We start from the raw sequence: 100,109 nt of genomic DNA on the forward strand, positions 1-100,109 counted from the left end.
CCGAGACCGAGACCGAGACCGGGATTTCGTCTTTCGGCCAGGATACAGCTGCGGAGCGGGAAGAAGCTTCGGTTGAGCCGCTTGCCGCGGCTGAGGCGCCCCGCGAAATCGAACGGGTGGTGGAAAAACGCGGCGGCTTCGGCTCTGCGGTTCTGGGCGGCGCCGTGGCCGCGGTAATCGGCTTTGTGGCCGGCCAGGGCGGCTGGCTCGACAGCGTGCTGCCTGCCTCTATGCGCGGCGGTGTTGATCTGACCGCGCTTGAGACCGGCCAGGCAGAGCTGGAAACAGCCCTTGCCGCTTTGAAACAGCAGGTGGAAGCCAATCAGGCGCCCGACCTTGCGCCGCTTGCGTCCCGCATTGATGCCCTGACCGCTGAAATTGAGCCGCTGAAGAGCGCGCCGGCACCGGATGCGGCTTTGCGGGCGGATCTGGACGCACTGGCCGCCCGCGTGTCCGCATTGGAAACCCGGCCGCCGGAGGGCGCCTCGCCCGAGGCTGTGGCCGCATTTGAAACCGAGCTGGGCAAGCTGCAGGATAGCCTTGCCGCGCAGCGCGCTGAAGTCGAACAGATGCTGGCCGAAGCCCAGGCAATGGATGCCGCCAGTGCCGAGGCCGCACGGATTGCCAGCGCCCAGACCCAGCTTGCACAACTGCGCTCAGCCTTGGACAGCGGCAACAGCTATGCCGCTAACGTGCAGGAGCTTTCGAACCTTGGCGTGGACGTGCCCGCGGCACTGTCCGGCCCGGCTGACAGCGGTGTTGCCACCTTTTCCGCCCTGCGCGACAGCTTTGCCCCGGCGGCGCGCGACGCGCTGGCCGCAGCCCGCGAAGAAACCAAGGGCAGCGGCGGCCTGCTGGACTATGTGAACCGGCATCTTGGCGCGCGCTCGGTCACCCCGCAGGAGGGCGATGGCCCGGACGCGGTGCTGTCCCGTGCCGAGGCCGCGGTGGCAGCCGGCAAGCTGCCGGACGCGTTGAATGAATTGTCCGTATTGCCCGAAACGGCCCGTGCCGCCCTGTCCAGCTGGGAAGCCGCGGCAAATGCGCGGGTGGCTGCTGTGACGGCAGCTGCTGAACTGGCCCAAAGCCTGCAAGCCAAATAAGGAAGCCGCCATGCTCTGGTCGTTGTTGAAGATCCTCGTATTTGTCGCAATTGTCGCGCTTCTGGCCTTTGGGGGCCGCCTGCTGATGGAAACTGCCGGCGGAATGCAAATCACCGTCGCCGGCACCGAATACACGCTGAGCGCACTGCAATCGGTCATCGCGCTGGGCGTGCTGGTTGTGGGTGTCTGGCTGTTCCTCAAGCTGCTGTCGCTGCTGGTCGCCACCCTGCATTTCCTGAATGGCGATGAAACTGCCCTGTCGCGCTATTGGGACAAGGGCCGCGAGCGTAAGGGCTATCAGGCGCTGTCCGACGGGCTGATGGCTCTGGCTTCTGGCGAAGGGCGGCTGGCGCTGGCCAAGGCGGCGCGGGCCGAGAAATACCTGCAAAAGCCGGAACTGACCGATCTGCTGGTGGCGCAGGCGGCAGAGATGAGCGGCGACACCCACAAGGCCGCCGAGGCCTACAAGCGCCTGCTGTCCAACCAGCCGACCCGGTTTGTCGGGGTGCGCGGCATCATGAAACAGAAGCTCTCGGAAGGCGACACCGACACTGCCCGCCAGCTGGCCGAAAAGGCGCTGGCGCTGCGGCCCAAGCATGAGGAGGTGCAGGACACGCTGCTGCGCCTGCAGGCGCAAGCCGAGGATTGGGCGGGTGCGCGCAAGACTCTGTCAACCAAGCTCAAGACCGGCACCCTGCCGCGCGATGTGTACAAACGCCGCGATGCCGTGCTGGCGCTGTCGGCCTCCAAGGGGGTTCTGGACGAAGGCGCAACGGTCGAGCAGCAGGAGCAGGCGATCGAAGCAAACCGCCTGTCGCCGGATCTGGTCCCGGCTGCCGCCATGGCCGCCCGCGCCTATATCGCCAAGGGCAAGAAACGCCCGGCTGTGCGGCTCTTGAAGAAAGCCTGGGAAAACCAGCCGCATCCGGATCTGGCTCATGCCTTTGCCGAAATCGAGCCGGAGGAAACCCCTGCTGAGCGCGTCAAACGGTTTGACCAGCTGGCGCGTATCAAGCCGCTGAATGATGAGGCCCGGCTGGTGATGGCGGAGCTGAACATCGTGGCAGAGGATTTCCCCGAAGCCCGCCGCTGGCTGAATGACCTGGCCAAACGGGCGCCGGATGCCCGCGCGCTGACGCTGATGGCTGCGATTGAGCGCGGCGAAGGCGCCAGCGACAAGGTGGTGCAGGGATGGCTGGCCAAGGCGCTGACCGCACCGCGCGGGCCGCAATGGGTCTGCGACAGCTGCAACCACATCCACGCGGAATGGGCACCGGTCTGCGAGCATTGCTCCAGCTTTGACACCTTGTCCTGGAAGCGCCCGGAGACGCCGGAGGTTGCCAGCGTTGCGGCCGCCCACATGCTGCCGCTGATCACCGGCGCGCTGGAGGACAAGAGCGCGGAACCGGTGGAGGATGCTGAGATCGTGGATGCCGCGGAAGAATCCGGCGGCGATGTGCAGGACACGGTCAAAGAAGTGAACTGAGACCGGCTGCAGATCAGCAGAAGGCTGTTTGAGAACGGCAGGCGAGCCCTGCCGTTTTTCTTTTCGGGTAGCTGAACCGGCACGCTGCCCGCAGGCACAACTGTCCTGCGCTGGCAGTGTTCAATTGTATTTCGGGGAATGGTGCCCAGGAGAGGACTCGAACCTCCACGTCCATACGGACACTAGCACCTGAAGCTAGCGCGTCTACCAATTCCGCCACCTGGGCAGGTGTCGTGGAACCGGCGTATAAGCGGAGTCGCAGGCAGCGTCAAACGGAAAACAAGCCGAACAGCAAGGCGGGAAAAAAATTCAGCCGGCCGGTTCTTAGACCCGCGTCATAAAGTTCATTTTTACGGCCACATCGGTCAGGAAACCGGTCCATGCCTGCTGCGTTTCGCGGTTCCAGTCCGGGCCAAGCGTGTCCGACAGGGCGCCGGTGAAACTGTTGATGAAGCCATCGAAATGGTCATCCGACACCTCCAGCTTGCGATGCTTTTCGCCCTGCAGCTTCAGGATCGCATCCAGCCGTTCGGAATCGTCCAATGCTTCTGCAATATGGGTCAGTGATGCCAGCAGCTTTTCCTCCTGCTGGGCCAGATCCTCTGGAAACAGACCGCGTATGTCCGGGCAGGCGGAAAAGAATTTGGCATAGAAAGCCGGAACAAATGCGTCGAGATCCATCTTCTCGTTTTCGATGCTTTTGCGGATCAGGTCCTTGTTGTCTTCGTCCGTCATTCTGATTGGCCTCCTGAACAACTGCCTGCACCAGTAACAACCGCAGAAACATGTGATTTTGCTGCAGCATTTTCCTTCTAGCTGGCAGGACTGAAGGCCGGGTTAACCAATTCGCTGCAATTGCAGCGAAGGACCGGTGTTTCCCGCGTTTTCAGCCGTCACAGTGACCGTATTCCCACGTTTTGCGCCTTGTTCGGCGTCTCTTGCGGCGCTACAGCATAGGGGCAGCTAAGTTCAGGAGCCAAATGATGTCCAAACTGGTCACGATCTATGGCGGATCCGGTTTCGTGGGCCGCTACATCGCACGGCGCATGGCCAAGGAAGGCTGGCGCGTGCGGGTCGCCGTGCGCCGTCCCAATGAAGCCATGCATGTGAAGCCCTACGGTGTTCCGGGCCAGGTGGAGCCGGTGTTCTGCAACGTCCGCGACGATATGTCGGTCGCGTCGGTGATGCAGGGGGCGGATGCAGTTGTGAACTGTGTCGGCGTGCTGAACGAGCTGGGCAAGAACACCTTTGGCGCCATCCACGCAGAGGGCGCGGGCCGCATCGCCCGCATCGCGTCTGAGCAGGGCGTTGCCAATCTGGTGCATATCTCGGCGATTGGTGCCGATGCGGATGCCGCCAGCGAATATTCCCGCACCAAGGCCGCTGGTGAAGCTGCGGTGCAGCAGCATTTCCCGGGTGCCGTGATCCTGCGCCCCTCGGTGATCTTCGGGGCCGAGGACGGCTTCTTCAACCGCTTTGCCGGCATGACCCGCCTGTCGCCCTTTCTTCCGATTGCGGCTGGCGGCACCAAATTCCAGCCGGTGTTTGCAGATGACGTGGCCAAAGCTGCAGTCAAGGGCGCGCTGGGCGAAGCAGAAGGCGGCGTCTATGAGCTGGGCGGGCCGGAAGTGAAAACCTTCCGTGCGCTGATGGAGCAGATGCTGGAGGTGATCCACCGCCGCCGTGTCATCATCTCGCTGCCGGGCTTTGCTGCCAAGCTGGTGGCTTTTGGCTTTGACGTGCTGCAGTTCGTCAGCTTCCAGCTGATCGAGAACAAAATGCTGACCCGCGACCAGCTGAAAAGCCTGAAGTCGGACAATGTGGTGTCTGACGGCGCCAAGGGTTTTGCGGATCTGGGCATTGACCCGGTGACGGTTGGCTCCGTGCTGCCAGACTACCTGTGGAAGTTCCGCCCCTCCGGCCAGTATGACGAGATGACAGGCTCTGCCCGCAACCTGCGCAACGGCGCCTGATCTGCAAGGTATTTCAAGGTCTGAGAGCGCGGGGATTTCCCCCGCGCTTTTTCTTTGCGCCTCAGCTGGTGTAGGCGACGGTCAGCAGCACAACACCCAGGATCACCCGGTAGATCACATAAGGTGTGAAGCTGACGGAGCGCAGCAGCCGCATCATCAGGCTGAGCGCGGCCAGCGCCGATAGCATTGCCAAGAGGGCGGCGATCCCGGCATCGCGCAGCAGCGCGGTGTTGGCCTCCAGCGCCACCTCGGTTCCCAGCAGAACGCCGGAGGCGATAATGGTCGGAATCGACATCAGCATGGCAATGCGGGCGCCGTCCTCGCGGGTATATCCCAGCTGCCGCGCACCGGTGATGGTGATGCCGGAGCGCGAGGTGCCGGGGATCAGCGCCAGCATTTGCCACAGCCCCATGATTAGCGCGTCGCGCAGGCCCCAATCACCTGCCTGTTTCACCTCGGCGCCCTTCTGGTCGGCCCAGTAGAGTACCAATCCAAAACCAAGCATGGTCCAGCCGATCACGGTAATGGACCGCAGCGCATCGCTGAGGCCGGTGAAATGCAGCAGGGCGCCGAACAGGACGGTGGGAATGGTGGCCACGATCAGCCCCATGGCCAGCCGCGCGCCGGGTGTGTCCATTCGGCCGGTCAGGGCGCGGGGCAGGCCGATCAGCCCCTCGCGCACATCACCCCAGAAATAGATCATCACAGCCGCCAGTGTGCCGACATGCACGGCGACGTCGATCACTTGGCCCTGGTCCTCCAGCCCGGTGAGGCCGGGCAGCAGAATCAGGTGGCCGGAGGAGGAAACAGGCAGGAATTCGGTGATGCCTTGGATCAATGCAACAAGGATCAGCTGGAAAAGCGGCATGCTGAAATCATTCCTTTAGGGCCGCGGACGGGCCGTAAACTGTCGCGACTCTGTATAAATCCCGGCTCTGGATTGGAAAGTCATTATTAAGGTCCGATGTGGACCTAAAAATTCTGTACATTTCCACGAAACACGATATCAGGAGTAAAGTGCTGACAAAATAGGTCAGTAAAGTTGACATAAAAGCGTATCCGTACCTGCAAGGGTGCCAGCGCAGCCAGACAAACGATGGAGTCCAGCCCGTGGCCAAGCAACCGATGCTGAAATTTGTGCAGATCGAACGCGACATGCCTCAAAAGCGTGACGCGAGTGTACGCAAGGAAGACTTCAATGAGATTTACGCGGAGTACGCTGCTGCCAAGGCTGAGGAGCAGGCCAGCCGCTGCAGCCAGTGCGGTGTGCCCTATTGCCAGAGCCACTGCCCGCTGCACAACAACATCCCCGACTGGCTGCGCCTGACCGCGACCGGCCGCCTGGAAGAGGCTTATGCCACCAGCCAGGCCACCAATACCTTCCCGGAGATCTGCGGCCGCATCTGCCCGCAGGACCGCCTGTGCGAAGGCAACTGCGTGATCGAACAGTCGGGCCACGGCACCGTGACCATCGGCTCGGTTGAGAAATACATCACCGACACCGCCTGGGAAAACGGCTGGGTGAAGCCCGCCGCACCGCTGGCCGAGCGCAGCGAAAGCGTTGGCATCATCGGCGCCGGCCCCGGCGGCCTGGCGGCAGCGGATATGCTGCGCAAGGCCGGTGTGCAGGTCACTGTCTATGACCGCTATGACCGCGCTGGCGGGCTGCTGATGTACGGCATCCCCAGCTTCAAGCTGGAAAAGGATGTGGTCGAGCGCCGCAACAAGCTGCTGGCTGACGGTGGCGTGACCTTTGTGCTGAATTGCAACGTGGGCGAGGACATCTCGTTTGAGGAAATCCGTGGCAAGCATGACGCGGTGATCATCGCCACCGGCGTTTATAAGTCGCGCGATCTGGCAATGCCGGGCAGCGGTTCCGAAGGCATCGTCAAGGCGATCGACTTCCTGTGTGCCTCCAACAAGAAGAGCTTTGGCGATGAAGTTGCTGAGTTCGACAACGGCAGCCTGAATGCCGAAGGCAAGAAGGTTGTGGTGATCGGCGGCGGCGATACCGCGATGGACTGCGTGCGCACCTCGATCCGTCAGGGCGCAACCTCGGTCAAATGCCTCTACCGCCGCGACCGCGCCAACATGCCGGGCTCCCAGCGGGAGACCCAGAACGCCGAGGAAGAAGGCGTGATCTTTGAATGGCTTTCGGCGCCCAAGGGTTTCACCGACGAGGGCGGCAAGGTGTCTGGCGTGATGGTGCAAAAGATGCGCCTGGGCCAGCCGGATGCTTCGGGCCGTCAGGCGCCAGAAGTGATCGAAGGCGCGGACTACGTCGAGGAGGCCGATCTGGTGATCAAAGCCCTGGGCTTTGAGCCGGAAGAGCTGCCCACCCTGTGGAACCAGCCGGAACTGCCGGTGACCCGCTGGGGCACCGTCAAGGCGGCGTTCAAGACCGGCGCCACCGAACTGGACGGCGTCTATGCGGTGGGCGACATCGTGCGTGGTGCCTCGCTGGTGGTCTGGGCGATCAAGGACGGCCGCGACTGCGCCGAAGCGATCCTCGAGAACTTCAACAGCAAGGCCGTGGTGGCGGCGGAATAAGCCGGCACCCCCCCGTACACCGTCTGTGCACCCCCTGTGCACCGGCGGAGCAGCGAGCGAACCGCAGCAAGGTCAGTAATGCTGACCCAGCCAGCAGAAGGAACATGGAAATGAGCGAGTTGAAGGGACAATGCATGTGCGGCGCGGTGACCGTCACCGCCACCCCGGCGCGCGCGTCCGTTTCCGCCTGCCACTGCGAAATGTGCCAGCGCTGGGCCAGCGGCCCGTTCCTGAGCTTTCAGGCGGCCAGCGGCTATGCGGCGCTGGGGCCGGTGCAAACCTATGAGTCCTCCGGCTGGGCCGAGCGGGCGTTCTGCGGCAAATGCGGATCGGCGCTGTGGTACCGGATGACCGCGGGAGAACATAAGGGCCAGACGCAAATGTCGGCTGGCCTGTTTGAAAACGCAGGCGGCAACGAGTTGCGCCTGGAACTTTACATCGACAAGAAGCCAGCGGGCTACGCCTTCGACAGCAGCAGCCGGAAACTGACCGGCGCCGACGTGATCGAGATGTTTGCCCCCTCCGTAGAAGGAACCAGCCAATGACCAAATATGATGCCGATTGGGTGCGCGCCGAGGAAGCCAAGCGCAAGTGGATGGCTGAAAACGGCCTGTATTCCGAGGAAGAAGAGCATTCCTCCTGCGGCGTGGGCCTGGTGGTCTCGGTCGACGGCAAGAAAAGCCGCAAGGTGGTTGAGGCCGGCATCGACGCGCTGAAGGCGATCTGGCACCGCGGCGCGGTGGATGCCGACGGCAAGACCGGCGACGGCGCGGGCATCCATGTGCAGATCCCGGTTCCGTTCTTCTATGACCAGATCCGCCGCACCGGCCACGAGCCGCGTCAGGATGAGCTGATGGCGGTGGGCCAGGTGTTCCTGCCGCGCACCGATTTCGGCGCCCAGGAGCGCTGCCGGACCATCGTCGAGACCGAAGTTCTGCGCATGGGCTATTCCATCTACGGCTGGCGCCATGTGCCGGTCGATGTGACCTGTCTGGGTGAAAAGGCCAATGCGACCCGTCCCGAAATCGAGCAAATCCTGATCTCCAACGCCAAGGGTGTGGATGAGGAAACGTTTGAGCGCGAGCTGTATGTGATCCGCCGCCGGATCGAGAAGGCGGCCAATGCGGCTGCGATCTCGGGCCTCTATATCGCGTCGCTGTCCTGCCGCTCGATCATCTACAAGGGGATGATGCTGGCGGAGCAGGTGGCCGTGTTCTACCCGGACCTGATGGATGAGCGGTTTGAGAGCGCCTTTGCGATCTATCACCAGCGCTATTCCACCAACACCTTCCCGCAGTGGTGGCTGGCGCAGCCGTTCCGGATGCTGGCGCACAACGGCGAGATCAACACGCTGAAGGGCAACCTGAACTGGATGAAGAGCCATGAGATCCGCATGGCGTCGGCGACCTTTGGTGACTATGCCGAGGACATCAAGCCGATCGTGCCGGGTGGTGCGTCTGACTCCGCCGCGCTGGACGGGGTGTTCGAGGTTCTGGTGCGCGCGGGCCGCTCGGCGCCGATGGCAAAGACCATGCTGGTGCCGGAAAGCTGGTCCAAGCAGGCGGTGGAACTGCCGCAGGCCTGGCGCGACATGTATTCCTACTGCAACTCCGTGATGGAGCCCTGGGACGGCCCGGCGGCGCTGGCGATGACCGACGGCCGCTGGGTCTGCGCGGGTCTGGACCGCAACGGCCTGCGCCCGATGCGCTATGTGGTGACCGGTGACGGGCTGGTGATTGCGGGTTCCGAGGCGGGCATGGTGCCGGTTGACGAGGCATCGGTGGTCGAGAAGGGCGCCCTGGGCCCGGGCCAGATGCTGGCCGTGGATATGGACAAGGGCAAACTGTTCCGCGACACCGAGATCAAGGACAAGCTGGCGCGCGCGCTGCCGTTCGGCGATTGGGTCAAGCGGATCAACGATCTGGACGCAACCCTGGCCCAAGTGAGTGAGCAGCCGCTGTTCAGCGGCGAGGAGCTGCGCCGCCGCCAGGTGGCCGCGGGCTACACGATCGAGGAGCTGGAGCAGATCCTGGCGCCGATGGCCGAGGACGGCAAGGAATCGCTGGCTTCGATGGGCGATGACACCCCGTCTGCGGTTCTGTCCAAGATGTACCGGCCGCTGAGCCACTTCTTCCGCCAGAACTTCTCCCAGGTGACCAACCCGCCGATCGACAGCTTGCGGGAATTCCGGGTGATGAGCCTCAAGACGCGCTTCGGCAACCTGAAGAACGTGCTGGACGAGGACAGCTCCCAGACTGAGATCATCGTGCTGGAGAGCCCGTTTGTCGGCAATGCCCAGTGGGACAAGCTGGTGGAGCAGTTCAACGCGCCGCTGGCAGAGATCGACTGTTCCTTTGCGCCGGGCCGCGGCTCGCTGAACGCCGCACTGGCGCGGATCCGGGCCGAGGCCGAGGAAGCCGTGCGTTCCGGCGCCGGCCACATTGTGCTGACCGACCAGCATTCCGGCGCGGACAAGTTGGCGATGCCGATGATCCTGGCGACCTCTGCCGTGCATTCGCATCTGACCCGCAAGGGGCTGCGCACTTTCTGCTCGCTGAATGTGCGGTCCGCGGAATGCATCGACCCGCATTACTTTGCGGTGCTGATCGGCTGCGGCGCCACCGTGGTGAATGCCTATCTGGCTGAGGATTCGCTGGCGGACCGCATTGAGCGCGGGCTGCTGGACGGGTCGCTGACCGACAATGTTGCCCGCTACCGCGAAGCCATCGACCAGGGCCTCTTGAAGATCATGGCCAAGATGGGGATCTCGGTCGTGTCGTCCTACCGCGGCGGTCTGAACTTTGAGGCAGTGGGTCTGTCCCGCGCCATGTGTGCGGAATATTTCCCGGGCATGACCTCGCGCATTTCCGGCATCGGTGTCACTGGCATCCAGACCAAGGCGGAGGAAATCCACGCAAAGGCCTGGAAGGCGCCGGAAGGCATTCTGCCCATCGGCGGTTTCTACAAGGCGCGCAAGTCGGGTGAGACACATGCGTGGGAAGCGACCTCCATGCATATGATGCAGATGGCTTGCAACCGCGCGTCTTATGAGCTGTGGAAGCAGTATTCGGCGAAGATGCAGAGCAATCCGCCGATCCACCTGCGCGACCTCTTGCAGATCAAGCCGCTGGGCAAGGCGGTGCCGATTGAGGAAGTGGAATCGATCACCTCGATCCGCAAACGCTTCGTGACCCCGGGCATGTCCCTGGGTGCGCTGAGCCCGGAGGCGCATAAGACGCTGAACGTGGCGATGAACCGGATCGGCGCCAAATCCGACTCCGGCGAGGGCGGTGAAGATCCGGCACATTTCGTGCCGGAGCCGAACGGCGACAACCCCTCTGCCAAGATCAAGCAGGTGGCGTCGGGCCGCTTTGGCGTGACCGCCGAATACCTCAACCAGTGCGAAGAACTGGAAATTAAGGTGGCCCAGGGCGCCAAGCCCGGTGAGGGCGGCCAGCTGCCGGGGATGAAGGTTACCGACCTGATTGCCCGCCTGCGCCACTCCACCAAGGGCGTAACCCTGATCTCGCCGCCGCCGCACCACGATATCTACTCGATCGAGGATCTGGCGCAGCTGATCTATGACCTGAAGCAGATCAACCCGCGCTGCAAGGTGACGGTCAAGCTGGTGGCATCTTCGGGCGTTGGCACCATCGCGGCCGGCGTGGCCAAGGCGAAGGCCGATATCATCCTGATCTCGGGCCACAACGGCGGCACCGGGGCGTCGCCTGCGACCTCGATCAAATACGCGGGCCTGCCGTGGGAGATGGGCCTGACCGAGGCGCATCAGGTGCTGGCGATGAACAACCTGCGCGACCGGGTTACGCTGCGCACCGACGGCGGCCTGCGCACCGGGCGTGATATCGTAATGGCGGCAATGCTGGGCGCCGAGGAATACGGCATCGGCACCGCGGCGCTGATCGCCATGGGCTGCATCATGGTGCGCCAGTGCCAGTCCAACACCTGCCCGGTGGGGGTCTGCACCCAGGACGAGAGCCTGCGGGCCAAATTTACCGGCAGTGCGGACAAGGTGGTGAACCTGATCACCTTCTACGCCCAGGAAGTGCGCGAAATCCTCGCCTCCATCGGCGCCCGTTCGCTGGACGAGGTGATTGGACGCGCCGACCTGCTGGCGCAGGTGTCGCGCGGTTCTGCGCATCTGGACGACCTGGACCTGAACCCGCTGCTGATCACCGTCGATGGCTCCGCGAATATCGTCTACAACCGCGACAAGGACCGCAACGCAGTGCCGGACACGCTGGATGCGGAGATCGTGCGCGACGCGGCCCGCTTCCTGCAGGACGGCGAGAAGATGCAGCTGTCTTATGCGGTGCAGAACACCCACCGCACCGTGGGCACCCGCACCTCCAGCCACATCGTGCGCAACTTCGGCATGCGGAATTCGTTCCAGCCGGATCACCTGACAGTGAAGCTGCAGGGCTCTGCCGGCCAGGCGCTGGGCGCCTTTGCGGCGCCGGGGCTGAAGCTGGAAGTGTCGGGCGATGCCAACGACTATGTCGGCAAGGGCCTGTCGGGCGGCATCATCGTGGTGCGCCCGCCGCAGGTGAGCCCGCTGGTGGCGAGCGAAAACACCATCATCGGCAACACCGTGCTGTACGGTGCCACCGATGGCTACCTGTTTGCGGCGGGCCGCGCGGGCGAGCGTTTCGCTGTCCGCAACTCCGGCGCCAAGGTGGTGATCGAGGGCTGCGGCTCCAATGGCTGCGAATACATGACCGGCGGCGTTGCGGTGATCCTCGGCTCGATCGGTGCCAACTTCGGCGCGGGCATGACCGGCGGCATGGCCTATCTCTATGATCCGGAAGGCAAGGCTGCGAGCCTGATGAACATGGAATCACTGGTCACCTGCCCGGTCACCGTGGCGCATTGGGAGGCGGAGCTGAAAGGTCTGATTGCCCGTCACCTGGACGAAACAGGAAGCCGCAAGGCTGCAGAAATCCTGCAGCATTGGGAGAGCGAGAAGGCAAACTTCCTGCAGGTCTGCCCGAAGGAGATGCTCGACAAGCTGCCGCATCCTGTGATGCAGGAGCAGGCCGCGGTTCCGGCGGAATAAGCCAAGTTAGAGACGAAAATCAGAACCCCGCAGGCAAATGCTTGCGGGGTTTTCTTTTTGGCGGTTGGTTCCCGGGGGCATGCTGGCCTATAGAGAGTCATGGCGAAGGCAGTGGCAAAGAAAAAGAAATCCAAGAGCAGCAAGAAGGCGGCAAGGCTGAAGGTCCAGCCGCTGCGCTGGCTGCGGCGCTGGGTTTTGCGCGCGGTGCTGGCGGTTTCAGCAGTGTTCCTGCTGCTGATCCTGCTTTATTCCGTGGTGAACCCGCCAATCACCCACACCATCTGGGCTGAACAGCGCCGACTGGGCGAGGTTGACCGTATGTGGGTGCCGCTGGAGGAAATTTCGCCGGTGCTGGCGCGTTCTGTCGTGGCGGCGGAGGATGCGCAGTTCTGCCGCCATTGGGGCTTTGATGCCCGTGCCATTCAGGCCGCGATCGAGGCCGGCGGCAGCCGCGGTGGCTCGACCATCTCGCAGCAGGTTGTGAAGAACGTGTTCCTGTGGCAAGGTCGCAGCTGGCCGCGCAAGGTGCTGGAGACGCTGCTGACGCCGGTGGTTGAGATCTTCTGGAGCAAGCGGCGCATTCTTGAGGTTTACCTGAACGTGGCCGAAATGGATGAGGGCGTGTTCGGCGCCGAAGCGGCAGCGCGCAAGTATTTCGGGGTTGGCCCGGATCAGCTGAGCGCGCGGCAGGCGGCGCTGATTGCCGCGGTGCTGCCCAATCCCAAAGAGCGGTCGGCCCGCAAGCCCTCAAACTTTGTGCAGCGCCGGGCGCGGCAGATCCAGGACGGGGCGGCTACCATTCGCGCAGACGGGCGCGCGGATTGTTTCGAGGATTGAATCTTTCTGCTGCCCAAGGCATTGCTGAAACAACCGTTGTAAGTTTTCTGGAGACCCCCTGTAGCCATGGCGCGCCTGTACCACGTTCCCCTGTCCCCCTATTGCCGCAAGGTGCGGCTGTCGCTGGCAGAGAAGAAGATCGAGGTTGAGCTGGTCGAGGAGCGCTACTGGGAGCAGGATCCGGACTTTCTGCGCCGCAACCCGGCCGCCAAGGTGCCGGTGATCCGGCTGGACGGCCAGATGATGGCCGAAAGCGCGGCGATCTGCGAATACCTGGAGGAAACCCGGCCCGAGCCGCCGCTGATGCCCAAAGATGCCGAGGGCCGCTATGAGGTGCGCCGCCTGGTGAGCTGGTTTGACGACAAGTTCCACCATGAGGTCACGTCAAAGCTGCTGTATGAGCGGGTGAACAAGAAGATCACCGGCGAGGGTTATCCCGACAGCCGCAACGTCAAGGCCGGCGCCAAGGCGATCAAGTACCACCTGGATTACATGGCCTGGCTGCTGGACCACCGGCGCTGGCTGGCCGGGGATATGATGACGCTGGCGGATTTCGCCGCGGCGGCACATTTGTCGTCGCTGGACTACATCTCGGATGTGGACTGGAACCGCTCGGCGGTGGTCAAGGACTGGTACGCCAAGATCAAGTCGCGGCCTGCGTTCCGGTCGATCCTGGCGGATCAGGTGCCGGGGTTCCGGCCGCCGCCGCATTACACCGATCTGGATTTCTGATATCAACCGGTTGAGGGGCGCTGCCCCCGCGGCCCTGATGGGCCGCTCCCCCGGAGTATTTGGGCAAAGATGAAAGACGGAGCCGGCATCAAGGAAAAACTGGTCGCTCAGGCGCTGGCCGAGGGGTTTGTGTCCTGCCGCATCTGCCGGCCCTGGGACGTGCCGCAGGTGCCGGGGCGGCTGCAGGCGTTTCTGGACGCGGGCTATCACGGGCAGATGGGGTGGATGGCGGAGCGCAGCCATTGGCGCGGCGACCCGGCGCAGCTGTGGCCGGAGGCGCGCTCGGTGATCATGCTGGCCGAAAGCTACACGCCTGAGGAGGACCCGATGGCGGTGGTGGGGCAGGCGGACCGCGGCGCGGTCTCGGTTTATGCCCGGGGCAAAGACTATCACGATCTGGTCAAGAAACGGCTGAAGCGGCTGGCGCGCTGGCTGATTGCCGAGGCCGGGGCGGATTGCGAGGTGAAGGTTTTTGTCGATACCGCGCCGGTGCCGGAAAAGGCGCTGGGCATGGCGGCAGGGCTGGGCTGGCAGGGCAAGCACAGCAACCTGGTGAGCCGCGATTGGGGGAATTGGGCCTTTTTAGGGTCTGTTTTCACCACACTGGAGCTGCCGGCGGATGTGGCGGAGCCGGACCGCTGCGGGTCCTGCCGGGCCTGTCTGGACAGCTGCCCGACCGATGCTTTTCCGGCGCCCTATCAAGTCGATGCGCGGCGCTGCATTTCCTACCTGACTATTGAGCACAAAGGGCCGGTGGCGGAGGAGCTGCGCGGCAAGATGGGCAACCGGATCTATGGCTGCGATGACTGCCTGGCGGCTTGCCCCTGGAACAAATTTGCGGTGGCGGCCAGCGACATGCGCTATGCCGCGCGCGACGAGCTGAAGGCGCCGCGGCTGGCAGAGCTTGCGGTGCTGGATGACGCTGCGTTCCGGGAGAAGTTCTCCGGCTCGCCGATCAAGCGTATCGGGCGCGACCGCTTTGTACGCAATGTGCTCTATGCCATTGGCAATTCCGGCCTGGCGGAGCTGCGCGAAGTGGCGCAGCGGCTGGCGGAGGATCCGGACCCGGCGGTGGCGGATGCGGCGCGATGGGCGGTTCAACGGCTTTCGTGACGCAAACAGGATGGACGGGCCGCAAATAGGCGTTACACCCGGTCCGGCGAACAGAGTTTGAGAGGGCTGGGCATGGCGTTGCTGCTGGGAGTGGACACGGGCGGAACCTATACCGATGCGGTGCTGATCCGCGACGAGAAGGAGGTGATCGCCTCTGCCAAGTCGCTGACGACGCGCCAGGATTTGGCAATTGGTGTCGGCGGCGCGATCCGGGCGGTGCTGGAGCAATCCGGAGTACAGCCGCAGGAGGTCTCGCTGGCGGCGCTGTCCACCACCCTGGCCACCAATGCGCTGGTCGAGGGCCAGGGCGGCCGGGTGGCGCTGATCTATATCGGCTTTAAGGAGGATGATCTGGACCGGCACGGGCTGCGGGACGCGCTGAAGGGCGATCCGGCCTTGGTGATCGGCGGCGGTCATACCCATGCCGGCAGCGAGGCTGCGCCCCTGGACACAGAGGCGCTGGAGCTGTTCCTGCGCACCGAGGGCCAGGGGGTGACGGGTTTTGCCGTGGCCAGTGTCTTTGCCACCCGCAATCCGGCGCATGAGGTGGAAGCAGCGCGGATCATTCATGAGATGACCGGCGCGCCGGCCACCTGCTCGCACCAGCTGTCGGCCAAGCTGAACGGGCCCAAGCGGGCGGTGACGGCAGTGCTGAATGCGCGCCTCATCGGCATGATTGACCGGCTGATCGGGCGGGCGCAGGACACGCTGCGCGATCTGGGGATCGAGGCGCCGATGATGGTGGTGCGCGGCGACGGCGCGCTGATGAGCGGCGAGCAGGCGCGGGAGCGGCCGATTGAGACCATCCTGTCCGGCCCGGCGGCGTCGATTGTCGGTGCGCGCTGGATGACCGGGGCGGATCATGCGCTGGTGAGCGACATCGGCGGCACCACCACGGATGTGGCGCTGATCAAGGACGGCAAGCCCGCGATTGACCCCGCAGGCGCGCGGGTCGGGGCGTTCCGCACCATGGTGGAGGCGGTGGCGATGCGCACCACGGGCCTGGGCGGTGACAGCCAGGTGCATCTGAACACCAGCGGGCTGTCCGGCGGGCTGACCCTGGGGCCGCGGCGGGTGGTGCCGGTTTCGCTGATTGCCACCGACGCGCCGGAGGTGGTGCATGCGGCGCTGGACGAGCAGCTGCGCAATTCCACCGTGGGCGAATTTGACGGGCGCTTTGTGCGGGCGGTGCCGGGGGTGCCGGTGGCGGGCCTGAGCGAGCGGGAGGCCGGGCTGCTGGCGCGGATCGGGATGCAGGTGCATCCCTTGGGGCAGATCCTGCGCACCCGGATGGAGCATGGCTCCTTGGGCCGGCTGGTGGACCGCGGGCTGGTGCAGGTTTCCGGCGTGACGCCCTCGGATGCCAGCCATGTGCTGGGCCGGGTGGAGGCCTGGGACCGCGAGGCGGCAGAGAAGGCGCTGACACTGTTTGCCCGCCGCCGGGTGGGCAGCGGCGACATGGTCGCGAAAGACGCGGAGGCACTGGCGCAGATGATCATTGATCAGCTGACCGAACAGACCGCTTTGACCTTGCTGGAGTCTGCTTTTGCGGAAGAAGCCGAGGATTTTGGCCTGCCAGAGGATCAATTGGCGCGGCATGTGCTGATGCAACGCGGGCTGGCAAAGCACCGCGGGCTGCTGGCGCTGGATGCGTCGCTGAATGTCGATGTGGTGGGGCTGGGGGCCTCTGCCCCCAGCTATTACCCGGCGGTGGGGGAGCGGCTGCATTGCAACATGATCCTGCCGGAACATGCGGGCGTGGCCAACGCCATCGGTGCTGTGGTGGGGCGGGTGACCATGCGGCGCAGCGGCACCGTGACCTCGCCCTCCGAGGGCAAATACCGGGTGCATCTGGAGAGTGGGCCGGTGGACTACCAGGCCTCAGACGAGGCGCTGGCTGCGCTGGAGGCAGCGCTGGCGGGTGAGGCTCGCGGTGCAGCAGAGGAAGCGGGCGCCGAGGACATTCATATGCATGTGGAGCGGGATATCCGCACCGCGCAGGTGGAGTCGCGGGAAGTGTTTGTTGAAGGCACGCTGACGGTGGAAGCCAGCGGGCGGCCGCGGGTGGCGCACGATTGAACCTGTTTCCAGGTAGCGGGTTTTCGTGGAAAACCCGCGGCCTCCGGTGGGGGTATTTCTGACCAGAAAGAAGCGCGGGGATTGGATTGCTCTGGAAGCGTAAAGCCCCGCCGGAGGGCGGGGCTGAAGGAAGGGCCTTGTTAGAGCCTATTCTGCGGCGGCGTTCCGTTTCGGCAGCACCCAATCGGGGCGGGCGAAATGGCAGGTGTAGCCATTGGGCAGGCGCTGCAGATAGTCCTGATGCTCAGGCTCAGCCTCCCAGAAGTCGCCAACCGGCGCCAGTTCGGTGACCACTTTGCCGGGCCAGAGGCCGGAGGCGTTCACATCTGCGATGGTGTCTTCGGCCACGGCCTTTTGCGTCTCGTCCGTGTAGTAGATCGCGGAACGGTAGCTCATCCCCAGGTCATTGCCCTGGCGGTTGACCGTGGTCGGGTCGTGGATCTGGAAGAAGAACTCCAGCTGTTCCCGGAAGGAGGTGACGGTGGGATCAAAGATGATCTCGATTCCCTCGGCATGGGTGCCGTGGTTCTTGTAGGTGGCATTGGGCACGTCGCCGCCGGTATAGCCGACACGGGTGCTGATGACGCCGGGGCGTTTGCGGATCAGTTCCTGCATGCCCCAGAAACAGCCGCCTGCCAGGACGGCGCGTTCGGTGGTGCTCATTTCACGACCTCCACTTGGTTGATATAGGCGCCATAGCCCTCGGCCTCCATGTCGTCCAGATGGACAAACCGCAGGGAGGCGGAGTTGATGCAGTAGCGCAGGCCGCCGCGGTCCATCGGCCCGTCCGGGAACACATGGCCCAGGTGGCTGTCGCCATGGGTGGAGCGGACCTCGGTTCGGATCATGCCGAGGGTCCGGTCTTCCAGTTCCTGGATATGCGCGGATTCGATCGGCTTGGTGAAACTGGGCCAGCCGCAGCCGGATTCGTATTTGTCGGAGGAGGCAAACAGCGGTTCGCCCGACACGATGTCGACATAGATGCCCGGCTCCTTGTTATAGAGCAGCTTGCCGGTGCCGGGGCGTTCGGTGCCTGCGTTCTGGGTCACATAGAACTCTTCCTCCGACAGTGCTGCAACGGCGTCCGGGTTTTTGAAGTATTTGGTCATGGTGTCCTCCCGCCTGTTCGCGTTGCAGCAGAACATGGGGTCTGTAGCCGCAAATGCAAAGCCCTGTTACAGGCGGCTCGCAAAGCCGTGTGCGGGGCGGCTCAGGCGGCGAAGGCGCCGGCCAGCTCTGCGGGCAGGGTGAACTCACCCAGCACACGGGCGCGGGCTTCTGCCGACATCTTGCGGGCGGTCTTTTCGACGATGCGCTGCACCTTGTCTGCCGGGTGTTTGGCGGCGAAGGGTTCAAAGTACCATTTCAGGAAGACAAAGCAGATGATGTCCTCCAGCGCCTGCACCTGATCATCGCGCTTGATGCCCTCCTTGCGCAGCATCTTTGCGGCGGCGTCCACGTCTTCTGCGCCGTAGCCTGCGTCCTGCATCAGCGCGGTGACCACTTCGGCGTGGTGCTCTGCCTCGGCCTTGCGCCAGGCGAGGTAGCCGGCGCGGCCTTCGGGGAAGGCGCTGCGCTCCAGCTTCCAGCGCTCCACATGCTGGCCGCGGGCGGCAATTTGCAGCGGCTCGGCTGCGTCCGGGAACAGGCGTTGCTGCTCCGCGCTCATCCGCTGTCCATAGAGCAGCGCGGCGGGCTGGCCGTCTTCCAGGGTCGGATCCTTGGCATTGGCGGCGTCGATTGCGTCCAGCACCTGGGATAGTTGCGTGCTCATGCCGCGTCCTCCTGCTTATGTCTTTGGGGATCAGGTTACGGCGGAAACGCAAGGACTTGCAACGGGGCCGCGCCGCGGCAGCGGCGCCGGGCCCAAGGGGCAGGGGCGGGTGTCAGCCCGGCTTTGCCGCGCGGGAGGGCCCTGTTTGCGGCTGTGCAGGCTGGCGGGAGAGCTGGACCGCCAGGATGCCGCCGGTGACGATGGCAACGCCCAGCACGTCGAGCGGCCCCAGTTTCTCGCCCAGCAGCACGCTGGCGACGGCGACGCCGAATACCGGGTTCAGGAAGTGGAAGGTGGCGGCGCGCACCGCGCCGATGCGGTTCAGCAGCAGCACCCAGATGAAGGTCGCCATCAGTCCCGGCACGATGGTGGTGTAGGTAAAGGCCGCCGCCAGCCGCCAGGTGGGGTTGACGAATATTTCCTCGCTCAGCGGTGCGGCGACAAACAGGATGGCAGAGCCGATCAGCATCTGCAGCCCCACCACCATCATGAAGTTGCCGCCGGAGGTGGCGCCGCGCAGGGCGAGGGTTGCGGTGGTGAGGGCCAGCACGCCAATCACGCAGAGGAAGACGCCCGTCAGGTCCACGCCGGCGCTGAGGCGGGTGCCCATGATCAGGGCAACGCCCAAGATGCCCGCGAGCAATCCGGCGTAGCCGAGGGGCCGCAGCCGCTCTCCGAACAGCATCCAGCCGGCCAGTGCCACCAGCAGCGGCATGGTGGAGGCGATGATGGCGGCCAGGGAGGCCTCGATCCATTGCATGGCGACAAAGTTGAGGCCGAGGTAGAGCGCGTTCTGGCAGACACCGAAGATCACCGTCGCGCGCCACTGGCCCGGAGTCAGCCGCCAGGTCTGGCCCATGGCGCGGGCAATGGCGACGCCGATCAGGCCGGAGATCAGGAACCGCACAGCGAGGGAAAACAGCGGCGAGGCATCCTGCACGATGATCCGCGCCGAGGTGAAGGCCGAGGACCACATCAGGGCAAAGGCAAGCCCCATGGCTATTGCGCGTGCGTCCATTGTCCCAACCCTTTCTGCTGCGGCGGACTGTCGGGGAAGCGGGCGGCGGGATCAAGCCCCGTTATTCAAGCCCTGTCAGCTGAGCCGGGCTGCGAAGATCTGCCAGCTGGCGGCACCAAAGGCGGCGGCGAACAGGGCCTCGAACACGCGACGCAGGCGGATGTAGATGCGGCTGGCGGCGGCGCTGGAAAACAGGATCGCGTAGCCGTGGAAGATCAGCGTGCTTTGCACTGCGATGGCGGCAATTACCACCAGCAGCGCCGAGGGCTCGGTGCCGGGCGGAATGCCAATGGCGTAGAGCGAGCCGAAGAACAGGATCGCCTTCGGATTAGTCAGATGCAGCGCCAGCCCCTTGGCGTAAGCTGCGCGCAGCGAGGGCGCTGCCGAGGGGCGCAGTTCCGGGGCGCCGGAACGCAGGGCAGAACGCGCCGAGCGGATCGCCAGATACATCAGGTAGGCGGCGCCGAAGTAGCGGACCACTTCGAACATCCAGGCATTGGCCAGCATCACCGCACCCAGGCCAAATGCGGCAGAGACCGACCAGATCAGTGAGCCGCTGCTGACGCCGGCCGCCAGTGCCAGCCCGGCGGCGCGGCCGCGCTGCATGGCAGTGCCGGCGATGGTCAGGGTGGCCGGGCCGGGGCTGACGCCGGCCAGCAAAGCGGCACCCAGGATCAGCAGCAGATTGACGTTCTCCATGGTGCGGCCCCCTCTTGTGCGTTGATCTCAGCCTGCGCCTCTGGACCCGGCATTGCAATCAGCAACGCTGCGGCGGCGGGCGAACTGTTGGCCGTATGTGCGGGGGCAAAAGAAAAGGGCCGCCCGCAGCGGGCAGCCCTCAAACCGTCCGGATCAGGTCCGGTATCAGCCGTTCACGCTGTCTTTCAGCGCTTTGGCGATGGTCATTTTCACCACCTTGTCGGCTTCCTTGGTGAACTTCTCACCGGTGGCCGGGTTGCGCACTTCGCGCTCGGGACGCTCGCGGCAGTAGATCTTGCCGACGCCCGGCAGGGTCACGGCACCGCCGCCCGACACTTCGCGGGTGATCAGCGAGCAGACCGCTTCCAGTGCGGAACCTGCGACTTTCTTGTCGCTGCCCATTTCCTCTGCCAGAGCGGCAACAAGCTGGGTTTTGGTCATCGGTTTGGACATTCTTCGTCTCCTTAAACTGCCCGAACTGTGGGGCCTCATCGCGTGACATTATCGTTATGTTGTATGATAACACAACTTCTTGTGTGCTCCGCACAGTCCAAAATGGGCATTTTTTCTAGGAAAACTGCAAAAAACCGCCTTAGAGGAAGGCTGTTTCGTCGAACGAGCGCAATTTCCGGCTGTGCAGGCGCTCCAGAGGCATGCCGCGCAGGCGTTCCATAGCTCTTATGCCGATTTGCAGATGGCGCGCAACCTGGGTCCGGTAAAAGTCCGACGCCATGCCCGGGAGCTTCAGCTCACCGTGCAGCGGCTTGTCCGAAACACAGAGCAGCGTGCCGTAGGGCACCCGGAAGCGGTAGCCGTTGGCGGCGATGGTGGCGCTTTCCATGTCCAGCGCCACCGCGCGGGACTGGCTGAGGCGCTGCACCGGGCCGGACTGGTCGCGCAGCTCCCAGTTGCGGTTGTCGATGGTGGCGACGGTGCCGGTGCGCATGATCCGCTTGAGGTCGAAGCCTTCGTATTCGGTGATCTCGGCCACCGCCTCCTCCAGCGCGACTTGGATTTCCGCAAGCGCCGGGATCGGGGTCCAGATTGGCAGGTCGTCGTCCAGCACGTGATCTTCGCGCAGGTAGCCATGCGCCAGCACGAAGTCCCCCAGCGCCTGTGTGTTCCTGAGGCCGGCGCAATGGCCGACCATCAGCCAGGCATGCGGGCGCAGCACCGCGATGTGGTCGGTTGCGGTCTTGGCATTGGAGGGGCCGACGCCGATGTTGACCAGGGTGACGCCGTTCCCGTCCTCGCGCTTCAGATGGTAGGTGGGCATTTGCGGCAGCTTGCCGGCCTCGGGGATCACCGCGTCAGGACCGGTTATCTCGTGATCGCCGGTGCTGACAAAACTGGTATAGCCGCTGTCCGGATCCGCCAGCTGGGCGCGGGCATAGGCTTCGAACTCTGCCACGTAGAACTGGTAGTTGGTGAACAGGACGTGGTTCTGGAAATGCTCCGGGCTGGTGGCTGTGTAATGGCTGAGCCGCGCCAGCGAGTAGTCGATGCGCTGGGCAGTAAATAGCGCCAGCGGGCCGGTGCCGTTGGGCGGCTGGTAGGTGCCGTTGACGATGTCGTCATTTGTGGTCGACAGATCCGGCACGTCAAACACATCGCGCAGGGTGAAGCCCGCCGCACCCTCTTGCGGCACCGTCAGGTCCGGGCGCGAGGCCACTGCGAAATGCACCGGGATCGGGGTGTCCGAGACGCTGATGGTGACCGGCTGGCCGTGGTTGCGGATCAGCAGGGTGATTTGCTGGATCAGGTAATTGCGGAACAGGTCCGGCCGGGTCACCGTGGTGGCATAGGTGCCGGGTGCGGAGACGTGGCCAAAGCTGAGGCGGCTGTCCACCTGTGCGAAGGTCAGGGTGGAGAACCGGATCTCCGGGTAGTAGGCGCGGATGCGCTGGTTGTCCGGCGCGCCGTCCGCCATTGCGCGGATGAACTCATCGCAGAGGAACCCGGTGGCCTGATTATAAAGCAGCTCCAGCCGGTCCACGGCCTCGGTTGCGTCGTTGAAGCTTTCGTCCGGCGGATGGCCGGGGTGTTTTGTTGTTATCATTGGGCAGGCTCGATTACCGGGATTTTCTGGAATGTGCGCACGTCGACCAGGCCCAGGTCGGAGATCCTCAGTTCCGGGATCACCACCAGCGCCAGAAGCGAGTGCTGCATATATGCGTTGTTAAGGGCGCAGCCGCAGGCCTGCATCGCCTCCACCATCACCTGTGCCTTGGCGGCGACCTCGGTGGCGGGGCTGTCGGACATCAGGCCAGCGATCGGCAGTTCGATCAGCGCCAGTTCCTGCCCGTCCCTGTAAATGGTGATGCCGCCGCCCACCTGCGCCAGCCGGTTGGCCGCCAGCGCCATCTGCTCACGGTCGGTGCCAACCACGATCATATGGTGGCTGTCATGCGCCACGGTTGAGGCCATCGCCATTTTACCGCTGTAGCCGAAGCCGGAGACAAACGCGTTGGTGACGCCGCCGGTGGCGCGGTGGCGTTCCACCAGCGCGATCTGGCAGACATCGCCGCTGCCCTCGACCAGCCCGTCGACCACTGGCAGCTCCGCCCGCAGCGCCTTGGTCGGGGCCTGGTTTTCGACCACGCCGATCACATTGGCAGTGACCGCATTGGCGCCCTCCGGCGCGGCCAGTTCGAAGTCCTTCGCGGTCAGCTCATGGCCCAGGTGTACGGTGCCGCGGGCGCTGGCGGGCCAGTCGTAGTGCGGGCAGTCGACCTTGATAGAGCCTGATTCCGCCACGATCTGCCCGCGGGCGATGACCACCTCGATCGGCAGTTCGCTCAAGTCCGAGGTCAGGATCACATCGGCGCGGCGGCCCGGGGTGATGGAGCCGATCTCCCGCTCCAGCCCGAAGTGGGTGGCGGTGTTGATGGTCGCCATCTGCAGCGCAATCACCGGGTCGCAGCCGCAGGCAATGGCGTGGCGCACCACCCGGTTCATGTGGCCGTCGTTGACCAGCGTGCCGGAGTGGCAGTCATCGGTGCAGAGAATGAAGTTGCGCGGGTCCAGGCCCTTCTCGGTGACGGCGGTGATCTGGCTCTCGACGTCATACCAGGCAGAGCCGAGCCGCATCATCGACCGCATACCCTGGCGCACTCGCGCGATGGCGTCAGCCTCGCAGGTGCCCTCGTGGTCATCGGCTGGGCCGCCGGCCACATAGGCCGCGAAGTCCGGGCCAAGGTCGGGGGAGGCGTAATGGCCGCCCACGGTTTTTCCTGCGCGCTGGGTTGCGGCGATTTCGGCCAGCATCTTGGGGTCGGCGTTGGCGACGCCGGGGAAGTTCATCATCTCCCCCAGCCCGATGATGCCGGGCCAGTTCATCGCCTCAGCCACGTCCTCGGCAAAGATTTCATAACCGGTGGTTTCCAGCCCCGGCGCCGAGGGCGCGCAACTGGGCATCTGGGTGAAGATATTGACCGGCTGCATCAGCGCCTCGTCATGCATATAGCGCACCCCGTCCAGACCCAGCACATTGGCAATCTCATGCGGGTCGGTGAACATCGAGGTGGTGCCATGCGGGATCACCGCGCGGGCAAATTCCGCGGGGGTGAGCATGCCGCTCTCGATATGCATATGGGCATCGCACAGGCCGGGGATCATGTAACGCCCGTTGGCCTCGATGATCTGGGTGTCTGGCCCGGTGCAATAGGAGGCATCCGGCCCGACATAGGCGATACGCCCGGCCTTGATCGCAATATCATGGCCCGGCAGCTGTTCGCGGGTGTGGACATTGACCCAGATGCCCTGGCGGATCACCGTATCGGCGGGTGCGCGGCCTGCGGCTACTTCGATCAATTGCGGGGCGGTGTCGGGCCAGCTCGGAAAAATGTTTTCTGACATAATCCAATTGTTCCGATTGCGGGCGGGAAGGCAAGCGGATTGCTGGCTTTGCCATCAAAGCTTCATGCGGATGGTGGAAAGGCGCCGAAGGCTGGCGCATTTGGCGTTGCCGCAGCGCGGGTTTCAACGGCAGGGTGTAAGTGTTTCTTATGCGGAGGAATTGGCATGGACTACCAGACTGTGGACGCAGACAGCTTTGGCCGTTCCCTGCGCGGGATCGGGATTAACCTGCTGGTGCGGGATGTTCCGGCAGAGATTGCCTTTTTAGAGACTGTTTTTGCCATGAAAGGCCATCAGGTGAGCAAGGATTTTGCCATCGTCACCTATGGCGGACAGGTGTTTCAGCTGCACAGCGACGGCACCTATGCGGAAAATCCGCTGCTGGGGCTGCTGCCGGAAAACCCGCCGCGCGGGGCCGGGATTGAGATCCGGCTTTATGACACTGACCCGGATGCGGCTGCGGCGCGGGCGGAAGCCGCTGGCTTCACAATTCTGCAGGCGCCTGCGGACAAGCCGCATGGCCTGCGCGAGGCCTATATCTTGTGTGAAAACGGCTATGCCTGGGTGCCAAGCAGGCCCAAGGGGTAAGGGCTGGGAATTCCTCCCCTTTTACCCGGGCGACGACCGGTCCATGCTGGGCGGAACCTTTTGGATGCCGCGAGGGACCGCTGATGCACGCCATTGCCGATACAACTGCCCTGGTCGAGGAGGGGGTGCTGACCGCGGATCAGGCCCGCACCATCGAGGCGCGCTCGCGCGAGGTTATGGTATCGCTGGCGGTCAACGCGATCCTGTGTTTCGGAATCATCGCCGCCACCGCCGGCTTCATCTTCTGGCTGGCGGATCCGCTTGCGGTAGCTGTGACGGGCATCCTGATGCTGGGCGGCGGGCTGGCGGTTCTGGCACGCGGCAGCGAGACGCTGCGGATGTTCGGCAATTCCGCCACTTTGATTGGCGCGGGGATGCTGATGGGCGGTGCCGGAATTGAGCTGGTGGACAAATACGAGGACATCGCCGGCTGGGTGATGCTGCCCGCCGGTGCGCTGGTGGCGCTGATCTGCACCTGGCGCTGGCGTCACGGGGCTTGGTCTGCGGGTTTTGTGCTGGGGGCGATCCTGCTGATGGGGCTGGCGATGCATCTGGCGGGGATCGAACTGCTGCTGCAACAATACGGCATCGGCTCACCGTTGCGGAACCTGGCGCTGCTTTATTATGCGGCGGCGCTGGCGCTGGCCGGCTGGCAAGTGGACGTGCGTTTTGTCACCGCGCTGGCAATTGCGCCCTTTGCCCAGATGCTGGAGACCGGCACCAGCTATTTCCATGCGGCCTATGTGTTCTATTCGCCGGAATCGACGCTGACGATCCTGCAGATGGTGCTGCTGATCGTGCTCTGTGTCTGGGGTGCGGCCCGGCTGGCGGAGCGCGATGCCCGGCACTTGCGCATCCTGGCGATATTGGGGTTTGCGGTCGCGAACCTTTGTGCGCTGGTCGGCTCCTTGTGGGGGGACGTGGTGGGCGAAACCGTTTGGGGGCCAGGCCGCTACAGCGACGGTTACGAGGATTGGGAAGCCTACTCTGCCGCCCGCGATGCCTTCCGCGACAGCGCACTGTTCATTTCCGAAAACGTCTATTCCGTGCTCTGGGCAGCGGTGCTGGCGGCGGTGATCTTCTGGGCGGCGCAGCGGCACCAGCGCGGATTGTTCAACGCGGCGCTGACCTTTGCCGCGATCCATGCCTACACGCAGATGTTTGAATCCTTCGCCGATGAGCCGCTGGCCTATGTGATTGGTGGTCTGGCGGCGATCCCGCTGGCCTGGGGATTGTGGCGGCTGAATCAGTGGATGGCGGCAAAGCAGGTCTAACCGGTACTGCGCAAGCTGCGCGGAGTGGTTCCGAACTCCGCCTTGAAGGCCCGGGTCAGCGCGCTCGGGTCGTCGTAGCCGCAGCGCAGGGCAATCTCTGAAACGCTCAGAACAGTTTCTAACACGAGCTTTCTGGCCTGTATCAGACGCAGCCGCCGGTAGACCGCCTGCGGCGTTGCCCCCAGTTCACCCTTCATCCGCGCCTCCAGATCCTTCTGGCTGCGGCCCGCCTTTCGGGCCACGGCAGCGATGGGCAAGGGCGTTTCCAGATTAGCCTGCATCACCGCAACCGCGCGGGCAACCGATTTGCCGCGCACCAGGATCGGGTCCTGGGTCTCCGTCGCCTCAGGCGCCATGAACAGCGTGGCAACTTCCAGCCGCAATGCAGCGCCATGCTGGTCGCCGATCAGCTCCATCATGGTGTCAAAGGCCGCCAGCGCGCCGGTGCAGGTGATGCGGTCGCCGTCCCGGACCTGCCGCGCTCTTTCGGCCTCAACCTCCGGGAAAGCCTCGGTGAAGCGGCCCAGCTCTTCCCAGTGGATGGTGGCCCGGCGCCCGTCCAGCAGCCCGGCCTGCGCCAGCAGCCAGGCGCCGGTGTCAAACCCTGCCAGCACTTTGTAGCGGCGGGCAGCGGATTTCAGCGCCCGGGCGGTCGCCGCATTGGCGTGGCGCAGGAAGTCATAAGACGGCATCGCAATCAGCAGATCACCGCTGCAATCACCCAGTTTTCCATGCGCCCGCACCTCCATGCCTGAGGACGAAACCGCCGGCGCGCCGTCCAGCGTCAGGAACCGCCAGGCATAGACTTGCCGCCCGGCAAACGTATTGGCGGCACGCAGCGGCTCCACCGTGTTGGCCAGGCAATGGGCCGAAAAGGCATCAAACAGCAGCACATCCAATTGCTGCGCCGCAGCGGCATCTTTTGTCCAACTTCGCATGATTATTTCTAACCTTGCATGATGAACGCGTGCAAGCGGCGTAATCTGATCCGCAACAGATTTGCCGAAGGAAGACCGCCATGCAGTTCGGGATGACCGAAGAACAGTCGATGATCGTTGAGACCACCCGCGCCTTTGTGGAAAAGGAGCTCTATCCGCATGAGGCGGAGATCGAGCGCACCGGCCACCTGGACATGGATGTGATCCGCGACGTGCAGAAGAAGGCAATGGAAGCGGGGCTGTATGCCGCCAACATGCCCGAGGAAGTGGGCGGTGCCGGTCTCGATACCCTGACCTGGCTGATGTATGAAAAGGAACTGGGCCGCGCCAACTATGCGCTGCACTGGACCGGGGTCGCGCGGCCGTCGAACATCCTGCTGGCAGGCACAGAGGAGCAGAAAGAGAAATACCTGTTCCCCTGCATGAAGGGCGAGAAATGGGACTGCCTGGCGATGACTGAGCCGGATGCGGGATCCGACCTGCGCGGCATGAAGGCCAGTGCCCGTCAGGACGGTGACGACTGGATCCTGAACGGCACCAAGCATTTCATCAGCCACGCCGATATTGCTGATTTTGCCATCTGCTTCATGGCAACCGGGGTTGAGGACACACCGCGCGGGCCGAAGAAGAAGATCACTGCCTTCTTTGTCGACAAGGGCACACCCGGTTTCGAGGTGCGCGACGGCTACGGCAACGTCAGCCACCGCGGCTACACCAATGCGGTGCTGGAATTCGACGACTGCCGCCTGCCATCCTCGGCCATTCTGGGCGAGGTCGACAAGGGGTTCGAGGTGGCCAACACCTGGCTGGGCGCCACCCGCCTGCAAGTGGCCGCCACCTGCCTGGGCCGCGCCGAACGGGCGCTGCAGCACTCGATCGAATACGCCGCCGAGCGCAAGCAGTTCGGCCAGCAGATCGGCAAGTTCCAGGGCATTTCCTTCAAGCTGGCCGACATGGCGCTGGAGCTGAAGGCGGCGAACCTCTTGACCTGGGAAGCCGGCTGGAAATTCGACCAGGGCACCGTCACCGAGAGCGACATGTCGATGGCCAAGCTGAAAGCAACCGAAATGCTGGCCTTTGTCGCCGACGAGGCGATCCAGATTCATGGCGGCATGGGCCTGATGGACGAGCTGCCGCTGGAACGCATCTGGCGCGACGCACGGGTGGAGCGTATCTGGGAAGGCACCAGTGAAATCCAGCGGCACATCATCAGCCGCGAGATGCTGCGCGCCGTCGGAGGCTGATCCATGATCCAAACCGGGAAACCCGTAGTTACCATTACCTACTGCATCGGCTGCAACTGGCTGCTGCGGGCGGGCTGGATGGCGCAGGAGCTGCTGCAGACCTTCCAGGACCAATTGGGCGGGGTGACTCTGGTTCCCGGAGATTTGGGCGGGATCTTTGAGATCCATGTTGATAAGGAGCTGGTCTGGGAACGCAAACGGGACGGCGGCTTTCCTGATGTGAAAGAGCTGAAAACCCGCGTGCGCGACCGGATCAACCCTGAACAAGACCTCGGCCATCTGGACCGCGGCAAGACCGGTGAATAAGATCAAATGCAGTCTCTAAACAGGCTTTTCCGCCCGAAAACCATTGCTGTGATTGGCGGCGGCGCATGGTGCCGCCTGGTGATCGAGCAATGCCAGAAGATGGGGTTCGAGGGCACCATTTGGCCCGTCCACCCCAAAGCTGAAGAGGTCGCGGGCCTGCCTGCCTTCAAGGATGCGGACAGCCTGCCGGAGGCACCTGACGCAGCCTTCATCGGCGTGAACCGTTTTGCCACGATCGAGGTGGTGCGGGCGCTGTCGGCGCGCGGGGCTGGCGGGGCAGTGTGCTTTGCCTCCGGGTTCCTGGAGGCTGCGGCCGAGGACGCGGAAGGCGCGGACCTGCAGGCGCAGCTGCTGGAAGCAGCAGGCGGCATGCCGTTCCTTGGCCCCAACTGCTATGGCTTCATCAACTACCTGGACGGCGCACTGCTGTGGCCGGACCAGCATGGCGGGCAGCGGGCAGAAAAGGGTGTGGCACTGGTCACCCAAAGCTCCAACATCGCCATCAACCTGACCATGCAGAAGCGCGGGCTGCCGCTGGCCTATGTGGTGACCGCCGGCAATCAGGCGCAGTCGGGCATTGCCGCGATTGGCGAGGCGTTGCTGGAGGATGACCGGGTGACCGCGCTGGGCCTTCATATCGAGGGTTTTGGCGATCTGCGCGCCTTTGAGGCCCTGGCCGCGCGGGCGCGCGAGCTGGGCAAGCCGGTCATCGCGCTGAAAGTTGGCAAATCAGCTGAGGCCCAGGCCGCAACTGTTTCTCATACCGCCTCGCTTGCGGGCGGTGACGCGGGTGCGGGGGCTTTGCTCTCACGCCTTGGCATTCCGCGTCTGGATGACCTGCCTTCCTTCCTGGAGACGCTGAAATTGCTGCATGTGGCGGGGCGTCTGCCTTCGAACCGCATCGCAACCATCAGCTGCTCCGGTGGGGAGGCAAGCCTGGCTGCGGACACCGGCCATGCGCGGAAGGTGGAGTTCCCGCCTTTGAACGACCGCCAGAAAACGGACCTGCGCGCGGCACTCGGCCCGATGGTGGCGCTGGCAAATCCGCTCGACTATCACACCTATATCTGGCGCGACACCGAGGCGATGACCAAGGCGTTCTCAGCCATGATGGATCCGCAGCTGGCAATGACCATGCTGGTTGTGGATTTCCCGCGCGATGACCGCTGCGATGCCTCGGACTGGGAATGCACCATTCAGGCGGCCATCGGCTCGCGTGAGCGGACTGGCGCCAACGTCGGTCTGGTGGCAACCCTGCCGGAACTGCTGCCGGAGGAAGTGGCGGCCCGGCTGATGGACGCGGGTGTGGTGCCCTTCTGCGGTCTCAGCGAAGCGATTGCCGCCTGCGAGGCGGCCAGCCTGCCGCTGCCGGAAGCGCCTGCGCCGTTGTTGCTGCCAACCCCGGTTGTGGAGCCCGATCTGGTGCCGGAGGCCGAAGCCAAATGGCAGCTTTCCAGCTATGGGCTGCGCACTCCGCGCTCCAAACGGGCGGCTTCGGCCACCAATGCCCGCGCGGTGGCGGTCGACGTCGGCTTTCCGGTGGTGCTGAAGGGCGAAGGTGTCGCGCATAAAACCGAGGCGGGGGCAGTGGCGCTGAACCTGAATTCAGGCCAGGAGGTGAGCGACGCCGCCTTCAACATGCCTGCGGAGCGTTTCTTGGTGGAGGAGATGGTTACTGGCGCGGTGGCGGAGCTGCTGATCGGCGTGGTGAAAGACCCGGCGCACGGGTTTGTCATGACACTGGCGGCGGGCGGCACCTTGACCGAGCTGATGGAGGACAGCGCGTCTTTCCTGCTGCCGGCCTCGGATGCGGAGATTGAGGCGGCGCTGAAATCCTTGCGGGTTTCCAAGCTGCTGGATGGCTACCGCGGCGCCCCGGCGGCAGACCGCGAGGCAATCCTGCGCGCCATCCGTGCAGTTGAGGCCTATGTGATGGAGAACGCGCTGGGGCTGGAGGAGATCGAGATCAACCCGCTTCTGTGCACGCCAAAGGATGCGGTTGCGGCAGACGCGCTGATGCGCCGGAAATACTGAGGCTTCGGCCCTGAAACAGAACGGCATGCCAAATGCCAGGAGGAGACGACATGAGTGAAAGCCCTGTGAAAACCCGCCGCGACGGCGCCATTCTGGAAGTGACTCTGGACCGGCCCAAGGCCAATGCCATTGACCTGGCCACCAGCAAGGTGATGGGCGAGGTATTCCGAGATTTTCGTGACGACCCGGAGCTGCGGGTGGCAATCCTGACCGGCAGTGGGGAGAAATTTTTCTGCCCCGGCTGGGACCTGAAGGCCGCCGCAGACGGTGATGCGGTGGATGGCGATTACGGCGTCGGCGGTTTCGGCGGGCTGCAGGAGCTGCGGGATATGAACAAGCCGGTGATTGCCGCCGTGAACGGCATCGCCTGCGGCGGCGGGTTGGAGCTGGCGCTGTCGGCGGACATGATCATTGCAGCCGATCACGCCACATTTGCGCTGCCGGAAATCCGCTCCGGCACCGTGGCAGACGCGGCCAGCGTCAAACTGCCCAAGCGCATCCCCTACCATATCGCCATGGAGCTGCTGCTGACCGGGCGCTGGTTTGATGCCGAAGAAGCCAACCGTTGGGGGCTGGTGAATGAGATCGTGGCCGCAGATCAGCTGATGGACCGTGCCTGGGAACTGGCAAGGCTGCTCGCCTCCGGCCCGCCGCTGGTTTATGCGGCGATCAAGGAGATCGTGCGCGACGCCGAAGACAGCAAGTTCCAGGATGCGATGAACCGTATCACCCAGCGCCAGCTCAAGACGGTGGATGTGCTTTACGGCTCCGAAGACAACCTGGAAGGCGCCCGCGCCTTTGCCGAAAAACGCGATCCGGTCTGGAAGGGGCGCTGACGCAAAGCTCCCGCCTGCTGCGGGACATCTGAAGATGCCCCTCCGCAGTTGGGCCTGGCGCCGCGCTTCGCGCGGCGTTTTCTTTCCGCTGAGAAGCTCTTGAGGAGCAGGTTTGCTCCTCAAGCAGCCAATTCGAGTTTGTGATCCGGCATCGCCGCCTCAAGGGCAAGCCGCGCGTGCCGCGCGGAGGCTGTGCCTCCCTTGACCCGGCGCTGACGGGGTGGCGCTAAACCTTCTGGAACAGCGCAATAATCGCGGTATCGTCCTTGTGCGCGCCGGAGGCGCGCGGGCCGTAGATGCGCAGCTCCGGCAGAGTCAGGCTTTTGATCCATTGCCCCTGCAGCAGCCTGTCAAAGGCTGCGGCAAATCCCGCCTTTTCATAGAACTTTGCATTCACCGATAGGGCGAACCAGGCATCCGGCGCGGCCACCCGCAGCAGCGCAGGCAACACTTCAGGGCCAAGGTGGCCGTGGGTGAAGGTGCCGGAGGAGACCACCCCGCGGTATGAGCCGCGCGGCACCGGGATGCCCTCCATCAGGTCGGCCTCGATCACGTCGCGGTAGGCGTCCTTGCGCAGCGCCTCGGCCAGCATGGCGGCGCTGATGTCGGTGGCGTCCACAGGCTCAACCCCAAGCGCCCGCAGCGCCTGGCCGCAGAGACCGGTGCCTGCGCCCGCGTCCAGAACCGGGCCTGTTCCCCCGGCGGCGGCAAAGGCCTTGGCCGTCAGTCCGGGCAGCAGGTAGTCCTGCCCGGCAGCAAAATCCTGATCGTAGGAGGTGGCCCATTCCGCGTAGAGCTGCCGTGAATCTTCAGGCGTGCTCAGCGCATAGGCATCGGCCAATCCGGGTGTCTGCTTTTTCATCGGGCCATCAAAGCCGTGCAGGGGATTCGAATCAACCCTTGCGCACCGGGCACGGCCAACGCATCTAGGAGGCATGAGAAAAACGCTGCTTTGTCTTGGATTTGGCTATACCGCCCGGGCGCTTGCCCCGCGCCTGATGGCGGCGGGATGGCGTGTCATCGGCACCTCGCGTGAGGTGGCGGCGGCTGATGGTGTTGAGATGATCACCTGGCCCGGGCAGGACGTGCCGCTGGACGGCGTGACGCATGTGCTGAACTCGATCGGCCCCAATGCGGATGGGGATCCGGTGCTGGCAGCCATGGGGGACCGGATTGCCACCGCGCCTGATCTGGAGTGGGTCGGCTACCTGTCGACCACAGCCGTCTACGGCCACCACGATGGCGCCTGGGTGGATGAAGAGACGCCGGTGAAGCCCACCAGCCAGCGCGGCGACTGGCGCGCCCTGGCGGAGATGCAATGGCAGGCGATCCCCGGCCTGCCGCTGCACATCTTCCGGCTGGCCGGCATCTACGGACCCGGCCGCGGCCCCTTTGCCAAGCTGATGGCGGGCAAGGCGCGGCGGATCATCAAGCCGGGGCAGGTGTTCTCCCGCATCCATGTGGACGACATCGCCCAGGTGCTGGCAGCCTCCATTGCGCAGCCGCGTCCGGGCGCCATTTACAACGTCTGCGACGACGACCCGGCGCCGCCGCAGGATGTGCTGGGCCACGCCGCCGAACTTCTGGGCCTGCCGATGCCGGCCGAGGTGCCCTTTGACGAGGCGGGCATGACGCCGATGGCGCGCAGTTTTTACGGGGAGAACAAGCGGGTCCGCAACCGCCGGATCAAGGATGAGCTGGGGGTGGGGCTGCTCTATCCCACCTACCGCGAGGGTCTTCGGGCGGTGCTGGAGGCAGAGGACATGGAGAGCTTTGTTCCGCCGGCGGAGCCGCCGGGGGTTTAGGGTTTGGGAAGCTGGCACCTTCTGTTTGTTTTCCTGCAGTTTCGCAGGCTGGGGCGGTTGCGTCGGCGATTGAGAGCGGTTTATCCAAACAGCTTGGAAACAATCTGGTCTGATTTGGGTTTCACCAGACGGCTCGATATTGCGTTTTCACCGTCAATTTTTACCGTGGTTTCCGACCGCGCGGCATTGCTGAATCTATTTGTTGCCCGTCAGGATGAGATACAGCCCGCGTGGATGGGAGACAAAACCATTGCGCAGCTTGTCTTTGCTTTGAACAGGCATTGGTCAGCGCCGGGCTATCGGTTGCTTAGCCGGCTGACTGGACTTTCCAGAAACTGACAGGCTGAGAGACTAGGCTTAAGCCCGCTTTTCCCCAATCGTCGCCACGCCCAGAACCTCCAGCACCTTGGCTTCGATCTGCGGCGCGTTCATCGCTGCGGTCTCGTACATATCCGCCGGGCTGGCCTGGTCGATGAAGGTGTCGGGCAGCACCATCGAGCGGTATTTGAGGCCGCTGTCAAAGACGCCTTCCTCTGCCAGGAGCTGCGCCACGTGGGAACCGAAACCGCCCACTGCGCCTTCCTCGATGGTGATCAGAGCCTCGTGGTCCGCGGCCAGCTGCAGGATCAGATTGCGGTCCAGCGGCTTGGCAAAGCGGGCGTCGGCAATTGTCGGGGTGATGCCCTTGGCAGAGAGTGCCTCGGCAGCTTTGCGGACCTCGCCCAGGCGGGTGCCGAAGGACAGAAGCGCCACGCGTTTGCCCTCCTGGATCATCCGGCCCTTGCCGATTTCCAGCACTTCCGGGATCTCCGGCATTTCGACGCCTTCGCCCTCGCCGCGCGGGTAGCGGAATGCGATGGGACCGTCGTCATACGCAGCGGCGGTGGCGACCATGTGAACCAGCTCCGCCTCATCCGCGGCGGCCATCACCACCATGCCGGGCAGGTTGGACATGAAGCCGATGTCGAAGCTGCCGGCGTGGGTGGCGCCGTCGGCGCCGACCAGGCCGGCGCGGTCGATGGCAAAGCGCACCGGCAGCCGCTGGATCGCCACGTCATGCACCACCTGGTCATAGCCGCGTTGCAGGAAGGTGGAGTACATCGCACAGAAGGGCTTCATGCCGCCCGCCGCCAGTGCCGCGGCAAAGGTGACGCCGTGCTGTTCGGCAATGCCGACATCAAAGCAGCGCGAGGGGTAGCGTTCCGCCATCAGGCTGAGGCCGGTGCCATCCGGCATCGCCGCGGTGACGGCGCAGATCTTGTCGTCCTTGGCGGCCAGTTTCACCAGCTCAGTGCCGAAGACCGAGGTGTAGGAGGGCGCGTTGGAGGGGGCCTTCTTCTGCTCGCCGGTCACCATGTCGAACTTGGCAGTGGCGTGGCCCTTGTCGCGGGCGCGCTCGGCGGGGCCGTAGCCCTTACCCTTCTTGGTGAGGACATGGATCAGGATCGGGCCGGTGGCGCGGGCCTTGACGGTGCGCAGGACCGGCAGCAGCTGGTCCATGTCGTGGCCGTCGATCGGGCCGAGGTAAGAGAAGCCAAGTGCCTCGAACATAGTGCCGCCGACCGCCATGCCTTTCAGCATGTCCTTGGCGCGCTTGGCGCCTTCGCGGAAGGGTTCGGGCAGCAGTGAGACTGCGCCCTTGGCAGCGGCTTTCAATTCCTGGAACGGTTCACCTGCATAAAGGCGGGACAGGTAAGAGGACAGCGCGCCGACCGGCGGTGCGATCGACATTTCATTGTCGTTCAGGATCACGAACAGCCGTTTGCCCAGGTGGCCTGCGTTGTTCATCGCCTCAAAGGCCATGCCGGCCGACATCGAGCCGTCGCCGATCACCGCGATGGCGTCGCCGTTGCCCTCGGGGATCACGCCGCCCAGGTCGCGGGCGACGGCAAAGCCAAGGGCTGCGCTGATCGAGGTGGAGCTGTGGGCGGCACCGAACGGATCAAAAGGCGACTCGGAGCGTTTGGTGAAGCCGCTGAGCCCGTCCTTCATCCGCAGGGTGCGGATGCGGTCGCGGCGCCCAGTCAGGATCTTGTGCGGGTAGCACTGGTGGGAGACGTCCCAGATCACCTTGTCGCGCGGGGTGTCGAAGACCGCGTGCAGGGCGGTGGTCAGCTCCACCACGCCAAGGCCGGCGCCCAAATGGCCGCCGGTGACGGAAACCGCGGAAATGGTTTCCTGCCGCAGTTCGTGGGCCACCTGCACCAGCTGCGCATCCGTCAGCCCCTTCAGATCCGCGGGGCGCGTGATCTGGTCCAGAAGCGGGGTCTTGGGCCGGTCGGACATGGTGTCTCCTTGGGCTGCGCCTATTAGCGGCGTGGCGCGGTGTTAGCTGTCGCGCGCAATAACGAAACGCGCGGCTTCCTTCAAGGTTGCGGCGTCTTCACCATAGGGTGACAGCGCGGCACAGGCATCCTCGCAAAGCGACTGTGCGCGGGCTTTTGCCTCTGCCAGTCCCAGCAATGAGACAAAGGTCGCCTTGCCGGCATCGGCATCCTTGCGCACGGCCTTGCCGACCTTGGCGGCATCACCTTCCACATCCAAGATGTCGTCGGCGATCTGGAAAGCAAGGCCGAGGGCGCGTGCGTATTGCCGCAGCGGGGCCAGGTTGCCGCCTGCCAGCACCGCGCCGGCGGTGGCGGACCATTCGATCAGGCAGCCGGTCTTGCGGCCCTGCAGCTTGGTGATTTGTTCGAGTGTAAGCGGTGCGGCCGCAGATTCTGCCGCAATATCCAGCATCTGGCCGGAGACCATGCCGTCCTTGCCGGAGGATTGCGCCAGACTGCGGATCAGCTCCAGTGCATGGGGGCCAACCTTGGGGTCTGCCAGCAGCTCAAATGCAAAGGTTTGAAGGCTATCGCCTGCCAGAACCGCCATCGCCTCGTCCCATTTCTTATGGACCGTAGGCTGGCCGCGGCGCAGGTCGTCGTCATCCATGCAGGGCAGGTCGTCATGCACCAAGGAGTAGGCATGGATGCATTCGATGGCCAGCGCGGCGTCAAGTGCGGCCTCTGCCGCGACCCCATGCAGCCGGGCGCTTTCCAGCACCAGGAAGCCGCGCAGCATCTTACCACCGGTGATGGCATAACGCATCGCGGCGTGCAGTTCGTCACTGCCTGCGAGCCGCAGTTCCATATGCGCGGTGATCTGAGCTTGCGCGTTTTTCAGCGCCTCCGCGAAGGGGCGTGTTTGGGTGTCTGCGGCGGCACTCATGGCTCAGCCGGCGTCCAATGGCTGGGTGCCCTTGGGGGTGCCGTTGGCATCCAGGGTGATGGCGGCGACCTTTTCTTCGGCGCGCTTCAGCTCGTCCTCGCAGCGTTTCTTCAGCGCCGCGCCGCGTTCATAGAGCGCGATCGAGGCATCCAGCGCCACGTCGCCGCGCTCCAGCTGGTCCACCACGCCTTCCAGCTCGCGCATCGCCTGTTCAAAGCTCATCTGGTCTACGGGGGTCTCAGTCATGCCGGTGCCTTCATCAATTCTTCCACATGCGCGCGGGTTGCCGCGGACAGCGCGTTCAGATCATATCCGCCTTCCAAAGTCGAGACGATACGGCCCTGGCACAGCTCACTGGCAAGTTTGCCCAGTTCGGCGGTGATCCAGGCGAAATCGGCGGTGGCCCAGTTGAGGCTGGCCAGCGGGTCGTCCTGATGGGCGTCAAAGCCGGCGGAGATGATGATCAGCTCCGGTTTGAAGGCGCGCAGGCGCGGGAAGGCCTGGCCCTCATAAGCCGCCTGCATTTCCGCCCGGCCTGATCCCGGCGGCAGCGGCATGTTGAGGATCTGGCCGTGGGCGCCGTCCTCATCCGGGCGGCCGGAGCCGGGCCACAGCGGCATCTGCTGGCTGGTGATCACCAGCGCGCGCGGCTCGTCCCACAACAGGTCCTGAGTGCCGTTGCCGTGGTGGACGTCGAAGTCCACCACCGCAACGCGGCTGAGGCCATGGTGATCAAGCGCGTGCTTGGCCGCCAGCGCGGCGTTGCCGAACAGGCAAAAGCCCATGGCCGTGTCTGTTTCGGCGTGATGGCCCGGCGGGCGCACCGCGGCAAAGGCGTTCTGCACCTCGCCGCCCAGCACCATGTCGACACCGCGTACCACGGCCCCCGCAGCGCGGAAGGCGGCGTCGAGGGAACCGGGGGAAAGGAAGGTGTCTCCGTCGATCTGTGCCCAGCCCTCTGCCGGGGAGGCCTTGCGCAGGTCCGAGAGGTAGCCGGCGGGGTGGGTGCGCAGGATGTCATCCTCGGCGGCCATCGGTGCTGTCACCCGCTTCAGGTCCAGCGGCTCCAGCGCGTGCAGGATGTGTTCCAGCCGGGCGACCCGTTCGGGGTGGCCTTCGGGCGTCACGTGATTGAGGCAATCCGCGTGGGTGATCAGGGCGGTGGTCATGGGCGCGTTCCTCCGGCTGCGGGGCTTGGCGCGACCCTAGGGGGCGGGGGGCTGTGGCTGCAAGGGGAATCGGGGGGTGGCATGCGTGCACCGGGCGTGCACCCCCTGTGCACCGGCGCGGTGCTGCTTGACCGGACTGGAGGGGGCGCTGCCCCGGCCCTGGCGGAGTGGGGCTCTGCCCCGTTCGGCCCTGAAACCGTCCCCCGGACGGTTTCCAAGACGGGCCTCACCCCCCGGTATATTTTGGGCAAGAGGAAGGCGGGCCGGGTTAATCCGGCGCCAGCATGTAGCCCGCGCCGCGGACGGTTTGAAGGTATTGCGGCTGTTTCGGGTTCGGCTCGATCTTGCGGCGCAGGCGGGTGATCTGCACGTCCACCGCGCGTTCCTGCGCCTGGCCGCGGTCGCGGCCCAAATCCTCGACCAGCTTGGTGCGGGAGACCGGCTCACCCGGCTGGGCGGAGAAGATCTTCATCAGCTGGCTTTCGGTGCCGGTCAGGCGGATCAGCTCATCGCCCTGCCACATCTCGCCGCGTTCGATGTCATAGCGGATGCTGCCCAGATGCAGCACCTTGGGCGCGGCCTCTTGTGCAACCGTGTCCGGCATCCGCCGCAGGATCGCGTTGACGCGCAGCAGCAGTTCCTTGGGTTCAAAAGGTTTGGGCAGGTAGTCATCCGCCCCGGCCTCGAAACCGGCGATCCGGTCCTCGGTCTCGCCCTTGGCGGTCAGCAGCAGGATTGGGGTGCTCATGGTTTCGCGCAGGGAGCGGGTCAGCGACACACCGTCCTCGCCCGGCATCATCACATCCATGACGATCAGGTCGAAATCCAGCCCCGCCAGCACCCGGCGGGCATGGGCGGCGTCGCGGGCAGCGGTCACCAGAAAACCGGAGCGCATCAGGAATTTCTTCAAGAGGCCGCGGATGCGTTCGTCGTCATCGACGATCAGCAGATGAGCGTCATGGGTGGTCATGCCTGATCAGTCCCGCAGCTTGGCGTAGGCGCGGCGCATGTCTGCGTCCATCATCGCCTCAAGCACTGTCTTGAAGCCCTGCACCGCCTCGGGGCCTGCGTCCTTATACGCAGCACGCATCCGGGCGCGCTGGGCATCGGACAGCGTCGCCTCCAGCGCTGCGCCCTGGTCGGTCAGGTAGAGGTGGCGTTCGCGTTTATCGAGCTCCCCCACCTTGGAGATCACCAGCCCGTCGCCGATCAGCGTGCGCAGAACCCGGTTCAGCGACTGTTTGGTCACGCCCAGGATGCTGAGAAGGTTGTTCACCGTGGTGCCTGGCGAGCGGTTGATGAAGTGGATCGCCCGGTGATGCGCCCGGCCATAGGACATCTCGGCCAGGATCCGGTCCGGATCGGCGGTAAAGCCGCGGTAGGCAAAAAACATTGCCTCGATCCCCTGACGCAGCTGCTCATCTGTCAGAAACAGCAGGCTTTCGCCGCTGTATCCCTGCCCTGTCCGGCCCTCAGGCATGTGGTGCCCCCTCGTCTGTATTACCGGCCAGTTTATGTCAGTGTTGTTGACATTCCAAGGGTGAAGATGTATCGAATCGCAGCTTTGGCGCAAGATTGTGTCCGGTTCGGCCTTAACTTGCGCAATAAATGAAAATCACCGCAGAAATCAGGAGGGTGCGGCATGGCTGGTTACGACGACCGCGACGGTGTGATCTGGATGGATGGGGAGCTGGTCGACTGGCGGGATGCCAAGGTGCATATCCTGACCCATGCGATGCACTACGCCTCCTCTGTGTTTGAGGGCGAGCGCGCCTATAACGGCAAGATCTTCAAAAGCCGCGAACATTCCGAGCGCCTGATCGCGAGCGCAGAAGCGCTGGACATGCCGATGCCCTATAGCGTCGATCAGATCGAGGCGGCCAAAGAAGAGGCGCTGAAAGCCTCCGGCCTGCAGGACGCCTACGTCCGCGCGCTGGTCTGGCGCGGTTCGGGTGAAGACATGGGCGTGGCGTCAGCCAAGAACCCGGTGCGGATGGCGGTCGCGGTCTGGGGCTGGGGCGCCTATTACGGCGACGCCAAGATGAAGGGTGCCAAGCTCGACATCGCGGAATGGAAGCGCCCGAGCCCGGAAACCATCCCGGTTCACGCCAAGGCGGCGGGCCTCTACATGATCTGCACCATTTCCAAGCACAAGGCAGAGGCCAAGGGTTGCTCTGACGCGCTGTTCATGGACTGGCGCGGCTATGTGGCGGAGGCGACCGGCGCCAATGTGTTCTTTGTGAAGGACGGCGAAGTGCACACGCCGCTGGCCGATTGCTTCCTCAACGGCATCACCCGCCAGACCGTGATCCAGATGCTGAAGGACAAGGGCATCACCGTGCATGAGCGCCGCATCAAGCCGGAAGAGATGGAAGGCTTTGAGCAGTGCTGGCTGACCGGCACCGCCGCAGAGGTCACCCCGGTCGGGCAGATCGGCGACTATACCTTTGAGGTTGGTGACCTGACCCGCGAGATCGCCGAAGACTATGAGGCGCTGGTCCGCGCCTGAGGCAGATCACGACCTGCACAGAAGATACGGGCGTCCCGATGCGGGGCGCCCGTTTTCGTTGCAGCCTGTCACGCTGTGACGATCACTTGCGCTTTCATCTTTGGATGGAAGGCGCAGAAATAGGCATACGTCCCCGGTGTATCAAAGGTGAGCGTGGCAGACCCGTTCCTTTCCAGTTCGCCTGTGTCCCACAGATGATTATCTTCAGTCGCCGTATGCGGGGCAATGTCCTCATTCACCCACTCGACACGCTCTCCAGCCTTTATAGAGACTGTTTTTGGGTCAAAGGCGAACTTCCGGATACGGACCCGGACTGGTGGTGCGGCCGCTGCGGGCAAGGCTGCTGCGGCCGCCGTCAGTCCGCCCGCTGCGATCAGCCGCCGCCGTGTCAGCCGCATTGGAGATTGCTGACCATCTGTTCCGCATGGCCTTCGTGCACCTTGAATGTCGCCAGCGCATCCGTCAGCAGCTCTTTGAGCGGCGCAACCGTGACTGCCGGGATAAAGCTGTCCTCGACGGTCTTGTTGACAACCTGATGGTAGCCCAGCTCATTTTGGGCATAGGCGCAGTCGAAGGCGTTGCCGGAGAGGCCCATCAGCTCTGCCCGCTTGTCCGCGGCCCCCTTTACCAGGGCACGGCTGAGGTCGTTGTCCTGAGGCGTGACGTTCAATTCGGTGATCAGGTCAACTGCAGCTGAGTTGACCGCGGAGTGGTCGCGGATCATGGTTTCAGCAAAGCTGCGCACGTCGGCATTCTCAGATACCGCCAGTGCGAGATGGGCATAGCGTATGTCCAGCTGGCCTGCAGTATAGGCGGTATGGGCGATTTCGAGGTCATTCATCGGCTCTGCGGCATGGGCCGGCAGGACCACGGCGCCAGCGAGAACAGCGGCGGAAAGCAAACGGAATGTCATCTTGCGACTCCTTGTTTTGTCAGTCCCACCTTGATCCGTGAAAACGCTGTGGCGTTGAATGCGTGATAGGCCGAAAGATATTGCAGATCGTCCAGCACTCTGGACGCGTGGCACCGAAGGGGTATCCTCCTGCCATGCTGGATCTGTTAAGCGACATTCTCACGCGGCTTTCCCTGAAGGGGACGCTCTATTTCCGCACCTCGTTCACGCCGCCGTGGGGGGTGCATGTGCCGTCCTTCCAGAATGTGGCGCGGTTCCATTTTGCCCATCGCGGTGAATGCCTGGTGCATCTGCCGCAGACCGGTGACACGATCCGGCTGGCGCAGGGGGATCTGGTGGTGATCCCGCATGGGGCGGAACATATGCTGTTTTGCTCCACCACTGGCAAAGAGGCAGTCCTGACGCTGGAGCGGGTGCTGGAGCTGTCCGGGTATCAGGGCGAAGGCGTGCTGGTTTACGGCGGGGATGAGGACGACCGGGATACGCAGCTGATTTGCGGGCATATTTCTTATGGCGCGCAAGGGCATACCGGTGCCGGGCATATGCTTTTGGACCGTTTGCCGCCCTATATGCATATTCAGGACTATGGCGAAGCCCGCGGTGCCTGGCTGGAGGCAACGTTGCGGGTCATTGCCGCGGAAGCCGGGCAGGCGCGCATGGGCGGTGACCTGATTGCGCTGAAAATGTCCGAGGCGATCTTTGCGCAGGCGATCCGGGTGCATCTGGAAAGCCTGACGTCGGATGACAGCGCCTTGGCCGGTTTTGCGGACCCCCGGCTCCACCGCGCCTTGACGGCGTTTCACAAGAATCCGGCAGCAAACTGGTCGGTGGAGGACCTGGCCCGGACGGCGGGAATGTCGCGGACCGGGTTCGCCCAAACCTTTACTGCCAAGATGGAGGTGACGCCGATGCAGTATCTTACGTCCTGGCGGATGCAAATTGCCTGCCAGGGGCTGGCGGAGCAGGGATTGAATGTCGCCGACGCGGCGGAACTGGCGGGCTACGCCTCCGAAGCTGCGTTTTCCAGGGTGTTCCGCAAGCAGGTTGGCCTCTCTCCGGCGGCGTACCGGCAGAAGCATGCCAATGTCGATTTTTCCGATACGTCGCACATGTGAACGATCTGCAAGGTTTCTTGTCTTAACTAGAGTTATTCGTTCCTGATTTTAAGTCCAATCTGGGTTCATGGCCGCAATACCTGCGGCCCTGGCAACCAGAAAAGGACCTGACCCATGCCCTTCCGTTTCGTAACCCGCACCATCCACGCATACCTAGATTACCCGGTGGCCATTGCCCTGATGGGGCTGCCGTTCCTGCTGGGCCTCGGGGAAAGCAATCCGCTGGCGCTGTGGCTGTCGGTGGCAACCGGCATCGCCGCCTTTGCGCTGACGGTGCTGACGGACCATCACCTCGGCCTGATCCGGGTGCTGCCTTACAAGCTGCATCTGACGGTTGACCTGATTGTTGGCCTCACCTTTCTGGCGGCGCCTTTTGTCTTTGGCTTTGCCGGGCTGGATGCGGCCTTCTACTGGCTGAATGGCGCGGCGGTTGTTGCTGTGATCTCGCTCAGCGCGCCGGAAGAGGCTGAGGCCGCCTCTGCCTGAATGTTATTGGCGCAGCAGCCAGTCCACCACCGTCTTGGCCCGGCCCTGAGTGCTGGGCCAAAGCACGTAAAAGCCCTGATCCCCCAGCCGCGGCGCCTGCCACAGCTCTGACAGCGGCTGGCTGCCCAGGAAAATGCGGGGCACAAGGGCGATGCCCTGCCCGTTCATTGCCGCGTCCATCGCCAGCGCCGTCTGGTTGAATTGCAGCACCCGGCCCGTGGCCGTGAGCCCGTGCTGCCGCAGCAGAAGGTCCCAGTGGTGGTGCCCGTCCTGGATCAGCGTGTGCTGCGCCAGATCCGCCAGTTCGGGAGAATCTCCTTTTGTTAGAGCCGAACCCTGGCGTGCCACTGCCACCAGGTCCACCAGCGACAGCAGCGCAGAGTTCAGGCTGCTTTCCTGCGGCTTGCCGCCCTGGCGGATGGCGATGTCGATGCCGTCGCGCTTGAAATCCGTAAGGCTTTCCTCGGCCACAACCCGCAGATCGATATCGGGGTGGCGGGCCTCGAATTCCGGCAGCCGGGGCACCAGCCATTTCGAGGCAAAGGAAGGCGGCACCGACAGCGTCACCCGCTGCACCGCAGGCGCCAGCTGGTCTGTGGCCTCGCGGATCAGCATCAGCGCCTGCCGGACCGGCGCGTGATAGCTGCGGCCTGTATCCGTGAGGGTCAGCCCGCGGGCGTGGCGGTGGAACAGCTTGTGGCCCAGATCGGCCTCCAGCCGCCGCACCTGCTGCGCCACTGCGCCCTGGGTCAGGTGCAGCTCCTCCGCCGCGCGGCCGAAGTTCAGGTGGCGGGCGGCGGCATCGAACATCCGCAGGGCGTTGAGGTTGGGCAGGCGCATCAGGTTCCAGCCAGTAGTTTTCCTACAGTCTGGCGCGATGAGACATGATTGGTCAAGCGCGGCCTGAACCGCCATCTTGGAGGCAAGCAAAGGAGTATGGACATGACCAAGGTTGCTCTCTTCACCGCCGCGGGCAGCGGCATGGGCGCGGATGCCGCCCGCCACCTTCATTCGCAGGGCTATGAGGTCGCGATCCTGTCGTCCTCCGGCAAGGGCGAGGCGCTGGCGCAGGAGCTGGGCGGGGTGGGCCACACTGGCTCTAATTTGGAGCAATCCGATCTGCAGGCGCTGGTGGACAAGGCAATGGATCGCTGGGGGCGGATTGATGTGCTGGTCAACTCGGCCGGCCACGGGCCCAAGGGCGATATCCTGGAGATCAGCGACGACGACTGGCATCTGGGGATGGAATACTACCTGATGAACGTGATCCGCCCGGCGCGGCTGGTGGCGCCCATCATGGCGGCGCAGGGCAAGGGGTCGATCATCAACATCTCCACCTTTGCGGTGTTTGAGCCGGACCCGCTGTTCCCGACCTCCGGTGTGTTCCGGGCCGGGCTGGCGAGCTTTGCCAAGCTGTTTGCCGACAAGTTTGCAGGCCAGGGCGTGCGGATGAACAATGTGCTGCCGGGCTTTATCGACAGCCTGCCGGAGACTGAAGACCGCAAGGCCCGCATTCCGATGGGGCGTTATGGCACTGCGCGCGAGGTGTCTGCGCTGGTGGCCTATCTGGCCTCGGATGATGCGGGTTATACCACCGGGCAGAACATTCGCGTGGACGGCGGTTTGACCCGCGCAATCTGAGCCGGGCTGATTGGGAAGCAGGCCCAGCTGTCGGAAAACTCCTTGGTAGAGCCTGTTATCCGCCTTTTGGGTCGATCAGCGGCTTGGCCTTGCCGCGCCGCAGGCCCAGCCGGTGCTCGCGCCAGATCACCAGCACATTGCCGGCAATCACCAGTGCGGCGCCGGCCAGCATCACCAGCGTCGGCCATTCATCGAACCAGACGTAGCCGATCACGATGGCAAAGATCATCGAGGCATAGTCATAAGGCGCCAGCATCGAGGCGGGCGCAAAGCGGTAGGAGGAGGTGACCAGGATCTGTGCCACGCCGCCGACCAGCCCGGCGCTGACCAGCAGCGCGGCGGTCTGCGCATCCGGCATCACCCAGCCGAAAGGTGCCGTCAGCAGCGCCAGGGCCGAGGCGGTCAGCGAGAAGTAGAACACGATGGCCGCGGTATGCTCCGACTGCACCATGCGGCGGATGTGAATCTGCACAAAGCCGCGGGCCACGGTGGCCCCGACCACCAGCAGCACCCCCAGCATGGCACCATCGCCCAGATCGCCGCCCAGGCGCGGCCAGATCATGATCAGAACGCCCAGAAGGCCGATGGCGACGGCGCTGATCCGCACCAGCCGGATGGTCTCGCCCAGAAACAGTGCCGCCAGGAGCAGCGTGAAGATCGGTGTGGCATAGCCGATGGCGGTGACCTCCGGCAGCGGCAGCAGCGCCAGCCCCATGAAGGTCATGCCCATCGCCGAGGTGCCGACCAGTCCGCGCCACACGTGAAACATCGGCTTTTTGGTGATCAGCCCGTGCCGCAGTTCTCCGCGCGCCGCCAGCCAGGCCACGATCACCGGAATGGCAAAGAAGGAGCGGAAGAACACGGCCTCGCCCGCGGGGACGGTTTCCGAGGTGGCCTTGATGATCCCGGACAATGCGGTGAACAGCGCAATGGCGGTCACTTTCAAGAGGACCGCCAGCACAGGCCGATGCGATGTTAAGGATTTTGCCATGGCGCGACCCTGCGCCCAAGCGCCGCAAAGATCAATGGCTTGATTTTGGCTGGCCAAGCCGCGCAAATGGCGCCGCCAGATGAAGGAGCCGCCGATGTATGACGCCAACCACTTGATCCGCCAGCTGCGCGAGTCCTCGCTGGGGCGCGAGGAGGATGTTTTTGCCCGGCTCCCGGAGGGCGGCACGGTCACCTTCGGCGCGCTGTTTGCCGGCGCGGAGCGGATGGCGGCAGCCTTGGCGGCCCAGGGGGTGCAGCCCGGCGACCGGGTGGCGGTGCAGGTCCAGAAAACCATCCAGGCGATTGAGCTGTACCTTGGCACGGTGATGGCGGGCGGCATCTTCCTGCCGCTCAACACCGCCTATACCGGGCCGGAAGTGGCTTATTTTGTGGGTGACGCCTCTCCGCGCGTGGTGGTCTGTGACCCAGCGAGGCTGGAAGAGATCAGCGCCATTGCAGGCGCGGCGCAGGTACTGACACTGGATGCCGCCGGGCAGGGCAGCTTGCGGGATCTGGCGGACGGGCAGGGCGGCTTTGATCCTGTGGCCCGAAAGGCGGATGATCTTGCGGCGATCCTTTATACCTCCGGCACCACCGGGCGCTCCAAGGGTGCGATGCTGAGCCATGACAATTTGGCCTCCAACTCGCTGACGCTGAGGGATTGCTGGCGGTTCACCAAGGACGACGTGCTGATCCATGCGCTGCCGATCTTCCACACACACGGGCTGTTTGTGGCAACCAATGTGGCGCTGTTTGCCGGCGCCAAGGTGGTGTTTCTGCCGGGGTTCGATGCCGATGCCATTCTTAACGCGATGCCGGCGGCGACCGCGCTGATGGGGGTGCCGACCTTCTATACCCGGCTGCTGGCTGACGCGCGGCTGACCAAGGAACGCGCCGCCAAAATGCGGCTTTTCATCTCCGGCTCCGCACCCCTGCTGGTCGATACCCACGAGCAATGGGAGGCCCGTACCGGGCACCGCATCCTGGAACGCTACGGGATGACTGAAACCAATATGAGCACGTCGAACCCCTATGACGGAGAGCGCCGGGCCGGCACTGTCGGCTTCCCGCTGCCGGGTGTTGAGGCGCGGGTGATGCGGGACGGGGCTGAGGTGCCGGCCGGAGAGATCGGCGTGCTGGAGGTGCGCGGGGCCAATGTGTTCCAGGGCTATTGGCAGATGCCGGAGAAAACGGCGGAGGAGCTGCAGCCGGATGGCTGGTTCATCACCGGCGACATGGCAAAGATCGACGCTGACGGTTATGTCACCATTGTCGGGCGCGAGAAGGATCTGATCATCACCGGCGGATTCAATGTCTATCCCAAGGAGGTGGAGAGCCTGATTGATGACCAGCCCGGCGTGCTGGAAAGCGCCGTCATTGGCGTGCCGCATCCCGACTTTGGCGAGGCAGTGGTGGCGGTGGTTGTGCCGGAAGGCAAGGGCACCAGCGCTGAGGCGATCAAGGCGGCTCTGTCCGGGCATTTGGCCAAGTTCAAGCAGCCCAAGGAGATCATCCTGCTGGAGGCCTTGCCGCGCAACACCATGGGCAAGGTGCAGAAGAAAGCCCTGCGCGAGGCATACGCAGGGCTGTTTGGTTAAGCTCTGTTCCGTCCGGCCGAAAGGCCGGACTGCGCCCGCCAAGGCAGGCGCAGCCCTAAGCACTTAGTGCGTGTGCGCTTCTGCGTGTGCCTCTTCCTCGCGCCACTCCCGCACCGCCTGGACCAGGATCTGGAAGGCAGAGCTCAGGAACAGGCCGCCCATGATGCCGGCCACGATGAGGTCCGGCCAGCCGGTGGCGGTGCCCCAGACCCCCAGGGCGGCAATCATCACCGCCACATTGCCGATCGCATCATTGCGCGAGCAGAGCCAGACCGAGCGCACATTGGCGTCCCCGTCCTTGTAGCGCGCCAGCAGCATGACCGAGATCAGGTTGGCCGCCAGCGCCATGAAGCCGATAACCCCCATGATCTGCGCCTGCGGCACGCCGACGTAAAACACCTGGTACACTGTGGAGCCAAACACCCAGGCGCCCATCAGCAACAGGCTGATGCCCTTGCCCAGGGCCGCCAGCGCGCGGGTGCGCAGGGTGGCGCCGATCACCGCCAATGAGATGCCATAGGTCAGCGCGTCACCCAGAAAATCCAGCGCGTCCGCCTTCAGCGCCTGGCTGCCGGACATTTGGCCCGCGCCCATTTCCACCGCGAACATGCCGGCGTTGATGGCGATCACCAGCCAAAGCCTGCGTTTGTAGTCGTCCGACACCCCGTCGAACCTTGCGTTGTGATTGCAGCAGCCTGCCATTGCTCTTGTCCTCATTCCTGATTCGATATCAATGTAGGGCCTCTAGTCACTAGAGCATCAAGAGGTCATTGCGATGTTTTCCATCGGCCAGCTGTCCAAGGCCACCGGCGTCAAGGTGCCAACCATCCGCTATTATGAGGAAATCGGCCTGCTGCCGCAGCCGGGCCGCAATGCAGGTAACCAGCGGCGCTACGGGCAGGACGGCATGGAGGCGCTGGGCTTCATCAGACATGCCCGCGACCTTGGGTTCTCGCTGGAGGACATCAAGGTGATGATGTCGATCGAGGGACAATTGGGAGAGGATTGCTCAGAGGTGCACCGCATCGCCGAGGCGCAGCTGAATGCGGTGCGGGCGCGGATAACCAGGCTGGAGCGGCTGGCGGGGGAGCTGGAGCGCATCACCCATCTGTGCGGCCACGGTCAGGGCGGAGATTGCAAGGTGCTGTCGGCGCTGGGCGATCACGGGCAATGCGGCAGCGACCACGGCTGAGGAACGAAAAAGGCGAAGCCTGCATCTGCACGCTTCACCCTTGAGAATGCGAATTGGCGCTTATTAGAGCCTTACCTTCAGCCAATCCGGCCCTGGTTTTCGCCGATCTGGCCGCGATGCAGCAACAGGTGATCGAGGATCACGCAGGCCATCATTGCCTCGGCCACCGGCACCGCGCGGATGCCGACACAGGGGTCGTGGCGGCCCTTGGTGATCACTTCGGTGGCGGAGCCGTCCTTGCGGATCGACTTGCGCGGGGTGAGGATTGACGAAGTGGGCTTCACTGCAAAGCGCACCACCACATCCTGCCCGGTGGAAATCCCGCCAAGGATGCCGCCGGCGTGGTTCGAGGAATACTCCGGCCCGTTTTCACCCATGAAAATCTCATCGGCGTTTTCCGAGCCCTTGAGGCGCGCGGCATTCATGCCTTCGCCGATCTCGACGCCCTTCACGGCGTTGATCGACATCATCGCGGCGGCCAGATCGGTGTCCAGCTTGCCATAAACCGGCGCGCCGATGCCTGCGGGGACACCCCGGGCAACAACCTCAACCACGGCGCCAACGGAATCATGCGCCTTGCGCAGGGCCTGCAGGTAGTCTTCCCATTCCTGCACTGCGCCAGCGTCGGGGATCCAGAAATCATTTTGTTCAATCGCGTCCCAGTCAAAGCGGCTGCGGTCGATCTCCAGCTCGCCCATTTGGGTCATGTAGCCCTTGATCTCCAGCCCCGGCACCAGTGCCTTGATTGCTTCACGTGCAACACCGCCTGCTGCTACCCGCGCCGCGGTCTCGCGCGCCGAGGAGCGGCCGCCGCCGCGGTAGTCGCGGTTGCCGTATTTCTGGAAATAGGTGATGTCGGCGTGGCCCGGGCGGAAGGTCTGGGAAATCTCGCCGTAGTCCTTGGAGCGCTGGTCGGTGTTCTCGATCATCAGCTGGATCGGGGTGCCGGTGGACATGCCGTCGAACACGCCGGAGAGGATCTTCACCGCGTCCGGCTCATTGCGCTGGGTGGTATTCTTGTTCTGGCCCGGGCGGCGCTTGTCCAGCCACTGCTGCAGCATTTCCGGCTCCAGCGGCACGTTCGGCGGGCAGCCGTCGACGGTGGCGCCTAGCGCGGGCCCGTGGCTCTCGCCCCAGGTGGTGACGCGGAAGAGGTGTCCAAAGCTGTTCATCGACATGAGGCGCGGTCTCCTTTGCGGGACGTGCTTAGCGGGCAGGGGCCTGTGCCTCAAGCGGATTCCTCTGCGGCAAAGGGCACAGGGGGCGCTGCCCCCGCCGCCTAGGGCGGCTCCCCCGGGATATTTTCCGCCAGAAGAACATGGGATCGGCGCCGGCAGCGGTCCAGTTTGCCTGAAGCGTAGGTCCTGGCGGGGCTTTGGCTTGTCATTGCTGCGGCTGGGGCCTAATGTCCGCGCCACCTCGGGGTGCGCGCAAGCGCTGAGATGACACCCGTTGAACCTGAACCGGATCACACCGGCGGAGGGAAGGTACTGGACAGCCTCCACCCTTGCCCAAAGCCGCAAAGGAGGATGGCATGAAACATCTTGCATTTGCAGCGGGACTGCTTGGCGCCTCGGCAGCCTTTGCCGAAACGCCCGAACTCACCGTTTATACCTATGACAGCTTTGTTTCCGACTGGGGCCCGGGCCCGGCAGTGGAAAAGGCGTTTGAGGAGGTTTGCGGCTGCGACCTGAAACTGGTTGGCGCAGGCGATGGCGCGGCGCTTTTGGCGCGGGTCAAGCTGGAGGGCGAACGCTCGGACGCGGACGTGGTTCTGGGGCTGGATACCAACCTGACCGCGGCGGCCAAGGAAACCGGGTTGTTTGCAGAGCATTCCGTGAGCGCCGAGTTTGCGCTGCCGGTGGAATGGAACGACGCGACCTTTGTGCCGTATGACTGGGGCTACTTTGCCTTTGTCCACAACGCCGATGCCGCGGCGCCCGCGGATTTCAAGGCGCTGGCCGCCAGCGACACCAAGATCGTGATCCAGGACCCGCGCTCCTCGACACCGGGTCTGGGCCTGCTCTTGTGGGTGAAGGCCGCCTATGGCGACGAGGCGCCGGAGATTTGGAAGGGCCTGTCTGACAACGTGGTCACCGTGACCAAGGGCTGGTCCGAGGCCTATGGCATGTTCCTGGAAGGGGAGGCCGACATGGTGCTCTCCTACACCACTTCGCCCGCTTATCACCTGATTGCCGAGGAAGACGGCTCCAAGGCTGCCGCCGCTTTTGATGAGGGGCACTACATGCAGGTGGAAGTTGCGGCCAAGCTGGCAAACACCAACCAGCCGGAGCTGGCCGACCAGTTCCTGGCCTTCATGGTGTCGGATGCGTTCCAGTCGATCATTCCGACCACCAACTGGATGTATCCGGCGGTGACCCCGGCGGCAGGCCTGCCGGAAGGATTCGGCACCCTGATCGCGCCTGAAAAATCGTTGCTGCTGAGCGAAACGGAAGCGGCAGAAGTGCGCGATGCGGCGCTGGGCGAATGGCTGGACGCGCTCAGCCAGTAAGCGCCTTTCCCGGAAGCGCCGCTGCCCTGCTGGTGGCGGCGCTGATTCTGGGGACGCTGGGGGCTGTTGCCCTGCGGGCCGAGGCCGGCACCGGGTTCGGCGTTAGCGACTGGGCGGCGCTGCGGTTCACGCTGACCCAGGCGAGTCTGTCGGCGCTCTTGAGCGTCGGCCTTGCCATTCCCGTCGCCCGCGGGCTGGCGCGGCGGCGGTTCCCGGGGCGGACGCTGCTGATTGCACTGCTGGGCGCGCCCTTCATTCTTCCTGTAATTGTTGCGATCCTTGGTCTGTTGGCTGTCTTTGGCCGGGCCGGCTGGCTGAGCCAAGGGTTGATTTTCCTTGGGTTAGAGCCTGTTCAAATCTACGGGCTGCACGGGGTGGTGCTGGCGCATGTGTTCTTCAACCTGCCGCTGGCGACGCGTCTGATCCTGCAGGGCTGGCAGGAAATTCCTGCCGAGCGTTTCCGTCTGGCGGCGCAGCTGGATGCCGGGCCGCTGGCGATGTGGCGGCTGCTGGAAGGGCCGATGCTGCGGCGGGTGGCGCCGGGCGCGCTGGCGGTGGTGTTTGCCATTTGCCTGTCCAGCTTTGCGGTGGCGCTGACCTTGGGCGGCGGCCCGAGGGCGACGACCCTTGAGCTCGCCATCTATCAGGCGTTCCGCTTTGATTTCGACCTGGGCCGCGCGGCGCTTCTGTCGGGGCTGCAGCTGCTGCTGACCGGTGCCGCCGCGCTGGTGGCGTTGCGGGTGTCGGCGGGCGAAGGATTTGGGGCCGGGCTTGACCGGGCTGTGCAGCGCTGGGACGGGCAGGGGTTGCTGGCGCGCGGATTGGACGGGTTCTGGATTGTCTTGTCGGCGGCGTTTTTGCTGCTGCCGCTGGCGGCAATCGTGCTGGCGGGTCTGCCGGGGCTGGCTGCCTTGAAAGGCTCCGTTTGGCAGGCGGCGGGCAACTCGATTCTGGTTGCCGCGCTCAGCACCGTGATCCTGCTGATGCTGGCCCTGCCGATGGCCGCTGCGGCTGCCGCCGGGCGCAGCGGCATCGCCGAACTTTCGGGTATCCTCGGCCTTGCGGCCTCGCCGCTGGTGATCGGCACCGGGTTGTTCATTCTGATCTATCCCATTGCGGACCCGTTTGCGCTGGCGCTGCCGGTGACGGCGCTGGTCAATGCGGTGATGGCGCTGCCTTTTGCCATGCGCATTCTGGTGCCGCGGGCGCGGGAGGTTCTGGGGCGCTATGGCCGGTTGTCGCTGTCGCTGGACATGCAGGGATGGGCGTTCGTGCGCCGGGTCTACCTGCCGCGGATGCGGGCACAGACAGGGTTTGCGGCCGGGCTAGCAGCGGCGCTGTCGATGGGCGACCTTGGTGTGGTGGCGCTGTTTGCCGATCCGGACTTTGCTACGCTGCCATTGCAGATCTACCGGCTGATGGGCGCTTACCGGATGGAGGCGGCGGCAGGTGCGGCGCTGCTCTTGCTGATGCTGTCGATGGGCGCATTCTGGATATTGGACCGCGGGGGACGCTGGCATGCTGAGGCTTGAGAATTGCCGGATCATGAACGGCGACTACGCGGTGGAGGCGGATCTGGAGATCGCGCCCGGCGCCTGCGTCGCGGTGATTGGCCCGTCCGGGGCCGGCAAGTCAACGCTGGTGGAGGCCGTGGCCGGTTTCCTGCCGGTGACCCGCGGGCGTATTTTGTGGAGGGGCGCCGACCTGACCCGCCAGGCGCCGGGCAAGCGGCCGGTGGCAATGCTGTTTCAGGACGGCAACCTGTTCCCGCATCTGACCGTGGCGCAGAATGTGGCGCTGGGGCTGCATGCAAACCTGCGGCTGAGCGCGGCGGAGTGGCGCCAGGTTGAGGCCGCGCTGGCGCGGGTTGGCCTGGGCGGCATGGGCGCACGCAAGCCTGCGGCGCTGTCCGGCGGGCAGCAAAGCCGGGTGGCATTGGCGCGGGTACTGGTGCAGGGGCGGGACATTCTGCTGCTGGATGAGCCCTTTGCCGCGCTGGGCCCGGCGCTGAAGGCAGAGATGCTGGACCTGGTGGCGGAACTGGCCCGCGAAAGCGGCGCCACGGTGCTGATGGTCAGCCATGATCCGAATGACGCCCGCCGGATCGCGGATCAGGTGGTGCTGGTGGCGGAGGGCAGGGCGCATGAGCCGCAGGCAACGGCGGAGCTGCTGAACAACCCGCCGCCGGCCTTGAAGGCTTATTTGGGATCTGCCTGACGCGCCGCCGGGAGCCGGTTTCGGAGGTGTGTAAGTGAAAAGGGGTTTCGCTGCGAAACCTCGTTTATAAACAAATGGTTAAACTGATTTTTTGGCCTTTTTGCCGGATGCCCGCCGCCGGTGCGGCGGGCTGGTGCAGGGGATAATGCACTGTAAGTGCTGCGTTTATGCGGCCAACGCCGCCTCCCGCGTCTTGGTGATCATCAGGGCTGCACTGGCGGCTTCGTTGCCTTTTTGCACGAAGTGCGCGCGGTAGATGGCCATGTGATGCTCCGTTTCCTGGAAATGGTGCGGGGTCAGCGAGACCGACAGAACCGGCACCCCGGTGTCCATGCCGGCGCGCATCAGACCGTCAACCACGGCCTGCGCCACGAAATCATGCCGGTAGATGCCGCCGTCGACGACCAGCGCAGCGCAGGCCACGGCGGCGTATTTTCCGGTCTTTGCCAACTCCTGTGCCAAGAGCGGCATTTCAAAGGCGCCGGGAACGTCGAACACGTCGACCTGCTCCGCCGGGATCAGCTGCAGGAAGCCCTCCAGCGCCTGGTCGACAATATCGGCATGCCATTGCGCCTTGATGAAGGCATAGCGGGTGTGTGTCATTTCGTAATCTCCTATACAGTTTGGTGGCCTGCTGGCGGCCGCGAAAACCGGTGTCCACTTTTCGCTGCCAGCACGGCATGACACGTCACCCAAGGCGATCACGAACAGACGGGCGCACGTCATCCGTGGCTCGCCTGCACGTTCTCTTCCATCCGGACTATGACCGTCGGCTCTGGAATCGCACCAGATCTGCTGACACTTCCAAAAGCTTGGAAGCCGCTCGCGGGCTTACGGGACTTGGCCCGCTTACCGCCGGTGGGGAATTCCGCCCCGCCCTGAGAACACGCGGACATTGCCAAGCGGCGCAGCCGATTTCAAGAACGGAACGTCAGACGCGCGGCTGGGACGTGAAATTGGTATTGTTCCTGAGCAGGGAAGTGGAGCTTTCAAATTGCAAAGCCGGGTTCCATGGTGTGCGGGACGGGCAGGCACAGGAGAATTTTCATGCACCCCAATCCGGTTTTCCACGATGCGGATACCGCGCAGAACCTGGCGTTTGCCCGTGCGCGGGCCTTTGGCGTGCTGGCGGTCTCCACGGAGGAGGCGCCGCTGATCAGCCATGTGCCGTTCCTGATTTCCGAAGACGGGGAATGGGCGGATCTGCATCTGGTGCGCTCCAATCCGATTGTGCGGATGCTGAAGGAAGCGCGCCCGGCCAGGATCGCCGTCAGCGGGCCGGATGGCTATGTCTCGCCGGACTGGTACGGGGTGCCAGATCAGGTGCCGACCTGGAACTATGTCGCGGTGCATCTGACTGGCGAGCTGGAGTTGCGTTCGGAGGAGGAATTGCGCGATCTGCTGGACCGGCAGTCGGCCTTTTACGAGGCGCGGCTGGGGCCGAAGCCGCCCTGGACGACGGCCAAGATGGATGCAGCGGCGCTGGCGCGGATGATGCGGATGATCGTGCCCGCCCGGATGCGGATCACGGGCACTGATGGCACCTGGAAGCTGAGCCAGAACAAACCGGACGCCGCGCGCGCCGGAGCCGCAGAGGCCATAGCCGGCGGCATGGGCGCGGAGCTGGAGGAACTGGCGGTGCTGATGCGTCAGGCTTCTACCAGATCATAGTGTTTGATGGTGCGCGACTCGACCAGTTCGGCCTCGGCCGGGTCGATGTGCGGACTGGTGTAATCCTCGCCCACAAATGCCTTGAGCGAGGCCAGATCCCTCCAGACCATCACAAAGCTGAACTCCCGCGGGGTCTCAGAGCGCGGCGCGCCGGGCAGGACCGAGACGATGCCCTCGGTGCCCTTCATCAGCGGGATTGCGGTTTCGTGAAAGAACTTGCTGAACTCGGCTTCTTTGCCGGGCCGTATGGTAACCTGGAATATCCGCATGATCATTGTAGGGCTCCTGTCACTTGTTACACGGGCCCAGTCTAGCACAGTGCTGCATTTGCCCCTTCCCCTCAGGTCCGCTTGCAGTAGGCTGCGGCCAAACAGCGGAGGATTTTCAATGAAGCTCACTTTTTCCCAATCATCTCCCTTTGCCCGCAAGGTTGTGGTGCTGCTGCATGAAACCGGGCAGCTGGAGGATGTTGATATTATGGACGTCACCACCACGCCCCTGAAGCCCAGCCCGGATGTGAAGGCCAGCAACCCGCTGGCCAAGATCCCGGCGCTGGAGCGCAATGACGGGCCGGCCTTGTATGACAGCCGGGTGATCTGCGCCTACCTGGATGAGCGCGCAGGCGGCAAATTGTACGGCCGCGGCTGGGACAGCAAGGTGCTGGAGGCCACGGCCGACGGAATCATGGATGCGGCGGTGCTGATGTCTTATGAAAAACGGCTGCGTCCCGAAGACAAACAGTGGGACAATTGGCTGGACGCGCAGCGGGGCAAGGTGCTGGGCGGCTGCGCGGCGCTGAATGCGCGCTGGATGAGCCACCTGCAGGGGCCGCTGGATATCGGCCAGATCGCGGTGGCCTGCGCCCTGGCTTATGTGGATTTCCGCCACCCCGAAACCAACTGGCGCCAGGGCAATGAGGCGCTGGCGGACTGGTTCGCGGATTTCGAATCGCGCCCCGCGATGCAGGCGACAAAACCACCCGCGGCCTGAGCAGGCCCCTTGAAACAGACAGGTGCCGCGCCGATATGGGTGCGGCACTGTCACACAGGCGTGACAGAATTGCCGTCTGCGGCTTTCTGCGCGCCTATGACCGCTGGACGAAGCGGCTTCTCCCCGCTAGACACGCGCCTGAGTCACTGCGAGCAATCGCGGTGCATGCGCATGTTTGCCCTAAACGGGCGCTGGAATTGGAGAAAACCTCGTGTCCCACGCAGAAGACCACGAAGGAACCCGGAGAGATTTCCTCTACTACGCCACTGCCGGCGCCGGGGCAGTGACCGCGGGTGCCGCCGTATGGCCCCTGGTCAACCAGATGAACCCCTCCGCCGACGTGAAAGCGCTGTCCTCGATCCTGGTCGATGTCAGCGGCGTGGAAGTTGGCACGCAGATCTCGGTCATGTTCCTTGGTAAGCCGGTGTTCATCCGCCGCCGCACCCAGGAAGAGATCGAGGCAGCCCGTGCCGTGGAGCTGTCCGAACTGATCGACCCGCGGTCGGAAAACGCCAACAAGCCGGGCACCGACGCGGCTGACGCGAACCGGACCATGGACGACGCCGGCGAATGGCTGGTGATGATGGGTGTTTGCACCCACCTCGGCTGTGTGCCGCTGGGCGACGGTGCCGGCGAATTCAACGGCTGGTTCTGCCCGTGCCACGGCTCGCACTACGACACCGCAGGCCGCATCCGCAAAGGCCCGGCGCCGGAGAACCTGCACGTGCCGGTGGCTGAGTTCACCGACGCCAACACCATCAAGCTGGGATAAGGAAACGCGCTCATGTCCGGTATTCCGCACGACCATTACGAGCCGAAGACAGGCGCAGAAAAGTGGCTGCACAGCCGCCTGCCCATCGTCGGCCTGATCTATGACACCATCATGATCCCCACCCCCAAGAACCTGAACTGGTGGTGGATCTGGGGCATCGTCCTGGCCTTCTGCCTGGCGCTGCAAATCGTCACTGGCATCGTCCTGGTGATGCACTACACCCCGCATGTTGATCTGGCGTTCGCCTCTGTCGAGCATATCATGCGCGACGTGAACGGCGGCCATATGCTGCGTTACCTGCATATGAACGGCGCGTCGCTGTTCTTTGTTGCCGTCTACATCCACATCTTCCGCGGCCTGTACTACGGCTCCTACAAGGCGCCCCGCGAAGTCACCTGGATTGTCGGCATGCTGATCTACCTGATGATGATGGGCACCGCCTTCATGGGCTACGTTCTGCCCTGGGGCCAGATGTCCTTCTGGGGGGCCACCGTTATCACCGGCCTGTTTGGCGCGATCCCGTTCATCGGCGAAGCGATCCAGACCTGGCTGCTGGGCGGGCCCGCAGTGGACAACGCAACCCTGAACCGCTTCTTCTCGCTGCACTACCTGCTGCCCTTCGTGATTGCAGCGCTGGTGATCGTGCACATCTGGGCCTTCCACACCACTGGCAACAACAACCCGACCGGTGTTGATGTCCGCAAGGGGTCCAAGGAAGAAGCCAAGAAAGACACCCTGCCGTTCTGGCCGTACTTCGTGATCAAGGACTTCCTGGGCCTGGCCGTTGTGCTGGTTGTGTTCTGGGCCATCGTCGGCTTCATGCCGAACTACCTGGGCCACCCGGACAACTACATCGAAGCCAACCCGCTGGTGACCCCGGCGCACATCGTTCCGGAATGGTACTTCCTGCCGTTCTACGCGATCCTGCGTGCCTTCACCTCCGAGGTCTGGGTGGTGCAGTTCGCCTCCTTCGTGACCGGCGGCATCGTGGATGCGAAGTTCTTTGGCGTGATCGCCATGTTCGGCGCGATCCTGGCCATGGCGCTGGCGCCCTGGCTGGACACCTCCAACGTGCGTTCGGGCCGTTACCGCCCGATGTTCAAATGGTGGTTCGCGCTGCTGGTCGTCGACTTCTTTGCCCTGATGTGGCTGGGTGCGATGCCGGCGGAAGAGCCCTATGCATCGTTCTCGCTGATCGCATCGGCCTACTGGTTCGGCTACTTCTTCGTGATCCTGCCGCTGCTGGGCGTGATCGAGAAGCCGCTGGCTCAGCCTGCAACCATCGAAGAGGATTTCGACGCCCACTACGGCAAGAAGTCTTCTGCTGACGCCACTCCTGCCGAGTAAGAAGAAGGAACACCTGACAATGTTCAAGAAACTGGCAACCGGTGCCGCCTTCGCTCTGGCCATGATCCCTGCTGCGTCTTACGCAGCAGGCGGCGGCGAGCAGCACATCACCGACTACGCCTTCTCGTTTGAAGGCCCGTTCGGCACCTACGACCGCAACCAGCTGCAGCGCGGCCTGCAGATCTACACCGAAGTCTGCGCGGCCTGCCACGGGCTGAAGCTGGTGCCGCTGCGCACCCTGGCAGACGAGGGCGGCCCGCAGCTGCCGGAGGATCAGGTGCGTGCCTACGCAGCTGACAACTTCAGCGTCTACGATCCGGAACTGGATGAGGACCGCCCGGCCAAGCCGGTCGATCACTTCCCGGAGAACAACAACGCCGGCGCCCCGGACCTCAGCATGATGGCCAAGGCGCGTGCGGGCTTCCACGGCCCCTATGGCCTGGGCATCAACCAGCTGTTCAAGGGCATGGGCGGTGCCGAGTACATCGCCTCGCTGCTGGCCGGCTACACCGGTGAGTCCAAGGAAGAAGCAGGCACCACCTTCTATGAGAACACTGCCTTCCCGGGCGGCTGGATCTCCATGGCGCCGCCGCTGTCCGATGAGCAGGTGGAATTTGCCGACGGCCACGCCAACGACGTGGAAGCCATGTCGCAGGACGTCGCGGCCTTCCTGATGTGGACCGCAGAGCCCAAGATGATGGCGCGCAAGCAGGCCGGTTTTGTCGGCGTGCTGTTCCTGACCCTGCTGTCGGTGATGCTGTATCTGACCAACAAGCGCCTTTGGGCGCCGCACAAGGGCAAGCACTGATCCCTGGCAGCTGACTAAAGCTTTGAAACATCAAACCCCCGCAAGTGATGCTTGCGGGGGTTTTTCGTTGCTGACGGGGAGGGGCGCTGCCCCTCTGCGCGCGGACGCGCATTCACCCCGGGGTATTTCGGACCAGAAAGAAGCCGGAAGCCTAGGCCAGCGGGCTGACCGTCAGATGCGGAAGGCCGTTGGAAGTCTTCTGCGGCGAACGGTCGTCCGCATTGATCACCGCGGACACCCGCTGACGCCAGGAGGAGAAGCTGTCGAACCGGACCACGTCCACAGGCGCGTCGAATTGCAGGGTGATCCGCCGGTGGCCATTGCCGCCGCAGGCGGCCAGCCCGTGCACGTAGCCGGTGAAGGGCTGGCCCAGATAGCGCCCCTCGACCCGCATCCCCACCTGCAGCTCCGGCGCGTTGGAGGCACGGGCGTGGAGCGTGTTCCAGTCGCGGAAACCATAGTACTGGGCGATCCGCTCCAGGGCGGTGCTGTGGGGGATGGGCTGGCCCTGGGCCTTGGAATGCTTGCGCAAGAGCCGGGCCTCGGCCTTGAGCTGCGCAACAGAAGGAAGGGCAGAGTTGGTCTGCATGGGTGTACCTTTCGCGAAAGAGTGCATGTGCCGTTGCAGACAGGGCTCGCATTGCTGTCTGGGCGTGCACCCAGGCGTCAGGATAAACCTTGTCCGGATTTCACCATGGCCAGCGGCCGCGAGCGGCAGGTATCCGGGACCTGTGTTGTGAGATTTAGCGGGTAGGAGCGGGGAAAGCAATTCCCCTCTGGGTCAGGCCACCAGCTGGCTGCCTGCCGTACCGGTAATGGCGGCGGTGACGATCCGGCCTTCTTCCTGGGGGGCTGCGAACGCCACTTCCGTGAACTGTTCGGTGCGGCCCATGTGCGGGTTTTCCATCAGAATGCGGTGGGTCTTGCCGACCTGCTCTGCCAGATGGCGTTCCACTTGCGCATCGCCGGCCGCGCGCAGGCGGGCAGCACGCTCCTTGATGACGTTGCCGTTCACTTGGTTCGGGATCTTCGCCGCCGGGGTGCCCTCGCGCTTGGAATAGGGGAAGACGTGCAGCCAGGTCAGATCGCAGTCGGTGACCAGTTTCAGCGAGTTCTCGAAATGGGCGTCGGACTCGGTCGGGAAGCCTGCGATGATGTCGGCGCCGAATGTCATCTCCGGACGCAGGCGGCGGGCCTCCTCGCAAAACGCGATGGCGTCGTCGCGCAGGTGGCGGCGGGCCATGCGTTTCAGGATCAGGTTGTCGCCATGCTGCAGCGACAGGTGCAGATGCGGCATCAGCCGCGGCTCGGTGGCGATTGCCTGCATCAGGTTCTCGTCCGCCTCAATCGAATCGATCGAGGAGATGCGCAGCCGCGGCAGGTCCGGCACCAGCTTCAGGATCCGCATCACCAGGTCGCCCAGGCGGGGCTGTGCAGGCAGATCAGCGCCCCAGGAGGTCAGGTCCACGCCGGTCAGAACCACCTCGTTGTAGCCCCTGTCCACCAGCCGCTTGATCTGGTCGATCACCACGCCCGCGGGGACCGAGCGGGAGTTGCCGCGGCCGTAGGGGATGATGCAGAAGGTGCAACGGTGGTCGCAGCCGTTCTGGACCTGCACATAGGCGCGGCTGCGGGTGCCGAAACCGTCGATCAGGTGGCCTGCGGTCTCTGTCACCGACATGATGTCGTCGACCTGGACCTTCTCCGTGGTGCCGATGAAATCCGGGCCTTTGGCGATCTGCTGCCAGGTCTCAGCCTGCATCTTCTCGGTGTTGCCGATGACGCGGGTGACCTCTTCCATTGCGGCAAAGGTTTCCGGCTCTGTCTGGGCGGCGCAGCCGGTCACGATGATCGGCGCCTCCGGATTTTCGCGGCGCAGCTTGCGGATCTCCTGGCGCGCCTTGCGCACGGCCTCGGCTGTTACCGCGCAGGTGTTGACCACCACGGCGTTCTCCAGGCCTGCCTGCTGGCTCAGCTCCTTCATCGCCTCGGTCTCATAGGCATTCAGGCGGCAGCCGAGGGTGGTGAACTTGGGCACGCTCATGCCAGCGACTCCAGGAATTCGCGGGTGAATGTGCCGTCGAACACATGCATGGTCGGGCCGGTCATCCAAACGCCGTCCTCAGCCCAGTCGATCCACAGGGTGCCGCCATCCAGATCGATCTGCACCTTGCGGCCCGTCAGGCCGCGCCGGGCGGCTGCAACGGCGGTTGCGCAGGAGGAGGAGCCGGAGGCCAGTGTCACGCCTACACCGCGCTCCCAGACGCGCATGCGGATGCGGTCGGGGCCGGTGACCTGGGCGACCTGTACATTGGTGCGCTGCGGGTAGAGCGGGTGGTGCTCGTAGCGGGGACCGAATTCCGCCAGCGGAATGACCTCGGCGTCCTCGACAAAGAAGGTGCAGTGGGGGTTGCCCATGCCGGTGGCTGTGGGGCCGCCCTCGATCGGCAGTTCCAGCGTGTCCGCTTCCTCGGCCAGGGGAATGTCCTGCCAGTCCAGCTGCGGCGCCCCCATGTTGACGGAGGTGAGCCCGTTGCCGGCGTCGCGGGCATAAAGGTCGCCGCGGTCCGTGGTCAGGTGCAGCTCCGGCTTGCCGGTCTCCAGGATCAGGTGGCGGGCGATGCAGCGGGTGGCATTGCCGCAGGCCGCAGAGGTGGAGCCGTCGGCATTGTAGAAGGTCAGATGCGCGTCGCCCGGCCCGTTCGAGATCACCGTCAGCTGGTCAAAGCCGACGCCGAACTGGCGGTGCGCGATTCCCTTGGCCATCGCCGGGGTGATGGCAATGTCCTGCGCGCGCGCGTCGACAACGACGAAGTCGTTGCCCAGCCCGTGCATCTTCATGAAGGGGAGATTTGTGTGTGCCGAGGTGCTCATGGCGGGCATATAGACCCGGCGCGGAGATGAATCCAGCCTTCGGTGAGAAAAGTTGAAAAAAGGGGTTGACCCCCCGCCGCACTGGCCCTAGATACGCCGCCTATCGGGACAGCGTGACACACACCGCCACGCCGGACCAAAGCGAAATAAGTGCTTGAACCTTCTGGGAAAAACACTTAGACCGCGACGAAGAAGTGGGCCGTTAGCTCAGTTGGTAGAGCAACTGACTTTTAATCAGTGGGTCGCAGGTTCGAATCCTGCACGGCTCACCACTTCCTCCCAAAACCGCTGATGATGACTGAGAAATGCGCTACAGGTATCCCTGAGCGCGGAAGCTGAGTTCGGCGGATTTTCCGATGATCAGATGGTCGTGCAGGGCGATTCCCAAGGCGCTGAGGGCGGCCTGGATCTGATCTGTCATACCGATGTCACTGTCCGAGGGCGTGGGGTCTCCGGACGGGTGATTATGCACCAGAATCAAGGCGCTGGCGTTCAGTTCCAGGGCGCGTTTGGCGACCTCGCGGGGGTAGACGGGCACGTGGTCGACGGTGCCGCGGGCCTGTTCCTCGTCGGCGATCAGGACGTTCTTGCGGTCCAGGAACAGGATGCGGAACTGTTCGGTTTCGCGGTGGGCCATGGTGGTGTGGCAATAATCCAGCAGCGCGTCCCAGCTGGAGATCACCTGGCGCTGCATCACCCGGGCGCGGGCCATGCGGTGCGCGGCGGCCTCCAGTACCTTGAGGTCAGTGATGACCGCGTCGCCGATGCCCCTGACCTGCGCCAGCCGTTCCGGTGCGGCTGCCACCACGCGGTTGAAATCTCCAAATGTATCAAGCAGTTGCCGTGCCAAGGGTTTCACGTCGCGGCGCGGAATGGAGCGGAACAAGACCAGCTCCAGAAGCTCGTAATCGGGCATCGCGGCAGCGCCGCCGGCCATGAAACGCTCGCGCAGGCGGGCGCGGTGGTCCTTGATGTAGGAGGGCAGGCGGCCGGGGGAGAGCGGGGCCGCAGGGGCCTCCTCGCTGCCGGGAAACAGCGGCAGGGAGACGTCCTCGAATGCGGGGTCCTGTGCCATGGCGCCATGGTGCCGCCATCATGGTTGAGGAAGTGTTAATGGATGCCCTGCGAGAGCGGCGGAGGGGCGGCTGTAAGGGGGTGACAGGCGTGCACCCCTTGTGCACCCCCTGTGCACCGCCGCAGCGCGGCGTGGGGCGTCTGGGCAGGGCGCTGCGTAAAGGATGCGCAAAAGAAAAGCGCCCCGGGCGGGGGCGCTTTGATCGAGTCGTTTCAGGCTAGTGGCCGGGGCTCCGCCCGTTCGCAAGCGAAACGCTCCCCCGGAGCGTTTCCGGGGAGCTTGCTCACCCCTTCATCCCATCCCAGAAGCTTTTCACCGAAGAGAAGAAGCTGCGGGATTCGGGGTTGGTGTTTTCCTCGGATATGTCCTCGAACTCGCGCAGAAGCTCCTTTTGGCGGGCGGTGAGGTTCATCGGGGTTTCCACCGCCAGTTCGATGAACATGTCGCCGGTGGCACCACCGCGCAGCGCCGGCATGCCTTTGCCGCGCAGGCGCATCTGGCGGCCGGACTGGCTGCCCTCGGGGATTTGCACGCGGCCGCGGCCTCCGTCGATGGTCGGCACCTCGATGGAGCCGCCAAGCGATGCCTTGGCCATGCTGACCGGAACCCGGCAGTAGAGGTTGTTGCCGTCACGCTCAAACAGCTTGTGCGGGCCGACCTCGACAAAGATGTAGAGATCGCCCGGAGGGCCGCCGCGCAGGCCGGCTTCGCCTTCGCCTGCCAGTCGGATGCGGGTACCGGTTTCCACGCCTGCCGGGATGTTCACCGACAGCGAGCGGTCTTTTTCCACCCGGCCGTGGCCGTGGCAGGATTTGCACGGGTTCTTGATGATCTGGCCCAGGCCCGAACAGGTCGGGCAGGTGCGTTCAACGGTGAAGAAGCCCTGCTGCGCGCGGACCTTGCCCATGCCGGAGCAGGTCGGGCAGGTGGTGGGTTCCACGCCGCCCTCAGCCCCGGTGCCCTCGCAGGAGGTGCAGGAAACGGAGGCCGGGACCTTGATGGTCTTATGCAGGCCGCTGAAGGCTTCCTCCAGCGAGACGCGCAGGTTGTAGCGCAGGTCTGCGCCGCGCGATGCGCGCTGGCGTCCGCCACCGCCGCCGCGCTGGCCGCCCATGAAATCGCCGAACAGGTCGTCGAACACGTCGGAGAAGGCGGAGGAGAAATCGCCGCCGCCAAAGCCCTGGCCGCCGCCGCCGCGCTGGCCGCCGCCCATGCCGTTTTCAAAGGCAGCATGGCCAAAGCGGTCATAGGCCGCCTTTTTTTCGGCGTCCTTGAGGACGTCATAAGCCTCGTTGGCTTCCTTGAACTGCGCCTCGGCGTCCGGATTGTCGGAGTTCCGGTCGGGGTGCAGTTCCTTGGCCTTCTTGCGAAAGCCTTTTTTGATTTCGTCTGCGGTGGCGCCTTTGGCCACGCCCAGAACGTCGTAATAGTCACGTTTTGACATCGGTTACCCCATCTGCCTCAACGAAAATGGGCCGGTCCGGGGTCGGACCGGCCCGCCTTGGCCTGAGTGCTCAGGCGTTAGCGCTTGTCGTTGTCCAGGTCTTCGAACTCGGCATCGACGATGTCGTCGTCAGCCGGGCCTGCGGCTTCGTCAGCTGCTGCCGGCTCGTCGTCGCCGCCTTCTTCGGCCTGCGCCTTGTAGATCGCCTCGCCCAGTTTCATCGCAGCTTCGGTGACGTTCTGGATGCCGGACTTGATCTTGTCGGCGGTTGCCTTGTCGTTCTCCAGCTCGTCCTTCAGCGCGGCCACGGCCAGCTCGATCACCTCGACAGTGGACGGGTCGACCTTGTCGCCATGCTCTTCCACCGATTTCTCGGTCGAGTGGATCAGCGATTCGGCCTGGTTCTTGGCTTCGATCAGCTCGCGGCGTTCCTTGTCCGCCTCGGCGTTGTCCTCGGCGTCCTTGACCATCTTTTCGATGTCGTCGTCGGACAGACCGCCGGAGGCCTGGATGGTGATCTGCTGTTCCTTGCCGGTCGCCTTGTCCTTGGCGCCGACCGACACGATGCCGTTGGCGTCGATGTCGAAGGTCACTTCGATCTGCGGCATGCCGCGCGGTGCCGGCGGGATTTCCTCGAGGTTGAACTGGCCGAGCATCTTGTTGTCGGCGGCCATTTCACGTTCACCCTGGAACACGCGGATGGTCACGGCGTTCTGGTTGTCTTCCGCGGTCGAGAACACCTGCGACTTCTTGGTCGGGATGGTGGTGTTGCGGTCGATCAGGCGGGTGAAGACACCGCCCAGGGTTTCGATGCCGAGCGACAGCGGGGTCACGTCGAGCAGCACCACGTCCTTGACGTCGCCCTGCAGAACGCCGGCCTGGATGGCAGCGCCCATGGCAACCACTTCATCCGGGTTCACGCCCTTGTGCGGCTCCTTGCCGAAGAACTTGGAAACCTCTTCGATGACTTTCGGCATCCGGGTCATACCGCCGACCAGAACCACCTCGTCAATGTCGGAAGCCGACAGGCCTGCGTCCTTCAGGGCCGCCTTGCACGGGTCCATCGAGCGTTTGATCAGGTCGGAGACCAGGCTTTCCAGCTTGGCGCGGGTCAGCTTCATTACCATGTGCAGCGGCTGGCCCGAGGACGGGTCCATCGAGATGAACGGCTGGTTGATCTCGGTCTGCGAGGTGGAGGACAGTTCGATCTTGGCTTTTTCAGCGGCTTCTTTCAGGCGCTGCAGGGCCATCTTGTCCTTGGACAGATCGACGCCGTTTTCCTTTTTGAACTCATCCGCCAGGTAGTTGACGATGCGCATGTCGAAGTCTTCGCCGCCCAGGAAGGTGTCGCCGTTGGTCGACTTCACTTCGAACAGGCCGTCGTCGATTTCCAGGATGGTCACGTCGAAGGTGCCGCCGCCGAGGTCATATACGGCGATGGTCTGGGTGTTTTCCTTGTCCAGGCCATAGGCCAGCGCAGCCGCGGTCGGCTCGTTGATGATGCGCAGCACTTCGAGGCCTGCGATCTTGCCGGCGTCCTTGGTGGCCTGACGCTGGGCGTCGTTGAAGTAGGCAGGCACGGTGATCACCGCCTGGGTGACTTCCTCGCCCAGGTAGGATTCCGCGGTTTCCTTCATCTTGCCCAGGGTGAAGGCGGAGATTTGCGACGGGGAGTATTTCTCACCCTTGGCTTCCACCCATGCGTCGCCGTTGCCGCCGTTGACGATGGAGAACGGCACCATCTTCTTGTCTTTGGCGACGGCCGGGTCGTCGAACCGGCGGCCGATCAGGCGCTTGACGCCGAACACGGTGTTGTCGGGGTTGGTGACGGCCTGGCGTTTGGCCGGCTGGCCGACCAGGCGCTCGTCGTCGGTGAAGGCAACGATCGACGGGGTGGTGCGCGCGCCCTCGGCGTTTTCGATCACGCGGGGCTGGGAGCCATCCATGATGGCCACGCAGGAGTTGGTGGTACCCAGGTCGATGCCGATAACTTTGCTCATTTGCGATCCCTTTTTACTACTCAAGGCGATTACCCGAGGCCTGAACCCGTTGCGGCATCCTGGCCCCGATTGTTTTGCGGTTTGGTCTGCACCTTGCCGCGTCCCGGCGTATATAGGGACGTGAAAACGGCCCTGCAAGCGCCAGTGCACGCCCGGAGGCGTGAATCAATGCGCTTTTTTGCAAGGGCTATGGTTAAGGATGGATGAACGGCAATGACCCTGCTGCGGGTGCGCGGATTTGATGTTCACAAGGGGTATCTCGATGGCGTCCGGCAGGCGGCGCTGATCGAGGCCTTGCGGGGGGTGCTGAAGGCGGCGCCGCTGTTTTCGCCCAAGGTGCCGGGCGGCGGGCAGATGTCGGTGCGGATGACCTCGGCCGGACGGTTCGGCTGGTATTCGGATGCCAAGGGCTACCGCTATGCGGAGCAGCACCCGGCGGGGCGGGACTGGCCGGCGATCCCGGCGGAGGTGCTGGAAATCTGGGCGGAGCTGACCGGGCTGGAGCGGCAGCCGGAATGCTGCCTGCTGAATTACTACGGTGAGGGTGCGAAGATGGGGCTGCACCAGGATAAGGATGAGGCGGATTTCTCCTTTCCCGTGGTTTCCATTTCGCTGGGCGATGACGGGCTGTTCCGGATCGGCTGCCAGACGCGGGGCGGCAGGACGGAATCGCTCTGGCTGAGTTCCGGCGACGTGGTGGTGATGGGGGGCGAGGCGCGGCTGACCTATCACGGGGTGGACCGGATCCGGTTCAAGTCGTCGCGGCTCTTGCCCAAGGGCGGGCGGATCAACCTGACGCTCAGGGTGGTGACGTGACGCTGGCGGGGCGCAAAAGTTTTGCGGAAAACTTTTGCCAAGACTTTTGCTGAAAAGTCTTGGGGCCGGCGGCTAGGGCACCAGCGAGCAGCAGCCGGTCAGGACGTCGAGCTGGCCCGTGCCGCGCAGGTGCAGCAGGTCGATCGAAATGCCATAGCTGCGGTCCGACATGCCGTCGGTGCAGTGTTGTGACGTCAGGGTGCCGGACAGGCTGGCGGTTCCTGGTACGGACGTTTCGTTGCTGGGGTGGTGGACAGCGTGGAAGCCGGATTTGCCGCTGTGGCCTGCTGCCCGCTGCCTTGCCAGCAGTGTGAAGCCGGTGACCGGGCCCTCCGGGGTGGTCATGCGGGCGGTGTCATCCAGGGTCAGGGACCAGAAGGGCTCGGTGCCGAAGCAGTCCAGCGCCTGTCCGTGCATCATGCGCCAGTCGTTTTGGGGTTGCAGGCTCAGATACCGCAGGGCGGCCCAGCCGGATTGCTCGCCGCTGTTCACCTGGCCCCATTTACCGCTTTCATCCGCTAGAATCACTTCCACACCGGTTTGATCCGGTGCCAGGGTTCCGATGACTTCAGCACTGGCGGAGGGGGTGCTGCGGATGTTGAGCACGTCATCAGCTGCAACACCGGTGACGCTGTGGAGCGCGGGATACTCCTGCGCTGCGGCGGGCAGAGCCAGCAAGGCCAGCCAAAGAAGGGCAGCAGCGTGCCGCCCCCTCACCGGCGCGCGTTCCAGCTGAGGGAGACATGGCGGCGGGTGTAAAACTCGCCCATCAGGCCGATCACGATCAGAACCAGCGCCACCCAGGCGGCATACTGCCAGGAGCTGAAATGCGGGTTGTAGTTGATGAAGACATAGCCGCGCGACTGGTCGATGCAGTGGAACAGCGGGTTCCAGTCGAACATTGCCAGCATGAAGCTGGGCAGCGTGTTGGCCAGGAACATCTTGCCCGAGGCAATCATGTTGGCGCGCTGGTAGATCATCATCAGGATGCTGACAAAGCTTGGCGCCCAAGGCTTCAGAACCAGAAACACCAGCCCCACGCCGAACCCGGTGATCCAGGCCAGCAGCACCATGCCGAAGGCGGGAATGGGTTCCTCGATATGCACAGGCGTGTAGGCGACGTGATAGGCAAACAGGATGATGATCAGCGACAGAACCTGAATATAGAGCGCGCCGATGGCGGCGGACAGCAGCGCCACCATCGTGTTCATCGGCGCGTGCTGCATCATAGGGCTGCTGGGGCCCTCAGCGCCGGCAACGGCACTGACAGTCTTGGTGTGCACCATGAACAGATACACGCCGGACATCACATAGAGCAGAAAATCGCCGCGGATGGCGGAGCCGCGCAGGCCCAGCACCGCAAACATGACATAGAAGGCCAGCACGAACAGAATCGTCTGCAGCAGGTTCAGGCCAAGTGCGATGAAGGCGTTGTTGTGCTTGGAGCGGACGCTGCGCACGGCGGAGTGGAACACCACTTCGCTCAGGGAAAGAAATCCGGACATCCACGATTGCTGCGTGCGCTGCTGAAACATGAACCTGCGTTCTCTGCTCTTATCTGATGCGGCTGCTTGCCGTTCTGCTGTCTGCGCATCATAAGGGGCAACAGGCAAATTTTCAATTAAACCCGTGTTGGGGAGACCTGCGTGACTTATGAAGACCTGGTGCCCGTGATCCGCAAACTGGCCATCGAGGCCGGTGCAAAGATCATGGAGATTTACAACTCCGACGATTTTGACGTGAAGGTGAAATCCGACGACAGCCCGGTGACCGAAGCGGATGAAGCGGCGGATGCGCTGATCTCGGCCGGGCTGCGGGCGGCATTTCCGGGCGTGATGCTGGTCACCGAGGAGCAGGCGGCCTCGCACAAGGAGCGCGGCGACACCTTCCTGATTGTCGATCCACTGGACGGCACCAAGGAGTTTATCCACCGCCGCGGCGATTTCACCGTGAACATCGCGCTGGTGGAAAACGGCGTGCCGACCCGCGGCGTGGTCTATGCGCCGGCGCGGCAGCGGATGTTCTTTACTCTGGCTGACGGCAGCGCGGTGGAGGAGACCGGCAGCTTTGATCCGGAAACCATCGGCGCAACCCGGGTGATCCGGGTCGCAGACAGCGATAACTCCGCGCTGATGGTGGTGGCGTCGAAATCGCACCGCGATCAGGCCACCGATGACTACATCGGCAAGTACAACGTGAAGGACAGCAAGAGCGCCGGCTCCTCGCTGAAGTTCTGCCTGGTTGCCACTGGCGAAGCGGATATTTATCCGCGTGTCGGCCGCACCATGGAATGGGACACCGCCGCGGGCCATGCGGTGCTTGCAGGCGCTGGCGGCAAAGTGGTGCGTTTTGACGATCATTCCCCGCTGAGATACGGTAAAGAGGGCTATGCCAACCCGTTCTTCATCGCCTATGCACCAGCTGTGGAACTGAAGGAAGCCTGATGTCCGTCCTGATTGTCATCCCCGCCCGCTATGCCTCGACCCGCTATCCCGGCAAGCCGCTGGTGCCGCTGACCGGCGCCACTGGCGAAAAGCGCTCGCTGGTGGAGCGTTCCTGGCGGGCGGCCTGTTCGGTGCAGGGTGTGGACCGGGTGGTTGTGGCCACGGATGACGATCGCATCAAACAGGCGGCGGAAGCGTTTGGGGCCGAGGTGGTGATGACCTCGCCGGAGTGCGCCAACGGCACCGAGCGCTGTGCCGAGGCGCATGCGGCGCTGGGCGGCGGCTATGAGGTGGTGGTGAACCTGCAGGGCGATGCGCCGCTGACGCCGCACTGGTTTGTCGAGGACCTGGTGGCCGGGCTTAAGGCTGCTCCCGGAATGGGGCTGGCAACGCCGGTGCTGCGTTGCAACGGCGAAACGCTGAACAGCCTGCTGGCGGACCGGAAAGACGGCCGGGTCGGTGGCACCACGGCAGTATTTGCCGCGGACCACAGTGCGCTCTATTTCTCCAAGGAGGTGGTGCCCTATTGCGGGCATGTCTACGGGGATGGCGAAAACACGCCGGTCTTTCACCATGTCGGGGTCTATGCCTACCGGCCGGATGCCTTGGCAGCGTATCCTGATTGGGATACAGGGCCGCTGGAACAGCTAGAAGGGCTGGAGCAGCTGCGATTCCTGGAGAACGGGCGCAAGGTGCTCTGTGTTGAAGTTGAGGCGCGCGGCCGTGAATTCTGGGAGCTGAACAACCCGGAGGATGTGCCGCGGCTGGAAGCCATGATGAAGAAAATGCGGCACGAGTGAGTGAATTATGTTAAAGAGAAGCCGAATGAAAAGGGCGCTGCTGCAAGACGGCAGCTTGGGGCAACGGGCAGTTGCTTTACATTTTGTTGGAGACAGCCGGGCATAATGCGCGCCAGCTTATCAGCGCCGTTTGGCGGCTGCGGCGGCCAGCCCGGAATTTGAGTGCAGAGAGAACCACATGCGTAAAAAAGTAACCAAAGCGATTTTTCCCGTTGCGGGTCTGGGAACCCGTTTCCTGCCGGCAACCAAATCCGTGCCCAAGGAAATCATGACATTGGTCGACCGGCCGCTGGTGCAATACGCCATCGACGAGGCACGGGCTGCCGGGATCAAGGAATTCATCTTTGTCACGTCGCGCGGCAAGGGTGCGCTGGAAGACTATTTTGACCACTCGCCGGTTCTGGAACAGGAGCTGCGCAAGAAGGGCAAGGATGAGCTTCTGGAGATCCTGAAGAGCACCGACATGGAATCCGGTGCCATTGCCTATCTGCGCCAGCACAAGGCGCTGGGCCTGGGCCACGCGGTGTGGTGCGCCCGCCGCCTGATCGCCAACGAGCCTTTTGCGGTGATCCTGCCGGACGACGTGATTGCGGCAGAGAAACCCTGCCTGCAGCAAATGGTCGAGGCCTATGAAGAAACCGGCGGCAACATGGTTGCCGCGATGGAGGTTCCGCCGGAGAAGACCTCTTCCTATGGTGTGCTCGACGTGAAAGAGGACATGGGCCGGGTGGTCGCCGCCAACGGCATGGTCGAGAAGCCCAAGATGGAAGACGCGCCGTCGAATCTGGCGGTGATCGGGCGCTATATCCTGTCGCCGTCGGTTCTGAAGAACCTCAACAAGATGAAGTCCGGCGCCGGCGGCGAGATTCAGCTGACCGATGCGATTGCCGAGGATATCGCTCAGGACGTGCCGGTTTACGGCTACCGCTTCAACGGGCAGCGGTTCGATTGCGGCTCCAAGGCGGGCTTCCTGCAGGCGACCGTCGCCTTTGCGCTGGCGCGCGATGAGCTGCGGGATGACCTGATGAGCTACATCACCGAGATCGCGCAGGTCGGCAAGGCCGCGCAGTAACCAAACTGGCCGCCCGCCCTGGGCGGCCCAGCATGGGGCAGAGACAGTGACCAATATCCTCGTGACCGGCGGTGCCGGATACATCGGCTCGCACGCCTGCAAGGCGCTGAAGGCGGCGGGCTATTCGCCGGTGACCTATGACAACCTGGTGACCGGCTGGCAGGATGCGGTGAAATTCGGACCCTTCGAGAAAGGCGATCTGAATGACCGCGCGCGGCTGGATGAGGTGTTTGCCAAGTACCAGCCGGCCGCGGTGATGCATTTCGCGGCGCTGAGCCAGGTCGGCGAGGCGATGAGCGAGCCGGGCCGCTACTGGGCCAACAACACCGGCGGGTCGCTCAATCTGGTCGAGGCTGCGGTGGCGGCGGGATGCCTGGATTTCGTGTTCTCCTCGACCTGCGCCACCTATGGCGAGCATGACAATGTGGTGCTGGACGAAAACACTCCGCAGCTGCCGCTGAACGCCTATGGCGCTTCCAAGCGGGCAGTTGAAGATATCCTCAAGGATTTCGGCGCTGCACACGGGCTGCGGTCGGTAATCTTCCGCTATTTCAACGTGGCGGGCGCTGATCCTGAGGCCGAGGTGGGCGAGTTCCACCGCCCCGAGACCCATCTGGTGCCGCTGGTGCTGGATGCGATTGCGGGCAAGCGCGATGCGCTGACCATCTTCGGCACTGACTATGACACCCCGGACGGTACCTGCATCCGCGATTATGTGCATGTCTGCGACCTGGTGGATGCGCATGTGCTGGGCCTGAAGTGGCTGGAAGGCGGCAAGGGCAGCCAAGTGTTCAACCTGGGCACCGGCAGCGGTTTTTCGGTGCGCGAGGTGATGGACAAGGCGGAAGCCGTGACCGGGCAGAAAGTGCCCTGCAACACCGGCGCGCGCCGGGCGGGCGACTGCACCAAGCTGGTGTCGGGATCGACCCGCGCGGTCACCGATCTGGGCTGGGAGCCGCGCCGCTCTACCTTGGAAACGATGATTGCTGATGCCTGGAAATGGCATAAGACGGGCCATTACGAGGGCTAAGCATGACTGGCCCCGCCGCTCCTGATCTGCCGCCGCTGGGCCTCACCGGGGCTTACCGGATGCGGTGGAAGCGGCGGCGGATGCTGTGGCGGGCGCTGCGTGCCCGCCGGCAGATGCAGAAAACGGCGGACCGCACCCGGCAGATCCCCAATGCCGGCGTTCTGGTTTTTACGGTTCTGCGCAATGAGATCACCCGGCTGCCCTATTTCCTGGAGCATTACCGGCGGCTGGGCGCCGCGCATTTCCTTGTGGTGGACAATGGCAGCGATGACGGCAGTGCGGAGTTGCTGGCGGAGCAGCCGGATGTCTCCCTGTGGCGCGCTGAGGGCAGTTACCGGGACACGCGCTTTGGCCTGGATTGGCTGGGCTGGCTGCTGATCCGCCATGGCCACGGGCGCTGGTGCCTGACCGTGGATGCCGATGAGCTGCTGGTCTACCCCGGCATGGACGCGCACGGGCTGGACGATTTGACCCGGCTGCTGGAGCAGCAAGGGCGCGCGGGGTTCGGGGCGCTGATGCTGGACCTTTACCCCAAGGGGCCGCTGGGCGCCCGGACCTATGCGCCGGGGCAAGATCCCGGCGAGGTGCTGCAATGGTTCGACGAAGGCCCCTACCGGGCAGTGCGGCAGCAGCCGAAGGGCAACCTGTGGGTACAGGGAGGGGCGCGGGAAAGAGTGTTCTTCCAGGATCAGCCGGAACGCTCGCCGACGCTGAACAAGCTGCCGCTGGTGCGCTGGAACCGGCGTTATGCCTATATCAATTCAACCCATTCCATGCTGCCGCGGCAGCTGAACATGCTGTATGACGGACCCGGCGGCGAGGCGCCGTCCGGCGTGCTGCTGCATACGAAGTTCCTGCCGGAGATTGTTTCCAAATCGGCAACGGAAAAGCAGCGCCAGCAGCATTTCCATACACCGCAGGAATTTGACGTGTATTACGACCGGATCACGGAGGCGCCGGATATGTGGCACGCCGGGTCGGTCCGGTACCGCGGACCGGACCAGCTGGCGGCGCTGGGGCTGATGACACCGCTGGCCTGGTGACGCCTGGGCGGCATCGCCTGAACTGTTGCAACTGCGCCGTGCGCCCGCGTAACTGTTTCTAAATCCGTTGTTAATAGACTGCGTGCGTGACATATTGCGCGGAAACTTGCCGCTGGCAGAAGGCTGGACCGGGCAGGTGCGCTCCTTGGATAGCGGTTTGGAGTAGACGTGGGGCTTTGGGATTCTTACCGGATGCGGTTGCGGCGCAAACGGCGGCTGGTCCGCGCGGTGCGCAAGTCCGGTGAGCTGTCGCCTGTGCAGGACAACACGAGGGCGATCCGTCCGGGGGATATTCTGCTGGTCTGCACCATGCGCAACGAGCAGATCCGCCTGCCCTACTTCCTGCAGTATTACCGCGGCCTGGGCGTCAATCATTTCCTGTTCGTGGACAATGGCTCCACCGATGGCACCACAGATTATCTTCAGGGAATGGAGGATGTCTCGCTGTGGCAGACCACCGCCAGTTACAGGCGGGCGGGCTTCGGCATCGATTGGATGAACTACCTCAAGCGCAAGTACGCGCATGATCACTGGGTACTGGTGGTCGACCCGGATGAGTTCTTTATCTACCCGTTCTGCGACACGCGGCCGATCCGGGCGCTGACCGACTGGCTGGACAATTCGGCGATCCGCAGCTTCTCGGCGATGCTGCTGGATGTGTACCCCAAGGGCCGGATCGGCGAGGTGCCGTATCAGCCCGGGCAAAACCCGCTGGAGATTGCCCACTGGTTCGACAGCGGCAATTACACCATCAGCCGCAACAAGGAATACGGCAACCTGTGGATCCAGGGCGGGCCGCGGGCGCGGGTGTTCTTCGCCGATCAGCCCAAGAAGGCACCGGCGCTGAACAAAATCCCGCTGGTCAAATGGCACCGGCGCTATGCCTATGCCAGTTCCACCCACGCGCTGCTGCCGCGCGGGCTGAACCAGGTTTATGAAAGTGATGGCGGCGAAAAAGCCAGCGGCGCGCTGCTGCACACCAAGTTTTTGGATACCTTCACCGCCAAGGCTGAAGAGGAGCTGGTGCGCGGCCAGCATTATGGCGGGTCGGCGGAATATAAGGCCTATGCCGCCAAGATGGCGGAGCAGCCGGAGCTGTGGTGCAAGTGGAGCGAGAAATACATCAACTGGCGCCAGCTTGAGATCCTGGGGCTGATGTCCAAGGGGAACTGGGCATGAGTACGGTTGGGATTGTCATGCTGGTGCACACGGCGCTGGACCGGGCGGCGCAGGTGGTGCGCCACTGGACCGCAGCGGGCTGCCCGGTGGTGCTGCATGTGGACCGCAATGTCAGGCGTGACGTGTTTGACCGGTTCCGGCAGTCGCTGGATGGCAGCCCGCTGGTGCGGTTCTCTGCCCGCCACCGGTGTGAATGGGGCACCTGGGGCATCGTGGCGGCTTCGCAGTCGGCCTCCGAGGTGATGCTGGCGGAGTTTCCGGATGTGCGGCATGTCTATCTGGCCTCAGGCTCCTGCCTGCCGCTGAGGCCGGTGCAGGAGCTGGCGGATTATCTGGCGGCGCGCCCGGAGACCGATTTCATTGAAAGCGCCACCACCGCGGATGTGCCCTGGATCGTTGGCGGCCTGAGCCATGAGCGGTTCACGCTGCGGTTCCCGTTTTCCTGGAAGAAGCACCGCTATCTGTTCGACCGCTACGTGAACTTGCAGCGCAAGCTGCGGTTCAAGCGGCGGATCCCGGCGGGGCTGGTGCCGCATATGGGCAGCCAATGGTGGTGCCTGACCCGGCGGACCCTGGCGGCAATTCTGCAGGACCCGGAACGTCCGGCCTATGATGCCTATTTCCGCAAGGTGTGGATCCCGGATGAAAGCTACTTTCAGACCCTGGCGCGGCAGTATTCCAGCAATATCGAGAGCCGCTCGCTGACGCTGAGCAAGTTCGATTTCCAGGGCAAGCCGCATATTTTCTACGACGACCACTTGCAGCTGTTGCGCCGCTCCGACTGCTTTGTGGCGCGCAAGATCTGGCCCCATGCGGAACGGCTCTATCAGGCGTTTCTGACTGATCCGGCCGGGGCGATGAAAGGCGCGGAGCCCAATCCGGGCAAGATCGACCGGATCTTTGCCAAGGCGGTGGAGCGGCGCACCCGCGGGCGGCCGGGCCTCTATATGCAGAGCCGTTTTCCCGGCCACGGATCGGAGAACGGGATCACTTCCAGCCCCTATTCGGTGTTCCAGGGATTTGCCGAGCTGTTCGAGGATTTCGAGATCTGGCTGGCCCGGACAACCGGCGCCCGGGTGCACGGGCATATCTTTGCGCCCGAGGGGGCGGCGTTTTCTGAAGGCCAGACCCTGATCAACGGCTGCCTGAACGGCAACGCGAAGCTGCGCGACTACAATCCTGAGAGCTTTCTGACCAGCCTGATCTGGAACACCCGCGGCGAGCGCCAGTGTTTCCAGTTCGGCCCGCGCGACAACCAGGCTGTGAACTGGCTGGTGGCGCGGGACACCAATGCGCAGGTATCGGTCATCAGCGGCGCCTGGGCGGTTCCGCTGTTCAAGTCCAGCCGCAGCTTTGCGGAGCTGCGCCAGGAAGCGGCCCGGCTGCAGCAGCGCGAAGCCGAGCAGCTGCAGATCCTGCGCTCGCAATGGACCAAGGCGCGGGTGCGGATCTGGACGATGGCAGAGTTTGTCGAGGCGCCGATGGAGCCCTTGCAGACCATCATTGACGAGATCGGCCCGCTGGCCGCGCGGCATTTGGGTGAGGCGCCGAGGATGACAGATCTTGAAGGCTTCGGGCAGTTCCTGCAGAATCTGAAAAACCAGGGCATGCATCCCTATCTGATGGGGGATTTCCCGGTTGGGCAAAGCCCTGCCAGCCCACCCAAGCCGCAGCGTAAACCCTATCTGGTGCGATAATTCCTGATGCCTTCTTCCTTTGATTACTTTGTTGTCTTTGCAGAAATGCGGACCGGCTCCAATTTCCTGGAGACCAACCTGAATGCCTTTGACGGGCTGGTCTGTCATGGCGAGGCTTTCAATCCGCATTTTATCGGCTATCCCAACAGCACGGACATCCTGGGCGTGACCCGGTCCATGCGGGAAGCAGACCCGGCGCGGCTGATCCGGAAGATCAAGGAAGACCCGGGCGCGCTGGGGGGCTTCCGCTACTTCCACGATCATGACCCGCGGGTGCTGGGCCTGATGCTGGAGGATCCGCGCTGTGCCAAGATCATCCTGACCCGCAATCCGCTGGACAGTTATGTGTCGTGGAAAATCGCCAAGGAGACCGGCCAGTGGAAGCTGACCGATGTGAAGCGGCGCAAGGACGCCAAGGCGCGGTTTGATGCGGCGGAGTTTGCAGCTCATGTGGGCGCGCTGCAGGATTTCCAGGTCACACTGCTGAACAGGCTGCAGGCGCTGGGCCAGACAGCGTTTTATGTGGCCTATGAGGACCTGCAGAGCGTTGAGGTGATGAACGGGCTGGCCCGGTGGCTGGGGGTGCCGCACCAGTTGGAAGCGCTGGATGGCAGCCTCAAGCGGCAGAACCCGGCGCCGGTGCTGGCCAAGGTTGCCAATCCTGAGGAGATGCAGGAGGCGCTGGCCGGCATGGACCGGTTCAATCTGACCCGGACCCCGAACTTCGAGCCGCGCCGCGGCCCGGCAGTGCCAGGATATGCGGCAGGGGTGGTGACACCGCTCTTGTACCTGCCGCTGAAAGGCGGGCCGGAGGCGGAGGTGGTACGCTGGATGGCCGGGCTGGACCACGTGGCACCAGAGGGGCTGATCCAGGGCATGAACCAGAAACAGCTGCGCCAATGGAAGCGCGGCAACAAGGGATTTCGCAGCTTTACGGTGCTGCGCCACCCGGCGGCGCGGGCCCATGCGGTGTTCTGCCGCCGGATCCTGAATGCAGGCGAGGGCAGCTACCGGCAGATCCGCAATACGCTGCGGCGGCAGTTTGGCTTGCCGTTGCCGGAGCAAGGGCCGGACGCGGGCTATTCCCGGTCGCAGCACCGGGAAGCATTTACCGGATTTCTGGAGTTTGTGAGGTCCAGCCTGGCCGGGCAGACCTCAGTCCGGCTGGATGCGGAATGGGCAACCCAGAGCCAGGCTTTGGCCGGATTTGCCGAACTGGGTCCGCCGGATTTGCTGATCCGCGAAGAGGAAATGGGCGAGGATCTGGTGGCGCTGGCCCGCAAACTGGGCCGGATGGAGCCGGGTGCAGTGCCTGAAGCAGAGCCGGAAACGCCGTTTGCACTGGCGGATATTTATGATGCGGAACTGGAGGCGCTGATCGCCTCGGTTTACCAGCGTGACTACTTGGCCTTTGGGTTCGGGCCCTGGCGGCAGGGCTGACCCTTCCGTTCCCGCTGCAAACTCAGTACTCCCGCGCCCGCCGGATGTTCAGCAGGCTGACCAGCCGGAACGGCCTTGGGCCGGGCGCCGCACGGGGTGCGGCGCGGGATTGGCGCTCTGCCTGCCGGTTTTCAAGAACACATGCCCTGCGGCCGCTGTTGCGCGCCGGAGCCGTAGCATCGTCGATGCCCGTGCCTCAGGCCGCCTGGACGGACTGGCCTTCTGTCAGGATGGTGTAGAGCGTGGCCGGGTCGTGATTGGCCCGCAGCTTGGTGCAGAAGCTTTGCTCCCGCAGGGTGCGCGACACCAGCGCCAGCGCCTTCAGATGTTCGACACCGGCGTCTTCGGGCGCAAACAGGGCAAATGCGATGTCCACCGGCTGGCGGTCAACCGCGCCGAAATCCAGTGGTTTCTCCAGGATCAGGAATGTGCCGCAGACCTCGCTGATGGTGTCGAGCCGGGCATGCGGAAGAGCCACGCCGTGGCCGACACCGGTGGGACCGAGGCTTTCACGGTCCAGCAGCGCTTCGAGTGTGGGCTGGGCATCCAGCCCGTAGGCGGATTGAGCGACCTCTGCGATTTCCTGAAACAAGCGCTTCTTGCTTGAGACCGCTCCGATTACCCGGACGGCCTCTGGCTTGAGGATGCTGGAAATCTGCATGTGTCTGCTCCGTTCCGGCGCCCCTGCGGGGGCGCCGATGCCTTAAGTGTGTTTACGGATCGATCCAGCCGATGTTGCCGTCTTCACGGCGGTAGACCACGTTCAATCCGTCTTTGCCCTCATTGCGGAAGACCAGCACCGGTGCGCCTGCCAGCTCCATCTGCATCACTGCTTCCCCGACAGACAGGGAGGGGATGCGGGTCTCCATTTCGGCGACGATGATCGGCTGCAGCGAGTCCGGTTCGGAATCCGCTTCCTCAGAGGCGAGGATATACGAGTTGGCGCCCAGATGTTCAACCGGCTCGCTGCGGTCCTTGTGGTGATCCTTGAGACGGCGCTTGTAGCGGCGCAGCTGCTTTTCCATTTTCTCGCAGCAGGCATCAAAGGCCGCATAGATTTCGGTTTCGTGGGCTTTCGCCTGAGCACTCAGCCCGGTCGACAGATGGACGGTGGCTTCACACACATATTCATGCGCCGAACGGGAAAAGACCACAGTCGCGTCGGTGGGCCGTTCGGCGTATTTTTGAACGGCCGAACCGAGCTCGTTCTGCACATGAACCTGCAGAGCGTCGCCGATGTCGATCTGTTTGCCGCTGATTTTGTAACGCATGTGATCTCCTTCACAATTTATTGCGGCCGGGCCTGCCGCCAAGGCAATCCTTGGCGGTGTCACGTCAGGTCCGGAACCGGGGGGCAGGCCAGCGGTCCGGTTGCATCCGTCCGGGCCTTGTCGCCAAGGCTGGTGTTCGGACTGCATCGGACTGCGCGTATGCCATGGGTCAATTCCACGGCAAGACAGCGGGAGAGTCAATGGATAACGCGAAAAAAGAAGCCTGGGTTTGCGGCGGTTATTTGCTGCCGCGGAGGCGTGAAAAGGATCAGGAAATACGGAAGTTGTCGCCCAGGTAAACGCGGCGCACGTTCTCGTTTTCCACCACTTCTTCGGGGCTGCCGGACATCAGCACCTGGCCGTCATGCAGGATGTAGGCGCGGTCCACAATCTCCAGCGTCTCGCGCACGTTGTGGTCCGTGATAAGCACCCCGATGCCGCGTTTCTTGAGGTCTGCGACCAGGTGGCGGATGTCCCCGACCGAGATCGGGTCGACGCCGGCAAAGGGTTCGTCGAGCAGCAAGTACTTGGGGTCGGCGGCCAGGCAGCGGGCGATTTCCACCCGGCGTCTTTCACCGCCCGACAGTGCCAGCGCGGGGGCGCGGCGAAGGTGTTCGATGGAGAAGTCTGACAGCAGTTCTTCAAGCCGTTCGCGGCGCTTGTGCTCGTGCTTTTGCGAGATGTCCAGAACGGCAGAGATGTTGTCCTCCACCGAAAGGCCGCGGAAGATCGACATTTCCTGCGGCAGGTAGCCGATGCCCAGGCGCGCGCGGCGGTACATCGGCAGGCCGGTCACGTTCTGCCCGTCGATGCTGACGGTGCCTGCCTCCGGAAACACCAGCCCGGCAATGGTGTAGAAACTGGTGGTCTTGCCGGAGCCGTTGGGACCGAGCAGCGCCACCACCTCACCGCGGTTCAGGGACATGGAGACATCCCGGATCACCACCTTCTTGCGGTAGGATTTGCGCAGCCGTTCGATGCGCAGCCCGGAGGAGCCCTCGGTCACTTTCAGGTCCGGTTTCGCCATCAGTTGCTGCCGCCGTTTGGATTGAGGATGGTTTTCACCCGGCCGGCCATGCGGGCCGTGCCCGAGGTGAGGTTCACCTCCAGCCGGTTGGAGGCCAGGGTGCCGTTTTCCTGATTGAGCAGCACATTTCCGGTCATCACGATGGTGCCGCGGTCGATGGTGTATTCGGCGCGCTGCGCCTCGGCTGCGTCCGGGCCGCTGACCAGGATCACATTGCCGGTGGCCTCCAGCCGTTCGATCCCGGCCTTGCCGCCGCTTTCGCCTGCCGTTTTGTAGATCACCAGAACCTTGTCTGCAGAGAGCCGCATGATACCCTGCACGATCAGGACGTTGCCGGTGAATTCGGCGGAGCCGTCTGCCTGGTTCACTGCCAGATTGTCGGCCGTCACCTCAACCGGCTGGCTGGGGTCGGCCTTGACGGCGCCAAAGGCGACGGAGGCCGTTTGTGCCATTAAGAGGCCGGGAAGCACCGCAAGGGGCAGGCAGAAAATCAATGCGCGCAAATAGGACACAGGTTATCTTTCCGGTTGCTGGGGATCATATAGCAGCTTCACCCCGTTTTTGAACACCATATGGACCGGGCCGCCCTCTGTTTTTGCACGGATCTGCATGTTACCTGCGGTCAATTCGCCGATAACACCGGTTGCGCGGACCGGACCGGGGCTGCTGGCTTCCAGTCCGCTGAGGGCTGTATTGAGCTCTTCCGTCTCGACGATCAGGCCGTCCGCAGAGGTGATGGTCACATGGCCGGTAAACCGCGCCATATCCTGGCCGGGGTGGATGGCACCGGAGTCGGAGGCAAGGGTGATCTTGCCGCCTTCCGCCAGTCTGAACTCCGCCGATAGGTCGCTTGCAACCGCGGGTGCGCCTTCGCCGCCCGGGCGGGCCAGTGCCGCTGTGACCATAATCTCATCACCCTTCGCGGTGGTGCCTGAGAAAAAGGGCGAGGTGACCTGCTGGCCTTTCATCCGGTCCTCGATATCCCTTTGCGCAAAGGGGATTACCGCATCGGTGTTTACGCCGCGGGAAATCAGGAACAGGGTCGACAGCAGGACCAGGGCGGCCAGCGGCAGCAGCACCTTGAGGTAGGCGACGGCTCTGGAATGGCTGTCCATAGTTTCCTTTCAGGCCCCCTTGTCAGCCCAATCCTGCACGCAGGCAGTCGTGGATGTGGAGAAGCCCCTCGGCCTTTTGCCCGTTGTCAGGATCGACCACAAACAGGCAGGTGATCTTGCGCTGGTTCATCACTGCGACGGCCTCTTGCGCCATTGCGCCGGGGGCAATGGTGGCCGGTCCAGTGGTCATGACCTCGGCCGCCGTCTTGTCCAGCAGCCCGTCCATGTGGCGGCGCAGGTCGCCGTCGGTGATAATGCCGGCGAGGGAGCCATCAGCGGCAGCAACGCCTGCCACGCCGAAGCCTTTCTGGCTGATTTCGATCAGCGCGTCGGCCATCGGGGTTGTCTCGGAAACCAGCGGCAGCGCGTCTTCTGCATGCATCAGGTCGCGCACCTTGCTGAGCTGGGCGCCGAGTTTGCCGCCCGGATGGAAATCGCGGAAATTCTCAGGGCGGAAATCGCGGTGTTTCATCAGCGCAATCGCCAGTGCGTCGCCCATTGCCAGTGTCAGCGTGGTGGAGATTGAGGGCACCATGCCAAAGCCGCAGGCCTCGCCCATCGAGGGGATCTGCAGGTGGACATCCGCCTGTTTCATCAGGGTGCTGTCCATTTTGCTGGAGAGCCCGATCAGCGGGATGGCAAAGCGGCGGGTGAAGGCCAGCAGGTTTGCCAGCTCCGGTGCCTCGCCCGAGTTGGAGATGGCCAGCACCACGTCGCCTTCCGACAGCATGCCCAAATCGCCGTGGCTGGCCTCGGCCGGGTGTACGAAATAAGCAGGCGTGCCGGTGGAGGCCAGCGTTGCCGCGATCTTGTGGCCGATGTGGCCGGACTTGCCGATGCCGCTGACGATGATGCGGCCCTTGGCCTTAAGGATCAGCTGCACCGCTTCGGCAAAGCGCTCATCCAGACCATCGGCCATCGCGTTCAGTGCCTTGGCCTCATCTGTGATCACCTGACGCGCGGTGACAAGGAATTTTTCGGTATCGGTCATGAGTGGGCAAAAATGTCAGTTTCGGGCCAGCCAGCCAGGTCCAGCTTGGCGCGCGTTGGGAGGAAATCGAAACAGGCCTGGGCCATTTCAGTGCGTCCTTCACGGGCCAGGCGCTTGTTCAGGGCGTCGCGCAGCTTGTGCAGGTGCAGGACGTCGGAGGCCGCGTAGTCGAGCTGAGCCTCGGTCAGTTCTTCGGCGCCCCAATCGCTCATCTGCTGCTGCTTGGAGATGTCGATGCCAATCAGTTCCTGGGTCAGGTTCTTGAGCCCGTGGCGGTCGGTGTAGGTGCGCACCAGACGGCTGGCGATCTTGGTGCAGTAAACCGGCGCTGCCAAGGCGCCGAAGGCGTGGTACATCGCAGCGATGTCGAAGCGGCCGAAATGGAAAAGCTTCAGCACATTGGGATCTTCCAGCATCCGGCAAAGATTGGGGGCATCGGTCTGGCCGATTTCCACCTGCACGATATGGGCATTGCCGTCGCCACCGGACATCTGGATCACGCATAGACGGTCGCGGTGGGGGTTCAGACCCATGGTCTCGCAGTCAATGGCGACAACGGGACCGAGATCCAGCCCGTCGGGCAGGTCGCTCTTGTATAGGTAATTGGCCACTGGAATTCCCTTTTGATTTTCACCGCACCGGAGCTGTTGCAGAGGAAATAGGCGCTTTGGCCTGCAAACTCAACTGCGCGAAGACAGGCTGGTTTACGCGGGCCGATTATCCACGCAATGAGACCCGAAGGAGGCTGCGGATTGTCATTCTTGGGGAATGGTGCCCAGGAGAGGACTCGAACCTCCACGTCCATACGGACACTAGCACCTGAAGCTAGCGCGTCTACCAATTCCGCCACCTGGGCAGGTGTCGTGGAGAGGGCGTATAAGATGGTTTGCCGGGGCCGTCAAACGGAAAAGACGGGCAAAGCCAACAGTGGCGCGCGTATTGGTCTGCGGCCTTGGGCGTGCGCGCGGCACTTCCGGCCATTTTGTGACGATCCGGACTGATTGGCGGATTTGGCATTCCGTTTTGGAATGATGCCAGTACGCAAACTCATTGGCTTCACGTCCCGGATTCGCGGATAAGGACATGGTCAATCAGCGTAAGGAGGCCGCATGGACCGCGCCCAGATCGTGCATCAGAACTTCCTGGACCGGGTCAAGGCCGGGGAGCTCCCCGCAGGTGCTGCACCAAGCGGGACGCTGGCGGCGGCTGAGGCTGTTTTCACCTTTCGCGCGCAGGTGCTGAGCCGGGCGCTGGACCTGACCAGCCGGGACATGCAGAAAGCGGGGCAGGGGTTCTATACCATCGGCTCCTCCGGGCATGAAGGCATGGCTGCAGTGGCCCGCGCCCTGCGCCCCACTGATATGGCGTTTCTTCATTACCGGGATGCGGCGTTTCAGATTGCCCGCGCCGATCAGGTGCCGGGGCAGCGGATTGCCTGGGATATGTTGCTGTCCTTTGCCTGTTCTAGCGAAGACCCGACCTCGGGTGGGCGGCACAAGGTGCTGGGGTCCAAGGCGCTGATGATCCCGCCGCAGACCTCGACCATTGCCTCGCATCTGCCGAAGGCAGTGGGCGCAGCCTATTCCATCGGTGCCGCCAAACGGCACCAGCCGGAGCATCAGCTGCTGCCGGAGGATGCCATTGTCCTGTGTTCATTCGGCGATGCATCTGCCAACCACTCGACAGCGCAGGGAGCGTTCAACACGGCCGGCTGGACCTCGGTGCAGTCGACGCCGCTGCCCTTGCTGTTTGTCTGCGAGGACAACGGTATCGGTATTTCGACCAAGACGCCGAAAGGCTGGATCGAGGCCTCGATGGCGGGGCGGCCCGGCATCAAGTATTTCAAGGCGGACGGGCTGGATATCTACAACGCCTACGCGGTGGCGCAGAAGGCGGCGGAGTATGTGCGCACGCGCAAGAAGCCGGCGTTCCTGCATTTGCGCACCGTGCGCCTGTACGGTCATGCCGGGGCGGATGTGCCGACGACCTATATGGCCAAGGCCGAGGTGGAGGCGGATGAGGCCAATGATCCGCTGCTGCATTCGGTGCGGCTGCTGGATGAGGCGGGGGCGCTGCGTCCCGAGGACGCGCTGAAGATCTACCAGGACACCTGCGCGCGGGTGGAGCGGATCCGGGCTGAGGCGGTGACCCGGCCGCATTTGCGGACGGCTGACGATGTCGTGGCCAGCCTGATCCCGCCCAAGCGGGAGTGTGCGCCCACCAATGGCCCCAGTGCCGAGGCACGCGCCGCGGCCTTTGGCAGCGACATGCGGTCGATGGTGGAGCCACAGCCAATGTCGCGCCTGATCAACTGGGCTCTGACCGACCTGATGCTGGAGCACGGCGAAATCGTCATGATGGGCGAGGATGTGGGCCGCAAGGGCGGGGTCTATGGCGTCAGCCAGAAGCTGCAGCAGCGGTTCGGGCCGGACCGGGTGATCGACACATTGCTGGATGAGCAGTCAATCCTGGGGCTGGCGATCGGGATGGGGCACAACGGGTTCCTGCCGATCCCGGAAATCCAGTTCCTTGCCTATCTGCACAACGCCGAGGACCAGCTGCGCGGCGAGGCGGCGACGCTGCCGTTCTTCTCCAACGGACAGTTTTCCAATCCGATGGTGCTGCGGATTGCCGGGCTGGGGTACCAGAAGGGGTTTGGCGGCCATTTCCACAACGACAATTCGCTGGCGGTGCTGCGCGATATTCCGGGGCTGGTGATTGCCTGCCCGTCGGACGGGGCGGAGGCTGCGATGATGATGCGCGAAGCGGTGCGGCTGGCGCGCGAGGAGCAGCGGGTGGTGGTCTTTGTCGAGCCAATTGCGCTGTATCCGATGCGGGACCTGCATGAGGCGAAAGATGGCGGCTGGATGCGCAGCTATCCCTCTCCGGACCGCCGCATCGGCTTGGGCGAGGTTGGCGTGCATGGGGACGGCACCGATCTGGCCATCGTGACCTATGGCAACGGGCGCTACCTGTCGGCCCAGGCGCAGGCGGAGCTGGCGGCGCAGGGCGTGGATGCGCGGATCGTCGATTTGCGCTGGCTGGCGCCCCTGCCGGAGGCGGCGCTGCTTGATGCGGTCGAGGGCTGCAAGAACGTGCTGATCGTCGATGAATGCCGTGTCACCGGCAGCCAGTCCGAGGCGCTGATGGCACTGTTTGCGGAGCAGAGCGATATCCCCACCGCTCGGATTGCTGCGAGCGACTGCTTCATCGCAACCGGCCCTGCCTATGGCGCGACGCTGCCATCGAAGGACAGCATTGTTGCGGCCGCATTGCAGCTGGCAGGAGGCAAGAAATGACCCGCACTGCTGTTCTGATCTGCCCGGGCCGGGGAACCTACAACAAGGCGGAGCTGGGGTATCTGCACCGCCATCATGCGGACAAGGCGGCGCTGTTTGCGGGTTTTGACGCGCAGCGCCGGGACGCCGGGCAGGAAGAGGTCACCGCGCTGGACAGGGCCACGCGGTTTTCCGTGTCGAAATATTCGCGCGGGGATATTGCCTCGCCGCTGATCTACGCCTCGGCATTGGCGGATGCGCAGTCTCTGGCGGAGGACATCGAGGTGGTTGCTGTCACCGGCAATTCGATGGGCTGGTATATCGCACTGGCGGCGGGCGGGGCGCTGAGCGCTGATGACGGGTTCAAGATTGTGAACACCATGGGCACGCTGATGCAGGAGCAGCTGATCGGCGGCCAGCTGGTCTATCCCTTTGCTGGGCCGGACTGGCAGAACGACCCCGCGCGCAAGGCAGAGCTGCTGGCGCTGGCGGCAGAGATAAATGACCGCGAGAGGCATGACCTGGCGCTGTCGATTGATCTGGGCGGGATGCTGGTGCTGGCTGGGAACGAGGCCGGTCTGGCGGCGTTTGTGCGCGCGGTACCGGTGGTCGAGGAGCGGTTCCCGATGCGACTGGCCAACCACGCGGCGTTTCACACCAGCCTGCAGGCACCGGTGGCTGCGGAAGGGCGCAAGCGTCTGGGGCAAGGGATGTTCACCCAGCCAGAAGTGCCGCTGATCGACGGGCGCGGACAGGTCTGGTGGCCCGGTGCCACGGATACGCAGGCCTTGCGGGACTACACGCTGGGGCATCAGGTGGTGGAGCCCTATGATTTCACGCTTGCTGTGCGGAATGCCGCCCATGAATTTGCGCCGGATCTGTTCATCGTAACCGGTCCGGGCACCACGCTGGGCGGCGCGGTGGCGCAATCGCTGGTGCAGGCGGGCTGGCAGGGGATGACTTCCAAGGCGGATTTCAAGGCGCGCCAGGAGGAGGCGCCCCTGCTGGTTTCGATGGGGGATGCGGCGCAGCGGTCCCTGGCCGCGGGCTGATCGAGAGGCAAGCGGCGGCTGCGCCGCCCTTTACCCGGTGCTGAGCAATGGCTGGGCTACTCGGCGGCTGCTTGGGATTTCCGGGCAGGCTGAATTGCAAAGCAGGTGACCGGCTGGGAGACATTGTGCAGGCTGACAGCGCCTAGCGAGACGCCCTGCGAGGTGTCGCCCAAGATGTCGCGGCTGACGACAATCGCGTGATCCGCGGTTTTGCCGTAGTCGCCCAGCCGGGCGGCGATATTGGCGGCCTGGCCGATCACCGTGAAGTCCAGCCGCTCGCGCGAGCCGATGTTGCCGTAGGTCACACGGCCATAGGCAATGCCGATGGCGGCCTCGCAGCGGTGGCCGTCTTCTTCCTGGGCGATTTCCTCCAGCCGGGCAACGATGGCGCGGGCGCTGTCCAAGGCCTGGGTGCGCGCCTGTTCCGGGTCGCTGCCGGCCGGGAAGACGGCGAGTACAGCGTCACCGATGAATTTCAGCACCTCGCCGCCGTGATCGTGCACGATGGTAGAGGCGGTTTCGAAGAACTGGTTCAAGAGCGCGATGTAATCCCGGCGGCCCAGCTGTTCCTCCAGCCGGGTGGAGCCGCGCAGGTCGCAGAACATGATGGCGGCGTCGATCTCATCACCGTCACCGCGGCGGATCTCGCCGCCGAGCACCCGGGCGCCGGTGCGCTTGCCTACGTATGTCTCCAGCAGCGCTTGGGCGTTTTCGCGCTGCATGAAAATCTCGTAGTAGCGGGCGATCACCCCGGAGCATTCGAAAATCAGGCCCAGGTTGGCGGTGGAGAAACCATTCGGGTGATCGCTGGTCAGCGTCAGCACATTGATGCGCCCGTCGGAGAACCGCAGCGGCATCGCGACATAGTCGGTGGCGCCTTCCTTGCGCAGATCCTCAAGAATGGGAAAGGCATCGTCGGTGCAGCAGGCGTCCAGCCGGTGCCGCACCCCGCCCAGACCATTGGAGACATGGCGCAGCGGACTGTTCTGATACGCGGGATGGTCGTGGATTTCATAAGACGGGGCGTAGGTGGTAACCTCGCCGGTTTTCTTCTGCCAGATGTAGTTCTTGCCCGCGATCAGCGGGTGCAGCGACCAGGCCATGACCGACAGGCGGGACAGGTAGATACCCTGCTCGACAAACTTCTCTGCCAAGGCGGCGGTCAGCTCTTCCGGGGTTGCCACCATCGAGGCATCGCGCAGCAGCCAGTCGATCACCGGGCCGGAGATATTGCCGTAATCCGGCATCTCAACAGTGTTTCTGCCAAAGTCGAACTCAACTTCGGCGCCGGGCATGAAGCCGATGTGGCCGGAAATGGCGGCGGCCTCCGGCATGGCGTCCTCGTAGGCCCAGACGCCGTTTTGCACCGTGCTGCCGGGCAGCAGGATGTCGCGGTAGCTGGCGGTGCCCTTGAAGGGGCAGAAAGTTTGCAGGGGAGTATGGGCTGACAGCGGCGCGGTCACGTCTGCCGCGGGGAAGTAGACGGCTGGCGGGAGCCGGGTTTCGTACATCACCTTGGCATGGGAGCTTTGCGCCACAACGGTGCCGTTGCGCCGGGCGGTGACCAGGCCTTGCAGCGGTTCGACAACAATGCCGTAGCCCCGGTTGCGGGTCTGCACCTGTGTGTCCATCCCAGAGATCCTTGTCCTATGTGCCGTTCAGGCAGCGGAAACAGGACCGGCCGGCGCAGGCCGGTTCTGAACTATCTGGGGACTGTGCCGGAAAAATCCAGAGCCGGACACAGGATATTGAGCAGAACGGAGCGGAAGGGTCAGACCATGCGGATCACGTCCTTGCTGATGGCCAGCACATAGCCGCGCTTGGCAATGTTCTTCACCAGCAGTTCGCTGACCATCTGGTTCCCAAGGGTATCACGCAGGCGCTTGATCCGGGTGGCGCCGGCGGCCTCCTCGCAATCGGCGGAGGTGCGGCCGGAAATCACAGCCTCAATCTCGGCGCCGGACAGCACATCGTCGTCCAGCCGGGCCTCGGCCAGGACCGAGAGGGTTTCCATCGCGGCGGGTGTCAGCTTGAACCCCATGTTGTTTAGATAGACGGTGTTTTCATCGCGGCTGATCAGCAGCTCGTTCACCTGGATGCCGGAGCGTTCGATCTGGGCCATGCGGCGGTTCAGCATCACCAGCATGCCCAGAACTGCCAGCGCCGCCACCATCATCGCCGCGGCGAAGACCAGCAGCACAAAGATCACCATCCGGTAGCTGGTCAGCGTGTCGGCAAAGGCGGTGCCGGACTGTGCCAGGATTTCCAGCAGCTTGATCTCGGCCTGGGTGGTCAGGTCGTTTTCGATAAACAGCTGTTCAACCCGGGCGTTGAAGGCATTGGCATCGGGCAGGGTCAGCAGCAGCACCGTGCCGGCCACGGCCAGAATTGCCACGATGGCAGCGATGCCAAAGCCGATGACCTTGCTGCCGGCCGCACGGGCCTCAGAAACGGAGATAGTAGGGTCCGGCATTGGCCTTCCTTTGCTGCAGGCCTTCGGGGCCGAAGACGGAGAGGACATTCAGGAGCGTCCATCCAGCGGGCGCAATTCGGGCCTGGATTTCACCGCGGGCGGCCTGTTTCTGGCAGGCGCCGGAGAGCTGGATCACACCATAGTGCAGCCGCAGCGGGTTGTCCTGCTTGGCCTTATAGTCGGCATAGCAGTCTGCGGCCAACACGGGCGAGGAAAGCGCCAGAAGGGCGGCCGCAAGGGCGGGGATCAGAAGGTGCTGTTTCATGGGGCCATCCTGCGTTCGCGGTGCGTGAAATTCAATAACCGCAGGGGGTTGGAGCAGCTGATATCTGATAACAACCCGCCGATATTGCCTGTCTGAAAGGGGCCGGGACAGGCTGGCGGCATCAAGTGTTCTGCATATTCAAAAGAAAGGTCCCGACATGACCCAGATTCACCGCCCCCAGCCGCACCGCAAATTCATTGCAATGATTGTCGCCGCCGCCATTGCCATTACCGGTTTCTCTGCGGCGCCTGCCCGCGCTGACGACGATGTCGCGAAAATCCTTGGTGGCCTGGCGCTGCTCGGGATCCTGGGCGCAGCCATCAAGCATTCCCGGGATCGGGATGACCATGCGGTGACCCGCACGTACAATCCGCCGCAGAACCATTCGCACGGCGGCCGTGAGTACCGCGGGCACAACCGTCACGGCGGCCACGTCAAACCGCTGCCGCAATCTGTGCGCCGTTATGATCTGCCCGCGCATTGCGTCCGCTACTTCCCGCGCTACAGCCAGAACTATCCGCTGGCCGCAAAGCGCTGCCTGGACCGCAACTATGGCTACACGCACAAACTGCCGCGGGCCTGTAAGGTGACGTTCTGGAACGGCCAGCGCAACCGCACCGGCTTTAAACCCGGCTGCCTGAAAAGACATGGCTACCGGATGGTGAACCGGTGACCCGCACAACGGTTTCGAGCAGCAGCAAACTTGGGGGGCTTCGGCCCCCTCTTTTTGTGCGGGTTGCATCCGGCACCGGGATTGGCTTTGTCAGAACCATGACACAGCCAGATTACAGTCTCGAAATCGCAGCCCATGAAAAAGGGTTCCTTAGAATTGCCGGTGTGGATGAGGTGGGCCGCGGTCCGCTGGCCGGCCCGGTGACCGCGGCCGCGGTGGTTCTGGATATCAGCGCAATTCCTGAGGGTCTTAATGACTCCAAGAAACTGAGCCTGAAGAAGCGGGAGGCACTGGAGGGGGATATCCTGTCTTCGGCCCAAACGGCGATTGCTCATGCGACGGTTGAAGAGATTGATTCCCTGAACATTTTACGCGCATCGCATCTGGCAATGGAGCGCGCCGTAGCAGCGCTGGATCCGGCACCGGATTACCTGCTGATCGATGGCAACCTGATCCCCAAGGGACTGGCCTTGCCGGCTGAAGCCGTGGTGAAGGGCGATGCCAAATCGGTGTCAATCGCCGCAGCCTCCATCCTGGCGAAACTGGCTCGCGACCGGATCATGGTGGATTTGGCGCAACAGTTTCCGGGATATGGCTGGGAGAAAAACGCAGGCTACCCCTCGAAACAGCATCGGGATGCGCTAGTTCAGCTGGGGATAACCCCACATCATCGGCGCTCATTCAAACCGGTACACAATATCTTGTATCAAGAGTGAACCGTAAGGCGTTGTTGTAATAAACAAATTGACCTCGAATCCGCGATGACTCATCCTGTGGACAACCTAATGAGCGCAAAAATGCGCCGCGGTTATGAGGCAGAGCAATGAATAAAACCATGACAAAGGGCGCGGCAGCGCTCCCTTTAAACACGATTATTGGCGGTGACTGCGTCGAAGCGATGAACAGTCTGCCGGCCAATTCGGTTGATCTGATCTTTGCGGATCCGCCGTATAACCTGCAGCTGAAAGGCCAGCTGCACCGCCCTGACAACTCTAAAGTCGATGCTGTGGATGATCACTGGGACCAGTTTTCCAGCTTTGCGGCCTATGACCAGTTCACCCGTGAGTGGCTGAAGGCGGCGCGCCGGGTACTAAAGCCGAATGGCTCTATCTGGGTGATCGGTTCCTACCACAACATCTTCCGCGTTGGCGCCGTGCTGCAGGACGAAGGCTACTGGGTTCTGAACGACGTCATCTGGCGCAAGTCGAACCCGATGCCGAACTTCCGCGGCAAACGCTTCACCAACGCGCATGAGACGATGATCTGGGCGTCCAAGTCCGAGGGTGCCAAGTACACGTTCAACTACGAAGCACTGAAGGCGCTGAACGAGGGCATTCAGATGCGCAGCGACTGGGTGCTGCCGATCTGCACCGGCCATGAGCGGCTGAAGGACGAAAACGGCGACAAGGCGCATCCGACGCAGAAGCCGGAATCGCTGCTGCACCGGATCCTGGTGGGCGCGACCAACCCGGGCGACGTGGTGCTGGATCCGTTCTTTGGCACCGGCACCACTGGCGCGGTCGCCAAGATGCTGGGCCGCGAATTCATCGGCATTGAACGTGAAGAAGCCTACCGCAAGGTAGCAGAGAAACGGATCAAGGCAGTGCGCAAGTTCGACCGCGAGGCGCTGGAGGTTTCCGCCAGCAAGCGCGCGGCGCCGCGGGTGCCCTTCGGCCAGCTGGTCGAGCGCGGCATGCTGCGCCCGGGTGAAGAGCTGTACTCGATGAACCGCCGCCACAAGGCGAAGGTGCGGGCAGACGGCACCCTGATCGGCGACAACATCAAGGGGTCCATCCATCAGGTCGGTGCGCATCTGGAGAATGCTCCGTCCTGCAACGGCTGGACCTACTGGTGCTTCAAGCGCGACGGCAAGACCGTGCCGATCGATGTGCTGCGCCAGCAGATCCGGGCGGAAATGCAGAACTGACGCCCCCGGAGCTATTCAGAACACAACAGTCTATTGCAGGTGCCTGTGCAAATTGCGCAGGCGCACACCTTGCCCCGCCTGGATCAGGCGGGGTTTTTTGCATGTTTGCGGCCTGATGGGCTATTCCCTGTTTGAGGCGAGGTGACTATCTGAAGCAGGAATGCTGCTGCAGCCAGCGGGAAGAGGGAGAACCAATGACCGATACGGCGTTTGCAACTGGAACCGGAGCTGCCAGAGCAGCAGAAGCAAGCAGCAAGGAGCTCTCTGCTGCGGAAGGCAGGTTTGCGGAAGCTGCTTTGGACGCGCACAAGCGGCGCGGGCTGCAGCTGGCTGTGCGGGCGCGTTGGATTGCGTTGCCGATAGTCGCGGTATTCATCGTCTTTCTGAATCCCGTTTGGAGTGTCCTTTACTACCACGGGCTTCTTGCGCTTCTGTGCCTGAACGGCTGGTTGATCAGCCGCGCCGGAAAGGTCGGCAAATCGAGGCTGGAGCTGTTCCTGATCTTTTTAGACCTGGCAATCATGACATTCGGGTTTATCGTGCCGAATCCCTTCGATTTCCGCGAAATTCCGGCGGCGATGCACTACAGGTTCGACAACTTTCAGTATTTCTTTATCATTCTTGCAGCGGGCACCATGGCCTATTCCTGGCGCACGGTGATTGCGATCGGAACCTGGACCGCGATGATGTGGCTGAGTACGCTGGGGCTGGTCTGGTGGTTCTCCAGCCCGGTTCCCGGCCTGACAGAGGCTGTTGGCGACGCCCTTAGTTTTGAGCCGGAACTGGCACTGTTCTTTGACCCTAACAGCTTTGTGGTCAAATTGCGGGTGCAGGAAGCGCTTGTTTTTGTGCTGGTGGCAGTGACGCTGGGTTTCTCGGTGCGCCGGTTCAACGGGCTTTTGCGCAGCAATGCCAGCCTGGAACGGGAGCGGGCGAACCTGTCGCGTTACTTTTCACCCAACGTGGTGGAACAGCTGTCCCAGAACGATGAGCCGCTGAAGCAGGTGCGCAGCGAGTACGTGGCGGTTCTGTTTATCGATATTATCGGCTTTACCCGGCTGTCAGCAGGCATGGATCCGCACGCGGTGATTGATCTTTTGCGTGAATTCCATGGCCGGATGGAGCGGGAGGTGTTCCGCCATCACGGCACGCTGGACAAGTATCTGGGAGACGGGCTGATGGCGACCTTTGGCACGCCGGTGGCTGGCAAGCAGGACGCCACGAATGCGCTGGCCTGCGCCCACGCGATGCGGGCTTCGCTTGCGAGATGGAACCGGGACCGTGCAAAACAGGGCAAGCCCGAGATCCGGGCCGGGATCGGTATTCATTATGGCGAGGCGTTGCTGGGTGATATCGGTGCCAACCGGCTGGAATATGCGGTCCTGGGCATGACGGTGAACATCGCCGCGCGGCTGGAGAACCTGACGCGCAGGCTGCAGGCCAGTATTGTTGCCAGCGAAGCAATGGCTGCGCAGGTCAAGGCGGAGCTGGCTGGGCTGGACTTGCTGGACGGCGCAGCCCGCCATCCGGATCAGGAAGTGCGCGGGCTGGATCAGCCGATGACCGTCTTTGCTTGGGCCTGACCTCTAACGTGGCATCGGGTTCTGCGCCTTGTTATAGGCGTACCAGTTGGTGATTTCGGGATAATACGTCTGCCGCCAGCGGCGCACCCGCGGATTCATCACCCGCCGCCACAGGGGCGGGATCATCGCGGCAATGGTCATTACCGGATAGCCGTATGGCAGCTGCGGTGCGTCAGCCTCGGTGTAGTTCTGCAGCAGCGGAAAGCGGCGGTTCGGCTTGTAATGGTGGTCCGAATGGCGCTGCAGGTTGATCAGCAGCCAGTTCGATGCCTTGTGCGCCGCGTTCCAGGAGTGGCGCGGCTGGACCGGCTCGTATTTGCCCTCGCCCAAGTGTTTGCGGGTCAGCCCGTAGTGCTCGACGTAGTTGACCACTTCCAGCTGCCAGATCGCGGTGCCTGCCTGAACCAGGAAGAGGAGGACACCGGTCAGACCGCCGAGCATCAGTGCCAGCAGCAGCATTGCGGCCTGCAATGCCCAGTAGCGGAAGAACGGGTTGGAGCGGTCGGTCCAGGGGCGGTTCTTCTTGGCAAGTTTCTCTTTTTCGGCTCGGAAGGCAGAATGCCAGCATTGCCGCAGCACCCGGGGATAGAAGCGGTGGAAACCCTCGTTGTAGCGTGCAGTGACCGGATCGCGGGGGGTGCCGACGTAGCGGTGGTGCACCAGCAGATGTTCGGAGCGGAAATGCGAGTACAGCACCATCGCCAGAAGAATGTCCCCCAGCCAGCGTTCCATCCGGCTGGACTGGTGCATCAGCTCGTGGCTGTAGTTGATACCGACGGCGCCGGTCACAACCCCGACACCGAAGAACGCGGCGAACTTTTCAAAGCCATTCAGGTGTTCAGCGCCGCTCACGTACCAGATCAGCCCGAACAGCGTGATGAACTGCAGCGGCACCCAGGCCGCTGTCAGCGCCTTGTACCACTTGAGGTCTCTGTCCGGTGTTTCCGGGTCGGCGTTTTCCAGATTGAGCCCGAAAACCCCATCCAGCACCGCAAACAGGTGCCAGGTCACGAGTGGCGGCAGCAACAGCGCCCAGCCGCCCTGCAACGCCGCGATCCAGACCAGCGGCAGCAGCAGAAATGACATCCAGAACGGCAGGGCGCTTTGCCAGCGGGAAAGAGTTTCGGGGGCAATCATGCCAGGTCTCCCAAATCAGTCAGCGCGCGTTTGGGGAAACCCTATGCCCAGACATTTAAAAACCCAATAGGGGCGCGGGGTAACCTAGCGGCCTTTGTATAGATCGAAGGCTTTGCGCATCACCGTGGGCAGGCTGGAAGGGCGGAAATGGTGGCGTGAAATCAATTCCTGTTCCGCACTTTGATTGAACCCGCCAGGCAGTTCTGCGGTCATGATGCGCAGGATCAGGTGAAAATGGGTGAAGGTGTGCCGCACTTCTCCAGCCAGTTCCTGCCAATCCGCTTCAAAGGGCGGGTTCGGGACGGGTGCATCGCTCCAGTCCGAGCCGGGCCAGCCCAGCATGCCACCCAGCAACCCCTTGTCCGGCCGCCGTTCCAGCAGCCAGGTTCCATCGGCGGATTCCGCCAGATAGACAATTCCTTGCCGGGTGGGTTTGGGTTTCTTTGGTGTCTTCTTGGGCAGTTCAGCCGCTGTTCCGGCAACGCGGGCCGCGCACGGGCCGCGCCAGGGGCAAATGCCGCAGGCCGGGTTGCGGGGGGTGCAGATGGTGGCGCCCAAGTCCATCACCGCCTGCGCGTAATCGCCGGGCCGCTGCACCGGAGTGAGCTCTGCTGCACGGTCTTTCAGCACCGGTTTGGCACCTGGGAGCGGGTCGTGGATGTCGTGAACACGGGCCATCACCCGCTCCACATTGCCATCCAGCACGGTCTCAGCCCGGTCAAAGGCGATGGAGGCGATGGCGGCAGCGGTGTAGGGGCCGATGCCGGGCAGTTTGAGCAGGCCCTCGTAGCTGTCCGGGAAGCTGCCGCCGTGATCCTGTGCCACAGCGCGGGCGCATTTCAGCAGGTTGCGGGCGCGGGCGTAATAACCGAGGCCAGCCCATTCGCTCATCACGTCGGTGTCTTCTGCGGCGGCCAGATCCAGAACCGTTGGCCACCGGCTGGTGAAGCGCAGGAAGTATTCGCGCACGGCGGCAACCGTGGTTTGCTGCAGCATCACCTCGCTAAGCCAGATCCTGTAAGGATCCGGGCGGATGCCTGCAGCGCGGCTTGCCGGACCTACCCGCCAGGGCATCTCGCGGGCATGCACGTCATACCACGCGAGCAGTTCTTCGCTCATCGTGGCGGAATCGCTCTTTAAGTCACGCATTCGTTATTCCTTGGGCGGCGGTTTGGCTGGCGCCTGCATAACCGCTCTTTACAATAGGGCGGGCAGTCGAGCAAAACCTAGATCATGGCATTCAGGCGCAGCACCACACGCGGGTTCTCCCGGACCTCCAAGCTCCTTAGCGAGCAGATCCGCAAAGCGGGGGAAAGCCGCGGATTCGCGGTGTCCCGGCTGCTCACCCATTGGGAGGAGATCGCCGGGCCGGATATCGCTGCGATGGCACGTCCAGTGAACATCGGCTACGGGCGGGGCTCTTTTGGCGCGACGCTGACGGTTCTGACCACCGGGGCCAATGCGCCAATGCTGGAAATGCAAAAGGAACGCCTGCGCGAGCGGGTGAATGCGGTCTATGGCTTTAACGCCATTTCCAAGGTGCGGATCACGCAAACGGCACCGACGGGATTTTCCGACGGCCGCGTGGAATTCAAATATGCCCCCAAAGTGCAAGCGCCGCTGCAGCCGGATCCGCAGGATGCGGCAGAGGCCAGCAAGGCTGCCGAAGGGGTGGAAAACGATGATTTGCGCGCCGCCCTGGAACGCCTGGGGCGCAATGTGCTGACAAAACAGAAAACGCAAGGAAAGGGGTTCAAATGACCCGTTTGATGTCTGGTGTCTTGGCCGCGGTTGCGGTGGTTGCGGGCGGTTATGCCCTGTCGGGTTTGAGCAGCCAGAGCAATCTGCCTGCAAACCCGCTGGTCGGCGCGGCGGTCGCACAGGAAGCAGAAGTAGACACCTCGACCATCACCGAAATGACCCTGGGGGCGGAGGATGCGCCGGTCACGCTGATCGAATATGCCTCCTACACCTGCCCGCACTGCGCGAATTTCCACAACAACACATTCAAGCAGTTGAAAGCGGATTACATCGATACCGGCAAGGTGAAGTTCATTTACCGCGAGGTCTATTTTGACCGCTACGGGCTGTGGGCATCGATGATTGCGCGTTGCAGCGGGCCGGAGAAATTCTTTGGCATTTCCGACCTGATCTACAAAGGCCAGTCGGAATGGGCGCGGGCCGGCGGTGCGCCGGAGATCATTGATGAACTGCGCAAGATCGGCCGCCTGGCGGGCATCGAAAACGACCAGCTGGAGGCCTGTTTGCAGGACGGCGAGAAGGCGCAAACTCTGGTGACCTGGTATCAGGAAAATGCGACTGAGCATGGGATTGAATCCACGCCGTCCTTCATCCTGAACGGCGAGAAGGTTTCGAACCAGTCCTACGACGAGTTCAAGAAACTGCTGGATGCCGAACTGGAAAGCTGAACGTCAGTAAGCTGATAAGCAAAAGCCCGGGCCATGTGCCTGGGCTTTTTTGTTTGAGCAATTGCTTTCTTTTCGGCGGTCAAGGCGCAGGAGCAGCTGCTTTCAGCATGTTTTTCAGGCCATCGTCACCGGAAATCTTCAGGCGGACCGGCAGGGTTATCACCTTGGAGCGGAAGCCGTCCGGCAGCCGGACAGCGTCCTTTTCGGTAGTGACCAGCTGCGCGTTCAGCAGCTTGGACTCGTTTTCCAGCCGGTTCATCAGTGCCGGGGTCAGCGGCTGATGATCGTCCAATGCCTCAGACCGGGCTATTTCGGCACCAAGGCTGCGCAGGGTGCTGAAGAACTTCTGCGGATGGCCGATGCCGGCAAAGGCCAGCACGCGGGTGCCGTTCCAGGGCATCCCGGTCTGCAACGGTTCCAGCGCGCCGGTGAAATGCGGCAGCCCCTGCAGATGGCTGCCCCAAACGTCCGTGAATGCTTTTTGGGCGGGCTCCGGCCCCAGCGACAGCACCGCGCCGGCGCGTTTCAGCCCTATGGCAACCGGTTCGCGCAGCGGGCCGGCCGGCAGGCAGCGGCCGTTGCCGAAACCGTGCTGGGCGTCGACCACAACAAGTGACAGGTCCTTGGCGACCGCAGGGTTCTGAAAGCCATCGTCCAGTACAATGACCGTCGCCCCGGCGTTGGCTGCAGCGCGGGCGCCCGCGGCGCGGTCCTTGGCGACCCAGACCTCGCCAAAGGCTGCCAGAAGCAGCGGCTCATCTCCCGTTTGCGCTGCCTTGTGCTTGCCGGGCATCACATGCACCGGCCCCTCCAGCGTTCCGCCATAACCGCGGGTGACCACATGCGGATCATGGCCAAGGCTGCGCAGGGCTTCCAGCAGCCAGATCACGGTTGGCGTTTTGCCAGTGCCGCCGGCATTCAGATTGCCCACGCAGATAACCGGCACACCGGGTGCAACCGGATTACCCTTGGACAGACGGGAGGCCGTTGCACGGGCATAGGCCCAGCCAAGTGGTGCCAGCAGGGCGGACCGCAAGTCAAACTCCCCCGGCAGCTTGTGCCAGAAATCAGGTGCCCGCATTAGTGTCCTCGCGCTGGTCAAGAAGGGTCTGGATCTTTTCCAGTAGTGTGTCAGTGGTTGCGGCGCTTTCGGTGACGCTTTGCCAGCCGGCCAGGGCCATTTCGGCGGCTCTGTCTGGAGCTGATAAGGCAACAACGGTGTCTGACATCTCGTTGTGGGTCTGCACCTGAACCGCGGCACCGGCCTTGGTCAGCCTGTCATAAAGTTCACGGTGCGCGTGGATGCCGGGGCCATGCAGCAGCGCAGAGCCCAGAGCCGCGGCATCCAGGGGGGATTGACCCTGGGCAGCCGGATCGAGACTGTTTGCGAGCAGGGCGACCGGTGACAACCGGTACCAGAGGCCGATGTCCTCGCCACTGGTGAGCAGAACCTGGTTGAAGTCTTCAGGCTCTCCGCCGTTTTCCCAGTCGGCAAAGGACAATCCGCTTTTCTGCAGCAGGCCGCGGGCCGCCTCCAGATCCGCAATATCGTCCAGCGCAACGACCAGCAGCAAGCGGTGCAGCAGACGCAGGGCATTGCGGTGAGCGTCCAGAACGCGGGACAGTTCATTCAGTTTGACGTGGGCCGCAAGCCAGACCGGGCGGCTGCCCAGGGTCTGCTGCATGGCGGCCAGTTCGTCGTCGTTGCACCCGGGCGGAATGGCCGATACACGCAGCTTGCCAGCCACTTCCAGCCGTTCCGCCGGAAAGCCCAGCCTGATGAGCCGGTCCCGCACAGTTTTGGATGGCGTCAGGATACATGTCAGCCCTTCCAGCATCCTGCGGCGCTGATCCGGCAGCCAGCGGCTGGTGCGGTGAGGCATTTCAGCGTCAAGAAGATCGGCCAGAAGTACACCGGTTCCCTGGTCACGCAGATGCCGCAGCAGGGTCCGGCGGGCTGGCGGGCCTGTCCAGATACAGGCATCGGGCCGCCAGTGCGCCACGAATTCGCGGGCTTCTGCCAATGTGTCCTCCGCCAGCGGGCCAACTGGAATGTCGCAGCCGACAGTGCCGGTCAGTCTCAGATCAGGCTCCCAGCTGGCCAGCACAGAGAGGTCCGGGCGCAGGGTCTTGAGACGGCGGCCTATGTCGCAGAGCGCGAGGTAGCGCTCTGGTGTTGTCGCGTGCACCCAGAGCACTTCACCCTTTGGACGGGGTTGCAGCACCGCAGAGCGGCTGGAATTTGTGCTTCGCCGTTGCATCTGTTTCGATTTGATTTTTCCGGCCAAAGGTAGCTGCAACATGCGGGTTTGTCTGTGAAAAGTTTACGTCCAGCCATTGCAGGACAGCTGAGACCGCTTAAGCCGGGGCAGGTTTAATGTCCAGCGATGCCGGGGCCTGCCGGGTCCAGGGCTGCGATAAGCGCCGTGTGCAGAGACGTATTTCCGGCAACCACGCCGTTCAGGCGGGGATGCGGGTTGTTGAAGCGCAGGGGCTTGCCTGACCTGTCTGAGATGGTGCCGCCTGCCTCGCGCACCAGCAAATCGCCGGCGGCAATGTCCCATTCCCAGCTGGGGCGCAGCGTCAGCATGGCCCCGAACCGGCCGTCGGCCACCTTGGCCAGCCGGTAGGCCAGCGAGGGCCGGTAACTGCGGATGAATGCAGGCGGAGTGCCGCCCTGCCAGTGGTGCGGTTGCAGATTTGGCTTGGCGGCCAGAACCTCAGTATCTGCAAGTTCTGCCGCAGCCGAGATCCCGATCGGGCTGCCGTTGCAGGCTGCACCCTTTCCCTTGGCGGCAGTATACATAAGCTCACGTTGCGGCAGAAAAATCACCGCGGCCGTGACCTCGCCTGCTTCGGCAACCGCGATGGAATGCGCCCAGGTGCGGGAGCCTTCGGCAAAGCTGCGGGTGCCGTCGATCGGGTCTATGATGAAAACCTTCTCGCGAGTCAGGCGGGCTGGGCTATCTTCGGTCTCCTCCGACAGCCAGCCGTAGCCGGGCCGCGCTTGCTGCAACATGTCCTCGAGCATGGTGTTAACGGCCAGGTCGGCTTCGGTCACCGGACCCGCACCGCCTGGCTTGTCCCAGCGCTTGGCGTCGGGACCAGTGTAGCGGCACGCAATGTCTCCGGCCTGTTCCGCCGCTTTTACAAGCAGGGATAGGTCAGTTGCCGGCAAGGGTCATTCCTTCGACCAGAAGCGACGGCACCACGGTGGACAAATGCGTGCGCGCGTCGTTGGCCGGGATAATCCGGCGCAGCATATCGTGCAGGCTGCCCGCGATAGTGCATTCGTTGACCGGATAGGCAATCTCGCCGTTTTCCACCCAGAAACCGGATGCGCCGCGGGAATAGTCGCCGGTGTTCGGGTTGATGGTGGAGCCGATCATCGAAGTGACCAGCAGGCCGGTACCCATCTGTGCGATCAGGTCTTCACGGCTGGCATCACCCTGGGTCAGCGCGATGTTCCAGGTCGAGGGGGAGGGCACCCCGCCGATGCCGCGGGCGGCG

The 100,109-nt window shown here is 63.6% G+C and carries 99 protein-coding genes, 3 tRNA genes and 2 riboswitches; of the genes, 50 read left to right on the top strand and 52 right to left on the bottom strand.

Annotated features, from left to right (window positions below; all coding sequences use genetic code 11):
- Together GC1_RS22640 and GC1_RS20610 are read left to right on the top strand one after the other, a co-directional pair.
- A partial coding sequence (locus tag GC1_RS22640; protein ID WP_019297515.1) for a COG4223 family protein occupies nucleotides 1-1,103 on the top strand: 1,103 nt, incomplete at its 5' end.
- A 10-nt stretch (nucleotides 1,104-1,113) separates the two neighbouring features.
- Nucleotides 1,114-2,589, top strand: coding sequence for a heme biosynthesis protein HemY (locus GC1_RS20610; RefSeq protein ID WP_019297516.1), 1,476 nt, complete (start codon nucleotides 1,114-1,116; stop codon nucleotides 2,587-2,589).
- 139 nt (nucleotides 2,590-2,728) lie between these two features.
- Here GC1_RS20610 and GC1_RS20615 read toward each other — a convergent pair.
- A tRNA-Leu gene (locus GC1_RS20615) sits at nucleotides 2,729-2,815 on the bottom strand.
- 98 nt (nucleotides 2,816-2,913) lie between these two features.
- The gene (locus GC1_RS20620) at nucleotides 2,914-3,324 is read right to left on the bottom strand and encodes a globin domain-containing protein (protein ID WP_019297517.1); all 411 of its coding nucleotides are present in this window, start codon (nucleotides 3,322-3,324) and stop codon (nucleotides 2,914-2,916) included.
- A 248-nt stretch (nucleotides 3,325-3,572) separates the two neighbouring features.
- Here GC1_RS20620 and GC1_RS20625 point away from each other — a divergent pair, with 248 nt between their 5' ends.
- On the top strand, nucleotides 3,573-4,562 hold the full coding sequence (locus tag GC1_RS20625) for a complex I NDUFA9 subunit family protein (RefSeq protein WP_029204950.1): 990 nt from the start codon (nucleotides 3,573-3,575) through the stop codon (nucleotides 4,560-4,562).
- 61 nt (nucleotides 4,563-4,623) lie between these two features.
- Here the strand turns inward: GC1_RS20625 and GC1_RS20630 are convergent, their stop codons facing one another.
- The gene (locus tag GC1_RS20630; RefSeq protein ID WP_019297519.1) at nucleotides 4,624-5,430 is read right to left on the bottom strand and encodes an undecaprenyl-diphosphate phosphatase; all 807 of its coding nucleotides are present in this window, start codon (nucleotides 5,428-5,430) and stop codon (nucleotides 4,624-4,626) included.
- A gap of 242 nt (nucleotides 5,431-5,672) precedes the next feature.
- On the opposite strand from GC1_RS20630, the gene GC1_RS20635 reads away from it, so the two are divergent.
- The 7 genes from GC1_RS20635 (at nucleotide 5,673) to GC1_RS20665 (ending at nucleotide 16,947) form a co-directional block, all read left to right on the top strand.
- Nucleotides 5,673-7,112 carry an NAD(P)-dependent oxidoreductase gene (locus GC1_RS20635; protein ID WP_019297520.1) on the top strand — a complete coding sequence of 480 codons (1,440 nt, stop codon included), beginning with the start codon at nucleotides 5,673-5,675 and terminating at the stop codon, nucleotides 7,110-7,112.
- Nucleotides 7,113-7,222: 110 nt separating this feature from the next.
- Nucleotides 7,223-7,657, top strand: a complete 435-nt coding sequence (locus GC1_RS20640; RefSeq protein WP_036762486.1) for a GFA family protein — start codon at nucleotides 7,223-7,225, stop codon at nucleotides 7,655-7,657.
- A complete protein-coding gene (gene gltB, locus GC1_RS20645; RefSeq protein WP_019297522.1) occupies nucleotides 7,654-12,186 on the top strand; it encodes a glutamate synthase large subunit in 4,533 nt (1,510 codons plus the stop codon). Before GC1_RS20640 ends, gltB begins: the two co-directional genes overlap by 4 nt.
- A 99-nt stretch (nucleotides 12,187-12,285) precedes the next feature.
- On the top strand, nucleotides 12,286-13,023 hold the full coding sequence (mtgA, locus tag GC1_RS20650) for a monofunctional biosynthetic peptidoglycan transglycosylase (RefSeq protein ID WP_019297523.1): 738 nt from the start codon (nucleotides 12,286-12,288) through the stop codon (nucleotides 13,021-13,023).
- A 66-nt stretch (nucleotides 13,024-13,089) separates the two neighbouring features.
- Nucleotides 13,090-13,755 carry an FtsZ-binding protein FzlA gene (gene fzlA / locus GC1_RS20655; protein WP_019297524.1) on the top strand — a complete coding sequence of 222 codons (666 nt, stop codon included), beginning with the start codon at nucleotides 13,090-13,092 and terminating at the stop codon, nucleotides 13,753-13,755.
- A gap of 69 nt (nucleotides 13,756-13,824) precedes the next feature.
- Entirely contained in the window at nucleotides 13,825-14,868 is a 1,044-nt protein-coding gene (gene queG, locus GC1_RS20660; RefSeq protein WP_019297525.1) for a tRNA epoxyqueuosine(34) reductase QueG, read from the top strand.
- Between the two features lie 72 nt (nucleotides 14,869-14,940).
- On the top strand, nucleotides 14,941-16,947 hold the full coding sequence (locus GC1_RS20665) for a hydantoinase/oxoprolinase N-terminal domain-containing protein (RefSeq protein ID WP_019297526.1): 2,007 nt from the start codon (nucleotides 14,941-14,943) through the stop codon (nucleotides 16,945-16,947).
- 147 nt (nucleotides 16,948-17,094) lie between these two features.
- Here GC1_RS20665 and msrA read toward each other — a convergent pair whose 3' ends face one another.
- From msrA to ade, 8 genes are all read right to left on the bottom strand, one after another.
- A complete protein-coding gene (gene msrA, locus GC1_RS20670) occupies nucleotides 17,095-17,610 on the bottom strand; it encodes a peptide-methionine (S)-S-oxide reductase MsrA (RefSeq protein WP_019297527.1) in 516 nt (171 codons plus the stop codon).
- On the bottom strand, nucleotides 17,607-18,056 hold the full coding sequence (msrB, locus tag GC1_RS20675; RefSeq protein WP_019297528.1) for a peptide-methionine (R)-S-oxide reductase MsrB: 450 nt from the start codon (nucleotides 18,054-18,056) through the stop codon (nucleotides 17,607-17,609). The genes msrA and msrB overlap by 4 nt, the downstream gene beginning before the upstream one ends.
- Nucleotides 18,057-18,157: 101 nt before the next feature.
- A complete protein-coding gene (locus tag GC1_RS20680; protein WP_019297529.1) occupies nucleotides 18,158-18,721 on the bottom strand; it encodes a DUF4202 domain-containing protein in 564 nt (187 codons plus the stop codon).
- A 112-nt stretch (nucleotides 18,722-18,833) separates the two neighbouring features.
- Entirely contained in the window at nucleotides 18,834-19,739 is a 906-nt protein-coding gene (locus GC1_RS20685) for a DMT family transporter (protein WP_019297530.1), read from the bottom strand.
- Between the two features lie 75 nt (nucleotides 19,740-19,814).
- Nucleotides 19,815-20,438 carry a LysE family translocator gene (locus GC1_RS20690; protein ID WP_019297531.1) on the bottom strand — a complete coding sequence of 208 codons (624 nt, stop codon included), beginning with the start codon at nucleotides 20,436-20,438 and terminating at the stop codon, nucleotides 19,815-19,817.
- Nucleotides 20,439-20,603: 165 nt separating this feature from the next.
- A complete protein-coding gene (locus GC1_RS20695) occupies nucleotides 20,604-20,891 on the bottom strand; it encodes an HU family DNA-binding protein (RefSeq protein ID WP_019297532.1) in 288 nt (95 codons plus the stop codon).
- Between the two features lie 139 nt (nucleotides 20,892-21,030).
- A complete protein-coding gene (locus tag GC1_RS20700) occupies nucleotides 21,031-22,497 on the bottom strand; it encodes an AMP nucleosidase (RefSeq protein WP_019297533.1) in 1,467 nt (488 codons plus the stop codon).
- Nucleotides 22,494-24,296, bottom strand: coding sequence for an adenine deaminase (gene ade, locus GC1_RS20705; protein WP_019297534.1), 1,803 nt, complete (start codon nucleotides 24,294-24,296; stop codon nucleotides 22,494-22,496). The genes GC1_RS20700 and ade overlap by 4 nt, the downstream gene beginning before the upstream one ends.
- A 165-nt stretch (nucleotides 24,297-24,461) precedes the next feature.
- Between ade and GC1_RS20710 the strand changes: the two genes are divergently transcribed.
- The gene (locus GC1_RS20710; protein ID WP_019297535.1) at nucleotides 24,462-24,884 is read left to right on the top strand and encodes a glyoxalase; all 423 of its coding nucleotides are present in this window, start codon (nucleotides 24,462-24,464) and stop codon (nucleotides 24,882-24,884) included.
- Between the two features lie 83 nt (nucleotides 24,885-24,967).
- The gene (locus GC1_RS20715; protein ID WP_019297536.1) at nucleotides 24,968-26,158 is read left to right on the top strand and encodes a hypothetical protein; all 1,191 of its coding nucleotides are present in this window, start codon (nucleotides 24,968-24,970) and stop codon (nucleotides 26,156-26,158) included.
- On the opposite strand, the gene GC1_RS20720 is transcribed toward GC1_RS20715, so the two are convergent.
- On the bottom strand, nucleotides 26,155-27,096 hold the full coding sequence (locus GC1_RS20720; RefSeq protein ID WP_019297537.1) for a GlxA family transcriptional regulator: 942 nt from the start codon (nucleotides 27,094-27,096) through the stop codon (nucleotides 26,155-26,157). The two genes, GC1_RS20715 and GC1_RS20720, sit on opposite strands and share 4 nt — an antisense overlap.
- Nucleotides 27,097-27,176: 80 nt before the next feature.
- Here GC1_RS20720 and GC1_RS20725 point away from each other — a divergent pair, with 80 nt between their 5' ends.
- Genes GC1_RS20725 through GC1_RS20740 form a run of 4 tightly spaced genes read left to right on the top strand, consistent with a single transcriptional unit; the run spans nucleotide 27,177 to nucleotide 31,516 of the window.
- Nucleotides 27,177-28,340 (top strand): acyl-CoA dehydrogenase family protein, encoded by a 1,164-nt coding sequence (locus GC1_RS20725; RefSeq protein WP_019297538.1) that lies wholly within the window; start codon nucleotides 27,177-27,179, stop codon nucleotides 28,338-28,340.
- A 3-nt stretch (nucleotides 28,341-28,343) separates the two neighbouring features.
- Entirely contained in the window at nucleotides 28,344-28,646 is a 303-nt protein-coding gene (locus GC1_RS20730; protein WP_019297539.1) for a SelT/SelW/SelH family protein, read from the top strand.
- Nucleotides 28,647-28,652: 6 nt separating this feature from the next.
- Nucleotides 28,653-30,680 (top strand): acetate--CoA ligase family protein, encoded by a 2,028-nt coding sequence (locus GC1_RS20735; protein ID WP_019297540.1) that lies wholly within the window; start codon nucleotides 28,653-28,655, stop codon nucleotides 30,678-30,680.
- A gap of 50 nt (nucleotides 30,681-30,730) precedes the next feature.
- Nucleotides 30,731-31,516: a carnitinyl-CoA dehydratase gene (locus tag GC1_RS20740; RefSeq protein ID WP_019297541.1), complete on the top strand. Its 786-nt coding sequence runs from the start codon at nucleotides 30,731-30,733 to the stop codon at nucleotides 31,514-31,516.
- A gap of 226 nt (nucleotides 31,517-31,742) precedes the next feature.
- Here the strand turns inward: GC1_RS20740 and GC1_RS20745 are convergent, their stop codons facing one another.
- Nucleotides 31,743-32,378 carry a class I SAM-dependent DNA methyltransferase gene (locus GC1_RS20745; RefSeq protein WP_029204952.1) on the bottom strand — a complete coding sequence of 212 codons (636 nt, stop codon included), beginning with the start codon at nucleotides 32,376-32,378 and terminating at the stop codon, nucleotides 31,743-31,745.
- A gap of 73 nt (nucleotides 32,379-32,451) precedes the next feature.
- On the opposite strand from GC1_RS20745, the gene GC1_RS20750 reads away from it, so the two are divergent.
- A complete protein-coding gene (locus GC1_RS20750; protein WP_019297543.1) occupies nucleotides 32,452-33,321 on the top strand; it encodes an SDR family oxidoreductase in 870 nt (289 codons plus the stop codon).
- 3 nt (nucleotides 33,322-33,324) lie between these two features.
- Complete coding sequence (locus GC1_RS22565; protein ID WP_193748121.1) at nucleotides 33,325-33,660, top strand: hypothetical protein; 336 nt, start codon at nucleotides 33,325-33,327, stop codon at nucleotides 33,658-33,660.
- An 18-nt stretch (nucleotides 33,661-33,678) separates the two neighbouring features.
- Here the strand turns inward: GC1_RS22565 and dxs are convergent, their stop codons facing one another.
- The 6 genes from dxs to GC1_RS20780 all read right to left on the bottom strand — a co-directional run bounded on the left by dxs (nucleotide 33,679) and on the right by GC1_RS20780 (nucleotide 39,183).
- The gene (gene dxs, locus GC1_RS20755) at nucleotides 33,679-35,607 is read right to left on the bottom strand and encodes a 1-deoxy-D-xylulose-5-phosphate synthase (protein ID WP_019297544.1); all 1,929 of its coding nucleotides are present in this window, start codon (nucleotides 35,605-35,607) and stop codon (nucleotides 33,679-33,681) included.
- A gap of 42 nt (nucleotides 35,608-35,649) precedes the next feature.
- Entirely contained in the window at nucleotides 35,650-36,534 is an 885-nt protein-coding gene (locus GC1_RS20760) for a polyprenyl synthetase family protein (RefSeq protein WP_019297545.1), read from the bottom strand.
- 3 nt (nucleotides 36,535-36,537) lie between these two features.
- Nucleotides 36,538-36,780 carry an exodeoxyribonuclease VII small subunit gene (locus GC1_RS20765; protein WP_019297546.1) on the bottom strand — a complete coding sequence of 81 codons (243 nt, stop codon included), beginning with the start codon at nucleotides 36,778-36,780 and terminating at the stop codon, nucleotides 36,538-36,540.
- Nucleotides 36,777-37,703, bottom strand: a complete 927-nt coding sequence (locus GC1_RS20770; protein ID WP_019297547.1) for a histone deacetylase family protein — start codon at nucleotides 37,701-37,703, stop codon at nucleotides 36,777-36,779. The genes GC1_RS20765 and GC1_RS20770 overlap by 4 nt, the downstream gene beginning before the upstream one ends.
- Before the next feature lie 268 nt (nucleotides 37,704-37,971).
- Entirely contained in the window at nucleotides 37,972-38,673 is a 702-nt protein-coding gene (locus GC1_RS20775) for a response regulator (RefSeq protein ID WP_019297743.1), read from the bottom strand.
- Between the two features lie 6 nt (nucleotides 38,674-38,679).
- The gene (locus GC1_RS20780) at nucleotides 38,680-39,183 is read right to left on the bottom strand and encodes a MarR family winged helix-turn-helix transcriptional regulator (RefSeq protein WP_029204953.1); all 504 of its coding nucleotides are present in this window, start codon (nucleotides 39,181-39,183) and stop codon (nucleotides 38,680-38,682) included.
- 162 nt (nucleotides 39,184-39,345) lie between these two features.
- On the opposite strand from GC1_RS20780, the gene GC1_RS20785 reads away from it, so the two are divergent.
- Nucleotides 39,346-40,212 carry a branched-chain amino acid aminotransferase gene (locus tag GC1_RS20785; protein ID WP_019297548.1) on the top strand — a complete coding sequence of 289 codons (867 nt, stop codon included), beginning with the start codon at nucleotides 39,346-39,348 and terminating at the stop codon, nucleotides 40,210-40,212.
- 68 nt (nucleotides 40,213-40,280) lie between these two features.
- Here GC1_RS20785 and GC1_RS20790 read toward each other — a convergent pair whose 3' ends face one another.
- Complete coding sequence (locus GC1_RS20790) at nucleotides 40,281-40,610, bottom strand: cupredoxin domain-containing protein (protein ID WP_019297549.1); 330 nt, start codon at nucleotides 40,608-40,610, stop codon at nucleotides 40,281-40,283.
- Complete coding sequence (locus GC1_RS20795) at nucleotides 40,601-41,125, bottom strand: DUF4142 domain-containing protein (RefSeq protein WP_029204954.1); 525 nt, start codon at nucleotides 41,123-41,125, stop codon at nucleotides 40,601-40,603. Before GC1_RS20795 ends, GC1_RS20790 begins: the two co-directional genes overlap by 10 nt.
- A gap of 134 nt (nucleotides 41,126-41,259) precedes the next feature.
- Between GC1_RS20795 and GC1_RS20800 the strand changes: the two genes are divergently transcribed.
- Together GC1_RS20800 and GC1_RS20805 are read left to right on the top strand one after the other, a co-directional pair.
- Complete coding sequence (locus GC1_RS20800) at nucleotides 41,260-42,240, top strand: AraC family transcriptional regulator (RefSeq protein ID WP_019297551.1); 981 nt, start codon at nucleotides 41,260-41,262, stop codon at nucleotides 42,238-42,240.
- Between the two features lie 114 nt (nucleotides 42,241-42,354).
- Nucleotides 42,355-42,726, top strand: a complete 372-nt coding sequence (locus GC1_RS20805) for an SPW repeat domain-containing protein (protein WP_019297552.1) — start codon at nucleotides 42,355-42,357, stop codon at nucleotides 42,724-42,726.
- A 3-nt stretch (nucleotides 42,727-42,729) separates the two neighbouring features.
- On the opposite strand, the gene GC1_RS20810 is transcribed toward GC1_RS20805, so the two are convergent.
- On the bottom strand, nucleotides 42,730-43,566 hold the full coding sequence (locus GC1_RS20810) for a LysR substrate-binding domain-containing protein (protein ID WP_019297553.1): 837 nt from the start codon (nucleotides 43,564-43,566) through the stop codon (nucleotides 42,730-42,732).
- A gap of 96 nt (nucleotides 43,567-43,662) precedes the next feature.
- Between GC1_RS20810 and GC1_RS20815 the strand changes: the two genes are divergently transcribed.
- Nucleotides 43,663-44,367, top strand: a complete 705-nt coding sequence (locus GC1_RS20815; protein ID WP_019297554.1) for an SDR family oxidoreductase — start codon at nucleotides 43,663-43,665, stop codon at nucleotides 44,365-44,367.
- Between the two features lie 55 nt (nucleotides 44,368-44,422).
- Here GC1_RS20815 and GC1_RS20820 read toward each other — a convergent pair whose 3' ends face one another.
- Entirely contained in the window at nucleotides 44,423-45,358 is a 936-nt protein-coding gene (locus GC1_RS20820) for a DMT family transporter (protein WP_019297555.1), read from the bottom strand.
- Nucleotides 45,359-45,452: 94 nt separating this feature from the next.
- On the opposite strand from GC1_RS20820, the gene GC1_RS20825 reads away from it, so the two are divergent.
- Nucleotides 45,453-46,955: a malonate--CoA ligase gene (locus tag GC1_RS20825; RefSeq protein WP_029204956.1), complete on the top strand. Its 1,503-nt coding sequence runs from the start codon at nucleotides 45,453-45,455 to the stop codon at nucleotides 46,953-46,955.
- Nucleotides 46,956-47,018: 63 nt separating this feature from the next.
- On the opposite strand, the gene GC1_RS20830 is transcribed toward GC1_RS20825, so the two are convergent.
- On the bottom strand, nucleotides 47,019-47,657 hold the full coding sequence (locus tag GC1_RS20830) for a cation transporter (protein ID WP_019297557.1): 639 nt from the start codon (nucleotides 47,655-47,657) through the stop codon (nucleotides 47,019-47,021).
- Nucleotides 47,658-47,730: 73 nt separating this feature from the next.
- Here GC1_RS20830 and GC1_RS20835 point away from each other — a divergent pair, with 73 nt between their 5' ends.
- Nucleotides 47,731-48,147 (top strand): MerR family transcriptional regulator, encoded by a 417-nt coding sequence (locus tag GC1_RS20835; RefSeq protein WP_019297558.1) that lies wholly within the window; start codon nucleotides 47,731-47,733, stop codon nucleotides 48,145-48,147.
- Between the two features lie 77 nt (nucleotides 48,148-48,224).
- On the opposite strand, the gene aroC is transcribed toward GC1_RS20835, so the two are convergent.
- On the bottom strand, nucleotides 48,225-49,325 hold the full coding sequence (gene aroC / locus GC1_RS20840; RefSeq protein WP_019297559.1) for a chorismate synthase: 1,101 nt from the start codon (nucleotides 49,323-49,325) through the stop codon (nucleotides 48,225-48,227).
- 232 nt (nucleotides 49,326-49,557) lie between these two features.
- A riboswitch (TPP riboswitch) is annotated at nucleotides 49,558-49,649 on the top strand.
- A 32-nt stretch (nucleotides 49,650-49,681) separates the two neighbouring features.
- Between aroC and thiB the strand changes: the two genes are divergently transcribed.
- The 3 genes from thiB to GC1_RS20855 are packed head-to-tail and all read left to right on the top strand — an operon-like array spanning nucleotide 49,682 to nucleotide 52,876.
- The gene (gene thiB, locus GC1_RS20845; RefSeq protein ID WP_019297560.1) at nucleotides 49,682-50,659 is read left to right on the top strand and encodes a thiamine ABC transporter substrate binding subunit; all 978 of its coding nucleotides are present in this window, start codon (nucleotides 49,682-49,684) and stop codon (nucleotides 50,657-50,659) included.
- Nucleotides 50,635-52,191, top strand: coding sequence for a thiamine/thiamine pyrophosphate ABC transporter permease ThiP (locus GC1_RS20850; protein ID WP_019297561.1), 1,557 nt, complete (start codon nucleotides 50,635-50,637; stop codon nucleotides 52,189-52,191). The genes thiB and GC1_RS20850 overlap by 25 nt, the downstream gene beginning before the upstream one ends.
- The gene (locus GC1_RS20855) at nucleotides 52,178-52,876 is read left to right on the top strand and encodes a thiamine ABC transporter ATP-binding protein (RefSeq protein WP_029204978.1); all 699 of its coding nucleotides are present in this window, start codon (nucleotides 52,178-52,180) and stop codon (nucleotides 52,874-52,876) included. The genes GC1_RS20850 and GC1_RS20855 overlap by 14 nt, the downstream gene beginning before the upstream one ends.
- Before the next feature lie 165 nt (nucleotides 52,877-53,041).
- Here GC1_RS20855 and GC1_RS20860 read toward each other — a convergent pair whose 3' ends face one another.
- The gene (locus GC1_RS20860; RefSeq protein ID WP_019297562.1) at nucleotides 53,042-53,479 is read right to left on the bottom strand and encodes a 6,7-dimethyl-8-ribityllumazine synthase; all 438 of its coding nucleotides are present in this window, start codon (nucleotides 53,477-53,479) and stop codon (nucleotides 53,042-53,044) included.
- Nucleotides 53,480-53,615: 136 nt separating this feature from the next.
- A riboswitch (FMN riboswitch) is annotated at nucleotides 53,616-53,766 on the bottom strand.
- Between the two features lie 157 nt (nucleotides 53,767-53,923).
- Between GC1_RS20860 and GC1_RS20865 the strand changes: the two genes are divergently transcribed.
- A complete protein-coding gene (locus GC1_RS20865; RefSeq protein WP_019297563.1) occupies nucleotides 53,924-54,547 on the top strand; it encodes an FMN-binding negative transcriptional regulator in 624 nt (207 codons plus the stop codon).
- Here GC1_RS20865 and GC1_RS20870 read toward each other — a convergent pair.
- Nucleotides 54,526-54,822 carry an antibiotic biosynthesis monooxygenase family protein gene (locus tag GC1_RS20870; RefSeq protein WP_019297564.1) on the bottom strand — a complete coding sequence of 99 codons (297 nt, stop codon included), beginning with the start codon at nucleotides 54,820-54,822 and terminating at the stop codon, nucleotides 54,526-54,528. The genes GC1_RS20865 and GC1_RS20870 overlap by 22 nt on opposite strands.
- Nucleotides 54,823-54,934: 112 nt before the next feature.
- On the opposite strand from GC1_RS20870, the gene GC1_RS20875 reads away from it, so the two are divergent.
- From GC1_RS20875 to GC1_RS20890, 4 genes are all read left to right on the top strand, one after another.
- Nucleotides 54,935-55,537, top strand: a complete 603-nt coding sequence (locus GC1_RS20875) for a glutathione S-transferase (protein WP_019297565.1) — start codon at nucleotides 54,935-54,937, stop codon at nucleotides 55,535-55,537.
- A 211-nt stretch (nucleotides 55,538-55,748) separates the two neighbouring features.
- Nucleotides 55,749-56,309 carry a ubiquinol-cytochrome c reductase iron-sulfur subunit gene (petA, locus tag GC1_RS20880; protein ID WP_019297566.1) on the top strand — a complete coding sequence of 187 codons (561 nt, stop codon included), beginning with the start codon at nucleotides 55,749-55,751 and terminating at the stop codon, nucleotides 56,307-56,309.
- A gap of 12 nt (nucleotides 56,310-56,321) precedes the next feature.
- Nucleotides 56,322-57,656 carry a cytochrome b gene (gene petB, locus GC1_RS20885; protein ID WP_019297567.1) on the top strand — a complete coding sequence of 445 codons (1,335 nt, stop codon included), beginning with the start codon at nucleotides 56,322-56,324 and terminating at the stop codon, nucleotides 57,654-57,656.
- A 19-nt stretch (nucleotides 57,657-57,675) separates the two neighbouring features.
- On the top strand, nucleotides 57,676-58,464 hold the full coding sequence (locus GC1_RS20890; protein WP_019297568.1) for a cytochrome c1: 789 nt from the start codon (nucleotides 57,676-57,678) through the stop codon (nucleotides 58,462-58,464).
- 151 nt (nucleotides 58,465-58,615) lie between these two features.
- On the opposite strand, the gene GC1_RS20895 is transcribed toward GC1_RS20890, so the two are convergent.
- The 3 genes from GC1_RS20895 to dapF all read right to left on the bottom strand — a co-directional run bounded on the left by GC1_RS20895 (nucleotide 58,616) and on the right by dapF (nucleotide 61,347).
- Nucleotides 58,616-59,053 carry a glyoxalase superfamily protein gene (locus GC1_RS20895; RefSeq protein ID WP_019297569.1) on the bottom strand — a complete coding sequence of 146 codons (438 nt, stop codon included), beginning with the start codon at nucleotides 59,051-59,053 and terminating at the stop codon, nucleotides 58,616-58,618.
- Nucleotides 59,054-59,245: 192 nt separating this feature from the next.
- Entirely contained in the window at nucleotides 59,246-60,508 is a 1,263-nt protein-coding gene (gene mtaB / locus GC1_RS20900; RefSeq protein ID WP_019297570.1) for a tRNA (N(6)-L-threonylcarbamoyladenosine(37)-C(2))-methylthiotransferase MtaB, read from the bottom strand.
- A complete protein-coding gene (gene dapF, locus GC1_RS20905; protein ID WP_019297571.1) occupies nucleotides 60,505-61,347 on the bottom strand; it encodes a diaminopimelate epimerase in 843 nt (280 codons plus the stop codon). The genes mtaB and dapF overlap by 4 nt, the downstream gene beginning before the upstream one ends.
- 187 nt (nucleotides 61,348-61,534) lie before the next feature.
- Between dapF and GC1_RS20910 the strand changes: the two genes are divergently transcribed.
- Nucleotides 61,535-61,610 (top strand) — tRNA-Lys (locus GC1_RS20910).
- Between the two features lie 38 nt (nucleotides 61,611-61,648).
- Here GC1_RS20910 and radC read toward each other — a convergent pair.
- From radC to dnaK, 3 genes are all read right to left on the bottom strand, one after another.
- The gene (gene radC / locus GC1_RS20915; protein ID WP_019297572.1) at nucleotides 61,649-62,413 is read right to left on the bottom strand and encodes a RadC family protein; all 765 of its coding nucleotides are present in this window, start codon (nucleotides 62,411-62,413) and stop codon (nucleotides 61,649-61,651) included.
- 283 nt (nucleotides 62,414-62,696) lie between these two features.
- Nucleotides 62,697-63,857, bottom strand: coding sequence for a molecular chaperone DnaJ (gene dnaJ / locus GC1_RS20920; protein WP_019297573.1), 1,161 nt, complete (start codon nucleotides 63,855-63,857; stop codon nucleotides 62,697-62,699).
- 77 nt (nucleotides 63,858-63,934) lie between these two features.
- On the bottom strand, nucleotides 63,935-65,881 hold the full coding sequence (gene dnaK / locus GC1_RS20925; protein WP_272946450.1) for a molecular chaperone DnaK: 1,947 nt from the start codon (nucleotides 65,879-65,881) through the stop codon (nucleotides 63,935-63,937).
- A gap of 189 nt (nucleotides 65,882-66,070) precedes the next feature.
- On the opposite strand from dnaK, the gene GC1_RS20930 reads away from it, so the two are divergent.
- Nucleotides 66,071-66,673, top strand: coding sequence for an alpha-ketoglutarate-dependent dioxygenase AlkB family protein (locus GC1_RS20930; RefSeq protein ID WP_019297575.1), 603 nt, complete (start codon nucleotides 66,071-66,073; stop codon nucleotides 66,671-66,673).
- 72 nt (nucleotides 66,674-66,745) lie between these two features.
- On the opposite strand, the gene GC1_RS20935 is transcribed toward GC1_RS20930, so the two are convergent.
- Nucleotides 66,746-67,390, bottom strand: coding sequence for an SH3 domain-containing protein (locus tag GC1_RS20935; protein WP_152610504.1), 645 nt, complete (start codon nucleotides 67,388-67,390; stop codon nucleotides 66,746-66,748).
- Nucleotides 67,387-68,208, bottom strand: coding sequence for an ABC transporter permease (locus GC1_RS20940; protein ID WP_019297577.1), 822 nt, complete (start codon nucleotides 68,206-68,208; stop codon nucleotides 67,387-67,389). The genes GC1_RS20935 and GC1_RS20940 overlap by 4 nt, the downstream gene beginning before the upstream one ends.
- Nucleotides 68,209-68,319: 111 nt before the next feature.
- Here GC1_RS20940 and cysQ point away from each other — a divergent pair, with 111 nt between their 5' ends.
- The 8 genes from cysQ (at nucleotide 68,320) to GC1_RS20980 (ending at nucleotide 77,378) form a co-directional block, all read left to right on the top strand.
- Complete coding sequence (gene cysQ / locus GC1_RS20945) at nucleotides 68,320-69,117, top strand: 3'(2'),5'-bisphosphate nucleotidase CysQ (RefSeq protein ID WP_019297578.1); 798 nt, start codon at nucleotides 68,320-68,322, stop codon at nucleotides 69,115-69,117.
- A complete protein-coding gene (locus GC1_RS20950) occupies nucleotides 69,117-69,917 on the top strand; it encodes a 3-deoxy-manno-octulosonate cytidylyltransferase (protein ID WP_019297579.1) in 801 nt (266 codons plus the stop codon). The genes cysQ and GC1_RS20950 overlap by 1 nt, the downstream gene beginning before the upstream one ends.
- Before the next feature lie 178 nt (nucleotides 69,918-70,095).
- Nucleotides 70,096-70,989, top strand: a complete 894-nt coding sequence (gene galU / locus GC1_RS20955; RefSeq protein WP_019297580.1) for a UTP--glucose-1-phosphate uridylyltransferase GalU — start codon at nucleotides 70,096-70,098, stop codon at nucleotides 70,987-70,989.
- Nucleotides 70,990-71,035: 46 nt separating this feature from the next.
- Nucleotides 71,036-72,019, top strand: coding sequence for a UDP-glucose 4-epimerase GalE (galE, locus tag GC1_RS20960; RefSeq protein ID WP_019297581.1), 984 nt, complete (start codon nucleotides 71,036-71,038; stop codon nucleotides 72,017-72,019).
- A gap of 2 nt (nucleotides 72,020-72,021) precedes the next feature.
- The gene (locus tag GC1_RS20965) at nucleotides 72,022-73,062 is read left to right on the top strand and encodes a glycosyltransferase family 2 protein (RefSeq protein WP_019297582.1); all 1,041 of its coding nucleotides are present in this window, start codon (nucleotides 72,022-72,024) and stop codon (nucleotides 73,060-73,062) included.
- Between the two features lie 192 nt (nucleotides 73,063-73,254).
- Nucleotides 73,255-74,241, top strand: a complete 987-nt coding sequence (locus tag GC1_RS20970) for a glycosyltransferase family 2 protein (RefSeq protein WP_019297583.1) — start codon at nucleotides 73,255-73,257, stop codon at nucleotides 74,239-74,241.
- Nucleotides 74,238-75,938, top strand: a complete 1,701-nt coding sequence (locus GC1_RS20975; RefSeq protein WP_019297584.1) for a DUF5927 domain-containing protein — start codon at nucleotides 74,238-74,240, stop codon at nucleotides 75,936-75,938. Before GC1_RS20970 ends, GC1_RS20975 begins: the two co-directional genes overlap by 4 nt.
- A gap of 6 nt (nucleotides 75,939-75,944) precedes the next feature.
- Entirely contained in the window at nucleotides 75,945-77,378 is a 1,434-nt protein-coding gene (locus tag GC1_RS20980) for a sulfotransferase family 2 domain-containing protein (RefSeq protein ID WP_019297585.1), read from the top strand.
- 196 nt (nucleotides 77,379-77,574) lie between these two features.
- On the opposite strand, the gene GC1_RS20985 is transcribed toward GC1_RS20980, so the two are convergent.
- The 8 genes from GC1_RS20985 to GC1_RS21020 all read right to left on the bottom strand — a co-directional run bounded on the left by GC1_RS20985 (nucleotide 77,575) and on the right by GC1_RS21020 (nucleotide 82,638).
- A complete protein-coding gene (locus GC1_RS20985) occupies nucleotides 77,575-78,039 on the bottom strand; it encodes a PTS sugar transporter subunit IIA (protein WP_019297586.1) in 465 nt (154 codons plus the stop codon).
- 52 nt (nucleotides 78,040-78,091) lie between these two features.
- Complete coding sequence (hpf, locus tag GC1_RS20990; protein ID WP_019297587.1) at nucleotides 78,092-78,649, bottom strand: ribosome hibernation-promoting factor, HPF/YfiA family; 558 nt, start codon at nucleotides 78,647-78,649, stop codon at nucleotides 78,092-78,094.
- A 268-nt stretch (nucleotides 78,650-78,917) separates the two neighbouring features.
- Nucleotides 78,918-79,676, bottom strand: coding sequence for an LPS export ABC transporter ATP-binding protein (gene lptB, locus GC1_RS20995; protein WP_019297588.1), 759 nt, complete (start codon nucleotides 79,674-79,676; stop codon nucleotides 78,918-78,920).
- On the bottom strand, nucleotides 79,676-80,128 hold the full coding sequence (lptA, locus tag GC1_RS21000) for a lipopolysaccharide transport periplasmic protein LptA (RefSeq protein ID WP_237754658.1): 453 nt from the start codon (nucleotides 80,126-80,128) through the stop codon (nucleotides 79,676-79,678). Before lptA ends, lptB begins: the two co-directional genes overlap by 1 nt.
- Nucleotides 80,129-80,191: 63 nt before the next feature.
- Nucleotides 80,192-80,791 carry an LPS export ABC transporter periplasmic protein LptC gene (gene lptC, locus GC1_RS21005; protein ID WP_019297590.1) on the bottom strand — a complete coding sequence of 200 codons (600 nt, stop codon included), beginning with the start codon at nucleotides 80,789-80,791 and terminating at the stop codon, nucleotides 80,192-80,194.
- A gap of 22 nt (nucleotides 80,792-80,813) precedes the next feature.
- The gene (locus tag GC1_RS21010; protein WP_019297591.1) at nucleotides 80,814-81,782 is read right to left on the bottom strand and encodes a KpsF/GutQ family sugar-phosphate isomerase; all 969 of its coding nucleotides are present in this window, start codon (nucleotides 81,780-81,782) and stop codon (nucleotides 80,814-80,816) included.
- Complete coding sequence (locus GC1_RS21015) at nucleotides 81,779-82,393, bottom strand: ribonuclease D (protein WP_019297592.1); 615 nt, start codon at nucleotides 82,391-82,393, stop codon at nucleotides 81,779-81,781. The genes GC1_RS21010 and GC1_RS21015 overlap by 4 nt, the downstream gene beginning before the upstream one ends.
- A 158-nt stretch (nucleotides 82,394-82,551) precedes the next feature.
- Nucleotides 82,552-82,638, bottom strand: a tRNA-Leu gene (locus tag GC1_RS21020).
- Nucleotides 82,639-82,891: 253 nt separating this feature from the next.
- Between GC1_RS21020 and GC1_RS21025 the strand changes: the two genes are divergently transcribed.
- Nucleotides 82,892-85,081 carry a dehydrogenase E1 component subunit alpha/beta gene (locus GC1_RS21025; protein WP_019297593.1) on the top strand — a complete coding sequence of 730 codons (2,190 nt, stop codon included), beginning with the start codon at nucleotides 82,892-82,894 and terminating at the stop codon, nucleotides 85,079-85,081.
- On the top strand, nucleotides 85,078-86,112 hold the full coding sequence (locus tag GC1_RS21030) for an acyl carrier protein (RefSeq protein ID WP_019297594.1): 1,035 nt from the start codon (nucleotides 85,078-85,080) through the stop codon (nucleotides 86,110-86,112). Before GC1_RS21025 ends, GC1_RS21030 begins: the two co-directional genes overlap by 4 nt.
- A 56-nt stretch (nucleotides 86,113-86,168) precedes the next feature.
- Here the strand turns inward: GC1_RS21030 and GC1_RS21035 are convergent, their stop codons facing one another.
- From GC1_RS21035 to GC1_RS21045, 3 genes are all read right to left on the bottom strand, one after another.
- Complete coding sequence (locus GC1_RS21035; RefSeq protein ID WP_019297595.1) at nucleotides 86,169-87,743, bottom strand: DUF427 domain-containing protein; 1,575 nt, start codon at nucleotides 87,741-87,743, stop codon at nucleotides 86,169-86,171.
- A 140-nt stretch (nucleotides 87,744-87,883) separates the two neighbouring features.
- Nucleotides 87,884-88,585: a winged helix-turn-helix domain-containing protein gene (locus tag GC1_RS21040; protein WP_019297596.1), complete on the bottom strand. Its 702-nt coding sequence runs from the start codon at nucleotides 88,583-88,585 to the stop codon at nucleotides 87,884-87,886.
- Nucleotides 88,557-88,850: a hypothetical protein gene (locus tag GC1_RS21045; RefSeq protein ID WP_019297597.1), complete on the bottom strand. Its 294-nt coding sequence runs from the start codon at nucleotides 88,848-88,850 to the stop codon at nucleotides 88,557-88,559. Before GC1_RS21045 ends, GC1_RS21040 begins: the two co-directional genes overlap by 29 nt.
- A gap of 157 nt (nucleotides 88,851-89,007) precedes the next feature.
- Here GC1_RS21045 and GC1_RS21050 point away from each other — a divergent pair, with 157 nt between their 5' ends.
- The 4 genes from GC1_RS21050 (at nucleotide 89,008) to GC1_RS21065 (ending at nucleotide 93,033) form a co-directional block, all read left to right on the top strand.
- Nucleotides 89,008-89,523, top strand: a complete 516-nt coding sequence (locus GC1_RS21050; RefSeq protein WP_019297598.1) for a hypothetical protein — start codon at nucleotides 89,008-89,010, stop codon at nucleotides 89,521-89,523.
- Nucleotides 89,524-89,621: 98 nt separating this feature from the next.
- Nucleotides 89,622-90,239, top strand: a complete 618-nt coding sequence (locus GC1_RS21055) for a ribonuclease HII (protein ID WP_019297599.1) — start codon at nucleotides 89,622-89,624, stop codon at nucleotides 90,237-90,239.
- A 107-nt stretch (nucleotides 90,240-90,346) separates the two neighbouring features.
- Complete coding sequence (locus tag GC1_RS21060; protein WP_019297600.1) at nucleotides 90,347-91,450, top strand: site-specific DNA-methyltransferase; 1,104 nt, start codon at nucleotides 90,347-90,349, stop codon at nucleotides 91,448-91,450.
- A gap of 194 nt (nucleotides 91,451-91,644) precedes the next feature.
- Nucleotides 91,645-93,033, top strand: coding sequence for an adenylate/guanylate cyclase domain-containing protein (locus GC1_RS21065; RefSeq protein ID WP_019297601.1), 1,389 nt, complete (start codon nucleotides 91,645-91,647; stop codon nucleotides 93,031-93,033).
- A 3-nt stretch (nucleotides 93,034-93,036) separates the two neighbouring features.
- Here GC1_RS21065 and GC1_RS21070 read toward each other — a convergent pair whose 3' ends face one another.
- Together GC1_RS21070 and mutY are read right to left on the bottom strand one after the other, a co-directional pair.
- Nucleotides 93,037-94,170 carry an alkane 1-monooxygenase gene (locus GC1_RS21070; protein WP_019297602.1) on the bottom strand — a complete coding sequence of 378 codons (1,134 nt, stop codon included), beginning with the start codon at nucleotides 94,168-94,170 and terminating at the stop codon, nucleotides 93,037-93,039.
- Between the two features lie 84 nt (nucleotides 94,171-94,254).
- On the bottom strand, nucleotides 94,255-95,319 hold the full coding sequence (gene mutY / locus GC1_RS21075) for an A/G-specific adenine glycosylase (RefSeq protein WP_019297603.1): 1,065 nt from the start codon (nucleotides 95,317-95,319) through the stop codon (nucleotides 94,255-94,257).
- 84 nt (nucleotides 95,320-95,403) lie between these two features.
- On the opposite strand from mutY, the gene GC1_RS21080 reads away from it, so the two are divergent.
- Nucleotides 95,404-95,931, top strand: coding sequence for a DUF721 domain-containing protein (locus GC1_RS21080; protein WP_019297604.1), 528 nt, complete (start codon nucleotides 95,404-95,406; stop codon nucleotides 95,929-95,931).
- Complete coding sequence (locus tag GC1_RS21085; protein ID WP_019297605.1) at nucleotides 95,928-96,599, top strand: DsbA family protein; 672 nt, start codon at nucleotides 95,928-95,930, stop codon at nucleotides 96,597-96,599. The genes GC1_RS21080 and GC1_RS21085 overlap by 4 nt, the downstream gene beginning before the upstream one ends.
- 79 nt (nucleotides 96,600-96,678) lie before the next feature.
- On the opposite strand, the gene lpxK is transcribed toward GC1_RS21085, so the two are convergent.
- The 4 genes from lpxK to GC1_RS21105 form a co-directional block, all read right to left on the bottom strand.
- The gene (gene lpxK, locus GC1_RS21090) at nucleotides 96,679-97,680 is read right to left on the bottom strand and encodes a tetraacyldisaccharide 4'-kinase (protein WP_019297606.1); all 1,002 of its coding nucleotides are present in this window, start codon (nucleotides 97,678-97,680) and stop codon (nucleotides 96,679-96,681) included.
- Nucleotides 97,667-98,860, bottom strand: coding sequence for a 3-deoxy-D-manno-octulosonic acid transferase (locus GC1_RS21095; protein WP_019297607.1), 1,194 nt, complete (start codon nucleotides 98,858-98,860; stop codon nucleotides 97,667-97,669). Before GC1_RS21095 ends, lpxK begins: the two co-directional genes overlap by 14 nt.
- Before the next feature lie 113 nt (nucleotides 98,861-98,973).
- On the bottom strand, nucleotides 98,974-99,777 hold the full coding sequence (locus GC1_RS21100) for an inositol monophosphatase family protein (protein ID WP_019297608.1): 804 nt from the start codon (nucleotides 99,775-99,777) through the stop codon (nucleotides 98,974-98,976).
- Nucleotides 99,764-100,109: metallopeptidase TldD-related protein (locus GC1_RS21105; RefSeq protein WP_039498869.1), on the bottom strand; the 346-nt coding region annotated here is incomplete at its 5' end. The genes GC1_RS21100 and GC1_RS21105, both read right to left, overlap by 14 nt.

This window comes from Leisingera sp. ANG1 (assembly GCF_000203975.2).
Classification (GTDB): domain Bacteria; phylum Pseudomonadota; class Alphaproteobacteria; order Rhodobacterales; family Rhodobacteraceae; genus Leisingera.

Coding starts and splice junctions, on each gene's coding strand:
- GC1_RS20610 (WP_019297516.1), top strand. CDS start 1,114: ATGCTCTGGTCGTTGTTGAAGATCCTCGTATTTGTCGCAATTGTCGCG.
- GC1_RS20620 (WP_019297517.1), bottom strand. CDS start 3,324: ATGACGGACGAAGACAACAAGGACCTGATCCGCAAAAGCATCGAAAAC.
- GC1_RS20625 (WP_029204950.1), top strand. CDS start 3,573: ATGTCCAAACTGGTCACGATCTATGGCGGATCCGGTTTCGTGGGCCGC.
- GC1_RS20630 (WP_019297519.1), bottom strand. CDS start 5,430: ATGCCGCTTTTCCAGCTGATCCTTGTTGCATTGATCCAAGGCATCACC.
- GC1_RS20640 (WP_036762486.1), top strand. CDS start 7,223: ATGAGCGAGTTGAAGGGACAATGCATGTGCGGCGCGGTGACCGTCACC.
- gltB (WP_019297522.1), top strand. CDS start 7,654: ATGACCAAATATGATGCCGATTGGGTGCGCGCCGAGGAAGCCAAGCGC.
- mtgA (WP_019297523.1), top strand. CDS start 12,286: ATGGCGAAGGCAGTGGCAAAGAAAAAGAAATCCAAGAGCAGCAAGAAG.
- fzlA (WP_019297524.1), top strand. CDS start 13,090: ATGGCGCGCCTGTACCACGTTCCCCTGTCCCCCTATTGCCGCAAGGTG.
- queG (WP_019297525.1), top strand. CDS start 13,825: ATGAAAGACGGAGCCGGCATCAAGGAAAAACTGGTCGCTCAGGCGCTG.
- GC1_RS20665 (WP_019297526.1), top strand. CDS start 14,941: ATGGCGTTGCTGCTGGGAGTGGACACGGGCGGAACCTATACCGATGCG.
- msrA (WP_019297527.1), bottom strand. CDS start 17,610: ATGAGCACCACCGAACGCGCCGTCCTGGCAGGCGGCTGTTTCTGGGGC.
- msrB (WP_019297528.1), bottom strand. CDS start 18,056: ATGACCAAATACTTCAAAAACCCGGACGCCGTTGCAGCACTGTCGGAG.
- GC1_RS20680 (WP_019297529.1), bottom strand. CDS start 18,721: ATGAGCACGCAACTATCCCAGGTGCTGGACGCAATCGACGCCGCCAAT.
- GC1_RS20685 (WP_019297530.1), bottom strand. CDS start 19,739: ATGGACGCACGCGCAATAGCCATGGGGCTTGCCTTTGCCCTGATGTGG.
- GC1_RS20690 (WP_019297531.1), bottom strand. CDS start 20,438: ATGGAGAACGTCAATCTGCTGCTGATCCTGGGTGCCGCTTTGCTGGCC.
- GC1_RS20695 (WP_019297532.1), bottom strand. CDS start 20,891: ATGTCCAAACCGATGACCAAAACCCAGCTTGTTGCCGCTCTGGCAGAG.
- GC1_RS20700 (WP_019297533.1), bottom strand. CDS start 22,497: ATGATAACAACAAAACACCCCGGCCATCCGCCGGACGAAAGCTTCAAC.
- ade (WP_019297534.1), bottom strand. CDS start 24,296: ATGTCAGAAAACATTTTTCCGAGCTGGCCCGACACCGCCCCGCAATTG.
- GC1_RS20710 (WP_019297535.1), top strand. CDS start 24,462: ATGGACTACCAGACTGTGGACGCAGACAGCTTTGGCCGTTCCCTGCGC.
- GC1_RS20715 (WP_019297536.1), top strand. CDS start 24,968: ATGCACGCCATTGCCGATACAACTGCCCTGGTCGAGGAGGGGGTGCTG.
- GC1_RS20720 (WP_019297537.1), bottom strand. CDS start 27,096: ATGCGAAGTTGGACAAAAGATGCCGCTGCGGCGCAGCAATTGGATGTG.
- GC1_RS20725 (WP_019297538.1), top strand. CDS start 27,177: ATGCAGTTCGGGATGACCGAAGAACAGTCGATGATCGTTGAGACCACC.
- GC1_RS20730 (WP_019297539.1), top strand. CDS start 28,344: ATGATCCAAACCGGGAAACCCGTAGTTACCATTACCTACTGCATCGGC.
- GC1_RS20735 (WP_019297540.1), top strand. CDS start 28,653: ATGCAGTCTCTAAACAGGCTTTTCCGCCCGAAAACCATTGCTGTGATT.
- GC1_RS20740 (WP_019297541.1), top strand. CDS start 30,731: ATGAGTGAAAGCCCTGTGAAAACCCGCCGCGACGGCGCCATTCTGGAA.
- GC1_RS20745 (WP_029204952.1), bottom strand. CDS start 32,378: ATGAAAAAGCAGACACCCGGATTGGCCGATGCCTATGCGCTGAGCACG.
- GC1_RS20750 (WP_019297543.1), top strand. CDS start 32,452: ATGAGAAAAACGCTGCTTTGTCTTGGATTTGGCTATACCGCCCGGGCG.
- dxs (WP_019297544.1), bottom strand. CDS start 35,607: ATGTCCGACCGGCCCAAGACCCCGCTTCTGGACCAGATCACGCGCCCC.
- GC1_RS20760 (WP_019297545.1), bottom strand. CDS start 36,534: ATGAGTGCCGCCGCAGACACCCAAACACGCCCCTTCGCGGAGGCGCTG.
- GC1_RS20765 (WP_019297546.1), bottom strand. CDS start 36,780: ATGACTGAGACCCCCGTAGACCAGATGAGCTTTGAACAGGCGATGCGC.
- GC1_RS20770 (WP_019297547.1), bottom strand. CDS start 37,703: ATGACCACCGCCCTGATCACCCACGCGGATTGCCTCAATCACGTGACG.
- GC1_RS20775 (WP_019297743.1), bottom strand. CDS start 38,673: ATGACCACCCATGACGCTCATCTGCTGATCGTCGATGACGACGAACGC.
- GC1_RS20780 (WP_029204953.1), bottom strand. CDS start 39,183: ATGCCTGAGGGCCGGACAGGGCAGGGATACAGCGGCGAAAGCCTGCTG.
- GC1_RS20785 (WP_019297548.1), top strand. CDS start 39,346: ATGGCTGGTTACGACGACCGCGACGGTGTGATCTGGATGGATGGGGAG.
- GC1_RS20790 (WP_019297549.1), bottom strand. CDS start 40,610: ATGCGGCTGACACGGCGGCGGCTGATCGCAGCGGGCGGACTGACGGCG.
- GC1_RS20795 (WP_029204954.1), bottom strand. CDS start 41,125: ATGACATTCCGTTTGCTTTCCGCCGCTGTTCTCGCTGGCGCCGTGGTC.
- GC1_RS20800 (WP_019297551.1), top strand. CDS start 41,260: ATGCTGGATCTGTTAAGCGACATTCTCACGCGGCTTTCCCTGAAGGGG.
- GC1_RS20805 (WP_019297552.1), top strand. CDS start 42,355: ATGCCCTTCCGTTTCGTAACCCGCACCATCCACGCATACCTAGATTAC.
- GC1_RS20810 (WP_019297553.1), bottom strand. CDS start 43,566: ATGCGCCTGCCCAACCTCAACGCCCTGCGGATGTTCGATGCCGCCGCC.
- GC1_RS20815 (WP_019297554.1), top strand. CDS start 43,663: ATGGACATGACCAAGGTTGCTCTCTTCACCGCCGCGGGCAGCGGCATG.
- GC1_RS20820 (WP_019297555.1), bottom strand. CDS start 45,358: ATGGCAAAATCCTTAACATCGCATCGGCCTGTGCTGGCGGTCCTCTTG.
- GC1_RS20825 (WP_029204956.1), top strand. CDS start 45,453: ATGTATGACGCCAACCACTTGATCCGCCAGCTGCGCGAGTCCTCGCTG.
- GC1_RS20830 (WP_019297557.1), bottom strand. CDS start 47,657: ATGGCAGGCTGCTGCAATCACAACGCAAGGTTCGACGGGGTGTCGGAC.
- GC1_RS20835 (WP_019297558.1), top strand. CDS start 47,731: ATGTTTTCCATCGGCCAGCTGTCCAAGGCCACCGGCGTCAAGGTGCCA.
- aroC (WP_019297559.1), bottom strand. CDS start 49,325: ATGTCGATGAACAGCTTTGGACACCTCTTCCGCGTCACCACCTGGGGC.
- thiB (WP_019297560.1), top strand. CDS start 49,682: ATGAAACATCTTGCATTTGCAGCGGGACTGCTTGGCGCCTCGGCAGCC.
- GC1_RS20850 (WP_019297561.1), top strand. CDS start 50,635: ATGGCTGGACGCGCTCAGCCAGTAAGCGCCTTTCCCGGAAGCGCCGCT.
- GC1_RS20855 (WP_029204978.1), top strand. CDS start 52,178: ATGCTGAGGCTTGAGAATTGCCGGATCATGAACGGCGACTACGCGGTG.
- GC1_RS20860 (WP_019297562.1), bottom strand. CDS start 53,479: ATGACACACACCCGCTATGCCTTCATCAAGGCGCAATGGCATGCCGAT.
- GC1_RS20865 (WP_019297563.1), top strand. CDS start 53,924: ATGCACCCCAATCCGGTTTTCCACGATGCGGATACCGCGCAGAACCTG.
- GC1_RS20870 (WP_019297564.1), bottom strand. CDS start 54,822: ATGATCATGCGGATATTCCAGGTTACCATACGGCCCGGCAAAGAAGCC.
- GC1_RS20875 (WP_019297565.1), top strand. CDS start 54,935: ATGAAGCTCACTTTTTCCCAATCATCTCCCTTTGCCCGCAAGGTTGTG.
- petB (WP_019297567.1), top strand. CDS start 56,322: ATGTCCGGTATTCCGCACGACCATTACGAGCCGAAGACAGGCGCAGAA.
- GC1_RS20890 (WP_019297568.1), top strand. CDS start 57,676: ATGTTCAAGAAACTGGCAACCGGTGCCGCCTTCGCTCTGGCCATGATC.
- GC1_RS20895 (WP_019297569.1), bottom strand. CDS start 59,053: ATGCAGACCAACTCTGCCCTTCCTTCTGTTGCGCAGCTCAAGGCCGAG.
- mtaB (WP_019297570.1), bottom strand. CDS start 60,508: ATGAGCGTGCCCAAGTTCACCACCCTCGGCTGCCGCCTGAATGCCTAT.
- dapF (WP_019297571.1), bottom strand. CDS start 61,347: ATGCCCGCCATGAGCACCTCGGCACACACAAATCTCCCCTTCATGAAG.
- radC (WP_019297572.1), bottom strand. CDS start 62,413: ATGGCACAGGACCCCGCATTCGAGGACGTCTCCCTGCCGCTGTTTCCC.
- dnaJ (WP_019297573.1), bottom strand. CDS start 63,857: ATGTCAAAACGTGACTATTACGACGTTCTGGGCGTGGCCAAAGGCGCC.
- GC1_RS20930 (WP_019297575.1), top strand. CDS start 66,071: ATGACCCTGCTGCGGGTGCGCGGATTTGATGTTCACAAGGGGTATCTC.
- GC1_RS20940 (WP_019297577.1), bottom strand. CDS start 68,208: ATGTTTCAGCAGCGCACGCAGCAATCGTGGATGTCCGGATTTCTTTCC.
- GC1_RS20950 (WP_019297579.1), top strand. CDS start 69,117: ATGTCCGTCCTGATTGTCATCCCCGCCCGCTATGCCTCGACCCGCTAT.
- galU (WP_019297580.1), top strand. CDS start 70,096: ATGCGTAAAAAAGTAACCAAAGCGATTTTTCCCGTTGCGGGTCTGGGA.
- GC1_RS20965 (WP_019297582.1), top strand. CDS start 72,022: ATGACTGGCCCCGCCGCTCCTGATCTGCCGCCGCTGGGCCTCACCGGG.
- GC1_RS20970 (WP_019297583.1), top strand. CDS start 73,255: ATGCGGTTGCGGCGCAAACGGCGGCTGGTCCGCGCGGTGCGCAAGTCC.
- GC1_RS20975 (WP_019297584.1), top strand. CDS start 74,238: ATGAGTACGGTTGGGATTGTCATGCTGGTGCACACGGCGCTGGACCGG.
- GC1_RS20980 (WP_019297585.1), top strand. CDS start 75,945: ATGCCTTCTTCCTTTGATTACTTTGTTGTCTTTGCAGAAATGCGGACC.
- GC1_RS20985 (WP_019297586.1), bottom strand. CDS start 78,039: ATGCAGATTTCCAGCATCCTCAAGCCAGAGGCCGTCCGGGTAATCGGA.
- hpf (WP_019297587.1), bottom strand. CDS start 78,649: ATGCGTTACAAAATCAGCGGCAAACAGATCGACATCGGCGACGCTCTG.
- lptB (WP_019297588.1), bottom strand. CDS start 79,676: ATGGCGAAACCGGACCTGAAAGTGACCGAGGGCTCCTCCGGGCTGCGC.
- lptA (WP_237754658.1), bottom strand. CDS start 80,128: ATGGCACAAACGGCCTCCGTCGCCTTTGGCGCCGTCAAGGCCGACCCC.
- lptC (WP_019297590.1), bottom strand. CDS start 80,791: ATGGACAGCCATTCCAGAGCCGTCGCCTACCTCAAGGTGCTGCTGCCG.
- GC1_RS21010 (WP_019297591.1), bottom strand. CDS start 81,782: ATGACCGATACCGAAAAATTCCTTGTCACCGCGCGTCAGGTGATCACA.
- GC1_RS21025 (WP_019297593.1), top strand. CDS start 82,892: ATGGACCGCGCCCAGATCGTGCATCAGAACTTCCTGGACCGGGTCAAG.
- GC1_RS21030 (WP_019297594.1), top strand. CDS start 85,078: ATGACCCGCACTGCTGTTCTGATCTGCCCGGGCCGGGGAACCTACAAC.
- GC1_RS21035 (WP_019297595.1), bottom strand. CDS start 87,743: ATGGACACACAGGTGCAGACCCGCAACCGGGGCTACGGCATTGTTGTC.
- GC1_RS21040 (WP_019297596.1), bottom strand. CDS start 88,585: ATGCCGGACCCTACTATCTCCGTTTCTGAGGCCCGTGCGGCCGGCAGC.
- GC1_RS21045 (WP_019297597.1), bottom strand. CDS start 88,850: ATGAAACAGCACCTTCTGATCCCCGCCCTTGCGGCCGCCCTTCTGGCG.
- GC1_RS21050 (WP_019297598.1), top strand. CDS start 89,008: ATGACCCAGATTCACCGCCCCCAGCCGCACCGCAAATTCATTGCAATG.
- GC1_RS21055 (WP_019297599.1), top strand. CDS start 89,622: ATGACACAGCCAGATTACAGTCTCGAAATCGCAGCCCATGAAAAAGGG.
- GC1_RS21060 (WP_019297600.1), top strand. CDS start 90,347: ATGAATAAAACCATGACAAAGGGCGCGGCAGCGCTCCCTTTAAACACG.
- GC1_RS21065 (WP_019297601.1), top strand. CDS start 91,645: ATGACCGATACGGCGTTTGCAACTGGAACCGGAGCTGCCAGAGCAGCA.
- GC1_RS21070 (WP_019297602.1), bottom strand. CDS start 94,170: ATGATTGCCCCCGAAACTCTTTCCCGCTGGCAAAGCGCCCTGCCGTTC.
- mutY (WP_019297603.1), bottom strand. CDS start 95,319: ATGCGTGACTTAAAGAGCGATTCCGCCACGATGAGCGAAGAACTGCTC.
- GC1_RS21080 (WP_019297604.1), top strand. CDS start 95,404: ATGGCATTCAGGCGCAGCACCACACGCGGGTTCTCCCGGACCTCCAAG.
- GC1_RS21085 (WP_019297605.1), top strand. CDS start 95,928: ATGACCCGTTTGATGTCTGGTGTCTTGGCCGCGGTTGCGGTGGTTGCG.
- lpxK (WP_019297606.1), bottom strand. CDS start 97,680: ATGCGGGCACCTGATTTCTGGCACAAGCTGCCGGGGGAGTTTGACTTG.
- GC1_RS21095 (WP_019297607.1), bottom strand. CDS start 98,860: ATGCAACGGCGAAGCACAAATTCCAGCCGCTCTGCGGTGCTGCAACCC.